This is a genomic window from Psychrobacter sp. NPDC078501, from assembly GCF_044900935.1.
In the GTDB taxonomy this organism is placed as follows: domain Bacteria; phylum Pseudomonadota; class Gammaproteobacteria; order Pseudomonadales; family Moraxellaceae; genus Psychrobacter.
Genome location: NZ_JBJDOS010000003.1, coordinates 346,029 through 461,371, shown reverse-complemented (window position 1 = coordinate 461,371; position 115,343 = coordinate 346,029). Strand labels below are relative to the sequence as shown.

The 115,343-nt window shown below is 41.8% G+C and carries 95 protein-coding genes, 2 tRNA genes and 1 riboswitch (2 of these 98 cut by a window edge); of the genes, 64 read left to right on the top strand and 33 right to left on the bottom strand.

The window, feature by feature from the left end:
• A protein-coding gene (gene erpA, locus ACI2IW_RS07735) for an iron-sulfur cluster insertion protein ErpA (RefSeq protein WP_057757666.1) crosses the window boundary here: on the bottom strand, positions 1 to 12 show its start. Its footprint begins 369 nt before the window's first position; 12 of the gene's 381 nt are visible here — the first part of the coding sequence; the start codon lies at positions 10 to 12; the stop codon falls past the left edge of the window.
• A 661-nt stretch (positions 13 to 673) separates the two neighbouring features.
• On the opposite strand from erpA, the gene ACI2IW_RS07730 reads away from it, so the two are divergent.
• Positions 674 to 2,695 (top strand): ATP-binding cassette domain-containing protein, encoded by a 2,022-nt coding sequence (locus tag ACI2IW_RS07730; RefSeq protein WP_404693253.1) that lies wholly within the window; start codon positions 674 to 676, stop codon positions 2,693 to 2,695.
• Between the two features lie 72 nt (positions 2,696 to 2,767).
• Here ACI2IW_RS07730 and ACI2IW_RS07725 read toward each other — a convergent pair whose 3' ends face one another.
• The gene (locus tag ACI2IW_RS07725; protein ID WP_102078203.1) at positions 2,768 to 3,130 is read right to left on the bottom strand and encodes a septal ring lytic transglycosylase RlpA family protein; all 363 of its coding nucleotides are present in this window, start codon (positions 3,128 to 3,130) and stop codon (positions 2,768 to 2,770) included.
• Between the two features lie 689 nt (positions 3,131 to 3,819).
• Here ACI2IW_RS07725 and ACI2IW_RS07720 point away from each other — a divergent pair.
• On the top strand, positions 3,820 to 4,845 hold the full coding sequence (locus ACI2IW_RS07720) for a DnaJ C-terminal domain-containing protein (protein WP_404693252.1): 1,026 nt from the start codon (positions 3,820 to 3,822) through the stop codon (positions 4,843 to 4,845).
• Between the two features lie 100 nt (positions 4,846 to 4,945).
• A complete protein-coding gene (locus tag ACI2IW_RS07715) occupies positions 4,946 to 5,269 on the top strand; it encodes a chaperone modulator CbpM (RefSeq protein WP_102083164.1) in 324 nt (107 codons plus the stop codon).
• An 81-nt stretch (positions 5,270 to 5,350) separates the two neighbouring features.
• Here the strand turns inward: ACI2IW_RS07715 and sstT are convergent, their stop codons facing one another.
• From sstT to ACI2IW_RS07695, 4 genes are all read right to left on the bottom strand, one after another.
• On the bottom strand, positions 5,351 to 6,553 hold the full coding sequence (gene sstT / locus ACI2IW_RS07710) for a serine/threonine transporter SstT (protein WP_057757687.1): 1,203 nt from the start codon (positions 6,551 to 6,553) through the stop codon (positions 5,351 to 5,353).
• Between the two features lie 294 nt (positions 6,554 to 6,847).
• Positions 6,848 to 7,327 carry a DNA polymerase III subunit chi gene (locus ACI2IW_RS07705; protein ID WP_404693251.1) on the bottom strand — a complete coding sequence of 160 codons (480 nt, stop codon included), beginning with the start codon at positions 7,325 to 7,327 and terminating at the stop codon, positions 6,848 to 6,850.
• A 7-nt stretch (positions 7,328 to 7,334) separates the two neighbouring features.
• Positions 7,335 to 8,978 carry a leucyl aminopeptidase gene (locus ACI2IW_RS07700; RefSeq protein ID WP_404693250.1) on the bottom strand — a complete coding sequence of 548 codons (1,644 nt, stop codon included), beginning with the start codon at positions 8,976 to 8,978 and terminating at the stop codon, positions 7,335 to 7,337.
• A gap of 225 nt (positions 8,979 to 9,203) precedes the next feature.
• Complete coding sequence (locus ACI2IW_RS07695) at positions 9,204 to 9,821, bottom strand: cysteine hydrolase family protein (RefSeq protein ID WP_404693249.1); 618 nt, start codon at positions 9,819 to 9,821, stop codon at positions 9,204 to 9,206.
• Between the two features lie 493 nt (positions 9,822 to 10,314).
• Here ACI2IW_RS07695 and lptF point away from each other — a divergent pair, with 493 nt between their 5' ends.
• Positions 10,315 to 11,625, top strand: coding sequence for an LPS export ABC transporter permease LptF (gene lptF, locus ACI2IW_RS07690; protein ID WP_404693248.1), 1,311 nt, complete (start codon positions 10,315 to 10,317; stop codon positions 11,623 to 11,625).
• Positions 11,625 to 12,833: an LPS export ABC transporter permease LptG gene (lptG, locus tag ACI2IW_RS07685; RefSeq protein WP_404693247.1), complete on the top strand. Its 1,209-nt coding sequence runs from the start codon at positions 11,625 to 11,627 to the stop codon at positions 12,831 to 12,833. Before lptF ends, lptG begins: the two co-directional genes overlap by 1 nt.
• 108 nt (positions 12,834 to 12,941) lie before the next feature.
• Here the strand turns inward: lptG and ACI2IW_RS07680 are convergent, their stop codons facing one another.
• Positions 12,942 to 13,550, bottom strand: coding sequence for a class I SAM-dependent methyltransferase (locus ACI2IW_RS07680; protein ID WP_101204678.1), 609 nt, complete (start codon positions 13,548 to 13,550; stop codon positions 12,942 to 12,944).
• Positions 13,551 to 13,791: 241 nt separating this feature from the next.
• On the opposite strand from ACI2IW_RS07680, the gene ACI2IW_RS07675 reads away from it, so the two are divergent.
• Positions 13,792 to 14,235, top strand: coding sequence for a PH domain-containing protein (locus tag ACI2IW_RS07675; RefSeq protein ID WP_404693246.1), 444 nt, complete (start codon positions 13,792 to 13,794; stop codon positions 14,233 to 14,235).
• A 63-nt stretch (positions 14,236 to 14,298) separates the two neighbouring features.
• On the opposite strand, the gene ACI2IW_RS07670 is transcribed toward ACI2IW_RS07675, so the two are convergent.
• The 7 genes from ACI2IW_RS07670 to recN all read right to left on the bottom strand — a co-directional run bounded on the left by ACI2IW_RS07670 (position 14,299) and on the right by recN (position 19,735).
• Positions 14,299 to 14,628 (bottom strand): DUF3817 domain-containing protein, encoded by a 330-nt coding sequence (locus tag ACI2IW_RS07670; protein WP_404693245.1) that lies wholly within the window; start codon positions 14,626 to 14,628, stop codon positions 14,299 to 14,301.
• A 60-nt stretch (positions 14,629 to 14,688) separates the two neighbouring features.
• Positions 14,689 to 15,627, bottom strand: coding sequence for a site-specific tyrosine recombinase XerD (gene xerD / locus ACI2IW_RS07665; RefSeq protein ID WP_179798572.1), 939 nt, complete (start codon positions 15,625 to 15,627; stop codon positions 14,689 to 14,691).
• Between the two features lie 66 nt (positions 15,628 to 15,693).
• Positions 15,694 to 16,020 (bottom strand): sulfurtransferase TusA, encoded by a 327-nt coding sequence (tusA, locus tag ACI2IW_RS07660; protein ID WP_114701432.1) that lies wholly within the window; start codon positions 16,018 to 16,020, stop codon positions 15,694 to 15,696.
• Between the two features lie 92 nt (positions 16,021 to 16,112).
• On the bottom strand, positions 16,113 to 16,607 hold the full coding sequence (locus tag ACI2IW_RS07655) for a hypothetical protein (RefSeq protein ID WP_404693244.1): 495 nt from the start codon (positions 16,605 to 16,607) through the stop codon (positions 16,113 to 16,115).
• A gap of 86 nt (positions 16,608 to 16,693) precedes the next feature.
• Positions 16,694 to 17,185, bottom strand: a complete 492-nt coding sequence (ruvX, locus tag ACI2IW_RS07650) for a Holliday junction resolvase RuvX (protein WP_404693326.1) — start codon at positions 17,183 to 17,185, stop codon at positions 16,694 to 16,696.
• A 140-nt stretch (positions 17,186 to 17,325) separates the two neighbouring features.
• Positions 17,326 to 17,889, bottom strand: coding sequence for a YqgE/AlgH family protein (locus ACI2IW_RS07645; protein ID WP_101204671.1), 564 nt, complete (start codon positions 17,887 to 17,889; stop codon positions 17,326 to 17,328).
• A gap of 166 nt (positions 17,890 to 18,055) precedes the next feature.
• Positions 18,056 to 19,735, bottom strand: a complete 1,680-nt coding sequence (gene recN, locus ACI2IW_RS07640) for a DNA repair protein RecN (protein ID WP_404693243.1) — start codon at positions 19,733 to 19,735, stop codon at positions 18,056 to 18,058.
• A gap of 764 nt (positions 19,736 to 20,499) precedes the next feature.
• On the opposite strand from recN, the gene ACI2IW_RS07635 reads away from it, so the two are divergent.
• Together ACI2IW_RS07635 and rlmB are read left to right on the top strand one after the other, a co-directional pair.
• Positions 20,500 to 20,835, top strand: a complete 336-nt coding sequence (locus ACI2IW_RS07635) for a pyrimidine/purine nucleoside phosphorylase (protein ID WP_404693242.1) — start codon at positions 20,500 to 20,502, stop codon at positions 20,833 to 20,835.
• Positions 20,836 to 21,057: 222 nt separating this feature from the next.
• Positions 21,058 to 21,828: a 23S rRNA (guanosine(2251)-2'-O)-methyltransferase RlmB gene (gene rlmB / locus ACI2IW_RS07630; protein WP_404693241.1), complete on the top strand. Its 771-nt coding sequence runs from the start codon at positions 21,058 to 21,060 to the stop codon at positions 21,826 to 21,828.
• On the opposite strand, the gene coaE is transcribed toward rlmB, so the two are convergent.
• The 4 genes from coaE to pilB all read right to left on the bottom strand — a co-directional run bounded on the left by coaE (position 21,791) and on the right by pilB (position 26,670).
• Entirely contained in the window at positions 21,791 to 22,477 is a 687-nt protein-coding gene (coaE, locus tag ACI2IW_RS07625) for a dephospho-CoA kinase (protein WP_404693240.1), read from the bottom strand. The two genes, rlmB and coaE, sit on opposite strands and share 38 nt — an antisense overlap.
• A 126-nt stretch (positions 22,478 to 22,603) precedes the next feature.
• Positions 22,604 to 23,503 (bottom strand): prepilin peptidase, encoded by a 900-nt coding sequence (locus ACI2IW_RS07620; protein WP_404693325.1) that lies wholly within the window; start codon positions 23,501 to 23,503, stop codon positions 22,604 to 22,606.
• A 7-nt stretch (positions 23,504 to 23,510) separates the two neighbouring features.
• On the bottom strand, positions 23,511 to 24,734 hold the full coding sequence (locus tag ACI2IW_RS07615; protein ID WP_404693239.1) for a type II secretion system F family protein: 1,224 nt from the start codon (positions 24,732 to 24,734) through the stop codon (positions 23,511 to 23,513).
• Positions 24,735 to 24,954: 220 nt separating this feature from the next.
• Complete coding sequence (gene pilB, locus ACI2IW_RS07610; protein ID WP_404693238.1) at positions 24,955 to 26,670, bottom strand: type IV-A pilus assembly ATPase PilB; 1,716 nt, start codon at positions 26,668 to 26,670, stop codon at positions 24,955 to 24,957.
• 384 nt (positions 26,671 to 27,054) lie between these two features.
• Here pilB and tpiA point away from each other — a divergent pair, with 384 nt between their 5' ends.
• The 14 genes from tpiA (at position 27,055) to pnp (ending at position 40,844) form a co-directional block, all read left to right on the top strand.
• On the top strand, positions 27,055 to 27,867 hold the full coding sequence (gene tpiA / locus ACI2IW_RS07605; protein WP_404693237.1) for a triose-phosphate isomerase: 813 nt from the start codon (positions 27,055 to 27,057) through the stop codon (positions 27,865 to 27,867).
• 214 nt (positions 27,868 to 28,081) lie between these two features.
• Positions 28,082 to 28,390: a preprotein translocase subunit SecG gene (gene secG / locus ACI2IW_RS07600; protein ID WP_021814138.1), complete on the top strand. Its 309-nt coding sequence runs from the start codon at positions 28,082 to 28,084 to the stop codon at positions 28,388 to 28,390.
• 142 nt (positions 28,391 to 28,532) lie between these two features.
• Positions 28,533 to 28,616 (top strand) — tRNA-Leu (locus ACI2IW_RS07595).
• Positions 28,617 to 28,739: 123 nt separating this feature from the next.
• Positions 28,740 to 28,816 (top strand) — tRNA-Met (locus ACI2IW_RS07590).
• 452 nt (positions 28,817 to 29,268) lie between these two features.
• Positions 29,269 to 29,769 carry a ribosome maturation factor RimP gene (rimP, locus tag ACI2IW_RS07585; RefSeq protein ID WP_057757748.1) on the top strand — a complete coding sequence of 167 codons (501 nt, stop codon included), beginning with the start codon at positions 29,269 to 29,271 and terminating at the stop codon, positions 29,767 to 29,769.
• 135 nt (positions 29,770 to 29,904) lie between these two features.
• Positions 29,905 to 31,389 carry a transcription termination factor NusA gene (nusA, locus tag ACI2IW_RS07580; protein ID WP_057757751.1) on the top strand — a complete coding sequence of 495 codons (1,485 nt, stop codon included), beginning with the start codon at positions 29,905 to 29,907 and terminating at the stop codon, positions 31,387 to 31,389.
• Between the two features lie 148 nt (positions 31,390 to 31,537).
• A complete protein-coding gene (gene infB, locus ACI2IW_RS07575) occupies positions 31,538 to 34,264 on the top strand; it encodes a translation initiation factor IF-2 (RefSeq protein WP_404693236.1) in 2,727 nt (908 codons plus the stop codon).
• Positions 34,265 to 34,465: 201 nt separating this feature from the next.
• Positions 34,466 to 34,855 carry a ribosome-binding factor A gene (locus ACI2IW_RS07570; RefSeq protein ID WP_102078739.1) on the top strand — a complete coding sequence of 130 codons (390 nt, stop codon included), beginning with the start codon at positions 34,466 to 34,468 and terminating at the stop codon, positions 34,853 to 34,855.
• Positions 34,856 to 34,864: 9 nt separating this feature from the next.
• Positions 34,865 to 35,956 carry a tRNA pseudouridine(55) synthase TruB gene (gene truB, locus ACI2IW_RS07565; RefSeq protein WP_404693235.1) on the top strand — a complete coding sequence of 364 codons (1,092 nt, stop codon included), beginning with the start codon at positions 34,865 to 34,867 and terminating at the stop codon, positions 35,954 to 35,956.
• A 383-nt stretch (positions 35,957 to 36,339) separates the two neighbouring features.
• Positions 36,340 to 36,864, top strand: coding sequence for a type 1 glutamine amidotransferase domain-containing protein (locus ACI2IW_RS07560; protein ID WP_404693234.1), 525 nt, complete (start codon positions 36,340 to 36,342; stop codon positions 36,862 to 36,864).
• A 93-nt stretch (positions 36,865 to 36,957) separates the two neighbouring features.
• A complete protein-coding gene (locus ACI2IW_RS07555) occupies positions 36,958 to 37,119 on the top strand; it encodes a hypothetical protein (protein WP_185156577.1) in 162 nt (53 codons plus the stop codon).
• Positions 37,120 to 37,232: 113 nt separating this feature from the next.
• Positions 37,233 to 37,409: a hypothetical protein gene (locus ACI2IW_RS07550; protein ID WP_191114497.1), complete on the top strand. Its 177-nt coding sequence runs from the start codon at positions 37,233 to 37,235 to the stop codon at positions 37,407 to 37,409.
• Between the two features lie 375 nt (positions 37,410 to 37,784).
• Positions 37,785 to 38,051 carry a 30S ribosomal protein S15 gene (gene rpsO / locus ACI2IW_RS07545; RefSeq protein ID WP_045443035.1) on the top strand — a complete coding sequence of 89 codons (267 nt, stop codon included), beginning with the start codon at positions 37,785 to 37,787 and terminating at the stop codon, positions 38,049 to 38,051.
• A gap of 690 nt (positions 38,052 to 38,741) precedes the next feature.
• Positions 38,742 to 40,844, top strand: coding sequence for a polyribonucleotide nucleotidyltransferase (gene pnp / locus ACI2IW_RS07540; protein WP_404693233.1), 2,103 nt, complete (start codon positions 38,742 to 38,744; stop codon positions 40,842 to 40,844).
• A gap of 119 nt (positions 40,845 to 40,963) precedes the next feature.
• On the opposite strand, the gene ACI2IW_RS07535 is transcribed toward pnp, so the two are convergent.
• The 4 genes from ACI2IW_RS07535 to ACI2IW_RS07520 form a co-directional block, all read right to left on the bottom strand.
• Positions 40,964 to 41,527, bottom strand: a complete 564-nt coding sequence (locus ACI2IW_RS07535) for a hypothetical protein (protein WP_404693232.1) — start codon at positions 41,525 to 41,527, stop codon at positions 40,964 to 40,966.
• A gap of 34 nt (positions 41,528 to 41,561) precedes the next feature.
• Positions 41,562 to 42,110 (bottom strand): hypothetical protein, encoded by a 549-nt coding sequence (locus tag ACI2IW_RS07530; RefSeq protein WP_404693231.1) that lies wholly within the window; start codon positions 42,108 to 42,110, stop codon positions 41,562 to 41,564.
• Between the two features lie 142 nt (positions 42,111 to 42,252).
• Entirely contained in the window at positions 42,253 to 42,510 is a 258-nt protein-coding gene (locus ACI2IW_RS07525) for a YheV family putative metal-binding protein (protein WP_404693230.1), read from the bottom strand.
• The gene (locus tag ACI2IW_RS07520; RefSeq protein WP_404693229.1) at positions 42,511 to 44,706 is read right to left on the bottom strand and encodes a M3 family metallopeptidase; all 2,196 of its coding nucleotides are present in this window, start codon (positions 44,704 to 44,706) and stop codon (positions 42,511 to 42,513) included.
• Positions 44,707 to 45,202: 496 nt separating this feature from the next.
• Between ACI2IW_RS07520 and ACI2IW_RS07515 the strand changes: the two genes are divergently transcribed.
• The 4 genes from ACI2IW_RS07515 to ACI2IW_RS07500 all read left to right on the top strand — a co-directional run bounded on the left by ACI2IW_RS07515 (position 45,203) and on the right by ACI2IW_RS07500 (position 49,580).
• Positions 45,203 to 46,315 carry a hypothetical protein gene (locus ACI2IW_RS07515; protein ID WP_404693228.1) on the top strand — a complete coding sequence of 371 codons (1,113 nt, stop codon included), beginning with the start codon at positions 45,203 to 45,205 and terminating at the stop codon, positions 46,313 to 46,315.
• Between the two features lie 208 nt (positions 46,316 to 46,523).
• Positions 46,524 to 47,279: an endonuclease/exonuclease/phosphatase family protein gene (locus tag ACI2IW_RS07510; RefSeq protein ID WP_102078254.1), complete on the top strand. Its 756-nt coding sequence runs from the start codon at positions 46,524 to 46,526 to the stop codon at positions 47,277 to 47,279.
• A gap of 186 nt (positions 47,280 to 47,465) precedes the next feature.
• On the top strand, positions 47,466 to 48,497 hold the full coding sequence (locus ACI2IW_RS07505; protein ID WP_404693227.1) for an NADP-dependent oxidoreductase: 1,032 nt from the start codon (positions 47,466 to 47,468) through the stop codon (positions 48,495 to 48,497).
• A 195-nt stretch (positions 48,498 to 48,692) separates the two neighbouring features.
• Positions 48,693 to 49,580, top strand: a complete 888-nt coding sequence (locus ACI2IW_RS07500) for an EcsC family protein (RefSeq protein ID WP_404693226.1) — start codon at positions 48,693 to 48,695, stop codon at positions 49,578 to 49,580.
• A gap of 32 nt (positions 49,581 to 49,612) precedes the next feature.
• Here ACI2IW_RS07500 and ACI2IW_RS07495 read toward each other — a convergent pair whose 3' ends face one another.
• The 3 genes from ACI2IW_RS07495 to ACI2IW_RS07485 all read right to left on the bottom strand — a co-directional run bounded on the left by ACI2IW_RS07495 (position 49,613) and on the right by ACI2IW_RS07485 (position 53,139).
• Positions 49,613 to 50,230, bottom strand: a complete 618-nt coding sequence (locus ACI2IW_RS07495; protein WP_404693225.1) for an alpha-ketoglutarate-dependent dioxygenase AlkB family protein — start codon at positions 50,228 to 50,230, stop codon at positions 49,613 to 49,615.
• Between the two features lie 20 nt (positions 50,231 to 50,250).
• A complete protein-coding gene (locus ACI2IW_RS07490; protein ID WP_404693224.1) occupies positions 50,251 to 51,141 on the bottom strand; it encodes an alpha/beta fold hydrolase in 891 nt (296 codons plus the stop codon).
• A gap of 81 nt (positions 51,142 to 51,222) precedes the next feature.
• Positions 51,223 to 53,139, bottom strand: a complete 1,917-nt coding sequence (locus ACI2IW_RS07485) for an ABC transporter ATP-binding protein (RefSeq protein ID WP_404693223.1) — start codon at positions 53,137 to 53,139, stop codon at positions 51,223 to 51,225.
• 369 nt (positions 53,140 to 53,508) lie between these two features.
• On the opposite strand from ACI2IW_RS07485, the gene ACI2IW_RS07480 reads away from it, so the two are divergent.
• Positions 53,509 to 54,357, top strand: a complete 849-nt coding sequence (locus tag ACI2IW_RS07480) for an EamA/RhaT family transporter (protein ID WP_404693222.1) — start codon at positions 53,509 to 53,511, stop codon at positions 54,355 to 54,357.
• Positions 54,358 to 54,533: 176 nt separating this feature from the next.
• Complete coding sequence (locus tag ACI2IW_RS07475) at positions 54,534 to 55,424, top strand: fructose bisphosphate aldolase (protein WP_404693221.1); 891 nt, start codon at positions 54,534 to 54,536, stop codon at positions 55,422 to 55,424.
• 101 nt (positions 55,425 to 55,525) lie between these two features.
• Here the strand turns inward: ACI2IW_RS07475 and ACI2IW_RS07470 are convergent, their stop codons facing one another.
• Both ACI2IW_RS07470 and thiC read right to left on the bottom strand, forming a co-directional pair.
• Positions 55,526 to 59,140 (bottom strand): autotransporter domain-containing protein, encoded by a 3,615-nt coding sequence (locus ACI2IW_RS07470; RefSeq protein ID WP_404693220.1) that lies wholly within the window; start codon positions 59,138 to 59,140, stop codon positions 55,526 to 55,528.
• A 331-nt stretch (positions 59,141 to 59,471) separates the two neighbouring features.
• Positions 59,472 to 61,586, bottom strand: coding sequence for a phosphomethylpyrimidine synthase ThiC (gene thiC, locus ACI2IW_RS07465; protein WP_404693219.1), 2,115 nt, complete (start codon positions 61,584 to 61,586; stop codon positions 59,472 to 59,474).
• A gap of 247 nt (positions 61,587 to 61,833) precedes the next feature.
• Positions 61,834 to 61,978: riboswitch (TPP riboswitch) on the bottom strand.
• Between the two features lie 292 nt (positions 61,979 to 62,270).
• Here thiC and pstS point away from each other — a divergent pair.
• From pstS to phoU, 5 genes are all read left to right on the top strand, one after another.
• The gene (gene pstS, locus ACI2IW_RS07460; RefSeq protein ID WP_101211185.1) at positions 62,271 to 63,437 is read left to right on the top strand and encodes a phosphate ABC transporter substrate-binding protein PstS; all 1,167 of its coding nucleotides are present in this window, start codon (positions 62,271 to 62,273) and stop codon (positions 63,435 to 63,437) included.
• Between the two features lie 209 nt (positions 63,438 to 63,646).
• Entirely contained in the window at positions 63,647 to 64,600 is a 954-nt protein-coding gene (gene pstC, locus ACI2IW_RS07455; RefSeq protein ID WP_404693218.1) for a phosphate ABC transporter permease subunit PstC, read from the top strand.
• Between the two features lie 61 nt (positions 64,601 to 64,661).
• Positions 64,662 to 65,567 carry a phosphate ABC transporter permease PstA gene (pstA, locus tag ACI2IW_RS07450; RefSeq protein ID WP_102078265.1) on the top strand — a complete coding sequence of 302 codons (906 nt, stop codon included), beginning with the start codon at positions 64,662 to 64,664 and terminating at the stop codon, positions 65,565 to 65,567.
• A gap of 172 nt (positions 65,568 to 65,739) precedes the next feature.
• Positions 65,740 to 66,576, top strand: coding sequence for a phosphate ABC transporter ATP-binding protein PstB (gene pstB, locus ACI2IW_RS07445; RefSeq protein WP_101204716.1), 837 nt, complete (start codon positions 65,740 to 65,742; stop codon positions 66,574 to 66,576).
• A gap of 119 nt (positions 66,577 to 66,695) precedes the next feature.
• Positions 66,696 to 67,478: a phosphate signaling complex protein PhoU gene (gene phoU, locus ACI2IW_RS07440; protein ID WP_057757817.1), complete on the top strand. Its 783-nt coding sequence runs from the start codon at positions 66,696 to 66,698 to the stop codon at positions 67,476 to 67,478.
• Positions 67,479 to 67,576: 98 nt separating this feature from the next.
• Here phoU and ACI2IW_RS07435 read toward each other — a convergent pair whose 3' ends face one another.
• Together ACI2IW_RS07435 and argH are read right to left on the bottom strand one after the other, a co-directional pair.
• Positions 67,577 to 67,867, bottom strand: a complete 291-nt coding sequence (locus ACI2IW_RS07435; RefSeq protein WP_057757820.1) for an oxidative damage protection protein — start codon at positions 67,865 to 67,867, stop codon at positions 67,577 to 67,579.
• Between the two features lie 316 nt (positions 67,868 to 68,183).
• Positions 68,184 to 69,557 carry an argininosuccinate lyase gene (gene argH / locus ACI2IW_RS07430; RefSeq protein WP_201571919.1) on the bottom strand — a complete coding sequence of 458 codons (1,374 nt, stop codon included), beginning with the start codon at positions 69,555 to 69,557 and terminating at the stop codon, positions 68,184 to 68,186.
• 332 nt (positions 69,558 to 69,889) lie between these two features.
• On the opposite strand from argH, the gene ACI2IW_RS07425 reads away from it, so the two are divergent.
• The 6 genes from ACI2IW_RS07425 to ACI2IW_RS07400 all read left to right on the top strand — a co-directional run bounded on the left by ACI2IW_RS07425 (position 69,890) and on the right by ACI2IW_RS07400 (position 75,902).
• Entirely contained in the window at positions 69,890 to 70,822 is a 933-nt protein-coding gene (locus ACI2IW_RS07425; protein ID WP_404693217.1) for a histidine kinase, read from the top strand.
• 329 nt (positions 70,823 to 71,151) lie between these two features.
• Positions 71,152 to 71,889 carry a LytTR family DNA-binding domain-containing protein gene (locus tag ACI2IW_RS07420; RefSeq protein ID WP_102078269.1) on the top strand — a complete coding sequence of 246 codons (738 nt, stop codon included), beginning with the start codon at positions 71,152 to 71,154 and terminating at the stop codon, positions 71,887 to 71,889.
• 228 nt (positions 71,890 to 72,117) lie between these two features.
• The gene (gene hemC, locus ACI2IW_RS07415; RefSeq protein WP_404693216.1) at positions 72,118 to 73,152 is read left to right on the top strand and encodes a hydroxymethylbilane synthase; all 1,035 of its coding nucleotides are present in this window, start codon (positions 72,118 to 72,120) and stop codon (positions 73,150 to 73,152) included.
• A 109-nt stretch (positions 73,153 to 73,261) separates the two neighbouring features.
• Positions 73,262 to 74,263, top strand: coding sequence for a uroporphyrinogen-III synthase (locus ACI2IW_RS07410; RefSeq protein ID WP_404693215.1), 1,002 nt, complete (start codon positions 73,262 to 73,264; stop codon positions 74,261 to 74,263).
• 60 nt (positions 74,264 to 74,323) lie between these two features.
• A complete protein-coding gene (locus tag ACI2IW_RS07405) occupies positions 74,324 to 75,358 on the top strand; it encodes a hypothetical protein (protein ID WP_404693214.1) in 1,035 nt (344 codons plus the stop codon).
• A 52-nt stretch (positions 75,359 to 75,410) separates the two neighbouring features.
• Positions 75,411 to 75,902, top strand: coding sequence for an acyl-CoA thioesterase (locus tag ACI2IW_RS07400; protein WP_404693213.1), 492 nt, complete (start codon positions 75,411 to 75,413; stop codon positions 75,900 to 75,902).
• 141 nt (positions 75,903 to 76,043) lie between these two features.
• On the opposite strand, the gene ribBA is transcribed toward ACI2IW_RS07400, so the two are convergent.
• Together ribBA and ACI2IW_RS07390 are read right to left on the bottom strand one after the other, a co-directional pair.
• Entirely contained in the window at positions 76,044 to 77,156 is a 1,113-nt protein-coding gene (gene ribBA, locus ACI2IW_RS07395) for a bifunctional 3,4-dihydroxy-2-butanone-4-phosphate synthase/GTP cyclohydrolase II (protein ID WP_057757842.1), read from the bottom strand.
• Between the two features lie 346 nt (positions 77,157 to 77,502).
• Positions 77,503 to 78,792: a replication-associated recombination protein A gene (locus ACI2IW_RS07390; protein WP_404693212.1), complete on the bottom strand. Its 1,290-nt coding sequence runs from the start codon at positions 78,790 to 78,792 to the stop codon at positions 77,503 to 77,505.
• A gap of 450 nt (positions 78,793 to 79,242) precedes the next feature.
• Between ACI2IW_RS07390 and ACI2IW_RS07385 the strand changes: the two genes are divergently transcribed.
• Entirely contained in the window at positions 79,243 to 79,776 is a 534-nt protein-coding gene (locus tag ACI2IW_RS07385; protein WP_404693211.1) for a type IV secretion protein Rhs, read from the top strand.
• A gap of 219 nt (positions 79,777 to 79,995) precedes the next feature.
• Complete coding sequence (locus tag ACI2IW_RS07380; protein WP_404693210.1) at positions 79,996 to 80,925, top strand: hypothetical protein; 930 nt, start codon at positions 79,996 to 79,998, stop codon at positions 80,923 to 80,925.
• Positions 80,926 to 81,057: 132 nt separating this feature from the next.
• Here ACI2IW_RS07380 and gltA read toward each other — a convergent pair whose 3' ends face one another.
• On the bottom strand, positions 81,058 to 82,338 hold the full coding sequence (gene gltA, locus ACI2IW_RS07375; protein WP_057757851.1) for a citrate synthase: 1,281 nt from the start codon (positions 82,336 to 82,338) through the stop codon (positions 81,058 to 81,060).
• Positions 82,339 to 83,354: 1,016 nt separating this feature from the next.
• On the opposite strand from gltA, the gene sdhC reads away from it, so the two are divergent.
• The 20 genes from sdhC (at position 83,355) to ACI2IW_RS07275 (ending at position 111,028) form a co-directional block, all read left to right on the top strand.
• Positions 83,355 to 83,741 (top strand): succinate dehydrogenase, cytochrome b556 subunit, encoded by a 387-nt coding sequence (gene sdhC, locus ACI2IW_RS07370; RefSeq protein WP_082624524.1) that lies wholly within the window; start codon positions 83,355 to 83,357, stop codon positions 83,739 to 83,741.
• 2 nt (positions 83,742 to 83,743) lie between these two features.
• On the top strand, positions 83,744 to 84,148 hold the full coding sequence (sdhD, locus tag ACI2IW_RS07365) for a succinate dehydrogenase, hydrophobic membrane anchor protein (RefSeq protein ID WP_224737948.1): 405 nt from the start codon (positions 83,744 to 83,746) through the stop codon (positions 84,146 to 84,148).
• Between the two features lie 327 nt (positions 84,149 to 84,475).
• Entirely contained in the window at positions 84,476 to 86,326 is a 1,851-nt protein-coding gene (gene sdhA / locus ACI2IW_RS07360; RefSeq protein WP_201547479.1) for a succinate dehydrogenase flavoprotein subunit, read from the top strand.
• A 223-nt stretch (positions 86,327 to 86,549) separates the two neighbouring features.
• A complete protein-coding gene (locus ACI2IW_RS07355; RefSeq protein WP_404693209.1) occupies positions 86,550 to 87,260 on the top strand; it encodes a succinate dehydrogenase iron-sulfur subunit in 711 nt (236 codons plus the stop codon).
• Between the two features lie 915 nt (positions 87,261 to 88,175).
• On the top strand, positions 88,176 to 91,052 hold the full coding sequence (locus ACI2IW_RS07350; protein WP_102092685.1) for a 2-oxoglutarate dehydrogenase E1 component: 2,877 nt from the start codon (positions 88,176 to 88,178) through the stop codon (positions 91,050 to 91,052).
• Between the two features lie 155 nt (positions 91,053 to 91,207).
• The gene (gene odhB, locus ACI2IW_RS07345; RefSeq protein WP_101204629.1) at positions 91,208 to 92,455 is read left to right on the top strand and encodes a 2-oxoglutarate dehydrogenase complex dihydrolipoyllysine-residue succinyltransferase; all 1,248 of its coding nucleotides are present in this window, start codon (positions 91,208 to 91,210) and stop codon (positions 92,453 to 92,455) included.
• A 261-nt stretch (positions 92,456 to 92,716) separates the two neighbouring features.
• Positions 92,717 to 94,171, top strand: coding sequence for a dihydrolipoyl dehydrogenase (lpdA, locus tag ACI2IW_RS07340; RefSeq protein WP_404693208.1), 1,455 nt, complete (start codon positions 92,717 to 92,719; stop codon positions 94,169 to 94,171).
• A 158-nt stretch (positions 94,172 to 94,329) separates the two neighbouring features.
• Complete coding sequence (gene sucC / locus ACI2IW_RS07335) at positions 94,330 to 95,496, top strand: ADP-forming succinate--CoA ligase subunit beta (protein ID WP_404693207.1); 1,167 nt, start codon at positions 94,330 to 94,332, stop codon at positions 95,494 to 95,496.
• A 150-nt stretch (positions 95,497 to 95,646) separates the two neighbouring features.
• Positions 95,647 to 96,522, top strand: coding sequence for a succinate--CoA ligase subunit alpha (sucD, locus tag ACI2IW_RS07330; RefSeq protein WP_101204626.1), 876 nt, complete (start codon positions 95,647 to 95,649; stop codon positions 96,520 to 96,522).
• Between the two features lie 77 nt (positions 96,523 to 96,599).
• The gene (gene galE / locus ACI2IW_RS07325; RefSeq protein ID WP_404693206.1) at positions 96,600 to 97,667 is read left to right on the top strand and encodes a UDP-glucose 4-epimerase GalE; all 1,068 of its coding nucleotides are present in this window, start codon (positions 96,600 to 96,602) and stop codon (positions 97,665 to 97,667) included.
• A gap of 223 nt (positions 97,668 to 97,890) precedes the next feature.
• Positions 97,891 to 98,889, top strand: coding sequence for a UDP-N-acetylglucosamine 4,6-dehydratase (inverting) (pseB, locus tag ACI2IW_RS07320; RefSeq protein ID WP_404693205.1), 999 nt, complete (start codon positions 97,891 to 97,893; stop codon positions 98,887 to 98,889).
• Complete coding sequence (pseC, locus tag ACI2IW_RS07315) at positions 98,889 to 100,061, top strand: UDP-4-amino-4,6-dideoxy-N-acetyl-beta-L-altrosamine transaminase (RefSeq protein WP_404693204.1); 1,173 nt, start codon at positions 98,889 to 98,891, stop codon at positions 100,059 to 100,061. Before pseB ends, pseC begins: the two co-directional genes overlap by 1 nt.
• Positions 100,054 to 100,743, top strand: coding sequence for a pseudaminic acid cytidylyltransferase (pseF, locus tag ACI2IW_RS07310; RefSeq protein WP_404693203.1), 690 nt, complete (start codon positions 100,054 to 100,056; stop codon positions 100,741 to 100,743). The genes pseC and pseF overlap by 8 nt, the downstream gene beginning before the upstream one ends.
• On the top strand, positions 100,740 to 101,840 hold the full coding sequence (pseG, locus tag ACI2IW_RS07305; protein ID WP_404693202.1) for a UDP-2,4-diacetamido-2,4,6-trideoxy-beta-L-altropyranose hydrolase: 1,101 nt from the start codon (positions 100,740 to 100,742) through the stop codon (positions 101,838 to 101,840). Before pseF ends, pseG begins: the two co-directional genes overlap by 4 nt.
• Positions 101,837 to 102,301, top strand: a complete 465-nt coding sequence (locus ACI2IW_RS07300) for a GNAT family N-acetyltransferase (RefSeq protein WP_404693201.1) — start codon at positions 101,837 to 101,839, stop codon at positions 102,299 to 102,301. The genes pseG and ACI2IW_RS07300 overlap by 4 nt, the downstream gene beginning before the upstream one ends.
• Positions 102,302 to 103,351, top strand: coding sequence for a pseudaminic acid synthase (gene pseI, locus ACI2IW_RS07295; protein ID WP_370587174.1), 1,050 nt, complete (start codon positions 102,302 to 102,304; stop codon positions 103,349 to 103,351). It begins immediately after the preceding gene.
• A gap of 31 nt (positions 103,352 to 103,382) precedes the next feature.
• A complete protein-coding gene (locus tag ACI2IW_RS07290) occupies positions 103,383 to 106,922 on the top strand; it encodes a hypothetical protein (RefSeq protein ID WP_201568178.1) in 3,540 nt (1,179 codons plus the stop codon).
• A 115-nt stretch (positions 106,923 to 107,037) separates the two neighbouring features.
• Entirely contained in the window at positions 107,038 to 107,922 is an 885-nt protein-coding gene (locus tag ACI2IW_RS07285) for a UTP--glucose-1-phosphate uridylyltransferase (protein ID WP_404693200.1), read from the top strand.
• A gap of 3 nt (positions 107,923 to 107,925) precedes the next feature.
• Positions 107,926 to 109,605 carry a glucose-6-phosphate isomerase gene (gene pgi, locus ACI2IW_RS07280; RefSeq protein ID WP_404693199.1) on the top strand — a complete coding sequence of 560 codons (1,680 nt, stop codon included), beginning with the start codon at positions 107,926 to 107,928 and terminating at the stop codon, positions 109,603 to 109,605.
• Positions 109,606 to 109,642: 37 nt separating this feature from the next.
• A complete protein-coding gene (locus ACI2IW_RS07275) occupies positions 109,643 to 111,028 on the top strand; it encodes a UDP-glucose/GDP-mannose dehydrogenase family protein (RefSeq protein WP_404693198.1) in 1,386 nt (461 codons plus the stop codon).
• A 102-nt stretch (positions 111,029 to 111,130) separates the two neighbouring features.
• Here ACI2IW_RS07275 and ACI2IW_RS07270 read toward each other — a convergent pair whose 3' ends face one another.
• On the bottom strand, positions 111,131 to 112,618 hold the full coding sequence (locus tag ACI2IW_RS07270; protein WP_404693197.1) for a phosphomannomutase CpsG: 1,488 nt from the start codon (positions 112,616 to 112,618) through the stop codon (positions 111,131 to 111,133).
• A 138-nt stretch (positions 112,619 to 112,756) separates the two neighbouring features.
• On the opposite strand from ACI2IW_RS07270, the gene mazG reads away from it, so the two are divergent.
• From mazG to pcnB, 3 genes are all read left to right on the top strand, one after another.
• Positions 112,757 to 113,623, top strand: a complete 867-nt coding sequence (mazG, locus tag ACI2IW_RS07265) for a nucleoside triphosphate pyrophosphohydrolase (protein ID WP_404693196.1) — start codon at positions 112,757 to 112,759, stop codon at positions 113,621 to 113,623.
• A complete protein-coding gene (locus ACI2IW_RS07260) occupies positions 113,607 to 113,981 on the top strand; it encodes a helix-hairpin-helix domain-containing protein (RefSeq protein WP_296209078.1) in 375 nt (124 codons plus the stop codon). Before mazG ends, ACI2IW_RS07260 begins: the two co-directional genes overlap by 17 nt.
• A gap of 166 nt (positions 113,982 to 114,147) precedes the next feature.
• On the top strand, positions 114,148 to 115,343 hold the 5' portion of the coding sequence (gene pcnB, locus ACI2IW_RS07255) for a polynucleotide adenylyltransferase PcnB (RefSeq protein ID WP_404693195.1). 1,033 nt of this gene lie beyond the right edge of the window; only the first 1,196 of its 2,229 coding nucleotides appear in the window; it begins with the start codon at positions 114,148 to 114,150; the stop codon falls past the right edge of the window.

Sequence of the window (115,343 nt, the reverse complement as noted above, 5' to 3'; positions counted from 1 at the left end):
TGATTCGTTCATATCTACCTCAGTTGCTAGGATCAAATGCGGTCGTCGTCCTGTTTGGGTTTGCAATAGGATACTTGCAAATAAAGATACGCACGGCGTTTGATTTAATTGGGTGCTGTCATTATGGCAAAGCTATTGGTGCATTATAAGCTGTTTGTACAATTTCAAAATATTATTTGTGCTACCACAACGTTTTATTGGCTCTATTGATAGTGGGCACTTATCTTTTAGCAGTATATCATAATGGGGGTGCTGATTCGTTTGTCAAGAGTGATGCAACTACTGAATTTTACTAATGAATAGCAGTGTTCCATTTTTGATATTGTGTTTTTTAAAATAACTGCGTCAATGGGCTAAACCAATAACCAGACTAAAAAATAATAGCGTGTGATTATATAAAACACTACTTAATAATATTAGGCAGTCTTAAAGCTTATTAGTCATATTACGGTATTTTACGGCTATAACCTTTATAATAGTAACAACCATGTATGAGCTCAAGAGTCGCTTGTACAATGTAAGGTTTTTAGCGTAATAAATACTTAGTTTTGAAATAGTTATTTAATTGTTTGCCTATGGAGCAAGCGTTTGAAATAATAGCCGCCAGTTGGCATACCCTATGTGTGTTTCTTATTGCCCTATATCTATATTATTGTTGAGATGAAGAAATTATATGATCGAATTTAAAGACGTTGGTGTTCGCCGTGATGGTCGTGAATTGTTTGCAGGTGCAAGCTTTCAGCTCCATCCAGGTCACAAAGTTGGACTGACGGGCAACAACGGCACAGGCAAATCTACCTTATTTGCGCTACTACTGACGCAGATGGGTACAGGCGATACAGAGGTCACCCTTGATAAAGGTGAGGTCAGTATTCCTGATAGCTGGCATGTGGCGCACATGGCACAGGAAGTTGGTGCTACGACGCAGTCTGCAATCGATTATGTATTGAGCGGTGATGAGCAGTGGTATGAAATTAATGCTGCACTAAATGATTTGAGCAGTGTCAGTGATGAGCAAATTGGTGTGCTACACCAACAGTTCGATGAAATCGACGGATATCGTACGCCGACCAAAGCAGCACAAATTATGGCAGGTCTTGGTTTTAAGACTAGCCAGCATGAGCTGCCAGTAGAAGGGTTTTCTGGTGGTTGGCGTATGCGTTTGAACCTCGCCAAAACCTTGATGAGCCGTGCTGATTTGATGTTACTCGATGAGCCAACCAATCATTTGGACTTGGACGCTATTCTGTGGCTTGAAACATGGATCAATGCTTATATGGGTTTGGTCATTGTGATTTCGCATGACCAAGCGTTTTTGGACGCGACAGTCGGTCATATCCTGCATGTAGAGCAGCAAAAAATCACTCTTTATACTGGTAACTATCAGCAGTTCATTCGTACCCGTCACGAGCGTATGGCGCAGCAGCAGCAAGCGTTTGAAAAGCAAGAAGCGACTAAGGCTCATTTGGATGACTTTATTCGTCGTTTCCGTGCTAAAGCCAGTAAAGCTAAGCAAGCACAGAGCCGTATTAAGCAGTTAGAGCGTATGGCAGAACTGTCACCAATGATGGCTGACAATCCTTTCTCGTTCCAGTTTTATGAGCCAGCAAACATGAGCTCACCGCTGATTGAGCTGACCAACGCAGATATTGGCTATAGTGAGACACCGCTTCTACACAATGCCAATGTACAGGTAACCCCTGACACCCGTCTTGGCTTATTGGGTATGAACGGCGCTGGTAAATCAACGCTGATTAAAGCATTAGTCGGTGAGCTTGGCGTACTAACAGGAAAGTATCGTGTTTCGGATACCTTAAAGCTTGGCTATTTCAATCAGCATCAAATGGATATCCTAGATGCCAAAGCAACGCCTATAGAGATGTTACGTCGCCTAGCAGGCAAAACCTCTGATGCGATGCTACGTTCATTCTTGGGTAGCTTTGACTTCCGCGGTGAGCGTATTGATACACCAAGCGAGCTATTCTCAGGTGGCGAGCGCGCGCGTTTGACCTTGGCACTGATCGTCTGGCAACGTCCAAACGTCCTTGTACTCGATGAGCCAACCAACCATTTAGACTTGCAAATGCGTCAAGCATTGACGATTGCATTACAAGGTTTTAAGGGCGCAGTGGTACTAGTCTCGCATGATCGAGAATTGATTGCTAATGTCTGTGATGAGCTGTATCTGGTACATGATGGCATCATCGAAGAGTTCGATGGCGACATTGGTGACTATGGTAAGTGGCTAGCAGAGAAGCGCAAGCAAGAGAATGCATCAGATAAGAATACCGGTAAGAAAAAAAGTAAAAAAGAGAGTAAGAAGTTTGTTTCACGTGAAACAGATAATAGCCAAGTAAGCAACAAAGCATCTGATAACTCATCAAAGAGTAAGGCTGCGACGCCTGCACTTAGTAAAGAAGAGCAGCGTAAGCTAGCGGCTGAACAGCGTAAAATGACAGCACCTATCCGCCGCGAGATAGAGGAAACAGAAAAGACACTGGCTAAGATTGATAAGCAGCTTGTGACGCTTGAAGAAAAACTGGCTGATACGGAGCTGTACGAAGAGCGCCGTAAGTCTGACTTGCTTGTATTGCTAAATGAGCAAACGGCGCTACAGCAGCAGCATAGTGATAATGAAGAGAAGTTACTACTATCAATGACGACTTTAGAAGAGATGGAAGCTAAGTTCGCATAAAGCATTCTAGATAGTTAGTTATATAAACAGACATAAAAAAGGGATGGCATCAGCCATCCCTTTTTTATTACATTATTCCTTACGATATTTGCCATCACCGTACGACAGTATTTCCATCGTGGTCGTACAAAGCTGACAGTTTATTTCACCAGCAGCGGCTTTTGATAAATCAAGGATACGACCTCTAATAAAAGGTCCTCTGTCCGTGATTTTTACAACGACGCTCTGCTTTGTCTTTTGATTGGTTACTTGTACCTTCGTGCCGAACGGTAACGTGCGATGTGCAGCGGTTAAAGAGTTCATGTTGAAGATACTACCACTCGCTGTGCGCTTACCATGAAACTTACTACCGTAATAACTGGTATTGGCAGCGAAAACTGTGGTGCTAATTAGTAGCGATAAAGTGACAACCAAAGACTTGATTAAATAAGACATTTAATACCTTTAAGCAATTAATAAAATAGACAGATGCTCTTGCCTACGTTATCTATACTCCCTATGAGTATGAATAATAGGGGATTCTACAAGAGCTAGCTTGTCATATTATTACTGCCGTGTAAAAAACTCATGAGGTCAAATAGCTGTTTTTTAAGGAAAAATAGATATTTTCTAGCAAAAATAATGATGATGTAGGTACTAAAATTAGACTTATAAAGAGTGATTCTCATAAAGAAGCCGACAAAATACTGGAAAGCCAAGAACGTAATATAAATAGGTAATATATAAAGACCAAATCTATCGATATAGCATAATTAACGTTATGAAACGCTATTTAGAAATAGATAATATAATGTAAAAAAACCTTTCTATATTCTTACTACTATGTAAATAAAAAATTTTTGGCATTCTTGTGGTTCCAATATAGAGCTGATAATACTAAATTTTAAAAAAATCTAACTTAAGGTAAAGATAAGGTGTTCGCTTACCTGCATTAGAGAGTATTGTTGATATCGCTTGGCACCACTACTGGTAATATTTATATAACGGTGTTTGTTGTAATTATTGTTATGATGATAAGTAGGCTACAAAAATTGCTATAGCAAAATCTAGTAGCCATTTATACCGTATCGTTTGAAATTGGCAGACTGATACCACTAATATGTTTTTATTTTGGGGAAAATAACATGGCAGAGAAAAACTACTATGACATTTTAGGGGTCAAAAAAGACGCCTCAGACGCTGATATCAAAAAAAAATACCGTAAGCTCGTTCGTCAGTATCATCCCGATGTCAGTGATCATCCAGACGCTGATAATAAAATTGCAGAAATAAATAACGCTTACGAAACGATCAGAGATAAAGAAAAGCGCGCTGAATATGACGCTATGCTAAATAATCCGTTTGCAGGTCAAAGTAGATCAAGTGGGTTTGGTGGCAGTGGGCAAACTGGTGCGGGTCAAGGTGGGTTTCGCTGGGAAGATATCAAAGATCAGTTTGGCGACGGTGAGGCCTTTGGTGATGGTGGTTTTCGCTTCGATGACATTTTTTCAGCGTTTGGTCGCGGTGCACGTGGGTCAACTGGTGGACAAACGGGCAGTCGCTCTCAAAGCAGCGGCTTTGATCAATTTGGTGGTGGCTTTGGGACGCAAGATAGCAAAGGTCAGGATCAGCATGCCGAGATTACCGTTGATTTATCTTCAGTCTATAGTGGCGACGACTACAGCATTAAGCTGAACGTCCCTGTTCGTCAGCCCAATGGTAATGTCGACTACGATAATAAAACCCTTAAGATAAAAATTCCTAAAGGTATCACTGATGGTAAGCAAATTCGTTTGGCAGGGCAAGGCGCTGCTGGTAGCAGTAATGGCAAAAATGGTGATTTGTTTTTGAAGGTTAAAATTCGTCATGATGCCAATATTCGCATAGAAGGCACAGACGTTTATCAAACTGTGAATATTGCACCGTGGGAAGCGGCATTGGGTGAAAAAATCAATGTCAGTACGCCAGCGGGTACGCTTGGTGTGACTATTCCTAAGAATAGCAAGTCCGGTAGCAATTTACGTCTTAAAGGCAAGGGTATCCCTGCCAAGCAAGCAGGTGACCTGTATCTAACTTTAAATATCGTCAATCCTGATGTCAGTAACGATGCGTCGATACAGGCTTATGAGCACCTAAAACAAGCCTTTGCGGATATCAATATTAGTCGTTAAACAAGGTTATAAATAACTGTCATTTATTACTGAAGTAATAGACGAATAGCAGAGATGAATACGATACCGATGAAATAAAGAGAAAACGAGGATAATAGCTATGAACCACTCGACTGAATTTACAGACATCATCATGAGCTTAGATGAACTGGTCTCTGCCTGTGGCCAAGAGCGCCAATGGGTCATCGAATTAATCGAAGAAAATATCATTGAATATGATGTACCAGAGCATGAAAAATTTACTGGTTATCAGCTGACGACAGTGCGCCGTGCATCGCGATTGAGTCGTGATTTTGAAGCTAGCGTACCTGCCATTGGATTGATACTTGAGTTGTTAGACGAGGTTGAGCAACTGCGCCAACTTAAACGTCAAATAGAGCAGCAAACACCAGTCATCGAAGTCGACATAGACAACCTAAAGTAATCAAATAATCAAAATAATATGTAAAAAAAGGGCCCTTTAAAGGCCCTTTTTTTATGTCTATATAAAACACTTCAGCAGAAATTAACGTGAATAAGTAGGATCCGCTGCTGCGGTAAACAACACATCAGTAGAAGAGTTCAATGCAGTCTCAGCTGAATCCTGAATCACACCGATGATAAAGCCAATCGCAACCACTTGCATCGCGATATCATTTGGAATGCTAAATAAGCTAGCAGCGAGTGGAATCAATAGTAATGAACCACCAGCAACACCAGAAGCACCGCAAGCACTAATCGTAGCAACCAGACTGAGTAGCAGCGCTGATGCAAACGTCACTTCGATACCCAACGTATGAGCAGCAGCAAGCGTTAAGACATTAATGGTAATCGCAGCACCAGCCATATTGATAGTGGCACCTAGTGGAATGGTCACCGAATAAGTGTCTTCATGCAATCCAAGCTTACGGGCAAGATTCATGTTGACTGGAATATTGGCCGCTGAACTGCGTGTAAAGAAGGCAGTAATTCCTGATTCGCGCAGACATCTGAATACGAGCGGATAAGGGTTTTTACCCGTTTTAATAAGGACGATAAGCGGATTGGCAACCAACGCAATGAATAACATGCAGCTGATCAATACCATTAAGATACGTGCATAGCCTGCCAAAGAAGCAAAGCCTGTCTCAGCAACCGTGCTAGCGACTAGGCCCAAGATACCAAATGGAGCTAAAGCAATAATCCATTTAACCACTTGTGAGATGGCATCAGCGAAATCACCGACAACATTACGAGCAGTATCACTGGCTTGGCGCAGTGCAAAACCGATAATAATTGCCCATGCTAAGATACCAATATAGTTGGCTTCAGCGATTGCATTGATCGGATTGGCGACCAAGTTCATGAGCAAGTTCGTCAAGACTTCTTTTAGGTCGGCAGGTGGTACTTGCGCGATATCGGCGTTGATCAAGACAAGTTCTGTCGGGAATAAAAAGCTGGCACCGACTGCCGTTAGCGCTGCCAAAAAAGTGCCGAACATGTACATGATAAGCACCGGCTTTACGTAGACTTCATTGCCACTGCGATGTTGACTAATGGCTGCCATAACCAAAATAAATACTAGGATGGGAGCGACTGCTTTTAGTGCGCCGACAAAGAGTGTACCGAGCAACCCTATGGCGGTGCCGATACTTGGCGCTAGCCAACCAATCAATACCCCTAACACCAAACCAATAATAATAAGCGGCACCAGCCCTATACGCTGATACATCGCAATTAATGAACGCATCTGTACACCCTCAAGTCCGTTAAAAGTAAGTGAATTGTCACAACAGAAAATTTATCGAAGGATGGTAGCATTTTTTGACATATTCGCATACCGCTCATAGCAGTAGCTGTTGCGTGCAAACGGAGAGATATCAGAGTCATATAATCAGTATAAAAAAGAATGCAGCACCTAGATGCAAGGGCTGGCTACTAAGAATACCTCATTTATAAGAGAGCAGAATTAGGGATATATAGCGTAAGGAGTATGTTTTACTGTAAAAATGGAAAAAGATACGAGGGAAAATAAACGATAAAGCTATACCTTGAAGTGGGTCAGATCGTAACCTAATTGTTGGTAGGCTTTATATTTATTGCGACCTTCTTGTGTACTTGTGGCATCAGGTCGGATCAGCTCAAGGACTCGGGAGGGTTTTGAATTATTGGTAGCAGCCATAAAATCGTTGACGGGACGTGTCGTCGTATTGAGCACGATACCATTAAAATCAGCTGGCATATGATTGCCTAATAGTACAGGCGCTGATACTTCAGAAGTAGCAATGTTGCTCTCATCATCGGTACTTTTATTGTCAGTATCAGAAAGACATTGATGCGGTATAAAACTCGTGGAGTCTTGTGCCCAAAGTGCCGTATCTAGATTTGCTAGTAATGTCTCATCTTCAATTAAAACCAGCAAAGACTGAGCGCTTTTGTTAAGCGCCGTCTGAGTCAGCTGACAAATAAAGCCCAAGAAATCTTGGGCCTTACTCTCACTTAATACATAAAAACTAATTTTCATAAATGAATTAAGCCATCTCTGCGCTGTTTTTTAGATATTGCATAAACAATGGTACAGGACGGCCAGTGGCTGCTTTGTCTTTACCTGAGTTCCATGCAGTACCAGCGATGTCTAAATGCGCCCATGCTTGACCTTCTTCAATGAAGCGCGATAAGAAGCAGGCGGCAGTTACGGCACCAGCACCTTTACCACCGATGTTTTGCATATCAGCGATTGGTGAGTCAAGCTGAGCTTGATATTCATCATCTAAAGGCATATGCCAAATAAGATCGCCTGATAGGTTACTTGCGTTTTCTAAATCAAACAGCACATCTTCATCATTACTAAATACAGCTGAACGCACATGGCCTAGCGCAACCACACAAGCGCCAGTCAAAGTGGCAACATCGATGATGGCTTTTGGCTGATAACGCTGCACGTAGCACAAGGTATCTGCTAGAACTAAACGACCTTCAGCATCAGTATTTAAGATTTCGACTGATTTACCATTCATGGCTTTAACGATATCGCCTGGACGTGTTGCATCACCTGATGGCATGTTTTCAGCACAGGCTAGCGCACCAACGACGTTGATTGGTAGACGCGCTTCGCACAACGCTTTGATTGTACCAAGTACTGATGCCGAACCACCCATATCAAACTTCATCTCATCCATCGCCGCACCTGGCTTGATTGAGATACCGCCTGAATCAAAGGTCACGCCTTTACCGACTAATACGATAGGTGCGTCGTCATTGGTTGCTTGTGCATTGTCATTGCTATTTTTAGCTGACTTTTTGGTTGGTAGTTTATCGGCCAATGCCTTTAGGCCACTCACTTTTGCGTTGCTAGTGGTTTGCTCGGTAGTGCCTGCATCTGAACTAAATTCTGATTTGCCACGGTATTCCATGAGTACCAGCTTACCTTCTTTAGTAGAGCCTTGTGCAACGGCCAAGAAGCAATGCATACCTAGCGCTGACATCTCGTCTTCACCTAGTACTTTCACGGTTAATAGGTCAGGATACGTTTTCGCAAGCTCTTGAGCTTGTTCAGCCATATAAGCTGGGAAGCAGATATTACCAGGCTCATTGGCCACATCACGAGTGAGGCTCTGACCAGCAAATACTGACTGAGCAAAGGCAAGTGCAGGCTGTAGTGACTCATCAGCTAACAGATAAACATCAGTCAATACAGGACTCGCTTGCTCAGATTTATATTTATCAAAGCGGTAGCTTGCTGCTAGTAGATTAAGGGCAAATTGACCAAAGTGATTTTCTTCTAGTGCATCACCCAATGCGACAGTGATAGAAGACACACGCTTTTGTGTGCTGCTATAAATAGTATTGGCGATTTTTTGCAGTACGGTGTTGTTGAACTTATCAGTGTTACCTACACCGACCAACAGCAGTTGAACAGGGTTTTGCTTAGTGGTTTTTTTATCACCTGCTAATGCGTAGTCAGCAACAGTCTCACAGGTAGTGCCCTTGAAATGTGATACTTCAATCAGCTGCTCAATACGAGTGGTATATTCGGTCAGTACAGATTCAGCCAGAATATTCTTCTTGTCATCGACCAATACAACCAGACAAGCATCGTCTTTACTTTTGGCTTCTTTTTTCAGGATTTTCTGCGTATGGGTCTTTGGTAAATGCTGAGATAATTTGATATTCATATAGTTATCCTTATTAGAGTTATGAAAATTGCAGGATTTGTATGACTGCTTATACCTGTCAGATTATTAGATTATTTGGTCTATCAAGCAATCACAGTAGTGTAGCATATTGCGATAATCGAGCGCAGTTAGCAAGCCTTAGGTAATACGTTTGAATTATTATACTGCGCTAACTTACGCTATGGTTTAGCAGTTACATTATCGTTTTTCGATGATACCAATATACTAGCCATTGACCAATTCATCGGTCGTTACCATCGCGGCAAATCTGTCTTGTAGTGCGGCCATGGCAGTATCATGTATGATTTCAGCGCTTATCGGCTTTCTAGTAGCACTCGGTAGGTCGCGCGTGGCACAGGCATCGTGACAGACGAAACTATCAAAACCTAAATCAAATGCGGCGCGGACGCTTGAGCTGACGCACATATGACTCATAAAACCCGCAAAAATAATCTGCTTCTTTTCTGCTGCTGAAATCAGTGATTGTAATTGCGTATCATGAAAGGCATTCGGATGCTTTTTGGCAATCACTGTTTCGCCATCTTGCGGCTGCAACTGTTCGACTATCTCAACGTTAGCTGATAGAGGATCAAAGACATTGCCATTCTCTGCACCGTGATGGGTAATGTGAAAGATAGGTAAATCTTGCTGACGCGCTTTATCGAGTAGTAGGCGCGCATTGGCGATAGCTTTTGCCCCAGCGTCCCCTAATGGCATAGCGCCATCGACATATTCGTTTTGATAGTCGATAAGAACGAGCGCACAATTTGACCAGTCAAGCGCATCAAAAGTGCCGCCAGCGAGTTCAAGTAGGGTAGAAGGTGTAGAGGTCGTTTTATTCATTAGTATTATTCTCCGTCTGACAATATAAGTATATTTTTCTATCAGTCAGTCTAGCAACTAATAACAGAGATAAATGTTTGATGATACGAATGACAAACAAACCTTTCTAAAATAAATAAAGCAAAAACTTAGCGCTATAAATACTATCAATTCGATGTACTTTGAGGTTTTATCAATTATTTATCCAATATTTGCTATATTTGTTACTTACTGTCAATAATGCGCTCTCAGCAAGGTGTAGGTAATGTTTTCAAACACATTTCACAGCCATTTTTAGGCAAAACATGCTAGCATTAGCGGTTATATCTGTCGCTTGTATTTATTGAGTATGACTAACCAGTCGCTTAGTAACGTTTACCGTTATTTGAGTATTTAGATGACCCATATCATGCTGGTGATATGTCGTCGTACGTCCTAGATATTCAGTAAGCCTATCATCAATCGCGCGCATACTAACCGTTTAAGAGTACCCATTGTGATATTACGCCGCTACATGACACAACAAGTTGCCTCGACCACTGCCTTAGTGTTGGGGTTTTTGGTAGTGATGATGCTCGGCGGTCGTTTGATACGCTATTTTGGCATCGCTGCTGAAGGTCGTTTGGACGTCAGCCTACTGTTTACAATCATTGGGTATAACCTACCGTACTTTTTAGAGCTCATTTTACCGTTAGCGTTCTTTATCGCTTTGATGCTGGTATTTGGTCGCTTGTATGTCGATCAAGAAATGGCAGTGATCAATGCTAGCGGTGTATCTCGAGGTCGGCTTGCTCGGTTAATGACACCATTAATATTGGCATTGTTCGTCGGCGAGGCGGCGCTATCTGTCGTTGGTAAGCCCTGGGGTGTCCGCTCGTCCGAGGCTGTCTGGCAGCAGCAAGCATTGACCAGTGCATTTGATTTGATTCGTCCGAACGAGTTTATCAGTAGCGGCAATTATCATTTATATGTGGGTAGTCTCAGCGATGATAAGAAAAAACTGCAAGATGTCATATTAATCCAATCTGAACCTGCGAAAAAAGGTAGTGCTGCTGAAAGTGTCGATGCTACTGCTACTGATATGAATAATACGATTGATAATGAGACAGCCGAACAGATTGGCATCTCTGACATACCAAAAAATATTATAAATAGTAGTGCAAAAGACATTAGCAAAGATACTATCACGCTGGCTAAGCGTGCTGAGCAAGTGGATACCGGTAATAGCGGTGTGACCCAGTTGGATCTGTTTCAGGGACGTCGTTACGAAGTCGGCGCAGGCAGTCTGAAATATAATCAAGTCGCTTTTGATCGTTATCGCATCACCTTGACTGAGTCTTCACAGGAAGTTATCACCGAAGACAATATCGAAACGCAACAGATAGGACCATTGTGGCAAGCCGCCACGAGTAGCTCACCATCAGGCACTAATAGTGCAATGCGTGCTGCACAAGGTGAGCTTGGCTACCGTTTGGCGCTACCATGGCTGATGATTATCGCGCCTATGTTGGCCGTGCCACTGGCGCAAGTCCGTCCGCGTCAAGGACGTTGGCTGCGCTTGTTTCCTTCTATCTTATTATTTGTTAGCTGTGCATTAGGTATCATCTCGCTCAAAAACGCGGTGAGCAAAGACAGCATCAGCGTATGGGCGTATGCATGGCTTATCTTAGGATTTATGGCATTGGCGCTTTATATGAATTGGGGTAGCCGCGTGCAACATCGATTGCGCTTTCGCAAACAAGAGAATAGGCTAGCCGCTGCCGCAATTAATCCAGTTAGCGACATCGATAATCAGAACAACAGCTCACAAGGAGGGCAGTCTTAATGCGCTCTTTATTTGCTAAGTCAGCCAAGTCTAATCAATTGGCTAAAAAACCTGCCAATCTAAAAGCCCTTAGTCGCTATGTCAAACTCAACGCTCTATTGGCTATTATCGCTGCCGTTATTGGTTTGTGGGCGTTGCAGCTGATTTTTTCTTACTTATCAGAGCTTGATTCGTTAGATGATAACTACACCATGGGCGAGGCGCTCAAATATATCTTTTATCGGTCGCCTTACTTTTTAGAGCAATTTATCCCAACGGGTGCGCTATTGGGTGCTGTCATAGGGTTGGGTTTGCTGGCGAATAAAAGCGAGCTGGTCGTCATGCGCGCGGCTGGGGTCAGTATCTATCGCATCGTCGGCTGGGTATTACAGCCCGCTCTCATATTTGTACTATTGGCCTTGGCTATCAATCAGTTCGTCCTACCATCTTCTAATCAGTTGGCAAAACAGATTAATGATGAAGATAGCACTTCACTGGTCACCTCGGTACGCGGCTACTGGACGATACAGCCACGATTCGAAACCGCAGAAGATGGCAGTGCTACACCTGATGGTAGCGACGTTTTATATATTGATTATGCTGATGTCGCGGGTAATATTGGTGAGGTGAAACGCTGGCATTTGGACAACAACGGTAATTTGCAAACTGCTGTCCACGCGGAAGGTGGGAAATATACTGGCCGTGAACCAATTGATGTAAATAGTGAAAAGCCAAGCGAGCAGTATCGTTACGAGTGGCAGCTAAATGATATGGTTAAGCTCTCTATCAATCAGGGTTTTGAGAGTAGCCAAGCTATTTCACCATCAGATACGCTAAGCTTACCCTTTGCCCCAGAGTCTGTGTATCTGCTAACGCGTAAGGCAGAAGATTTATCATTGACGCAGCTGTATGAGCATCGTACGTTTATGCGCCAACAGGGCAATCGCTCTTTAGATCATGAAGTCGCATTTTGGCAAAAGCTACTATCGCCATTATCGATATTGTCGCTGGTGATTGTTGCTTGCTCGTTTGTCTTTGGCTCGCTACGGACGCACAGCTTAGGCTTACGTATCGTCGTGGCATTGCTGTTTGGTCTACTATTTAGCTATATTCAGGACTTAGTCGGATTTGTATCGCTAGCGACAGGCTTTTCACCAATGCTCATGGTGCTATTACCAATTATTGGCAGCGCGCTATTGGGTGGATATTTGATAAAACGCCAGATGTAAAAAGACAATTGGTCATACAAAATAAAAAGCACGCTAAATCTAATTTAGCGTGCTTTTTTATGTCGATTTCAGTTTAAATGGCCGAAACTCAATCAGGTAAAGCTCAAACTAGTCTTTGGTCGCCATCGTAATCGTATAGGTTTTACCTTGTTTGATTTTATCGCTATTACCAAATACTTCGGTAAATGAGCGCTTAACAAATTGGCGTAGGCCATTAATCGTCACCACGTAAAAACGTCCACCTTTACGCATGCGTGCATAGGCATCGAGGAAGTATAAATAATGCTGCTCTTTACCGACTTTGGCTGGCAAGTTTGACATCACAAGGCTAAAGTCTTTGTCTTTTGCCACATGATTAAAGCCATTTGATAAATGTACATCGACATTGTTTAGACCGTTTTTCTCACAGTTACGACGTGCGTATTCTACTGCCATAAAGTCTTTATCAATCAGCGTATGCTGACCATTTGGACATTCACGTGCTGCCGTCATACCAAGTACACCATAACCGCAGCCTAAATCAATCGAATCATCATCTTGCTCAAAATCCACATAATCAAGCAGCATCAAGCTACCGTCATCGAGTTTTTGTGGTGAAAAAATGCCCCACGTGGTCGCAAAATCAAACGGCTTACCCAGCACTTCTTGGCGAAAATTGATATCTTCGCGCCAGTGTTCGGCGTTTTTTAATAGGTCAGCAGGTGGTCTATGGCTCATGGGATTCTCGGATAATAGATAGGAAAAAGGTAGTGCGCAGTCCAGTTAGGCAGCATGTATATCATGACGCACTTTAATAAGGGTATTGTAACGAGAAAAGGGCAGGTTTGCAGCTATCTATTTCTAGAACTGCATTTTGCTATATCGTAAAAATTTTTAAGAAAAAATGCTAGAGACATTAGATAAGAAACATCGCTTGATATAGAATCGAATTTAACCTAATAGTCTCTAAGTATTATTTATGCCAGACATTATATTCGTATCCAAAGTAGACTTTTGGCTTGCAATGCTACTCTGGGGTTTGAGCTTATTTACGGTGTCTGTTCCATTATGGCAGTGGAAGCGAGGTGCTCACAAATCCCTCATACAAACTATATTAATGACGGTTATTCTCATACCTTTTGCAGCACTAATGCTCATCCCTTTTTTCGGTACTGAGTACACATTAACGAATGAACAGCTACAAGTAGATAGTGGATTCTCTATTCAAAAAATTGAGATTACAGATATCACCTATATTACGCCGACTCGAAGTATGAGTTCTGCGCCAGCACTATCATTGGATAGGATTAAAATATCATATCAAGATGAAGAAATACTAATTTCACCAAAAGACAAATCACGTTTTTATCGCGAGATACGGGCACGTAATCCTAGAATAGTGATAGATACAGCAGGCGAATAGAGTGTCATTATCGTTAGCCGCCTTCAGCTATACATCGTTCTTGATATTGAAGGTTTCTTGAAACTACTTCCCCAAACTCTTCTTCAGTAAATGATCAAATATAAAGGGCCCAAATGGCAAAAACGAGCCGAGCACACCCGCAGGTAGCGCCCACAGTGGCATTTTTATTCTGCTCGCCGTAATGATTAGTACCATGACATAGGCAACGAATAACACCCCATGCACTGGACCGACATAGCTCACCGCTTCTGGAATATCGAACATATATTTGAGTGGCATCGCGATACCAAGTAACAATAGAAAAGACATCCCCTCTAAATAACCCATGATAGTGAGGTTTCTGAGTGCAGTGTTTTGACTATGTGATAAGGTAGATGGTTGAGCTTGCGACACGATATATTCCTTTTACAATCATCAATAATATTAGATTTCAATGCTGCCCATATGGCAAGGCTACCCACGTGGGTGATGCTCTGCATGTAATTTCTGCAATCTCGCCGTTGCTACATGAGTATATATTTGCGTGGTGGACAAATCGCTATGTCCTAGCAATAACTGCACACTTCTTAAATCTGCACCATGATTGAGCAAATGTGTGGCAAAGGCGTGACGTAGCGTATGCGGGGATAATTCTTTATCGATACTGGCAACTTTGGCGTACTTCTTAAGTAGATACCAAAAGTTCTGCCGCGTCATATAGCCACCTTGCGCCGTCAAAAATACCGCTTGGCAATTGCCCGATTTTAAATGAGCAATCAAATCTCCACGCCCATGAGACAGATAATCTTCCAATGCATCCGCTGCATATTCGCCGAGGGGTACCAGTCGCGTTTTATTCCCTTTACCCGTGATTTGTAGCCAGCCTGAGTTTAGATTCACTTGCTCTAATGAGAGGTTAATCAACTCACTCACTCGCAGACCGCAGGCGTATAAAACTTCTAGCATTGCTTTGTCACGCAGTCCGAGTGCCGTACTGGTATCAGGTGCGGCAAGTAGATTATCGACGTCAGCCTCAGCTAAGTCTTTTGGCAGCGGACGTCCGAGTTTTGGGCTTTTGATGCGTTCACAAGGATTGTCCTCACGCAGATTACTGGCAATCATCCATAGATAAAACTGGCGCAAGCTTGAGAGCATGCGTGCTTGGGTACGTGGAGTTTTGCCATCTTGAGCAAGGAGCGACAGACAATGCAGCACATCATCAGGCTGCCAGCGTGTCAGGGCGATAGGATTGGTCAGCTCGCAAGAGCGTAGGTCACGGACGTACGCATTACGAGTACGCGTCGCTAGACCGCGCGCCAGCATGGCTTGACGAAACTCAGTCATATAAGCTGGCTCATCATCGACCGCCAATGCTTTAGGCTGTCGTTGTTGCACAGCACGATCGCGGCTCATAAGACAATACTCAGGTAGGGGTTAAGTTAGCGATGACAGATAGTTATTAAGATAACATCAAACTTATCATGCCATCTTTTTCTTAACCAGATAGCGATATAGCGTCACGCTTGCAGGCGTATCATCATCGCTATCGATGGTGATTTCGTCAGGATCAGCGTCTAAGCTCACGTTTTCAGCCAGTGTTTCTTGGCCGATTAGCTCATGACCCAGGTGACGACAGAAATTTGGAATATCGCGCGTGGTAGCAGGATCTGTCGCCAATATCTCAATCACTTCACCTCCATCTGCTTTGCGAATGACGCGGTGTAGCATCATGACGGGCTCAGGACAGATCAGCCCTTGAGTATCTAAGTGATGGTGGATAGGCGTGTCTGGTATAGAAGTGGTCATAGTCATTATCGTAAAGCTAAATAAGTGGATTCGAGGATGAGTAGGATGATTAGTTTGCTTAAGTGCTTATAGCGGCATACTTTGTAGATCGTCTACGCTTCAGTACTTTCAGACTCTTCGTTAGCTTCAGGCAAATTAGCTACTTCTAAAAAGTTAAAAAATCGCTTAAAACTTACTTTAAATAAGAATGCCACGCCCAGCCAACAAGATAGTCCTAACCATGTAGTATCGGCAAAAATTAATCCGCCAACCAATATAATGGTTGATACACCAATACTCATGGCAATCATCGACGGTTGATTTAAGCGATAACGATAAACGACCAATGCATCATAAATAGTAATGGGTATCGTGAGGGCTACTAAGGCATAGGGCAAATTATAAAATAATTGATAAAGCAGCTGGTTATCATGGAAAGCTTTGATACTAGCAATCGTGCCAAAGACCACAAATGCAAAAATAGCCGCATAAATGAGATAAATCGCTATTTGGTTGGCACGCTGTGCGCCTCTAATACGGGCAATAGCCAGTGGAGCAAAACCATGCTGTGACTTATGTTGCGAAGGTTGGTCTGAGACAGTGGTCATAGTAATCAGTCATTTATCCGTTAAGAGGTACGATGTATCGAAGTGACATTATAGCCGCACACGTGTCTTTTACCTATTTGGCTGCTTTATTCTGCTTTGATTGCATCGATAGCGATACTGCTATTAGGATCAGCAAAATAGGTCGACATTAGGATACAAGCGGAGATATCATCGATTGGGTCGCGTTCGTTTTTGATCCAACCATTATCCCATGCGATTTCTCTTGCTTCGATGGAAGTCAGCCGCTCATCACACAGTGATATGGTTACTGGCAAATGTTGCTCCATCACTCTATGGGCCAGACGACGAGCGAATTTGTGCGCTCGTTTTGAAAGCATAGAGCTAGTGCCATCCATATTAAGCGGTAGGCCAACCACGACTTGCGCCACGCCCCAGACTTTGATGATACCAATTAAGTTGTCCCAATCTGGCTGACCGTTATTCATTGCCAATATGTCAAAGGCACGCGCCGTCTGCGTAATGGTATTACCGAGCGCCATACCCATCTTTTTGACGCCGTAATCTAGCGCCAAGATAAGATGCGGCTTTACCTCTGGCTCAATAGTTTCAGCAGTGATATTGCTATCGTTATCAAGAGTATCAAATCCACTTTCAATGTCATTATCTATAGCGTCTGTGCTATTGGCTATAAAAGTGCTATCTACCATAGTAATGGGTGTCCTTTATGTCTTTATCTAAATTCGCAGAGCGTATGATATTACGCATGACCTATGTCACTACTAAGATAGTCGAAATTGACTCCGATTTTGTCGGCTGCAATTTGCCAGCGTTCTTCAAACGGTGTATCAAATAATAAATTCAGATCGGCAGGGCAGACTAACCAGTCACCATTACTCAGCTCTTGGTCTAGCTGTTTTTTGCCCCAGCTGGCATGACCTAAGCACAGCTGATAGTGACCAACACCTTGCCCTGCGGCAATACGCTTTAGAATATCTTGGCTAGTCGTGATGCAAACGTTCTCTGAAATAGCAAAAGAAGAGGCCCATTCTGGCTGACCAGTATGCAGCACAAAGCCGACCTCAGGATACATAGGGCCGCCCTCTAATGCCACATCTTCCATCACCTGCGGATTGGTCACTTCAATATCTAAATCTTCTAGCAGCTTACCTACACGAGATTGCTCAAGCGGACGATTGACCATCAGACCTAGGGCGCCGTGCTTGTCATGACGGCAAATATATATAAGTGCCTGCTCAAACCTCGGGTCTGACAACTCTGGCGCAGCAATCAAAAAATGATGGGTCAAATTGGTTTTAGACATAGAAACAAATGCAACCTAATAATAAGGGTGAAAGACCACTATATGGTGATAATCAACAGAAAAGCAAGATTCACACCAATTGCTACTAACAATCATACAGACTCAGCTAACCATCCGTTTTGATGAAAACGAATGATTATTCAACGTTAGATAGGTCAGATAAGCGTTACTTAACATCGGATAATAAGCTGCGGGCATGATCGCGCGTGACATCGGTGATAATGACACCACCAGACATACGCGCTAGCTCGTCTACTTGTGTACTGTCGGTAAGTATGAGTAGCTCGCTTTCGGTCTGTTCTTGATGATGCTTTTGTACCAAGATATGTTGATGCGCTTGTGCCGCGACTTGCGCTTGGTGCGTAATAGCTAGCAATTGCTGTGTTTGCCCAAGCGAGCGTAGTAGCTCGCCAACCACTTGCGCAGTACCGCCACTGATACCGACATCGACCTCATCAAATACCAACATAGGCTTGGCGGCATTGTTATCAGCATTGGTCGCTTGTAGTACTTGCATCACGAGCGCCATTCGCGACAGCTCACCACCTGAGGCGATTTTATGTAGGGGCTGCATTGGCATGCCAACATTGGCGCTGAATAATAAATCAATATCGAAGCAACCTTGTGCATTGTACTGACTAGGTTCGGTTTTTTTTGTAAAGACAAATTCACAGCGAGCATTAGGTAGCGCAAGTGGTTGTAGTTGTTTGATGAGTTGCTTACTAATTATCGGGGCAGCTTTCGTACGCTCTTTATTTAACTGTGTCGCCAGAGCGAGATAGTCTTGCCAAGCCTGATCAATTTGCGCTGCCATTGCATCGCTGCTTGGCTCGTTCTCTAGCTGCTCTAATTGCGCTTCCCAGCCTTTTGCTTCATCAATTAAGTCACTGGCGGGCAAGCTGTGCTTACGTGACAGACGATGTCCTAAGCTGATTAGGTTGTCTAATGTTTGCAAGCGTTCAGGATCCGGTAGCTGCTGTTCGGCGTAATCTGATAGCAGAGCAGTCACCTCAGTGATTTGCTGCTGTGCTAAATGGAGCTGTTCAGAAGCTTGTTCAAACGTTTGACTGACGCCTACTTGGTTGTCACAGAGTTTAATCGCTTGTCCGAGCAAGGTCATGACGTCTGGCTCATCGGTATCATTGTCGAGCAAATGCAGACCATGACTGGCCTCTTGCATTAAGGCTTCAATATTGGAGAGCTCTTCGTGTTCAGATTCAACTTCTGCGTAGTCCACAGCCAATAACGGCGCAATATCTGCTAATTGGCTCTGCAACAACTGAATACGATCTTGACGCTGGGCTTCACGGCTCGCGATATCATCCGCGCGACGTTTTAGCTGCTGATAGGCTTGATAGCTACTGGCAGTTTGGTTGGCTAGCAGTGTTATCTGTGCCATCTCATCAAGCCATTGCACCACAAATTGTGGCTTGAGCAATGCTTGCTGAGCATGTTGGCTATGTATATTGACCAGTAAAGCACCTAAACTCTTTAGCTCAGCCAAGCTAACCGGTGAACCATTTAGCCATGCTTTTGAGCGGCCAGTATTACTCAGTTGTCGACGAATAAGTACTTCAGGCTCTTCTAGCGGTCGCTCATTTTTGGTAAACCACTCAGCGACGACGCTGTTATTTTCTACATCAAATTGAGCGTAGATATCTGCATGCACGGCGCCATGCCTGACCATCGCACTGTCTGCTCGCTCACCGACACATAGTGATAGTGCATCTAGCAATAACGACTTGCCAGCACCTGTTTCACCAGTGATGACATTAAAACCTTCAGCCACGCTCAGCTCATGCTGAGCAATCAACGCAAACTGATGTAAAGTTAACGATACTAGCATCAACGCCTCTCAGGACAGACAATGGACATCATATAAATCTTAGGAAGCCATCTATAAATAGGGTAAATAAGGAAGTGAAAATATCGATTTAAACTTGCTAATTAGATAAATATTGTAGGCAAATAGTATGGTGTTAAATGTGCGTAAATACAAACTTTAAGACGAGGTATAACAGAATTTATTATTGGGAGATTACCATAAAACTATTAAAAACTGACAATAAATCATCAACATAATATCTATAATATTAATCATTAGGGTCATTGGATATTCAAAGATAAGCATAGTATGCGAAGAAGTATTTTGATTGATAATGATAAAAATATACCTAAAATAATGGTCTAGCATCCGCCTAGAAAAATACCAAATGAATATTAAACGAACGGGTAGATACTTGCCATCGAATAGAATTTTCCTAGTCGCTTTAACAAACTTTATAGATATAATGTGGTAGCATAATCTCACATAACGATAAACTCTTCTTATGAGTTTGATGCGCGATGCAACCTAATAATGAGTCATAATTTTGTAAAATTGTAGGCGTATAGTGGTAAAAACATGCTACTCGATCATTATTCAAAAGCGTTTTCATAGAACCTGTGGCTACCTTTAGCGCGCAGATATCTACTATAGAGGGGTAAGGTGCCTAAAGCAGGTGTGTTTGCGTACTGGTCGTGTATTTGAAGCCCAGTGCAACTCTGTCAGTACTTTAACCCGTTACTTATTTTTTAGTTTTGCCATAATTATTTGATAAGGAAGCCACTATGACAGCGGCGCAATTTACTAACGTAACAGTTAATGCCCAAGCGACAGTATCTTATGATGGTCGCTGCTCAAGCCATACCATTATGTTTGAGGATGGTCGCCATAAAACGCTAGGCGTGATCTTACCTTGTGACAACTTGGTTGAGCATTATCACTTTAGCACCAACACCTCTGAGCGTATCGAAATCACTAGTGGTGAGTGTGAAGTGAAGATCAATGGTGATGATGATTTCAGCTACTACCGTGCAGGTCAATCATTTGTCGTTGAAGGCAATAGCGGTTTTAACCTACGTACTGAAGAGATTGTTCAATATGTCTGTCATCTAGAAGGCTGATATTATTAATAGGGCGCTTGAGCTTTTATTCTAGCGCTTGTTCTATTACACATTAGTGTTTCGAGAAAATAAACAATATCGGATTGGTATTGTTTATTTCTTTTTTTGACGTTTGGTTTACTGTTCTCTCATCATCAATAAGCTATGACATTTAAAGCCGACGTTACCCTCTTTTATCCCGTCGCCTAGTGCGATATCCACTTTATATTTAGTAGGCCTATTATGGCAAAACCCATTTATTTTTACGGCATTCATGCCGTTGATGCGTTACTTGAACATCGTCCTCTTGATGGTCTTAGCTTGTTTGTGCAGCAAGGACGTGAGAGTGACAGTCATGTACAAGCTATCATGGCTGAAGCGGAAGCAAACGGCATTAGTATTCAACCGACCCAAAAAGACAAGCTAACGCAATTATGTGGCAGTCCGCAGCATCAAGGCGTGGTGCTCAATGCTCGTCCGTTAGGTTTCGCTGATGAAGGTTTGCTTGATACTATTATTGGCCGTGAACAGTGCTTACTATTGGTACTAGATCAAATTACTGATGCACATAACTTTGGCGCTTGCCTACGTACCGCAGTGGCTATGGGTGTGGATGCAGTGGTTTGTCCAAAACATCATGCAGCGAGCCTAACGCCAACAGTCGCTAAAGTATCAGTTGGCGCAGCAGAGATGATGCCGATCGTCAGCGTTACGAACTTGGCACGCACGTTATCGCAAATCAAAAATGCAGGCGTTTTTGTATTTGGTACGGCACTTAGTGAAGAGGCTAAGCCAATACATGCCGCTGACCTAACTGGCAAGACCGCTATTATTATGGGTTCAGAAGGAGAGGGTATGCGTCGCCTGACAATGGAGAGCTGTGATGAGTTGGTTTATATTCCAATGTCAGGAAACGAGCATGGTAATCTACAGAGCCTAAACGTGAGTGTTGCTACTGGTATGGCATTGTATGAGGTTAATCGCCAGCGAACTTTAGCTGCTGGGCAAGCGTAAGATACTCTTGATGTAAAGGTTCTAGTTGTAGGTATAGAGAGGCAAGGTCGCTCTCATTGAGTATGACATTGTCTGCATGACGATTACGCTCTTCACGACTCAGCTGATTGGTCATAATGGCCTTAATCTTTTGTATGCTTTGATCATCACGCTGACTGGCACGTGCAAGCTGCGTGTCTTCGGTCGCATCCATGACCAAAATACGTTGACATAAATTGGCCAGTCCTGCTTCTGCCGCCTCTATAAGTAGGGGCGCAGACAAGATTATATACGGTGAAGTACTAGCATCTAGCTGTGCTTTTGCTGTCTCACGTATCGCTGGATGAGTGATAGCCTCAAGCTCAATCAGCGCTTCAGGATTTGCAAATACGTGTGTGCGTACAGCAGCCCTATCCATAACACCATCATCCGTCAGTATCCAATCACCAAATTTTCTCTGGATTTTCTGCAGAGTGACGCTACCTTTAGCGACAGTCTGATGGGCGATCACGTCTGCATCAATAATATCGATGCCTTGCTCAGCAAACCAAGCACTAGCGGCAGATTTACCGCTACCGATACCACCCGTCAAACCAACCACAAGCTTCTTATTTTTTGGTTGCGTGGTTTGTGGTTGGTGTGAATAAGAGTGCGATGTATTTTTTGACATAATAATGGCTTATCTGACAGATAGAACAATGAATGCAGCTTTAAACTCACAATCGGCCTTTTGAAGCTTTATTTATGAGTCACTGCCGAAAATTTCCTACAATAATCTAGTGTACGCTATCAGTTGTTAGACATACATACCAAGATACCAACTGACGATATCTGAGCCGTATAATAAGGCAACAATACCTGCAATAGCGATATAAGGTCCGAAAGCAAAAGGTCGGCTTTCACCCTGTTTTTTCATCAAGATTAATCCAATGATAGAGCCGAGTAAAGATGATAGTAGAATAATCAAAGGTAACATCATAGGCCCAAGCCAAGCACCTAATACTGCCAATAGTTTAAAATCCCCTTGACCCATTCCATGTTTTTTAGTTATTAAGTAAAACACTTTGACTACTATCCATAGTGATAAAAACCCAAATAGTAATCCCCATATCGACTGTGTTGGCGTGACAAACCAGCTTTGGGAGTTTACCGCCAATCCTAAGCCTGCCAAAGGGAAGGTTAGACGATCAGGTAGTAGCTGTGTGTCAAAGTCGACACCTGTTAGAGCAACCAGTGTCCATACTAAAACCAATGCGGACAAACCTGTAGCATTTACCCCAAACTTATATATTACTAATACGGATAAGAGGGCAGTTACTAGCTCAACGAGAGGATAACGTCGACCGATAGATGCTTTGCAATTTGAACAGTGTCCGCGTAGTAATAGCCAACTTATTAAAGGGATATTTTCATACCACTTAATTTTATGTGTGCAATGAGGGCAGCGAGAGGTAGGTCGACTTAAAGTAATTGGTTGGTCAGTAGCTACCATATTTGCTATGGGTAGCGTATGCTCGCGTGGCATATCTGCCTGTTCAGACATAAATTGGCTACACTCTTGTCTCCAACCATAGACCATCATCAGCGGTATGCGATGAATCACAACATTTAGAAAACTGCCAACACAAAGACCTAATAGGCCAAATACGAATAAAGCTAGGGCACTGTTCTCTTGTAGTAACTGTATAAATTGCATCAAATCATTATCCTACTACTGAGCCCATTTGGAAGATTGGCAAGTACATTGCAATGACTAGGCCACCAACTAATACACCTAGTACTGCCATAATCATTGGCTCCATCAAGCTGGTCAAACCGTCAACCGCATTATCAACTTCGTTTTCATAGTAGACAGCGACTTTATCTAGCATCTCTTCTAAGCTACCAGACTCTTCGCCAATGCCAACCATTTGAATAACTAGGCTCGGAAATAAGTTGGTCGAGCGTATGGAAAACTGTAATTGCTGACCAGTTGATACGTCATTTTTGATTTGTTGAGTGGCATTGTAGAACACAACATTATTAGTCGCACCGGCAGTAGAGTCTAGGGCATCGATAAGTGGAACACCAGCAGCAAAAGTTGTAGATAGTGTACGAGAGAAACGTGCAATAATCGCTTGATAGGCGATATTACCAAATATGGGAGCCTTTAGCGTAGCCCGATCCAAAAAGTCACGGAACTTTTTGGAGCGTTTTTTGGCTTCTGAAAATCCAATGATTGCACCACCGATAGCAATGATAAGGATAAACCACCATGCCTGCATCCATTCCGACATACCAACAACCATTTGTGTAAACGCTGGTAGCTCTGCGCCAAATGATTCAAATAGATCGGAAAATACAGGTACTACTTTTATCAATAGAATCATGGTAACAATAATAGCAACCACGATAACGGCAATAGGGTACTTCATTGCTTTTTTGATTTTTGCTTTTAGTAGCTCACTTTTTTCTTTGTAAGTAGCTACTCGCTCGAGCATCGTTTCAAGTGCACCGGATTGTTCGCCCGATTCGACGAGGGAGCAGAATAAATCATCAAAATAACGAGGATGTTTGCGCAAAGAAGAGGCAAAGGTGCCACCTGCTTCAATATCTGCTTTTATTTTCAATACTAAGTCTTTCATACTTGGATTATCGAGCGAGTCGGCGACAATCTCAAAGGACTGGGTCAACGGTACACCTGCTTTCATCATTGTTGCCAACTGCCGAGCAAAAATAGCAATATCAATGGCTTTAATGGCTTTTTTGAAGGTATAAAGTGGTTTTGGTTTTTTCTTAATCCCTTTAACCGTGATACCTTGTTTACGCAGGGTCGCTTTCGCTAGCTCTAAGTTACGACTGGTAGTTTCGCCCTTTACCTTCTGTCCACGTCGGTTTACACCGTCGTAAACAAAATCTAACAACATATCGGTCTTAGCTTTTGCCATGTTACTACCCTCAAAATTGTCCAATATATATTGTAAACTCACAATAGAATACCAGACTTAATATACCAGTCAGGCATACTTTATTTTAGCGTAAAAGACCAGTGTCTATCTGTTTTATTTTTAAAAGTATCTGATAATGAAAGTTACAGATTTATGAATTATTTAATAATTAGCAGTTAGAATAAAAAACGCATCGTACATATTCTATAGATTTTACTCATTATTCAGAAGTCACCCGCATCATTTCCTGAATACTAGTGACACCTTGCAACACCTTTAAAATCCCAGAACGACGCAAATCGCGAAAACCATTTTTAATGGCAGCGTCTTTGATATCTATCGCGTTACCATCTTCCATAATAATACGTGAAATATCAGGACTCACTTTCATCACCTCATAGATACCCACACGGCCTTTATATCCTTCACGACATTCATTACAGCCGACTGGTTCATAAATGACATTATCAGTGTTATCTAAATCAGTATCGGTAAAACCAATCTCTAACAAGCTTTGACGCGGAATGCTAATAGGTTTTTTACAGTTCTTACAGAGACGTCGTGCTAATCGTTGAGCAATAACTAGGTTAACCGATGTGGCAATGTTAAAAGAGGCAACACCCATATTGCGTAGGCGAGTTAGTGTTTCAGGTGCCGAGTTGGTATGCAAGGTAGAAAGAACCATATGACCTGTCTGCGCCGCTTTAATCGCAATCTCAGCAGTTTCAAGGTCACGAATCTCACCGACCATGACAATATCAGGATCTTGACGTAAAAAAGACTTAAGCGCATTGGCAAACGTTAGACCAACTTTGGCATTGACATTGACTTGGTTAATCCCTTCAAGGTTAATTTCGACTGGATCTTCAGCCGTTGAGATATTGGTTGCGCCAGTATTCAAGATGTTGATACCAGTGTAAAGTGATACCGTTTTACCAGAACCAGTAGGACCAGTGATAAGCAACATACCTTGTGGTTTGTGTAATGCCTCTAAAAACATTTCCTGCTGATCTGGTTCATATCCCAATGCATCAATACCTAGCATGGCTGAGGATGGATCAAGGATACGCAAAACAAGTTTTTCACCAAACAATGTTGGTAGTGAGTTTACTCGAAAATCAATGGCTTTATTTTTAGAAATTTTTAATTTAATACGCCCGTCTTGTGGCACCCGACGTTCTGAGATGTCCATCTGAGACATGACTTTTAGACGTGCTGCAATTTTATTCGCAAGTTGAACCGGTGGATTGGCCATTTTTTGCATGACCCCATCGACACGAAATCGTACCCTAAAAGACTTTTCGTATGGCTCGAAATGTAAATCAGAAGCCCCCATACGGATAGCATCGACTAGCATTTTATTAACGAATTTTACAACAGGTGCTTCATCGACGCCGTCATTCAGCTGAGTCTCACCATCCTCTTTATCTTCATTACCATCTTCAAAGTCGACATTTAGGTCGCTATTAGAAAAGCTATCAAAGCTTTGCATCGTATCTGCATATGCACTTTCGATACGCTTTTTGAGCTTATTTTCTTCGACAACAATGGTTTCTATCGACAGTCGAGAATTAAAGGCAATCGCATCAATAGCATCAACGCGTGTGGGATCACTTAGTGCGACAAATAGACGTTGTCCTCGTTTAAAGAGTGGTAAAGCATTAAACTTACGAACGATTTTTTCATCAACCAAGTCTTTTGGAATAACATCAACGTTTAATGCATCAAGATCAAATAGAGGGTCACCGAAAGCTTGGGATAGCATTTGGGCAAGATGATAAGCATCGGCCAATTTGTTGTCTACTAAATAGGGTACCAGTCCTATTTGCTGCTGTTGCGACTCGATCTGTGCCGTCTTCATATTTGCTTCGCTAACGACACCGTCGCTAATCAGTTGCTGCGCTAGACCGCCGTACTTACTGGTTGCGATAGACATTGTAACCTCTCCTTTGATACAAAGTATTCTGTAGAACTGCTTGGTATTAGACGTTATATACTTGTCGTTGCTAGTCGATAACTCGCTTGAACTATTTTGCTTTGTTTATCTTATCTACCTGTATATCTATATATAGAACCAGCAACAATATTTGATTTTATACATTCTGTAGTATAGAACTTTACTTTAGTTTGAAAAATTTATATATACCATTAGACGACTAGCTCGTAAAAATAACGGTCCATTGATGTATTGTCTGTAGATAAATTTGCAGAAGTGATTCTGCTCATGGTGGCACGCTACTATAGCACTTACGAATTATTTGTTATACTGACGCGCATATTAGCCGAATTGGCATGAATACATGAGACAAGGTAAATAAGTATGCAAGCTTGGGTAATTGGCAATTGGAAACAGAATCCTGCGACTAACAGTGCTGTCAATGCACTGTTGAACGACTTATTGACTAAAGTTAATACTGAAGAACAAGCCAACTCGCAGGCATCAAAAAACCGCTGTAAATTAATGGTAGCACCAAGTTGTGTTCATTTAAGTACAGTGAGTACGCGTCTAGCAGATAGCTCAATACTTTGTGCAGCACAGGACGTTAGTACTTATAGTGCAAGTACAGGAGCCTATACGGGTGACTGCTCAGCACAGCAGGTAGCAGATGCAGGTGCTACTTGGACGCTACTTGGCCACTCTGAGCGTCGTCAATATCACAAAGAGTCTCATAAATGCCTGATAAGCAAATTGTCTCATGCGTTTTCTCAGAACTTAGGCGTGGTATTTTGTATCGGCGAAACACAAGAGCAGTATGACAATGGTCAAACACTCGACGTTATCAATGAGCAACTCTCAGTTATTAAAGATTTGCTGACTCAGCAGCCAGATTTAGCATCATCGTTATCTGAAAAGCTGCTCATCGCTTACGAACCTGTATGGGCCATTGGTACAGGTAAAGTGCCTACTGTGGCAGAAGTGAGTAAGACTCATCAGTATATTAAGCAAACGGTTGCAAACTTTGCTGATATAACAGATACGATTACCGTGCTGTATGGCGGTAGTGTTAACGCTGATAATGCCAATAGCTTTGCTTCTGATGCCATGATCGATGGTGCATTAGTGGGCGGTGCTTCGTTAAAAGCAGAGAGCTTCCTAGCGATTGCTGATGCCTTTAACCAAGCCAATGCTTAAATGAATAAATAACGCTCAGATATCAAGATCATAGCTTATAGACAGTATGGTTTTAGCGGTTAGTAAAAGTAGGTTTAACACTGCCCTTGCAATCGTGTACAATGCGCCTTATTTATATAGTCGATTTGGCATTTGAACATGCCGATTGTCATTCTATTAACCTTACGTTTTATTTTCCGTTATCAGTCGTCATTACGCGGCAAAAGAGGCCACCATGTTTACGTTTATATTAGCCCTGCATATTATTGTGGCCATTGCCATGATCGGCTTAATTCTGATACAGCATGGTAAAGGGGCAGACGCTGGAGCTTCTTTTGGTGCTGGCTCATCAGGTACCGTGTTTGGCGCAGCCGGCACTGCTAATTTCTTGACGCGTGCTACAGCAGTACTAACGGTCATATTTTTTATTACGAGTATGACGCTTGCTGTTCATGCTCGTAAGCAAGCAGAAGATCAGTTTCGTCTAGATGCGCCAGTTTCAGCACCGCAAACGCCGCGTCCATTGACTCAAAATCCTGAGTAAGCCTCTTTTAAGTAGGCAGCGCTTGCTATTTTGGTAGGTTAGATTTACAATGCTTTTCTGTTTTCGCAAGTCCTTATCTATTAATGCCTACCTTAAGCATTATATATAGTAGATAGGAAGTTAGAGAACAGAGTAGTAAAATGCGATTGTGGTGGAATGGTAGACACGCCATCTTGAGGGGGTGGTGGCGAAAGCTGTGGGGGTTCAAGTCCCCCCAATCGCACCAAGTTTTACAGACGCAGCATAGCGTCAGGTTGGATTTTTAGTAGATAATACTTAATTTATAATTAATTTAAAAAAAGTATTGACACTTCTACGAAACCTCCCTATAATATGCGTTCTAGATTGATGCGGGGTGGAGCAGTCTGGTAGCTCGTCGGGCTCATAACCCGAAGGTCGTTGGTTCAAATCCAGCCCCCGCTACCACTTTTTATACTGATGTTTTGTACACTAAATTTGTCAGTACCGATTAGCCCACCATTATGTTTGTGGGTTTTTTTGTATCTGAAGGTCAGTGTTATCGCGGTATCTATCCTACTTATGCTAAGCTCTAAGTCTATAGAGTACGATATTACTCGTCACTGATCATCATCGGCCGCTAACGGCACGATGCTTCTTAAGCAACACTATCTTTTATCCCTCATACTTTTATCGATAGTAGTGCTTTATAAATAATAAAAGCATTGTTTGGCCGAGCTTGATGTTTTTTATGCTCGTCCCTATATAAATGCACAATATGTATCATATATTTGTGATTTAAAATCATATACTGACCGTTATTCTTATCATTATAAGATTGCTGTATATAGATAAGAGTCAATCTTTAATACGGTTTACTAAGTACGATAGATAAGTGAATAGGAAAATACAAAGAGATTATGAAGCTTTCGACTAAAGTTGCAGAACTGACTAATATTATTGCCCCTGCCGTGGCCGCTTGTGATGTGTCATTATGGGGTATTGAGTTTGCGCCACAAGGTCGTCGCTCTTTACTACGTATCTATATTGAGGCATTGCCAGAAGAGCAAGCCCAAGATAAACAAGTAACGATTGAAGACTGCGCGGCAGTAAACCATCAAGTAAGCGGTATCTTAGAAGTTCATGATCCTATCGCTGGTGAGTACATCTTAGAAGTATCTTCACCTGGTTTTGATCGTGCGTTTTTCTCAGATGAGCAAATGCATGCGTATGTTGGTCAAACTGTGAGCTTGCGTCTGATTCAAGCTATCGGTACAGGTGATCAAAAACGTCGTAAAGCCACAGGTACTTTAGATAGTATTGATGAAAACTCTTTAAAACTGACGTCAAGTGATGGCGAGCAGTTTGAGATTGCATTAAGTAATATTGATAAAGCCAATTTGATTTATGAAGATGCCTAGATTTTTACTAGGGTAACTGTTTATAAATAGACAGTTTTATCTTCCAATAGCTTATGTGGCTTATAGCAACTATATAATAGCAGCACCCAAATTATAAAATTTAAGTCAATTAAAAAATGATAGGACAGGTATAGCATGAGTCGTGAAATCTTAACGGTAGTAGAAACTGTCAGTAATGAAAAGGGCTTAAATCCTGAAGATATCTTTGAAGCAATTGAAGACGCTTTAGTGGTATCGACTAAGAAGAAAGTATATACCGAACAGCCAGAAGTGGCTGTACGAGTAGCGATCGACCGTGCAACTGGCGATTACGATACTTATCGTTACTGGACAGTGGTTGCAGATGAAGACCATGAAATGCCAGCTTGTCAGCTTGCTATCACCGATCTTGATCAAGAAGAATGGTCAATTGGTGATATTAAAGAAGAGCAAATCGAGTCAATCGAATTTGGTCGTATTGCTGCTACTCAAGCCAAACAAGTTATCATCCAAAAGATTCGTGAAGCTGAGCGTGCACTAGTTGCAGACGCTTTCGAGCCACGTGTTGGTGAGATGATGTATGGCGAAGTCAAAAAACAGACTCGTGATGGCTATATCATAGATTTAGGTGACAATGCCGAAGGTTATTTGTCACGTGATCAAATGTTGCCACGCGAACAACTACGTGCAAAGTCGCGTATCAACGCGATCTTGTACCATGTAAACCGTGAGAACCGCGGTGCACAGTTACTGTTATCTCGTACACATCCTGAAATGCTATCAGCATTGATGCAAAAAGAAGTGCCTGAGATTGCAGAACAAATTATCGAAATTCGTAACGTCGCTCGCCTGCCAGGTACTCGTGCTAAAATAGCCGTGAAGACCAACGACCACCGTATCGATCCAGTTGGTGCTTGTATTGGTATGCGTGGTACACGTATCCAAGCAGTACAGCAAGAGCTAGACGGTGAGCGTATTGATGTGGTGGTATGGTCAGATGATCCTGCTCAGTTCATCATCAGCTCTCTAGAGCCTGCTGACGTAAGCAGTATCATTTTAGATGAAGATACGCAAACGGCAGATATTATCTTTAGCACCAATGATCAGTTGGCGCGTGCTATTGGCTCACAAGGTCAAAACGTACGTCTAGCGTCTGAGTTGACGGGCTATAAGCTGAATATGATGCTCGAAGAAGAGTATCAGCAACGTCAACAAAACGAATCAAAAGCGTTTATTGAATTATTCTATGAGCGCCTAGAAGTAGATAAAGATTTAGCACAGGCATTGGTTGATATTGGTTTTACCAGTATCGAAGAAGTGGCCTATGTACCAGTTGAGACTTTCTATGATATCGAAGGTCTAGACGATGAAGCGATTGATATGATTCAAGAGCGTGCTAAAGAAGTTGTCATCGCTGATGAACTGGTCAAACAACAGAACATGAAAGAGCCAAGTCAAGAGCTTCAAGAGCTTGAAGGTATGACAGTCAGTTGGGCTTATAAAATGGCGCAAAAAGACATCATTACTGTTGATGACTTGGCAGAACAAGCCGTCTTCGATCTAGAAGATATCGAAGGATTAGACTCTGAAACTGCAGGAAAACTCATCATGAAAGCTCGGGAATCTTGGTTCGATGAATAAGCGGTAACTGCATATCGCTGTCTTTTGGTGATATGCTATTGAGAATAAAGCGCTGATATCTATTTATAAGTATCAGCCTTAACCCAATCATTTGTAGCCAACAACTGAATTGAACATATAGCAAATAATAGACAGTAGGTGATAATAAATGGCAGATAAGACCGTCAAAGAACTGGCAGAAATGGTAGGCAAAACTACAGATGCTGTAAAGCAGCAATTAGTAGATGCTGGCCTGCCTGCTCGCGCAGAGGATGACCTAGTCACCGAGCTTGAGCAAGAAAAGCTGGTGACGTATTTAAAGCAAAGTCATGGTCAACAAGAAAAGCGTCGTATTAGTCTTAAATCTAAGACGACCAGTACTGCACGTGTGACCGGCTCTTCTGGTAAATCTAAGAGCGTCAACGTAGAAGTGCGTAAAAAGAAAGTATTTGAAAAGCCTGATCCAGAAAAAATGGCTGAAGAGCTAGCTGCTCGTGAGCAGGCTCTAATTGAGTCTCAAGAACGTGCAGCGAAAGAAGCTGAAGAACGCGCCGCTACTAAGAAAAAAGCGGAAGAGCGTCAAGCAGCAACGCTAGCAGCAATGCGTGCAAGCTTAGGATCTAGCAAAAAATCAGACGACAAAAACGATGATATTTCTACATCAGTTGTCGTCAAAAAAGGCGGCAAAGCGACTGCTGAAGTTAAGCCTAAAGAGCAGCCGAAAAAGAAAGTTGCTGCAACTAAGCCTAAAGTTGAAACCGCTGCTGAACGTAAAGCTCGCGAGACTCGTGAGAAAGAAGAAGCGCGTCTGCGTGAAATCGAATTAGAAACTCGCCGCACACAAGCTGAAGAAGCGCAAAAGCGTACACTTGAGCAAATGCGCAAAATGGCTGGTAAATATACAGATCGTGAACCTGTTACTGAAGTACGTAAAGATGAACCGTTAGCTGAAGGTTTGGTCGGTGATGCACTAGAAGAGTCTTTCGAAAAAGAGCGTCGCGAAATCAAACGCGGTTCGAACAGTACTGGTACTCGTGGTCGTCGTCGTAAGAACCAAGATGAGCGCGAAATCAAAAACCGCAAAAACGGTTTGCGTTCAACTCAGGCATCACAGCATAAGTTTGAAAAACCTGTCGAAAAAATCGTCTATGATGTCGAGATTAGTGAGCAAATTTCAGTTGCCGATCTTGCACAGCGTATGGCGGTTAAAGCTCGCGAAGTAACTAAATTACTTATGAAAATGGGTGAAATGGCTCGTGAGTCAGATACGATTGATCAAGCAACCGCAAGCTTGCTTGTTGAAGAAATGGGCCACAACCCAGTACCAGTTAGTGATACTAAAGTCGAAGATGACTTACAATATGCAGTTGATGAGCGTAGTAGTAACATCCAAACTCGTCCACCAGTAGTAACTATCATGGGTCACGTCGATCATGGTAAGACCTCACTACTAGATAAAATTCGTGAAACGAAAGTTGCGAATGGTGAAGCGGGCGGCATTACACAGCATATCGGTGCTTACCATGTAAAAACTGATCGCGGTGTTATTACTTTCCTTGATACTCCAGGTCACGCAGCGTTTAGTGCAATGCGTTCACGTGGTGCTCAAGCGACTGATATCGTTGTATTGGTGGTTGCAGCTGATGATGGCATGATGCCACAAACAGCAGAAGCCATTGATCATGCACGTGCAGCTGGTACGCCAATTATTGTTGCTATCAACAAAATGGATAAGCCAGGTGCTGATCCTGACCGTGTTCTTAATGAATTAACGACGAAAGAAGTGGTTTCAGAAGAATGGGGCGGCGATACACCAATGGCTCGTATCTCAGCCAAAACAGGCGAAGGTATCGAAGATCTACTAGAATTCATTAGCTTACAAGCTGAGTTAATGGAACTAGAAGCACCATTAGACGGTGCTGCTCAGGGTGTGGTTATTGAGTCAAGACTTGAGAAAGGTCGTGGTCCTGTCGTTAGTGTTCTAGTGAAAAAAGGGACATTGAAACAAGGCGACTTGGTTCTAGCTGGTGAGCACTATGGTAAAGTTCGTGCATTAACAGACGAGCATGGCCAACGTATCAAATCAGCTGGTCCTTCTATCCCTGTAGAGATTTTAGGTCTGCCTGAGACACCTGCTGCTGGTAGCGAGTTCCTAGTTGTGACGGACGAGAAAAAAGCTCGTGAAGTTGCGGACTTTAGAACCAACCGTGAGCGTGAGCGTCAACTTGAGCGTCAAAATGCGATGCGTTTAGAAAGCATGTTTGACCAGATGGGCCAAGGCGATGTGTCATTCTTGAATATCGTACTAAAAACAGACGTACGTGGTTCACTTGAAGCACTACTAGCTGCCCTAAACGAATTGTCTACTGACGAAGTAAAAGTCAGAGTGATCAGTTCAGGCGTTGGTCCTATCTCTGAGTCTGACGTAACCCTTGCAGAATCGAGTGAAGCGGTACTTTTAGGCTTTAACGTTCGTGCAGATGCTACTGCACGCCGTAAAGCAGATACTGCTAACATGGATATTCGCTACTATAGCGTAATCTATGGTTTGATCGATGATGTTAAAGCAGCAATGAGCGGTATGCTTGCGCCTGAACATCGCGAGAAAATCCTTGGTATTGCAGACGTTCGTGAAGTATTCCGTTCTAGTAAGTTCGGTGCTGCTGCTGGTTGTATGGTGGTCGAAGGTACAATCTATCGCAACAAGCCTATCCGCGTATTGCGTGATGACCAAGTTATCTTTACTGGTCAATTGCAATCATTGCGTCGTTATAAAGAAGACGTCAATGAAGTACGTACTGGTATGGAATGTGGTCTGGCCGTTCGTGGCTATGATGTTGAAGCTGGCGATAAGATCGAAGTCTTTGAAATCCAAGAGTTCGCACGTACTATCTAAAGCTGTTGTTCAATAGCAGAGTATGTATTAATGCAATATGCGCAATCCGCTGAGCTGTTTAGATACTTTGCCAATATTCAGCTGTACTTAGGCCTAACAGGTACATCCTGCTAGGCCTTTTTTAGCACATATAAGTGCAACATCTATTAATCAGCAGACTTATACAGTAATAAAATAAGCCCATTAAATTAAGGTAACAACATGAACCAACGTTTACAAAGATTGTCGGATCAGATTCAGCGTGAGCTTGCTGTTCTTATTCGCGATGAAGTCAATGACCCTCGTCTAACAGGTTTTGTCACTATATCTAGTGTCAAAGTTAGCCCAGATTTAGGCTATGCGGACGTCTATGTCACTATCATGGAGCCTGAGCTCAATGATGCTATGAACAAGACCAACCATGAAGAAAGCATCAAAGTATTGAATAAAGCAGCAGGGTTTTTGCGTACGGAATTAAGCCATAGCTTAAAGACACGTACTACACCGCGCCTACGTTTTCATTACGATGAAGTAACGGCTCGTGGTAACTACATGATGGACTTGATTAGTAAGGCCGTGACTAAAACTGAGCAAAACGAGAATGACGAGTAAATTATTATTATGTCTATAGCGTCTAAGCAAGTTGATAAACAAGCCAATAAAGTACCTGATAAAGTAAAAGTTTCAGGTGTCATATTGGTGGATAAACCCAAAGGTATGACCTCGCAGCAAGTCGTGTCAAAAGTGAAGTATTTATTTAAATCACCGATACACGATAGTAAAAAGGCAGGACATACAGGAACGCTTGATCCAATGGCAACTGGCTTACTGCCTATTTGCTTGGGTGAAGCCACCAAGTTTAGCCATTATCAACTGGATGCTGATAAGTCTTACCAAGCGACTATCTTGTTAGGTAGCCAAACCGATACTGGTGATGCTGATGGTCAAATCGTAACGCAGGCATCTATTCCAGTATTCGACGAAGCATCATTGGCGACTATTGCCCAGCAGTTTTTGGGTGCTCAGCAACAGATACCTCCGATGTATTCAGCGCTAAAAAAAGACGGCAAAAAACTGTATGAATATGCTCGTGCGGGTATTGAAGTTGATAGGCCGCCTAGAGATATTACGATTAAAGCAATCAATCTGCAGATGATAGATGATACCCAGATTAATCTCACGGTTACTTGTACGAAAGGTACTTACGTACGTGTATTAGCGGAAGATATTTCGAAGCAGCTAGGTACGCTAGGACATTTGACAGCATTACGTCGTACACAAGTAGGGAACTTCAGCATTGATGATGCGCTCGCTTTATCATCATTAGAAGAGCATAGTTTAGAGGAGCGTCAGTCTTGGCTACTGCCTATCGACGCTTGTATTGATATCGATGCTGAACTGACGCTGACAGAGGAACAATGCGCCCGCGTACATATGGGGCAGCGCCTAAACGTATTTGATGAGCTAACAGGTAAGCTTAAAGATTATGTTGCTAGTATGGTTTCTGACCAGCTGTCTAATGATAGTTCTGTCGGTATCGATGATGACGCTAGTACCAATGGTAAAGCTGATACTGATCTTGATGTGCCTCAGCTCCTAGAGCACGGAATACCAGTTGATATACGTTTACTCAATGAGCAGGGAGAGTTTCTTGGTTTGGGGTCTGTGAGCTTAAACGGACGTCTACAACCTAAGAAATTGATTCAGCGCTAATAGTGACGTTTTCATCAATGTTACTTAAATAGAGAAACTACCACCTAACATTGGCCTGATTTACTAATAGTTTACACTAATCACATTCCGTCACATTTTATTGCAGGTTTCGCCTATGGTGAAACCTGTTTTTTTTGTACTCTAGATTCATCAGATAGGGAATGCTGAGCTAAAAAATAAAATGGATAAATGTTATAAGAATAAAAAATTGCTATAAAGCAAATAATTAAAAATAGACAATCAAAAGAAAAAATAATGCAGAAAGGACGCATTTGAATAAAAATAAAATAGTTCAAAGGAAAATGTACTGCCGAATAATAATAAAGCTAACTTATAAAAATGTACTGACTCACAAAAACTACTAGATAAGAAGAAGGAAAGTTATGAAAACGATCGCTTTTTTACTACATAACCACTTCGAACAAGCAGAGTACGAAGACGTCAATAATCAGCTAAAAGACAAAGGCTATAAAACACTTCTCATAACAACAAATGATAAAAAAGAAGTGCAAGCCATGCAGCAAGACGTAGATAAGAGTGATACTTTTACGGCTGATATCTTTGCAGAAGATGCCAACGTCTCTGACTATGATGCATTGGTGTTACCAGGTGGTACTGTCAACGCTGATACTATTCGTGGTAACGAAAAGGCTCATCAGATTATCAATGCTATCAATGAAGCAGGAAAGCCATTAGCTGTTATTTGTCATGCTCCTTGGGTTCTCGTCAATACAGGTATTGCTAAAGGCAAAACCCTTACCGCTTACCCTACGTTGCAACTAGATTTAGAAAATGCTGGGGCAAACTACGTAGATAAGACAGTACAAGTAGATGGTAATCTTATTACTTCGCGTAACCCAGATGATATACCCAATTTTGTTGATGCCATAGATAAAGCATTATCTTAGAATTTTGACTTATAACTAAAAAAATTTAATTAAGTACTATTAAATCTCAACTTCGTACAACTAACATTTATAACCATAACTAAGGAAAATATTATGTCAAACTCTAACCCAAACGATACTAAGCTTGAGCAACAACGTTCTGATTCAGCAGAAGCAGCGCTTAAAAGTCAAACTGAAGACAATCATAGTGAAAACAGCGAAGCTGCAGCAGAACGTATCGCAGCTAACTTAGAAAACGCGAAAGAAGATAAGTAAGGTTTTAATATGCCACCTGTAATAGGTGGCATTGATATGTTTATAGTTTGCACGTCTTATGATCGATGAGTGCAACGACAGTTAGTCCACAAAATAATAATTCAGGAGCTAATATGAGTAATTCACCGAGCAATATGGACGAGCAGGAAAAAGAGATTGAAAAGCTTGCAGAAGAAATCAATCCAAGTGAGCATACTGCCCCAGACAGTCTAGCGGAAGTGACTACTGCCGCCCCTCTTGAAGATGATGAACTAGGCGGCAATGCGACAGAGTCTGACGTTAATAAGTAGCCTAGGTAGGATTTTAATAGGTTATCTATCAAATACTAGTTACTAGAAATTAAATGTCGCTTTACAAGTATTATGAAAAACTGCTGCTAGTTCAGCAGTTTTTTGTTATAATTATCCCCACATTTAAATTAGGTTTTGAATGATGTACTGTAGTTAGCCCATTACTTTGATTAAGTAGTGCTATAGCTAAATACAATGTACGATTCAAAATATATTAAATGGTTGTCAACCGAGCTTGTCGTACACTAGGTCAACTCTAGTAATGCAGGGTTGTCCTGAATGGCGTACAGGTTATTTTATTTATTATTCTATTGCTTTAATACTGACTCAAATTGCAGCCTGTATTTAAAGTTTTTAGCATTGCCGGAGATATTTATGCTAACTAATACCGATCGTGAACAAATCATCGCTCAATACCAACGTGGCGAAAATGACACTGGTTCTCCAGAAGTTCAAGTAGCTTTGTTGAGTGCTCGTATCAATGATTTGCAGAACCACTTTAAAGCACACAAAGCTGATCATCATAGCCGTCGCGGTCTTATCCGTATGGTTAACACGCGTCGTAAACTGCTTGATTACTTAAAAGGTAAAGACCTTGGTCGTTACACTACTCTAATCAGCCAGTTGGGTCTACGTCGTTAATCTAACGACAATAGTACGAGCGGATGCTGAATTTTTTGCCAAACCGCTTGGAACTTGTTTGTTATTATCGATAAAATAGATTTTTCTAAAAACGGTGTGGAATAGTTTCACGCCGTTTTTTTATGCTTATTCGTTTTAGATACCGTGCTCAAATAGTAAAAGCTGTAACTCCTTTTATGGAATAGCTAAGAGGAATATTGGTATAAACTGTACTAGCCAAGCCCCAAATACGGTATTTTCTGACGATAATTGCGCTACTGTGCAATTAATTGGTCAATGGCTATAAATCACTGTAAAATAATGCCTTGTGAGTTTGATAGCGCATCTGCTACAGATATGGCGATTATTAATAAGATATTCATCATTTGGCTTGGTAATCAGCGCAGATAGCTGATATTTGAAAGTTCAGAAAATAGCCTGTAGGGTTTTTAGCATCGAAGTCTTTTGACTTAATGTCTTTTTGATAGTATTTATAGTAAAGCCAAAATTGCACGACCGAATATACATAATAGTACGATGTCTAACTCAGACAAATATATGAGATAACCAAGTAACGTTATTGGCATTGGTTGCGATGATTTCTAATGGAAAACATATCAACGGATAGCCATATACACAGAATTTTAATGACAGATATCAGCTTTTTTTGACGCTGATATCAGTTTTGTCAGTCAACATTAGGAAGATTATATGACAATGTTCAACACCATTAAGCGTGAATTTCAATATGGCAACCAGCAGGTTGTTATCGAGACAGGCCGTATTGCCCGTCAAGCAAACTCTATTTTAGTACACATGGGCGGCGTAACAGTATTAGTTGCAGCAGTCGTAAAGTCAGAAGCTAAAGAAGGTCAAAACTTCTTTCCGCTAACGGTTAATTATCAAGAAAAAATGTATGCAGCGGGTAAAATTCCAGGTGCTTACGGCAAACGTGAAGGCCGTGCGAGCGAATTTGAAACCTTAACTTCACGCTTGATTGACCGTCCGATTCGTCCGCTATTCCCTGAAGGCTACGTAAACGAAATCCAAATCACCGCAACAGTTGTATCATCAGATAAAACTCAGTCTGCAGATATCGCTGCACTAATCGGTGCTTCAGCAGCACTAGCTATCTCTGATGCACCATTTAATGGTCCTGTTGCTGCCGCTCGTGTTGGTTTCATTAATGGCGAATACGTTCTAAACCCAACGTCTGAGCAACTTGAAACTAGTGATCTAGATTTGGTTGTGGCTGGTACTAGGTCTGCGGTATTGATGGTTGAGTCTGAAGCAGCAGAGCTGTCAGAAGACCAGATGCTAGGTGCAGTATTGTACGGCCATCAGCAACAACAAATCGTTATTGATAACATTGCTTCAATGGCTGAAGAGATCGGTACTGCTAAGCAGCAATACTCTGCTCCTGAGCGTGACCAAGCACTTACTAGCAGCATGAAAGAGCAGTTCGGCGAGCAAGTTGCTGACGCTTATACCATTACTGATAAGCAAGCACGTTACACGAAGCTTGATGAAATTAAGCAATCAATTATTGATGCACTTGCTGGTGATGCTGAGTCAGAAATTTATGCTGATACCGTATCTGAGCTTAAAGAAATCTATAACGACCTTAAATATCGTACCGTTCGTGACAACATCTTGTCAGGTAAGCCGCGTATCGATGGTCGTGACCCTGAGACAGTTCGTGCGCTTGACGTACAAGTTGGTGTATTGCCATATACACATGGTTCAGCACTGTTCACACGTGGTGAGACGCAGGCATTGGTTACTACCACACTTGGTAACAGCCGTGACGTCAACATGATTGACTCACTAGGTGGCACGATTCGTGACCATTTCATGCTGCATTACAACTTCCCGCATTTCTCAGTTGGTGAAACGGGCCGTGAAGGTATTCCAAAACGTCGTGAAATCGGCCATGGTCGTCTAGCACGCCGCGGTGTACAAGCGATGTTACCAGATAGTGAGCGTTTCCCGTATGTGATTCGTGTGGTATCAGAAATCACTGAATCTAACGGTTCATCTTCTATGGCTTCTGTTTGTGGTGCAAGTCTGGCATTGATGGACGCAGGCGTACCATTAAAAGCACCAGTTGCTGGTATCGCGATGGGTCTGGTTAAAGAAGGTGATCGTTTTGCTGTATTGTCAGACATCTTGGGTGATGAAGATCATCTAGGTGATATGGACTTTAAAGTAGCTGGTTCTAAAAACGGTATCACTGCACTTCAGATGGATATCAAAATCGAAGGTATTACCCCTGACATCATGGAGCAAGCGCTTAAACAAGCTCATGCAGGTCGTATCCATATCCTAGAAGCAATGAACCAAGTATTGCCTGAGAGCCGTACTGAAATCAATGCTCATGCACCAAACTACGCGGTTATCGAAATCAACCCAGACAAGATTCGTGACGTTATCGGTAAAGGCGGCGCAACTATCCGTCAGCTAACGGAAGAAACTGGCGCGGTTATCGATATTGATGACGCAGGTACTATCCGTATCTTTGGTGAAAACAAAGCAGCGACCAAGGCAGCTATCGGTAAAATCGAAGCACTAACTGCTGAAGTTGAAGTTGGTAAAACTTATGAAGGTACCGTTGCTCGTATCGTCGACTTCGGTGCGTTTGTAAATGTCTTGCCAAACACTGATGGCCTAGTACATATTTCACAAATCGCAGAAGAGCGCGTAGAGAATGTATCAGATTACCTAAAAGAAGGTCAGATCGTTAAAGTACTTGTACAAGACGTTGACAACCGTGGTCGTATCAAGCTAACTATGAAAGGTGTTGAGCAGAACTAATACTCAATATCTGATGTGGTTTAAGTAATAAAAAACCGCCTTGAAATGCTCGTTATGAGTATTCAAGGCGGTTTTTTTATGTGTCCAAAAAGATGATGACTGGCTAGCTAAAAGGCCATTTATAACTCAATGCTTTTAGGCAGATGTATGTCGATACGAAGTTTTGGTAGGTCTTGTAAGTACTCAGTTAGTAATGGCAAAGTATCAGCATGCCAGTCTAAAGGCAAGGTATCTGCTGTAGTGCTTTCATTGGATACGATATCACGTGGCTTGCCTGAGATAAGCGGCCGCGCAAGCAATGCAACTCTGCGTATACCTTGGTAACGTATAAGCGGCATTATTTGCTGTTGCAAATCAATCAAAGCAGCAGTCAGCCAGCGTGTGCGCGTTGGATGATAAGGATGGTTTGATATCACGAGATTGGCAATATAGTTTGGTTGGTTACCGTTACTACTGATACCAAGTCCGACTTGCTCACGTGTACGCTTATTAATTAAGCAGCTACCAACATTCAGACTACCATCGCGGCATGCACGATGATAGCGACTATAATTATCAGGAAATAGAGTTTTCGCTCGTGTGAGTACAGGATCTAAAACGACACCAGCATTGTTGACAGGTAAAACCAGCAACTGTGCATTGCTATTTAAAATAGAGGCATGTGTGAATTGCAAAATCGCCATCGTAAGCCTCTCAATAACCAAATCAAGTATACGGTTATTGAACCGTCGCTTTATTAGAGTCGTTTGCTTCTAACTGAGCAATTTGTTGTTCGAGTAGCGCAATTTGTTCTGCCTTCATATCAGTCAATTGCTTATTCATAGCCACTTGTTCCGCTGCTAACTTTTCTTGTTCGGCCAGTCGCTGACGCTCATCTTCTAAACGATCAATCTCTTCTTTAGCCAAGCTATCATTTTCTGGTAGAGGTGCATCTAATATAGCAGTAGGATTTGGTATCGCGGTACTGTCATTATTGGCTGCTCCAGAGTTTTCATCCATGAGCACACTATTGTTAATCACAGAGTCATCTGTTGTCTCAGATATATTGTCTGTTGTTGACTCTGTCGGCGTTTGCTCAGTTACTGGTGCCGAAGTGGCGTCATCTACAGGGAGTATGGACTGAGTGCCAGACCTTCCTACAATAAGGTAGACAATGACGATAAGTAGCAATACTGAGATAAGTATTGCCAAAATTTTCTGACGTGATTTAGTCTGTTTTTTCTTAGAAGTGTGGGTTGATGAAGGCCGGATATTGTCTGGTTTCATGTTGTGATCAATTCATGTCAAGAATATAAGTAGCCATACTATAGCAAACTCAAAATAAAAAGCCTATCTATTGATAGATAGGCTTAATAGTCCATTAAATAATAAAGTATTTAATCTGTTTTTAGTTGTGAAAACTAAATAACTAAGGCTTAAATTTTACAGTGCCGCTGGTGCCAGTTGCCATCGCATCACGAGCTATCTGATCTTCTAAATGGTTCTTAGCACTAATGGCATCAGGGTTGGGGCGGTGCTCTGTGTGTCCGCACTGAGTGCATTCTATATACTCATCTGGGGCAGGGGTGACGATATTAACTTGCACCACAGCGTCCATCTCCTGACATTTCGGACAATGTACTCCTGCTAAAAATCGGCGCTTAGGACTAGATGATTGATAACGCATTTAAATGACCTCGCGCGTCGTTTGAGTATTTGCCGCATCAATATTTTTAGCATCAGTGAAACCATTATGGCGTAGCAAGGCGTCGATACTGGCGCTACGACCGCGGAAGTTTTCAAAATTGGTTTTCGCTGGGAAACTGCCGCCAACAGATAAGATAGACTCACGGAACGCTTTGCCTGTCGCTGGGTTGAAAATACCGTCTTCTTCAAACTTGCTAAACGCATCGGCTGATAGCAGTTCCGCCCATTTATATGAGTAATAACCTGCAGCATAACCACCCGCGAAAATATGACTAAAACCATTAGCAAAACGGTTATAGTCAGGTGTTTGCATAACGGAGATATCATCACGAACAGTATTGAGCGTCTCTAAAATACCATCGTAACTCAGTGCTGGCGTATGAGCGTGAATGAGTAAGTCAAATAGAGCAAACTCTATCTGACGCAGCGTTTGCATACCACTTTGGAAGTTTTTCACTGCTAATAGTGCATCGAGCTTGTCTTTAGGTAATGGCTCACCAGTCTCAACGTGGCTGCTGATAAGGGCGATACCTTCAGCGTCCCAAGCCCAGTTTTCCATAAACTGACTAGGAAGCTCGACTGCATCCCACTCAACACCATTAACACCAGCAACATCGCCCACCGTCACTTGGGTTAATAAATGATGTAAGCCATGACCAAACTCGTGGAATAAGGTTAATACTTCATCATGGGTCAATAAACTAGGTTTGCCATCAAGTGCCGGCGTGAAATTACCAACCATAAAGCAAACGGGAAGCTGCTGATGGTTTTGTTCTTCATAGCTATAGCGAGATTGGAAACCACTCATCCATGCACCGCCACGCTTACCGCTACGTGCAAACAAGTCAAAGTAGAAGCCACCGAGCAAGCGATCATCAGCATCGAATAATTGATAAAAGCTTACATCGTCATGCCAGCGAGAGACTGAGTCACTTTCTACATCTTTATGGTTTTGCTCTTGTACTTTAATACCGTATAGACGCTCAACGATAGTGAACAAGCCATTAACCACTTTGGGTAATGGGAAATATGGACGAATCTCCTCTTGCGATAAGCTGAACTCACTTTGTTTTACCTTTTCAGCGATATAGGCGCTATCCCACGGTTGCAACTCGTCAATGCCATAATCGCTAGCGTATTTCTGTAGCTGTGCCAAATCTGCTTTGGCAGCAGGGGTTGCTTGCGTTGCTAAGTCACGTAAGAATGTTTCAACTTCTAAGACGCTATCTGCCATCTTAGTCGATAGCGATACTTCAGCATAATTTGCAAAACCAAGTAGCTTGGCTTTTTGCTCACGTAATGAGAGGATTTGACTCATATTGTCAGCATTATTTAATGAGTTGCCTTTTGCATTGGTATGCGTATCAAACTCAGAAGCACGCGTAACGTAAGCACGATAAAGCGTCTCACGTAGGCTACGATCGTCCGCATGAGTCATGATCGCTAGATATACAGGAATATTTAAATTGGCCACATAGTAAGGAGTAGGAAGTGCATCTATATCAGCTTGGCTAAGAGCACCGCTAGCAAGCTCACGCGCTTTGTATTGCTCGCCTGCATCTGCCAATAGTGCCAAACCACTCTCTGTTAAGCCCTTTAACTGAGAGTCTTCTAAAGGCAGGGCAAATGCTTGCGTCGCATCCAAGATATTGTCCGAAAAGGTTGCAGACAAGGTAGATAACTCGCTTTGGATAGCGGCAAACTTTTCTTGCTCAGCTTGAGGTAACGCAACGCCTGATAACTCAAAACTACGTAATGCCAGTTCGATTGCGCGTGCACGAGCAGGCTCTAACGTAGCAAAGAAATTTGTGTCATTGACGATAGCTTGATAGCGATTAAACAAAGGCTGATGCTGGCCCACTCGCGTACCGTAAGCAGATAGCTTTGGTAACAGTTCATGGTGAACATGACGAATCTCATCGTTACTCATCACGCTATTGAGATGCGACAAAATACCCCAGCTACGATCTAATGCCAAATTAATATGATCAAAGCTCATCACATCTGCTAAAGCTTGTTCAGCACTTATTTTTTCAGCACTATTGCTTTCTATCGCGGTTAAGGTATCTAAAAAAGCATTGGCAGCATCAATAGCGTCAATTACTTGGTTCTGTAACGTATGTGGCGCAGTGTCGGTAAAATCGACAAGGCGTAAATCTAAAAGAGAAGATGTCATATAGGTATCCGGTATCAATGAATCATTATCAATAAAAATGAGAATGAGATAAGTCTGGCTACTATTGAAATATACAGTGTGTTCTTATTTTATATATAGATTATATAAAAGATGGGTTCGTTTGGTAAAAATACAACCTAAGCACTTTTATACGATTCAAGTAATTAGGACAGTGCTAGCAATCTGAAAGTAAATGTTGAGATTCTAGTACTTAGATTCAACTTTTCAAGATAATTATCCGAATATGTAGCTATGCTCGCTAAGGCAGTTCTTTAACAATATAGAGTGCTCTACTTACAAAGCGCTATCATTTGCTTGCAAATTAACCCTACAGGGAGTGGGGTATAGCTGTTAGCATCAAGATAATGGAATTTAAATATTATGCATCGACAGGATGCAAGAAAAACACGGATAGAAATTTCTGCACTTATAAAAGTACATGAGTGAAGAGATACATAAAGTTAAAAATGAACGATAATAAAACAAGGAGCAATATATGAAAGCGACTCTTAAAAGTTTACGTGAAACTAAAGCTAACCCTGCAGTAAGTATCTTTGTTAAAACGCATCGTGAACATCCAGCTAATGAGCAAGATCCTATCGCTCTAAAAAACCAATTGAAAGTTGCCGAAGATCGTTTGACGAAAGAATATGACAAACGAACAGCAACTACCATTCTAGATAATATTCAAAATAAAATCGGTGAGCTCAATCACAATTATAATCTCGATACGTTAGCTATATTTGCTAGTACGGATGATGTACAAGTTATTCGTATGCCAATTGATACAACGGAACGCGTTGTGATTTCAGATAGATTTGCTACGCGTGACTTGGTCCGTGATATGGCAAGTGCGGTTCATTATTATACGGTGGTTTTAACTCGTGATAATGCTCGTTTGATTGAAGCATCTAATGACCGCGTTGTGAGAGAGTTCGATAAAGATGACGATGCACAAAACAACATGGAGAACATTCAGTTCCCTGTCGAAAACAACGGACTATACACAACAGGTGACGGTGGCTCAGATCGTTCATCAAACAACGAAAGCAGTCACTTAAAAGAATTCTTTAACCAAGTTGATAAAAGTGTCCAAGAACTATGGGGTGACCATAAAATGCCTCTTGTCATAGTTGGTGATGCAAAAAATATTGGCTACTATAAAGAAGTTTGCGATCGTCCAGACAATATCATTACTACAGTATCTAATGCGACTAATTTAGAAGATGGTAGTGCTCAGCATATCGTAGACAGTGTGCAAGAAGCTATAGAAGAGTATCGCACATCGCTGCACAAAGCTGCGTTGGGTGAAATAGATAAAGCTCGCGGTGCGAATATGTTGCAGACTGATTTACAGGAAGTATATCGCAGTGCCTTCCAAGGGGCTGGCGAGACACTTTATGTACGCCGTGGTTATATACAGTCCGCTAAGATTGATGAGAAAGCACAAACGTTAAGCCCTGCCAATGATGCGACTACGGAAGGCATCACAGATGATGCAATCGGTGAAATCATCGAACACGTCATTCATAATGGCGGCGAAGCTGTATTTATGCCACAAGACATCATGGGTGAAGATCAACCAATAGCGTTAGTAACTCGATACTAATCTGACGATGACACCTATACGCGATGTTCATTTACGAGTCAGCCATTTATGAATTAGCCATTAATAATACATAGGTGTAATATGAGAGCATTGGTTCAATACGAGCCAGTGCTCTTTTTATGTCTGTCATTACCATCACTATGGGTGCTATCGTAGCTGAGCTATTGATCTTTACTCCATAAATAATGAGCGTACAACTAACCAAACTATGACTACCACCTCTTTTGTTTTAACCAGCTACAACATCCACAAAGGCATGTCACCGCTGAATCGCCAAGTGAAGATGCAAGGTATTGCTCAGGCGCTAGAGTCTGTGGGCTCAGACGTCTTGTGTTTGCAAGAAGTGCAAGGCCAAAACCTCAAACGTAATATGCAATATAACGAGTACCCAGATCAATCACAGCATGAATGGTTCGGCGAGTTTTTAGATCTGCAAAACAGTTATGGCAAAAACTCAGAATATGAAAATGGCCATCACGGCAATGCAGTATTGAGCCGCTTCCCCCTAGATCCTAAACACAATGTAAATATTACGGTCAATAAGCTTGAGCAGCGCGGTGTCTTGCACTGTGAGGTACAACCTATCGGTTGGGAGATGCCAGTTGTCGTATTGTGTGCACATTTAAATTTATTTGAGCGAGATCGTATCAAGCAGTATCAAGCGATTAGTGATTATGTTCGAAATGAGATTGCACCAGATCAGCCGCTTATCTTGGCAGGCGATTTTAATGATTGGAAAAAGATGTCTTGTGACAAACTGGCGTCAGATCTCGGTATGATAGAAGCGTTCAAGCATTGTCATGGCAAGCTGTTGCCAACCTTTCCAGCAAAGCTACCAGTACTCAGCTTGGATCGTATCTATGTGCGCAATTTGCTTGTGAAGGATGCTTGGGTACACACTGGAAAACCTTGGTCATCGCTATCAGATCATCTGCCCATTAGTGCAGAACTGATGCTGCCCTAATACCTAACTATAATAATTCGTCTAAATGTATTATATTGGCAATCTATCGATATATGAACAATTGTCTTTATTGATCATCTTATTGATTAACCATGTTCTCGATTGAAAGTGCTATTAACAGTACAACGTTTCAATAAAATGAATAACAAGTACAGCCTAATAAACAAAATATAAGGATATTCTACGATGGCAACAGCGTCTACTACTGATAATAATCAACAAGCTAACCACAACATACCTAAGACACAGCACGCCGTACTCATACGCGAGTTTGGTGAGCCTGAAGTAATGAAATACCAAGACGGTGCTGATGTCCCTGAGCTACAGGACGATCAAGTACTAGTAAAAATTGCCTATGCTGGAATTAACCCTGTCGATTATAAGACCCGCCAAGGTAAAGGCTGGGGTGCAGAGAACATTCGTAAAGACAAGTTTGAGAATGATCAGCCAGCTATTTTAGGATTCGATGTATCAGGCGAAGTAGTCAGCAGCAATAGCGACGAGTTTGCTGTGGGCGATAGAGTAGCGGCTTTGACCTTTAGCGGTGGTGGCTATGCGCAATATGTGGCAGTAGATGCCAAGTTACTTGCGAAAGTACCAGATAATGTCAGCTTAGAGCAGGCAGGTGCTTTGCCTTGTATCGGACAAACGGCGCTACAGTTTGTAGATTTTGCTGATATAAAAACAGGCGAGCATGTGGTGATTAATGCACCAGCAGGCGGTGTCGGTCATTTACTAATCCAATTGCTCATGAATAAAGTGGCGCAAGATAACATCAAGGTAACGGTAATTTGCTCACCAGAAAAATACGCCAAGCTTGATGAGTTGATAGACGTATCTAAGCTGGCGGGTTGGATAGATTATACCAAAGATGAAGCGTTTCCTGACCTACAAGCTGATATGCTACTTGATTTAGTCGGTGATGAAGCAGGTGTCCGCGCGCTTAGCGTGCTCAAATCAGGCGCCCGAGTAAATGTGTTACCCACTATCTGGGTTGATAAGCTCAAAGAAGCGGGTCAGCAAAAAGACTTAGCAGTAGCAGGCTACAAAGCGCAGCGTAGTGGTCAAGATATGGCGCGTGTTTTACAGGAGGTGGCCGATGGTAATTTAACTTTAAAAATTCAAAAGACCTATCCACTCTCAGAAGTTGTTGAAGCGCACCATGAGCTACAAAAAGGCGATGCTTTTGGCAAGATTGTCTTGGCCGCTGCTGAGTGAATATCAAGATTGCCTAATTATTAGATAGTGTTTGGTAGGATTTATTAGTAAGGGGATGTCTGTTGAAACCCAGTAAACTTAACTGATGACTTAACAAATCATACAAAAGTTTTATTTTGAACAACAGAACGTCCCTGTAGTCTTTGCTTATTTATCATAGGATAGAAAGCGAACGATACTAATAAAGGGAATAATATGACTATCAACAATAAGACTATCAACAATAAGACTATCAATAATAAGACCAGCAATGAAAAAACAGATGACCACATTGCTTATGAATCCAAAGTCCGTGAAGAAGTAGAAGCATGGAAGAACCCTGATAAAGGAATTTTGGATAAAACGATAGCAGTGCTTAATACCCCTGTGGTAGCAGCAGGTGATGCGTTAATGGAAGCTCCACAATTTGGCGATTCTCTAAAAAAAGTAACTGAGGAAACGATTACTGCTTTGAGTGATGCGGCCAACTGGACATTGGACACTCAAAACGTTATCGATAGCTATCAAGAGGCAGCAGATATTAACGACGCCTCTATCAAAACGCTGGCTGACATTAAAAGTCTACCCATTGCGGTTGTAGATAAACAAGTTAAGCTTTTCAAAAGCAAATATGTAGCGCTAACCAGTGCACAAGGGGTGACTACAGGGGTTGTAGGCTGGGCAGGTATCCCTGCTGACGTCGTTGGGCTCATTACGGCTAACCTACGTGCGATTGGAGAATATGCAACTTATTATGGCTTCGATATCAATGATGAAGGCGAGCAGCTATTTGCTATGTCTTTATTGGCTGTAGCAACTTCTGCCTCTGTTGAGGAGCGTAAAGCGGCGTTAGATGACACTCAGTCGATGATTAAAGATCCAGAAACTCAGGCATTTAATCAGATTAATGAAGAGGTCGTGTCTCGTGTACTGCGTCAGACAGCGACTAAAGTAGCCACTAACATCGTTAAGACAAAAGCGGCGCAAATTATTCCAGCAGTAGGCGCAGTAGTCGCAGGTGGTGTTAATGCCAATTATACTGCTAATGTGTGTGAAGCTGCTTACCAGTGTTACCGTGAGCGTTTTTTAGATCGTCTCGCGTAAGTATCAGATGACTCGTTAAGTCAGCGATAGTATCAAGATGTAAGCATATGCCGAAACGTTAGACTGATTCGCCCAGCATCGACCGTCTTTGTCTTAGTAATCGTATGCTTCCAAAAGGTTTGTGTATCACCATGCATCACAACGAGCTGACCAGACTCAAGATAAAGTTCAACTTTGTCTTGAGTTTTTTTATGCTTAAAAACAAACTTACGTGTTGCACCAAGCGATAAGGAGGCGATGACTGGTTGATGACCGAGCTCTTTTTCGTCATCAGCGTGATAGCCCATACCATCAGCGCCAGAAGGATAGTAATTAAGCAGGCAGGTGTTGAAATTAGCGGTGACACCGATTTCTACTAAAGCTTGCTCAATTCTCTGTTTCACGTGAAACAATGTATCTGACCATGGAACAGTTTGCCGCACGTGTCCTGAGTATTGGTAGTCTGCATCTGTATCTCCCATCCAGACAATTTTCCGAGTGGTTATATGGGTCTTACCAAATAACGTCACGATGTCTGGCTGCCAAGGTAGCTTATTTAGTAGAGTATTATAAAGGGCAGTGGCATCGTCGATAATCACGCCTAGATCATTCACCTTACCATCATAGGGCAGTAAGTTATCCGTGGGTGCAGGGGCAAAGAGGTCAGTCATAATTTAGTCGTTGTAAATCCTTATTTACTGCTTTGGTAGTGCTCGTTGATGATTTGAGCACATAGTTCAGGCGCTTCCATTGGTAATAGATGACCATAATCTGACAGCGAAATAAGACTGCTATCTGGGACAAACTTTTTCCATTGCTTGCGTACTTTGTCATTGATGAACAGGGTAGGCTTGCCTGTAATCAACGTGTAGGGACAGCGTAGTTTTTTGAGTACGGCATCGATATGAGGTGCGCCAAAATAATTGGCCAGCTCTTGTTCTGGTGCAAACATAAGCGTATAGCTACCATCTGCATTCTTGCTCAAGCTTTGCTCAGCAAATACTTGCAAGTGCTCATTGCTGATACGCTTATAGGCACGCTGCGCACGTAGGCTCTCGTAATAACTATGGGCACTTGGCCAAGTAGATTGCTTGGTTAACGTGCTTTTGAAAGGCTCACGGCTCAGTAGTACAGAGCGTGGCAAAAGGTTATATAAGGTAGCTTGGTTCTTGGTAAAAGTGACAGGCTCAATCAGGTACAACTGCGAAAACAACTCTGGACGTTTGGCAGCTGCCATCGCTGTAGCCGTAGCCCCTTGCGAATGACCAATACCTATGACAGGCTTATCTTGGGTCTTTTCTAAAAACTCAATCAGCATATCAGCATCTTGCTCGCGCGTAAGACGGCGGCTTTGCGGCTTATCATACCAGTAACCACGTAGGGCAAGTGAGCTGATATCAAACTCAGTGGCTAGCTTGCTTAATAGTGGCGTATAAGTACCAACAGTAAAACTATTACCACTATAAAAATGTGCTGGAGCGCGGGGAATAGAGCTTGAATCTAGCGGCTGATTAAATTGGCTAAGGTCATAATAGCGAGCCTGTTTTCCGCCAAGAGTAATGCGGTTTGTGAATGCTTCCATAAAATAAACACTTCCTTGTGACTTATTTTGAGTGATTTTTTTGCAGTTTGTCTTCTTATGATTGAGCTGACTTAATGAATCCTAGTTGTCTTCACCTAAGAAGCCACCGCTTTGACGTTGCCACAGTCGAGCGTAGACACCATTCAATGCTAATAGTTCATCATGACTACCTTGCTCGATGATGCGACCTTGATGCATAACGACCAGTCTATCCAATGCGGCAATAGTAGACAGGCGGTGGGCGATAGCAATAACGGTCTTGCCAGTCATGATGTCATTTAAGCTTTCGGTAATGGCATATTCAATCTCAGAATCTAGGGCACTGGTCGCTTCATCTAAAAGTAAAATCGGCGCATTTTTTAGCATAACACGTGAGATAGCAATACGTTGACGTTGACCGCCAGATAGTTTGACTCCGCGTTCACCCACTTGGGTATCAAGGCCTGTATTGCCTTTATCATCGTACAGATCTTTGATGAAATCCCATGCCTGAGCTTGTTTGGCAGCGATCATAATCTCTTCGTCAGTAGCATCAGGACGACCATAGGCGATGTTTTCACGTACAGTACGATGTAGCAATGACGTATCTTGAGTCACCATACCAATCTGTTGGCGCAACGATTCCTGCGTAACCGCATCAATAGCCTGACCATCAATCAGAATCTTACCACTATCGACATCAAAGAAGCGCAAGAGTAAATTAACCAAAGTTGATTTACCAGCACCTGAACGCCCAACCAGACCGATCTTTTCACCCGGCTTAATATCTAAGTGGAAGTTGTCCAACAGTTTGATATATGAGTTAGGAGCGCGTTTATCAATGTCGGTACCATCAACAGGCTTACTAGTTTGTCCATTGTCTTCTTCGTCATTCTCATAACTGAAGTCAACATGGTCGAACACGATACGCCCTTCCGTGACGGCCAGCGCTGGCGCGTCAGGTTTATCAATAATTGTCTGCGGCGCTGATAACGTACGCATACCATCTTGAACTGTACCGATACTCTCAAACAAACTGGCTGTCTGCCACATAATCCAACGCGTCAAACCATTTAGACGTAATGCCATAGCGGTCGCAGCAGCAATGGCACCAACACCAACTGCGCCTTGTTGCCACAAGTACAATCCAATACCTGCCGTACTACTGACCAAGATCACGCTGATAAGATGGGTCGATACTTCTAAATAGCTGACCCAGCGCATCTGCGCATGTACCGTACCTAGAAATTGCCCCATGGCGTTTTTGGCGTAGCCCAGCTCACGACGAGAGTGGCTAAATAGCTTTACGGTCATGATATTGGCATAAGCATCAGTGATTCGTCCTGTCATCAAGGCACGGGCATCCGCTTGCACAATCGCTGTCTCCTTGAGCTTAGGGATAAAGTACCAAATAGTGATGGCAACCAAGACCAGCCAAATGACAAAAGGAATGAGTAGTAAGCTGTCTAAATTAAACAGAATCACCCCTGAGGTGATAAAGTAGACAGAGACATACATAAACATATCGGTAACAGTCATCACGGTATCGCGTACTGCTAGGGCTGTCTGCATTACCTTAGCTGAGACACGTCCCGAAAACTCATCCTGATAGAACTGCATGGATTGCCCAAGCATGCGCTGATGAAAACGCCAGCGCATCTGCATAGGAAACACACCTTGCAAGGTCTGAAAGTGTATAAACGATGACAGGGCAATCCACAATGGGCTTACTATCATGACAGCGAGCATGATGAGCAGCATATCGCCTTTTTCTACCCATAAGTTTTGCGGTGTATAAACGCCCAACCAATCGACGATATTACCTATCCAAGCAAACAGCATGGCCTCATAGATACCGATACCAGCGGACAAAATCATAAAGATTAGTAGCCAGCCGCGTAGGCCATTGGTACATGCCCACAAAAACTTCAGCATGCCATCGCGAGGTGATGGCAATGGCATAGGTGTGTCTGGAAAGGCGGGTAGGCGGTTTTCAAAAAAGCGAAATAAAGCATTCATAGGCAGTAATAAAACATCAATAGCAGTACGTCAAGATGAACGAGAGGACTCGTTATCTAGAATCTTTACTTTTGTGATTGGGATTAGGTGCTATTTTAGCAAAATTACTAATCATACCTGCATGCTAATTGTAATTTACTTAAGAATAGCCATGTCTTTAGTGCCTTAGTCACAACCATAATAAATAGATTGCTGTAGAAAACATATTTTGTTACATTCTACATCCAAACTTATTTATGGTTTGAATATTGTTTTTATAAGTATGATTTTATTGCAAATATCAGCTGATTAGCAGGTATTTTATTTAATGGTCTCTATAAATATATGAACAGTAATAAATCAACATTGAAGTTCAAAAGGTAGCAGTGAATGGTGTATTTAATAATAGCGGTGCTATGTAGCGTCGCCGTCTCCGTACTTTTGAAAATATTGCGCCAGAAAAATATAGATATTCGTCAGACCATCGTGGCAGGCTATCCTGTGGCTTTTTTACTGACTTGGGTGTTACTAAAACCTGATGTGGGGGCCATACATGCACTTGATAGCGCTTGGGGCATCATCATCGCGCTTGGGGTACTATTGCCTGCTGTATTTATCATTCTCGGACGAGCTATTGAAGCGGTGGGGATGGTAGCAACCGACGCGTCTCAGCGCTTATCACTCATTATTCCCATCGTAGCGGCTTTTTTGCTATTCGGTGAGGTGCTGACTGGTACACGTATACTTGGACTGGCGTTAGGTTTTCTGGCATTAGGTGCGCTTGTCTATCGACCACAGCATAACGATATTACTCGGTCAGCAAAGCATACGCCACTATGGTTATTCGGGGTATGGGCAGGCTACGGAGTTATTGATATTTTGTTCAAACAAGTTGCCAAACAAGGGGCGGCCTTTCCGTTGACTCTATTGGTTAGCTTCGGGGTAGCAGGTGTATTGCTTTTAATCTATTTACTTGTCACACGGGTACGTTGGCAAAAACAAGCACTTATGACAGGCTTGCTGCTCGGTACATTAAACATGGGCAATATTTATGCCTATGTGCGGGCACACCAAGTGCTGCATGACTCTCCCAGTATTGTTTTCACTGGTATGAATGTCGGCGTTATTGCCGTAGCGACATTGATTGGCGTAGGTGTATTTAAAGAGCAGCTGAACCGTATCAACATAATAGGATTAGTATTGGCAGTCTGCTGTGTAGGGGTGCTATTTTTGGCATAAAGCACTTTGTCCAAAAGTATTGGTTTCATGATTTTTAGGCTATATTGTCACGTATCCTATATAGGCATATAAATCATCCTATGATAAGGTTATCTACAAATAACACAGCTTGTATGGAATAAAAAAGCTTAATTTATGATATTTAACTTAACCAATAAAAATAGGATGCAGGCTCAATGGAATACGATAAGCAATTACAGCGTATAAAAAATAGTTCAGGTTTTATTGCTGCTCTTGATCAAAGTGGCGGCAGCACACCAAAAGCGTTAGAGACTTATGGTGTCAACAGCGACGCTTACGATAATGATGAGGCCATGTTTGATTTGGTTCATGAAATGCGTGCTCGTATCATGACGTGTGACTGTTTTGATAGTGAGCGTGTACTTGGTGCAATTTTATTTGAAGACACCATGGAGCGCGAAGTTAATGGTAAGTCGACGGCCAATTACCTATGGGAAGATAAAAATATCGTACCATTTTTGAAGGTAGATAAAGGTCTGGCTGAGCAGATGAGCGGTGTACAAGTCATGAAGCCGATTCCGAATCTAGATCTATTATTAGATAAAGCAAAAAACTATCCCGTATTCGGTACTAAAATGCGCTCAGTCATTTATGAGCCAAACGTCGATGGTATCGAGCTTGTGGTACAGCAGCAGTTTGATGTGGCTAAGCAAATTATTTCAAAAGGTTTGATGCCAATCGTTGAGCCAGAGGTCAATATTGATAGCACTCAAAAGCATGAGTGCGAGTTACTGTTGAAGACAGATATACTGCGCAATCTGGAACGCTTGAATGACGAACACCAAGTGATGCTCAAGCTAACATTGCCAGAAGAGGCAGGGTTTTATCAGGAGCTGATTGACCATCCTAAAGTGCTCAAAGTAGTGGCGTTATCTGGTGGCTATAGTCGTAGCGATGCTTGTGTCAAGCTTAAACAAAACCCAGGTATGATTGCGAGCTTCTCGCGTGCCTTTACCGAAGGCTTAAGTAAGCAACAAAGCGATAGCGAGTTTGCTGAGACCATTAATGCTTCAATTGAAGAGATTTATGAAGCGTCAAAAGTGTAAAACTAAATCCGTACTAGTAAGTTTAAGTCAATAATACAAAAAAAGCTTGAACCTAATATGATTAGATTCAAGCTTTTTGCTTTTTATAGATATATTAAGCTTTAGAAGGTTGTTTGTAAGGACACATTAGCGCCTTGACTGTCGTAATTATCACGCCACTCACCACGATAACCTACAGATAGCTTAGTATTGATGGTTGGTGTATAGCTCAAACCAATGCCTGCAATACCAATCTCGCTTCCAATTTCTTGACCAATGGTAGTGAACTTATCATTAGGCATACTAATAAAGCTTGCCGTAACATCAGATCGACGGTCACCATTCTCAACAGCAGCAGCCAATTGACCAGTCAGTGCAATCGCTGGTGTTAGAGCCTGCGATAAACGTAGTCCTGCAGTCCAACGCATTGACTCATAGGTATTTTCATCAACGTTCAGATTGTAGACACCAGCCCCTGTTTCACGATAGCTGTCGCTCTCGGCACGCGCATAGTTTACCTGAGCGAACGGAGTCACATTACGCTGCTGAGTACCAATACGATGAGCAACTCCTAATCCTGCTTGTAAGGTATCAACAGAATAATCAGATTGTGCAACAGCATCTGTCAGTATGGTCATACGACGTTCACCTTCGACATCGCTCTTACCTAGACCTGCATGGAAATTTAGATCAGTCGCATCGCTTACAGCATAGTTACCGTAGCCAAGCACTTGCCAGTTCTTGGCGGTTAGCTCCTGATCAAGACTGGTGCCATCGGTATCAGCATCGCTCTTGATATAAGAAAACGCAACGCCCAGATTAAGATCACTATTAATAGGGGTGTCTAATCCTACAATGGCACCATATGCTTCAGAATCATAACCAGTAACACCTTCTTCTGCATCATGGCTACCGTTATTGCCAATTAGCTGAGCCCAAAGGTTACGTTGAGGAACAGTCTGGCTATGTTCCTGAATAGTATCAGATGCTGCATAGTTAGCATCAGTAATGATACGGTTGGTCGCGCCCATAAATAATGGCTGCAACTGGTTGGCAGCTGTAGCAAGCTGAGACTGATTAAAGTTGAGGGTCGAGCTAATCAAACTATCAGCCAACGCATTATCACCGTTTGTCACACGATCTTGAATGGCTTTATCTAATACATAAGCGATGCCTGTGTCATTTCGATTAGAACGACTGATCACTGATTGAAGGAACGTTGTATTGGTTACTGGTGGCTCAGGTATTACTGGTGGCTCAGGTATAACAACAGGCACTATCATTTTGAGATTTACGGTCTTAGCATCGCTATAATCTGCCTCAAAGCTCACCAATGGACTGTTATCATTGATAGCAGTGAATTCACCAGTACGACTGCTAGCGCTAATAATATCTGACCACTCATTATTACCAGTCATTTTTGTCACAGCTTCTGATGCATCGACTTGCAACTGACCCTGACTAATGTCAGCAGCACCTGTCACAACTAGTTGACCATAGTCATCAAGACTATTTAAGCTAATACCTAGTATTTCACCATCACGCATGGTGTAATCGCCGTCTAGACTAAGTGTACCTTGTTTAATGTTAGTAGCGCCTGTCCACTGTTTGGCAGTAGTCGCCATCGCTAGCATGCCAGTACCTTTCTTGGTAAAGTCACCTGAGCCAGTAATAACGGCACCATTACCTGCTAGCGTAGTATCTTCGAATAAGCGCGCATTAAATCCAGCAGTATCAATTGTACCGCCGCCCGTACCTAGATTAATAAGGTTGTCACCCGTGAAGTTTCTGAATAATACTGGCTGAAACTCTGTCAGTTCTAATGTACCGTTATCAAAGTTGACTTCCGATTTTGCAGAGTTCTCAAATCTTTCGATACTTTGAGTCTTGATGACACCATTATTAATAACGTTTAGTGTACCGCTGCCAAAAGCACCTACGACAGTGATGGGCGCGATCAAAGTAGCATTATCTACTGTCAATTCACCTACTGCATTTGTACCTTCAGTATCAGAGCCTCCGAGCTGCAACTGACGAGTCACTTCTAGTGTGCCTTGATCAGTAACATCAACTTGACCCTTACCGCTGGCAGCAGCCCCTACAAAAAGATCCATTGTAGATACTTTGGTGTCTTCTCCACTTATCTCTAAGAGGGCAGTTTCAAGCTCGACTTCAGGTTGAGGTTCAATTTCAGGTTGAGGCTCAGGTGGAAATTCAGACTCGAATGGAAGTGTAGAGGTGCCAATATATATGGCTTCCGCGTTGTTCCATTGTGCACCGCTTGCCAATGATACTTTCGCATCTACGCCAGCAGATGAACCAATATAAGCGTTATTAGAGTTCAGAACTGCTTCGTTAGTAATGTTAATTTCATTAACAGCATTAATAGCATTAATAGCATCAACATCCTCAACACTAATATGAGGGCCATTGTCAGAGCTACCTATACCCGCATATAGGTTGTTTACAGTTAGTGATGAACCATTACCACTGACGTTCACGATACTCTTGCTAGCAGTGCTGGTAGAGTTGTTATAGTCATCCGAGCCTATATATAGATTACCTGCTTCGGCCGTACCACCATTTTCTATGGTAAGTGTACTCGTCCCTGAATTTCGAGAGCTAATACGCACATCTTCTTGAACTTTCAGGGATGAGCCTGCACCATCAACGTTGACACTAGTCTCGCCAGTTATTATTGGCTGATTACTTTGATCATAATAACCATATGAGTATATATCTAGAGAATTTGCTTCGGCTGTGCCGCCATTTTTTACGGACAGTGTACTCGTCCCTGCATTTTCAGAGGAAATACGCACATCTTCTTGAACTTTCAGGGATGAGCCTGAACCATCAACGTTAACACTAGTCTTGCTAGTTGTTGGTAGTTGATTATCTTGATTGTAGTAATTATATGAGTATATATTCAGAGAGTTTGCTTCGGCTGTGCCACCATTTTCTACAGTAAGTGTGGTTTCTGAACTTCCAGAACCAATCGAGAGCCAATCTTGTACCTTCAGGGATGAGTCTAAACCATCAATTTTGACACTGGTATCACCAGTTATTAATTGATTGTTTTCATCAAAATAGCTATATGAGGATATATCTAGATAGCCTGCTTCGACCGTACCACCATTTTCTACGGTAAGTGTGGTTGTTCCTGCATTTTGAGAGCGAATTCCTAGATAATCTTGAGCCTTCAGTAATGAACCTAGACCATTTACATTAATTTTAGTATCATTAGCTAGTTGTTGATCATTTAGGTAGTAGCCATTTGTATATATATCGTTAGCTTCTAAACGTCCTCCAGCTTCAATATCTATTAATGCATTGTTACTTATGAAGAACTGGTCAGTCTGTACTACTCCGTTGTCTTTAATTAGAAGACGTGAAGGTACCTCTTGATCACCACTCATCTGCATATGATAATAGTTATTCGTATCATCATTATTCTTCAGAATGGTGCCATCATTTTTTACGATATCGTCAACGATAGTATAGCCATTACCCACAATGTTTACTGCGCCATTGTCATAGGTGATGGCATGAGTCACACTGGCTATACTCAGTCCGAGCACGCTAAACAAAGCAGTTGATAATGCGCGTAAGGCAAAATTATTGTTTGAGGTAGAGGTTGATGATTTACCAGAAGATTTGCCACAAGTTTTGGCAAGTTCAGACACACACTGATAGACACCTAAAGAATGATTAAAGACAACACGATAAATATGATTCATACTTTTACCCTGAATGTTAACTAACGGAAATGTTAGGTTTTCTTACGGATATATTACTCGATATATAATAATTGTCTATTTTTATTTGTCTGGATACATATTATTTGTAGGTTTGTACTAGCTTTTTTATACTCTGTTTTTATCCGAAATAGATAATATCTCTCTCGCCCAAATAGTACCTACAAGGATTTATCTATATTTGAGTTCATTCTGAATAATGGTATAAAAGCATTGTCACTGAATGTCAGATTACAAAAAAGCCCTACTAGATAAGTGTGAAAATACTTAAATAGTAGGGCTTTTCTTATTTCAAAAGCATAGGTTATTAATCCTAAACCTCTTTATATAACTGGCGTCCTTCGTTGTTATATTTCTTAGTCATCTCGGCCATGCCTTGGCGAATTTCCTCAGCAGTAGCTTCACCAACTTGTCCGACAAGCTCTGTATCTACCTCTTTGATTAAGTGACCAGCATCGGTTAAGTCACCCGTTTGCGGCGTTACTTTTTGGTTGACAGCATCTTTATCTAGTCCTGCTGCATATTCACGCACGTTCTGAGTGATTTTCATTGAACAAAACTTAGGACCACACATGGAGCAAAAGTGTGCCGATTTGTGAGCGTCTTTTGGCAACGTCTCATCATGATATTCGCGTGCAGTATCAGGATCGAGCGCTAGATTGAACTGATCATCCCAGCGGAATTCGAAACGTGCTTTAGACAGTGCATTGTCACGTGCCTGTGCTCCTGGATGACCTTTAGCAAGGTCAGCAGCGTGTGCAGCGATTTTATAAGTAATAATGCCGTCTTTGACGTCTTTTTTATTTGGCAAGCCTAAGTGTTCTTTTGGCGTGACATAGCATAGCATCGCTGTACCAAACCAACCAATCATCGCAGCTCCGATGGCGCTAGTGATGTGGTCATAACCTGGGGCGATGTCTGTCGTTAATGGCCCTAAAGTATAGAAAGGCGCGTCAGCACATAGCTCAAGCTGCAAGTCCATGTTTTCTTTAATGCGGTTCATCGCGACGTGTCCAGGGCCTTCGATCATTACCTGTACATCGTGCTCCCATGCTACTTTTGTTAATTCACCAAGCGTACGTAGCTCGCCAAACTGCGCTTCATCATTGGCATCTTGCAAGCAACCAGGGCGTAGGCCATCACCTAGACTAAATGCCACATCGTACTGTTTCATAATCTCACAGATGTCTTCAAAATGCGTGTATAAAAAGCTTTCTTTGTGATGGGCTAGACACCACTGCGCCATAATAGAGCCGCCGCGTGAGACGATACCTGTCAGACGTTTTGCGGTGAGCGGTACATAGCGTAATAGTACGCCGGCGTGAATAGTAAAGTAATCGACGCCTTGCTCTGCTTGCTCAATCAACGTATCACGGAATATCTCCCATGTTAGGTCTTCTGCGACGCCATCGACTTTTTCTAATGCTTGATAAATCGGTACCGTACCAATCGGCACAGGAGAGTTACGGATTAGCCATTCACGGGTTTCATGGATGTGATTACCCGTTGATAAATCCATAATAGTATCCGCACCCCAACGTGTTGCCCACGTCATTTTGGATACTTCTTCATCGATAGATGAACCTAACGCTGAGTTACCGATATTGGCATTGATTTTCACCAAGAAATTGCGCCCGATGATCATTGGCTCAGATTCAGGGTGGTTGATGTTGTTTGGGATAATTGCGCGTCCAGCCGCCACTTCATCACGAACAAACTCAGGGGTAATGATTTGAGGAGTATTGGCACCGAAGCTTTCGCCATCGTGTTGACGCATATCGGTCAGTTCATGCTGCTTTTGCGTTTCGCGTATGGCGATATATTCCATTTCAGGAGTGATGATGCCACGGCGCGCATAGTACATTTGCGTGACGTTCTGTCCTGCTTTGGCGCAACGCGGTTTATCAATATGAGCAAATCTAAGATTGGCAGTGCTGATATCGCGGGCACGCGCTTGTCCGTATGAGCTAGATAGGCCGCTTAATTGCTCGGTATCACCGCGTTCTGCGATCCAGTTCTCACGCAGTTTTGGCAATCCACGTGTGAGGTCGATATCGACATTAGGATCGGTATATACACCTGAGGTGTCATACACATAAAACGGTGGATTATGCTCACCGTCTTTATCTCCAGTGCCACCAACAGGCGTATCAGCCAAGCTGATTTCACGCATCGGTACTTGGATGTCAGGTCTTGAGCCTTCGATATAGACTTTTCGTGAAGCAGGTAAGATACGGTGCAAATCGCGCGCATCTTCTTCGAAACGGGCATCGCTTGCGGCACGGTGAGCAGGGGTTTTTAACGCATCTGCTTTTTTATCTGCTTTGACGTTAGTCGTGTCAGCAGCATTTGAAGCAAGCGTTGAGTTGTCGGCTGGGTTATGCGTTTGGGCTTTCGGTGCAATTGAGGTGGTGTCTGCAGTAGTCATATGCTGTCCTAGCGTGTTGGTTTTTGAATAAAATCAACACCGCCAGTATCTGCGGGGGTAGGCATCCATCATCTAGACAAGTTTATATCATGAACCCACAACTTCGACCAAAAATATCGTCGCGCATGGTGGTCATCAAATATTGGACGCAGCTTTATATCCTCTCTTCTTATCTGGCTATGCATCACGCATATTAAGACAGTAGTGACGATAAAAATGTATTTCTACGCGCCCTTTGTCATAAATAACAAAGTGCTTAAGACTTCCCTGCGTCGGTACTAACCGCATCAGGTTCGGCGGGTGATCTCTCAGCGAATGTATCAAGGCGACTACTTTAATAAAGCAAGTTTAATAAAGTGAGCCAAAAATACACCGCACCCCGAGTCTGTCAGTGTTGTAAATCAGCCTTCATACTAACAAAATTCTGTACCAACGGCTAATAGTATTTGGATACAGATATTCTGTGTCACACATACTATTCAATATCTACGTGAATAATTTTTTGAATGTTGATAGATGAGCATGCTTAGTATTACTAAGTTGTAGACAAATTATTCAAATATTATGTAAAGCGAATGAAGGATTCTAGAAGTTGTCATTAAACTGTCATAAAGATTTGGCAAGATAACACGCATATCACAAGCAATGCTTTTTTATACCGTTGTTAAACTTCAGGAGTCCTACATGCGTTATTCGTTATTAGCAGTGGCCGTCAGTTGTACATTAATGCTTACGGCGTGTAATAAGTCAACAGATACGGCGGAGCCAACTGCTGATACTAGCAGTAGCGCTGTGACAACAGCTGAAACAACCTCTCAGACAGCATCTTCTGCTACGTCAGATTTTAAATCTGCTGAAAATATCGCTATGAATATCACAGGTGCAGGTGCGTCGTTCCCGCAGCCTATCTATGCGAAATGGTCATATGACTACAATGCTGCGACCGGCGGCCAAGTCAACTATCAGTCGATTGGCTCATCTGGTGGTATCAAACAAATCCAGTCAAAAACAGTAGACTTTGGTGCTTCTGATGCACCGATGACGCCTGAAGAGTTAGATGAAGCAGGTTTGATTCAGTTCCCAACAGTCATCGGTGGTGTTGTACCAATCGTCAACATCGACGGTGTTGAGCCTGGTGCACTGAAGCTAGACGGCACAACGTTGGCTGATATCTATTTGGGTAAAATCAGTAACTGGAATGACCCTGCGATTAAGGCGATGAACCCAGATTTGACCTTACCAGATGCCGCAATCACAACAGTATTCCGCTCAGACGGTTCAGGTACGACGTTTAACTTTACTGACTATCTTGCCAAGGTTTCACCAGACTGGAAAGACACCGTTGGCGTTGATAAAACTGTCAAGTGGCCGACCTCTGCTACTGGTGCAGGTGGTAAAGGTAACGAAGGCGTTTCAAGCTACGTAAACCGCATGAAAAACTCTATCGGTTATGTTGAGTATGCTTATGCTAAGCAAAATAAGATGTCACATACTGCGCTGAAAAACGCAGCTGGTAACATCGTACAGCCATCTGCTGAGACGTTTGCTGCAGCAGGTGATATCGATTGGTCACAACAAGAAGGCTTTTATAAAGTCATCACTAACTCTGAAACTGACCAAGCATGGCCTATCGCTGCTGCGACCTTTATCTTGGTACATAAGCAACCAGAAAATCCTCAGCAAGTCGCTGGCGTGTTGAACTTCTTTGACTGGGCTTATACCCAAGGTGATGACAGCGCCATGGAACTAGACTACGTACCATTCTCTGACACGGCAGTGGCCTTGTTCAAAGAGAAGTGGAACGAAGTAAAAGGTAGCGATGGACAGCCTGTCTACAAGCCAGCTCAGTAATTTGTTTCTGCTAAATACGATCTAGCAACTGACAAGTTATCCTCTCGAATAACTATTCTCCGGTAGTTGTTTGAGGGGTTTTAACACAGCAAATTTGATGAATACATCTCGATAGATATAGTTACTCATACCATTTAAGTTTGTTGTGTTAAGACCTGATATACATCTTTTTAATATTTCGACTCATTCCATTCAATGCTGAGACACTTATGACAGACTTAAGGTCCCAACTGGCTAAACAAAAACGTTACGACGCTTTATTTGTGAATTCTACTAAAGCGTTTGCCATACTCGTCCTCCTATCTTTAGGGGGTATTTTGGTGTCTCTAATTGTTGGAGCATGGCCGAGTATTCAAGAGTTTGGTTTGGGATTTTATACCAGCAATAACTGGGATACAGTCGCCAATGAATACGGTGCATTAGCGCCTATTTACGGCACCTTAGTCACTTCATTTATCGCCATTGTTATCGCGGTTCCAGTCAGTTTCGGTATTGCGATATTTTTAACCGAGATGTGCCCTAAGTTCCTCAAAAAACCACTTGGTATCGCCATTGAGTTGTTGGCTGGTATCCCATCTATCATTTATGGTATGTGGGGATTGTTCGTATTTGCGCCATTTTTTGGTGATCACATTCAGCCATGGTTCATTGAGCACGTCGGCCCTTTGCCTATTATCGGTAAACTGTTTGTAGGTGCGCCTATGGGACTGGGTATGTTTACCGCCTCCCTAGTACTTGCCATTATGATCATACCGTTCATCGCTGCCACCATGCGTGATGTCTTTTCTGTTGTACCAGACTTACTGAAAGAGTCAGCATATGGTATGGGCGCGACGACTTGGGAAGTCATGTTCAAAATTATCCTGCCTTATACTAAAGCTGGTGTCGTTGGTGGTGTGATTTTGGGTCTTGGTCGAGCATTGGGTGAGACGATGGCAGTTACCTTTTTGATTGGTAATGCGTTTAATATCAGTCCAAGCCTATTCACTTCTGGCGTGACGATTACCTCGGCCTTGGCCAATGAGTTTGCTGAAGCGTCTAGTGAGCTACATCTTGCGTCTTTACTACATCTAGGCTTAATCTTATTTGTCATCACCTTCATTGTCCTGTCTTTAGCAAAACTGATGCTCATGCGCATGGATCACAAAGCAGGTAACCGATAAGTCTGTTACCGATTTATTGAACCTTGATAGATATTGATAAAAGATATGGGAAATAAATATTATGCCTGCTAACAATGCGATCAATGCACCACTACCTACTAAGCCAAACGGCGCTACCCGCTACAATCAAAGCCTTTATAACAAGCGTCGTTTGACCAACAAGTTAGGTCTAGGCTTTGCCATGTCAGCAATGGTTTTTGGCCTGTTTTGGTTGTCATGGATTTTGGTGACTTTGTTTGTTGAAGGCTTCCAAGGCATGGTGCAGCTACCAATCTTTACCGCCGATACGCCGCCACCGATGAGTGCAGGCGGTTTACGCAATGCTATCGTTGGTTCGGTCATGTTAGCGTTTTCAGGCTTGTTTATCGGTGCACCTATTGGTCTTATGACAGGTATTTATTTATCTGAGTTTTCTAAAGGCAGTATGCTTGGCAAGGTCACTCGCTTTTTAAATGATATTCTATTGTCAGCGCCCTCAATTGTCATCGGTCTATTTATCTATGCACTGATGGTAAAAGGTCAAAGTTTCTCTGGTTGGGCAGGCGCGTTGGCATTGGCATTGATTGTTATTCCGGTGGTCGTGCGTACGACAGAAAACATGCTGAATCTGGTACCTAATAGTCTACGCGAAGCGGCCTATGCGCTAGGTACCCCTAAATGGAAGCTGGTCACTCAGGTCACTGTGAAAGCTGCGCGCGCGGGACTGACCACAGGTGTGCTATTGGCTTTTGCTCGAATCACTGGTGAGACAGCACCGTTACTATTTACCGCACTTAACAATCAATACTTCAGTACAGATATGGGTCAGCCTATTGCTAACTTACCCAATACCATTTACCAGTTTGCGATGAGTCCTTATGACAACTGGCATACATTGGCTTGGGCGGCAGCACTACTTATTACTGCGTCTGTCCTAGTGTTGAATATTTTGGCAAGATTTATCGGTGGTAGAGGTCAGCCTAAATAAGGGCTGAGAGCAGACCAGACTGTAGTACGCTACACGCTAAGCAATTACTTAAACTTATATGAAATTAATTGAGCTAGGTTGAAATATTATGAATGATGTCCTAAGCAACGTCCGTACGAACACGACTGCTGACAACTTTAATACGGCAACAGGCAGCCTATTAAATAGACCCATGTCTACTAGCGCCCAAGCTCAGCAACCAAACACTGCTGATTTTAATAAACAAACGATTCAAGATATTCCCAAGAACATGCCTGCTGCAAAAATGGAAGTTCGAGATCTAAACTTCTATTACGATGATTTTCAGGCATTAAAAAACATCAATATCGATATCGCGGATAAAAAAGTGACCGCTTTTATTGGTCCTTCAGGTTGTGGCAAGTCTACGCTACTACGTACCTTTAACCGCATGTACGATCTATATCCAGGTATGCGTGCAGAGGGCAACATCAACCTAGATGGCAAAAACATCTTGGGTAAAGACATAGATGTGAACTTACTGCGTGCACAAGTTGGTATGGTTTTTCAGAAGCCAACGCCGTTCCCGATGTCAATCTATGACAATGTCGCCTTTGGCGTACGACTATATGAAAAATTAAGTAAAGACGAGCTAGATCATCGCGTCGAGTGGGCACTGAAAAAATCAGCGCTATGGCCAGAAGTGAAAGACAAGCTAAAAGCATCAGGACTGTCGTTATCAGGTGGCCAGCAGCAGCGTCTGTGTATCGCACGTAGTGTGGCGACCAAGCCTGAAGTGCTGTTGCTTGATGAACCTACATCAGCCCTGGATCCTATTTCGACGGGTGCTATCGAAGATTTGATCGAAGATCTGAAAAACGACTATACCATCGCTATCGTCACTCACAATATGCAGCAAGCAGCACGCGTATCTGATTATACCGTCTATATGTATCTAGGCGATATGATTGAGATGGGTGAGACCGATCAGATATTCACCAAACCTACCCAAACCGCGACAGAAGACTATATTACAGGTCGTTATGGCTAACATTGATTGAGATTGAAATCGGTACAAGCAGACAAAGCTGATTTGCATGTCATAAGCCGACTTTCTAACTTCACAGGCACACCGCGCTATTAAAATATAGATTCTAGGGAATACCTCTCATGCAAAGTGATAAGCATATCTCCAAAAGTTTTGACCAAGATCTTGATGAAGCCATCCGTTTATTTTTATATATGGGTGATAGCGCGGCTAACCAAGTGGCCAAAGCCATTCACGCTCTGATCGATAAAGACGAAACGCTGGCGCAAGAAGTCATCGATATGGACTTCGATATCAATCGAATGGAGGTCGAACTCGACGAACACATTTTATTATTGGTCGCCAAGCGCCAGCCAGCAGCCAGTGATTTGCGCTTAGTCATGTCGATCAGTAAAGGTGTGGTTGATTTGGAACGTATCGGCGATGAAGCGGTAAAAATTGCGCGAATGGCCAGTAAAATTGCGGCAGAAGGTAAATCAGCATACGGTTACGCTGAAGTTCAGCATCTGAGCAATCAAGTTCGTCTGATGCTAAACAACTCGCTAGAAGCTTTTAGTCAGTCGAATGCGGAGCAAGCGTTTGAAGTGATGCGTAATGACAGCGCGGTCAATACCGAATATCAGTCAGCCATTCGTGCTTTGATGACCTATATTATGGAAGACTCGCGCCACGTATCAAAAGTCATCAATATCATGTGGATATTACGATCGCTTGAGCGTATCGGTGACCATGCACAAAATGTCGCAGAGTTAGTGATTAACTATATCAGTGGGCAAGACGTACGTCATTCAGACTATGCCATGGTCGAAAAAGCGGTACAAGAAGCCAATGATCGCTTAGCTGCTCGTCAAGTTAGTACATTGTCAGCCAATGAACTTGAAACGTCAGATAGTGATGAAGGCTGATAAGAAAGGCATTGATTTTCACCTTATAATAAAAAACGCGCTATATTAAGCGCGTTTTTTATAACTACTAAATGTAGCTATAAGAAAGCCAGTAAATACTAACTTTCTGGTGTCCAACCCTGTGCGCGCTCATAGTCTTCATTGTCTAAGAACTTATCACGCTGCTCTGTTAAAAACTTTTTAGCAGCTGGATCCATCATGCTTAGATGATTCTCATTAATAAGCATCGTTTGGTGCTCAAGCCACTCTTTCCACGCCTTTTCAGATACGGTCTCTTGTAGCTCTTGACCTTTTTTATTAGGGAAGGGTGGATGCGGCATTTTCGGTAAATCTTGCTTATATTTACGGCAAAACACAGTATTTGCTTGAGGGTTAAATGTCTCAGTCATCAGGCATTCCTTATTCATTATATTAAGTGGTTAAATCAAATATCATATGAGTCTATGATAACGGTCTTGGTAGATTTAGCAAAGGGTACTAATGTATATCGTCAAGCCTCTATCTATTTGTTATAAAGTCTTTGGTAGTTGGTGTATGACAATATTATCTACATTCAGCCTTTTTATTTAGATTTTCAAAGCTAGTGATATTTTGAAAATGACATTGGCTAAACCGGTAAAGGTCATAGGACAAATAAAAACACCCGCATAAGTAGCGGGTGTTAAATTTAAATTAACAAGTTGGCTGTTATTTGCAAATTAATGATTAAGCAAAGGCTTTTAAGCGAGCACGGCCATTGACCACCGCTTGCTTAACTTGGTTTGGCGCAGTGCCACCTAAATGGTCACGAGCTGCTAATGAGCCTTCTAGCGTTAGATAGTCGAAGACATCTTCACCGATAGCATCGCTAAATTGCTGTAGCTGTGCCAATGATAAATCACTTAGATCAACACCTTCTTTGATGCCTAAAGCAACAGCGTTACCAACCACTTCATGGGCATCACGGAATGCTACGCCTTGACGTACTAGGTAATCTGCCAAGTCAGTTGCAGTTGCATAGCCTTTCATCGTAGCAGCACGCATGGCATCGACGTTTGGCGTGATATTTGGTAGCATATCAGCAAACGCTAATAGCGAACCTGTCAACGTATCAACGCAATCAAACAAAGGCTCTTTGTCTTCTTGGTTGTCTTTGTTGTAGGCGAGCGGCTGGCTCTTCATTAGGCTAAGCAAAGTCATCAACTGACCAAAGACACGTGCCGCTTTACCGCGTACCAACTCAGGTACGTCAGGATTTTTCTTTTGCGGCATGATTGATGAGCCTGTACAGAAGCGATCTGGTATCTGCACAAAATTAAACTGCGCTGACATCCAAAGAATAATCTCTTCGCTCATACGCGACATATGCATCATCAGGATAGAAGCCGCTGAAGTAAACTCAATCGCAAAGTCACGGTCTGAAACAGCATCGAGTGAGTTTTGACAGATACCTTCAAAACCTAACAATTCAGCAGTAATGGTACGATCGATTGGGAAAGTCGTACCAGCAAGCGCTGCGCTACCAAGTGGCATCTGATTGATACGGCGACGTGCATCGACAAGACGCTCAGTATCGCGATACAACATCTCAAACCAAGCCATCACGTGATGCCCAAAGCTAACAGGCTGTGCTGTTTGCAAATGAGTAAAGCCTGGCATGATAGTATCAGTATGTTGCTCAGCCAAATCAAGTAAACCACTTTGCAAACGTACTAATAACTCAATAATATTATCAGTCTCTTCGCGCAACCATAGGCGAATGTCTGTGGCTACCTGATCGTTACGGCTACGACCAGTGTGTAGCTTTTTACCAACGGCGCCTATAATGTCAGTCAAACGTGACTCGACGTTCATATGCACGTCTTCCAGAGCGATCGACCAGTTAAACTCACCTGCTTCAATCTCGCGCAATACTTGCTGCAGGCCATCGATAATAGTGGCAACTTCATCAGCAGTTAAAATGTCACATTCTTTTAGCATCGTTGCATGCGCAATCGAGCCTTGAATATCGTGACGAGCAAAGCGTTGGTCAAAGCCCACAGAAGCAGTAAAAGCAGCAACGAAGCTATCTGTCGCTTCACTGAAGCGTCCGCCCCACATTTGTTGACCTTGGCTACTAGCAGGCGCAGTCTGCGTTCTGGTACTTGTTATAGAAGCATCTGTGCTAAAATCAGAGTCAGATGAACTTTTACTTGATTCAGGATTACTAGGTTTTGAAGAATTGGCGTTCATATCGGTACAAGACAAGTCAAAAGAATAAGAACTCGAGTATAGCAAATGATGAGGTTGCCTTACTAGCTACACGCTTAGAGTTTTTTATTCCTAAACTCATGGAAATCATGAGGCCTTGGCAGTGGCTGACATATATCTTTTTTTGGTCCTTGTTCCTAACGGTAATGGAGCGCCATAGTCTAGCCACTTGGTCCGATTTCATGATTCAGTTTGTACGTAGCTTTACTCAAAACACTCTGACGGTTATTCCCTCACTGTATTTAGTTGACTATCTACGCCCTGCCTTCAAAAATGCCAGTATTCTTAGCGTAAGTATGCGAATAGTACTGTTACTGATGTTTGCTGCTGCAGTTTCGATGGCGTTGGTAACGTTATCTATGATTAATTTCGGTTGGCTAACATATGATAGTCGCACGTTTGTATTGAATATTGTGCTCAATACAGTGTTGGCGGGCGGTTTTACCACTGTATTTTTATTATATTTTTTGCGTAGCTACCGTGAGCTTAATGCGCTTAAGTTGTCCTTTGAATATAAATTGACTGCGCAAAACGACCTAATAAAAGCCCGTACGGCCCCGCACTTTTTCTTTAATACTATCAATACTCTCGTATCTCTGATTGAATCGAACCCGCCCAAAGCCGCTGATTTATTACAGCACGTTTCTGCATTGTTCCGTGCTAGTTTTAGTGGTACACGTGAGATTAGCTTTGAAGAAGAGGTTGACCTTTGTGAGCATTATTTGGCAATCGAATCTAGTCGTCTAGCAGATAAGCTCGAAGTCAATTGGAAGTTGCCTGAAGAAGATATCATGTACGACATGGTTATCACTGCGCTAACGCTACAAAGCGTGCTAGAGAAAATACTGCTCAATGTGGTAGAGATGACCACAGAAACTATCTGCATTAATATCGAAGTCACGTGGGAACAACACCGAGTTAAAATTATGATTGATGTTGCGCTTCCCAAAAAGACACTAATAATCAATCATGACTTGCGCCAACATATGAATTTCTATATTCAAGCTGATCGTTTGCGCGCATATTTTGGACAAAGTGCTGATATCCAAAGCTCGGTAGCCAGTACTCAAATTATCACCATTATCGACTATCCTCTACAAGATGTTGGCTTGTAACTTACTGTTATTTATTAACTTTCTCTCTTTTTTTAATTATTAAAAGCCTATTTGGCATACTTATTGCAATATCGTGTACAGGTATCATAGTTTGTGTTTGATAAATAATAATTACGAGTCAGTAATATCATAACTACCGTGAAACACAATTACACCATATAAAATCTACCTATAGCAGGAGTATATTGTCCGCTATAAAAACTGGTAGTTTTCGTCAGAATTTTATTAAATAATTTAGATTTTATATTCTAAGTGATTGATAATGAGTGCTAATATAGCCGTAATATTATTGAAAAAAATATTAAGTATGTCCTTGGATGGGAGTTTGCATGCGTATCGTAGTTTGTGATGATGAGCCCCTAGCGCGTGAGCGCTTGGTGAGAATTGTACAGGAGTCAGGCCATGAGGTAGTTGCTCAGGCCACAACAGGTGCAGAAGCCATCGTCGCTGTAAAAACCCAGCAGCCAGATATTATATTATTAGATATCCGAATGCCTGAAATGGACGGAGTGCGCTGTGCTCAAGAGCTTGCCAAACTTGAGCATCCACCAGCGATTATCTTTGTGACGGCATACGACCATTATGCGATCGCAGCGTTAAAAGCCAATGCAATTGGCTATTTGCTGAAACCTGCAAACAAAGATGAGCTACTAGAGGCATTAAACAAAGCAAAGAACTTAAATGCTGCTCAACTAAATGAAATTCGCAAGCTTGAAGACCCGACAGCACGTCCGATACGTGAACATATCGCTGCTCGTACGCATCGCGGTGTTGAACTGATTAAGCTAAAGGATATCTACTATTTTGCCGCAGATCAAAAATACGTCAAAGTGCGTCACAAAGACGGCATGGTATTGATTGATGAAACGCTAAAAGAGTTAGAGCAAGAGTTTGATGATCGTCTGTTCCGAGTACATCGCAATGCCATCATCAACCTTAGTTATTTGGACTTTCTAGAAACTTTGGATGCAGGCCAGTATCAGATACGTTTTAAAGGTATTGATGAGACGCTAGCGGTCAGTCGTCGTCACTTACCTGCCTTACGTGATAAAATCCAAAGTATGTAATAGGCTGTCCTGATAGCGACCAATCATTCCATATCATCAAACCCTTATTTATGCTTAAATAGGGGTATTTTTTTGCGTCAGCATCTACTATTAATCATTTGAGTCGCCTATGCTTTGGCAAATTTGCCCTATCGAGTAATATCGATATTATTCAGTATAAATATGAACAGTACTGACATAGGGACTATAGCCATTATAGTATTAGTATCGAACTTATTGAGGCCCTTTATGAGCAATCTGCAGCAACCTGTTTTGACTACTCTAAATATCGCTACACGTCAAAGTCCTTTAGCCTTATGGCAGGCTGAGCATATTCGTGATCGTTTATTGGCGTTGTATCCCAATCTGACGATTAATTTACTAAAAATTGTCACTAAGGGTGACAAGATTTTGGACACACCTTTGGCCAAAATCGGTGGCAAAGGATTATTTGTAAAAGAGCTTGAGCAAGCGCTGTATGACAAACAAGCAGATATTGCAGTGCACTCGCTAAAAGATGTACCGATGCAGCTTCCTGAAGGCCTAACATTAGGCGTCTACTGTAAACGCGCCTCACCAACAGATGCCTTTGTCTCAAACACTTATAATAGTATTGATGAGCTACCACAAGGTGCAGTCGTTGGGACATCGAGTTTACGTCGTCAATGCCAGATCAAAGCCTATCGTCCTGACCTGCAAATCAAAACCTTGCGCGGCAATGTTGGCACTCGTTTGGGCAAGCTAGATGCTGGTGAATACGATGCCATTATTCTGGCAACCAGCGGCTTGCAACGTATTGAGCTGGACGAGAGAATACGCGGTGAGCTTGATATCGCAGCTTGCCTACCTGCAGTCGGGCAAGGTGCCTTAGCAATCGAATGCCGTGAAGGCGATGAAGAAGTACTTAAATTACTTGCACCACTCAATGATGATAAAGCCCGTATTCGACTTATTGCTGAGCGTGCTCTGAACCGTCATTTAGAGGGCGGTTGCCAAGTACCGATCGCCGCTTATGCAGTTCTGCAGACAGCTGAAGAAACCAGCGTTAATAATGATAACAATGGTGATAATGGCAATAACGACAGCGGGAATGTGCTGTGGCTACGCGGTCGAGTGGGTCAGGCCGATGGTAGCGAATTGTTGAAGGCAGACAAACGAGCTACGTTGGTTGGGACACAAGCTGAGCAAGAAGCCCAAGCCAACCAATTGGGTATCGATGTCGCAGAAATGCTACTTGCCGATGGCGCAGGAGATATTTTGTCAGCCATTTATCAGCCTGAGTAGTAAAAGTACAGTTGCTATAGGTTTGATTAACCGTAAGATAGGCTGATCTAAGCATCAGCCATTTTTATATACTTAAGCCTTTTTCATTCGTTTTTGTCATGGTATATCGATGTCATCAGTGCCAACTCAATCTACATACATAACTTCTCATAAGAATTATTCTAATGAGAAGTCAAAAGTAATGCCGCGAATTGTCATCAATACTCGCCCAGTAGAGCGAGCAGCACCGCTGACTCAGCATTTGCAAGCGGCAGGATTGATAGTGGTTGAGATGCCAATGTTGACGCTACGACCACGTCCAACAACTGATTTAGATGTTGCATTAATGCGTCAGTGGATGGCGGGGGAGTACAAAGCGCTTGTTATCGTCAGTCCAACTGCGGCAGCTTCAGGGCTAGTCGCTTGGCAATCACTTGAACATGAAAAGCGTAAATACAAAGCGAAAGACGGTAATGACAACTATGCGCAGAGATTGTCAAAAGGTTTGTCATTACCTAGCCCTCTGGTTGCGGTTGGTGAAGCAACGGCAGCAGAGTTCAGTCAGGTGCGTATAGATACAACAGACTATCAAATACTTCAGCCTGAGACGGCCAATAACGAAGGCATGCTAGCAATGCCTGAAATTGATAGCTTACAAGCAGACGATAAATTGCTGATATGGCGCGGGCTTGGTGGACGACGATTATTGGTTGATACATTGCAGGCGCGCGGTGTACATATCGATAGTATTGCGTGGTACGAGCGTACGATGCCTATCGATGCAATGGCTGAGTATCAGCAATGGCAACAAGATTTTCTTACTCATAGTATTGCGTCAGATATTGCTCTACTAAAGCAGCCAAAGCCAATTGTCGTGATCAGTAGTGCGGCGGCTTTTGAGCATTGGTCAAATATCGTCAATGATGGTCAATCAAAGATAATAAACAAAGAGCAAAATTCTGATGCAGTGGCTGATACAACACAGCGGCTTTCGCTTACGTTAAAAGATTTTTCTTACGTTGTATTAGGAGAGCGTCTTGCCAATATGGTTGCCGCACAGCAGTTGAGCTACTGGCGAGTAGAGGATTTGTCGCCAGCTACGATTCTCTCAGCCATTCATTCTAAAATATAATACCTAAAACTTTTCATTTGCTTTAAACATGTTTATCTATACCAATAACGGTACTGCCTTATGTCAATGAATTCTGAGTCCTTATCCAAGGATCCTTCTACTGTTCAGCAGCGCCGGCAAGCAAATATTTTGCTGCTACGGATGCAATGGCTGGTTATCTTATTGCTGATCGCTGCATTATTATGGCTATATATTAGTCAGCAGCGCTTTCAGCATAGTGTCAACGATCGTTTGCAGAGTAATGAGCAAGTAATCAGTCGACTAAACGAAATGGACGATCGTCTATTTGCCATGAGTCAGCAGACGCTGCCAGAGCCTAGAGTTAAGGCCAGTAGCCAAGCTCAGAATCAGTTAGATCTGTTGCGTATCCAAATCAAAGCTGCTGATAGACTGTTGGCAGATAGTAATGATAGTGCCGCGATTGAGTTATTGCGAGGTCTACATTGGCAGTTATCGCAAAGCAGTAATGAGATTGCGCCTGCGCTAACCATCGTTATCAAGCAAAGTTTGCTCAACGATATTGAGCGTCTGCAGGCACAAAGCTCACAGCCAAGCCCATGGCAAATACAAAATCTTGCGATTCAAAACATTCAGGAATTTTTGCACAGTCATGAGCGTCTTGGCAGTTATGAAGGTACGGATTTACAGCGTCGAGAGCTGGTAGATGCAGCTACTGAGAACAGGCAGCAGCTCAAAACAACCAATGCTACTGATACCTCAGCGACTAATGACGCAAATCTAACGCGTCGTCAGCTCACTATCCATGAAGTCATCATGACGTTGAATTTAGCAAGCCAAGCCAGCAATATGCGTAAGCAGGATCAACTTGTCAGCTATTTGACGCAAGCACGCAAACAATTAAAAACGTTGGTGCCTAAGGCCTCAAATAGCGACAATAAAAAGTCAGTACAAGCTGGCGCGATTGGCATTGTACAAGCCGATAAAAAACCAATCGATGGTCAGAGTAATCTTGAGACAATGAAAGCACCGAGTGACATACCAGAAGTAATTGTATGGCTAAATCAATTGATTGCTCATGCACCCAAACCAACGCCATTATTGACGACAGAAATCTTAGACAAGCCTCAACGCTAACGAGAGTTAGTCGCAATAGCTAATACAGAAAATATAAAACGTAAGGTAAGCAATGACCCATTTTAATGAAAGCTCAACATCTATATCTGATACAGCAAACGAACACTGCCCTGAATTACTAGCTCATTACCCTGTTATACATCATCAGCCTATCCAGTGGGGAGAGATGGATGCCTTCAATCACCTGAATAATGTGGTTTACTATCGTTACGCTGAGTCAGCACGCATAAGTTATCTGCATGCGCTAGGAATGTTTGATGGTAGTATGGTCACTGTTTTAGCTCAGTCTAGCTGTCAGTATTTACGCCCAGTTACCTATCCTGATACACTATTATTAGGTGTTCGCTGTAAGCGTTTAGGCAATACAAGTATGGCGATGGAATATAGTTACTATAGTACTGCGCAAGAGATCATCGTTGCTACGGCAGAGGCTGTGGTAGTACGTCTGGATAGTGATGGAAAAGGTAAATTGCCATGGACAGCAGCAGAGCGTCAACAGCTGCTAGCATTGGAAGCCAAGTTTGGTCATACGCCTGAGCTTTAGGTTGGTTCCTATGTGAGTCGATTGTTCATTTTTTCAAAAAAATTATTATAAATTAAAAGCTAAAAACAAAAAAGGCACGCTAATATAATGTCAGCGTGCTTTTTTAATAACTCATCATTCAACTATTTTCTTAAACAGTTTTTAGTCTTGCTGCGGTGCATGAACAAAATCAACCACGTTTAGATCAAAACCTGATAAAGCAAAAAACTTCATTGGCGATGATAATAAGCGCATATCACGGACACCTAAGTGACGTAATATCTGTGCACCAACGCCGATACTACGATAAGGTTGCTGTGTAATGGTTGATTGCGACTCATTATCTGCGGCTTTGTCCAGCGCGTCTCCCAAATCAACTGGCTGATTGCTACCAATCCATACCAGCACACCACGATCTGAAGCACTGATTTCTTCTAGTGCTGACTGTACGCTCCAACCACTACGGCCAGTCATATCATTTTTAGCTGCAAACAAATCGCGTAATGGGTGGAAGCCATGCACGCGTACAGTGCTGACGCCTTCGCTAACATCACCTTTTACCAAGGCTAAATGTGTTTCTTCAGCGCCAAACTCACGGAAGCGATGTAGCGTAAAAGTACCGTGTTCAGTTTCAAACGGATGTGACTCAATTTCTTCTACCGTTTGCTCATTAGCGATACGATAATTGATAAGGTCAGCAATCGTACCTATCTTGATGTCATGCTCTTTTGCAAATATTTCAAGGTCGTCACGGCGCGCCATCGTACCATCTGCATTGATAATCTCTACAATCACCGCTGCAGGCTCTAGACCTGCTAAACGTGCTAAATCACAACCGGCTTCTGTATGGCCTGCACGGTGAAGAACACCGCCGTTTTGTGCCATAATTGGAAAAATATGTCCAGGCTGAACGATGTCTTCAGGTTTTGCTGACGAAGATACCGCTGCTTGAATAGTACGTGCACGATCACCAGCAGAAATACCCGTGGTGACGCCTTCAGCCGCTTCAATCGAGACAGTAAAGTTGGTGCTAAACTTAGCCTCGTTACGATCTGACATTAGTGGCAATGCCAATTGCTGGCAACGTGCTTGTGATAAGGTCAAACAAACTAGACCACGCGCGTGAGTAATCATAAAATTAATATCTTCAGGGCGGACATGCGTCGCTGCCATGATGATGTCACCTTCGTTTTCGCGGTCTTCATCATCCATCAAGATGACCATTTTTCCAGCACGAATGTCTTCGATAATCTCAGGGATTGCATTTAAACTCATAGTAAATCTCAATGTTTTATTATTTATAAATAGGTGTCATTTAGAATATAGGGCTCTATCTGCTTATTGTAGCAGTAGATAATACAAAGCGCTGTTACGGTCAAGCAAAGCGCTACTACGGTCAAGTAAATCGCGCTATAAGCAATATAATTTGATATAAAAGTGACTCGCTTAATTGCCTGTATATATCATTATGAGGTTATTTTAACGCTTTTCAGCGTCACGTGCTGCGCCATCTTCCCACTATATCGTTCAGTATGTCAAAAATAGTCATAAATATTATCAATGACCATTAAAACTGACTCGTAAATCTGTGCGTTATCTTTTTTATTGATCTGTATCACAGTTAGTCATTGCTCGCTGCTTGGCTTTTTAACCAATCCGTAAATTGCTTACTGTGCTGCTCACGCTGGTTATCTGCAAACTCGTAGAAACTGGTACCAATCAAATTATCTGGTAAGTAGCTCTGAGGATAGTAATGGTTAGGATAATCATGCGGATAAGCATAACCTTGACCATAGCCTTGACTACGCATCAATTTGGTCACGCCATTGCGCAAATGTAGCGGTACAGGTGAGGCATCTTTTTCAGCCAACGCCATTGCAGCATTGATCGCTTTGTAAGTGCTATTACTCTTGGCACTGGTCGCTAGATACACCACAACTTGACCTAAAATAATACGCGCTTCTGGCATACCAATAGATTGCACACTACGCAATGCCGCATCAGCTAGGAGTAAAGCATTAGGATTGGCATTACCAATATCTTCACTGGCCAAAATCACTAAGCGCCGCGCAATAAAATCAGCAGGCTCGCCGCCTACGAGCATACGTGCCATCCAATATAATGCCGCATCCGGATCGGAGCCACGGACTGACTTTATCATCGCTGAGATAATATCGTAATGCTGCTCACCATCTTTGTCATATCTTACCAAAGCAGTCTGTGCCACTCGGCTGACCAATTCATCATCAATAATCACTGGCGACTGCTTAGCATCAGCGGTCTGAATGGCTAACTCTAATAAGTTTAGCGCTTTTCTAGCATCACCGTGGGCCAATTGACTAATAGTATCTTTTGCTTGTAAATCGACGGTTAGTTTTTTGAGTATATTATCTTCTGAAAGGGCTCGTTGCAGCACGGCACTTATCTGCTCAGGTGTTAACGGCTCTAAACGATAAACTTGGCAACGTGATAGTAGAGCATTGTTGACGCTAAATGATGGGTTCTCAGTGGTAGCGCCAATCAGAGTAATATCACCGGACTCTACTGCGCCCAATAGCGCATCTTGTTGTGCTTTATTAAAGCGATGAATCTCATCAATGAAGACCACAGGTGATTCAAATGCCAGTGAGTCTTTATTATCTAAGACTTCGCGTAACTGTTTGACCCCAGTATTTAACGCAGAGAGCGCATGAAAAGGTCGATTAACGGCATCGGCTAACAACATCGCAATGGTTGTTTTGCCAATACCTGCTTCCCCATGCAAAATAATCGAGGGTAGATGCCCTTGATCTACTAAACGTCGTAACGGTGCGCCAGCTGCCAGCAAATGCTCTTGACCAATAATATCGGTAAGAGAAGTAGGGCGCATACGCTGAGCAAGTGGGGTATCGGCGTGGAAGTTAGGTGGCATAAGACTCTCGATCGGAAAATAAAAAACTATCTACTAGCTGCAAAGGTAGTAACGGCAAAGCCTCTATAGTTAAATCCAAATAACAGCATACTAGGCTACCTTTATCATTTTAATGAGGTTTCAACACTCATATACGTTTGGCATGATTTTCGCAGCAATTTTATAATAGTAATGAGTATTAGACATCAGCAGTAGAAGTAGGCTAGTTTATAAGGATGGTACTTGTTATAAGTCATACGTGCTAGGTTAGCGCAAAAATATGTTAATGAAAGCTAACTAAGCGTATAGCTTGTGTCCCGAGTACTTTAGTTTTCATCATTCATCTATATTAACGGCTCTACTATTAACAGTTCTACCGTATCGATGGGAAAAGTTGGCTAATTGCGACTGTTAACTATTAACTATTAAAAACTAAAAATGGCTTATCAAATATAAGGTATTGCATTAACGATGTCTGAACTGACTCTTAAACGCTTATTCAATCGCTACTTGCGTAGTGATACAGGCAAGCAGCAATCACGTTATCTGACAGCTGGCGAGATAGCGTTGGCGTATTCAGTATTTGGTGACAGCATCAAACTTGATGAAGTGCAGTTAAAGACAGCGTGGTGGGTACTAAAACATTATGCCGTCAGCCCTAATGGCAATATTTACTTTAATTCAGTTGATTGGATTACGGATTTTAGCGAAGCTCCACTGAGCAAACAAAGCTGGCTCATACACGAGCTAACGCACGTATGGCAGTTACAGCAAGGCTTAAAAGTGGTACGCGGAGCAATCATCAACCGAAAATATGACTACGTGTTAGAAACAGGTAAATCGTTCTTTAAGTATGGTATTGAACAGCAGGCACGCATGGTACAAGACTATTTTGTCCGTCGTCAGCGTGGTCAGAATTGCCAAGAGTGGGAAGCTTGTATTCCATTTTTGATGGTGCAGCCTATTGTTAAGACAAAAAATACTGATAATCCATCAGTCATCTAATTTTCAAGCTTAAGATTAAGCTTGGCTGTGATAAGTCATAACCGAGCTATAGAACGATTGAGCTATACATTAACTGAAACATAGGTCAGTCGGATAAATACTGGATAACTATATTGGACGATTTAACAGTTAATTGTATCGCTAAAAATCAAAGAATAATGAACCGTAATTGTAACTTACCCTTTAATAATTTTGCTTTACCAAAGGATATGCACTCTCATGTTTAAATTTTTGTCAGTAAAGCCTAATGTTGATACCCGCTACCCACCGACTTTGCTTGTAGCTGCATTGTCAGGAGTATTGTTTTTGACAGGCTGTCAGCAGTCTGACACATCGCCTGTAGCTGATGACAGTCAAACCAGTGAAAAAACAAGCGTAGAAGACAGTCAGCCTATGCCAAAAAGTGACTCAGCTGCTGCGCGCATAAAACAGTTTCAGCCGATATATGTCGCACAGGCACAGAGTTTACAGAGACGATTGCAAGCAGAATATGAGTCATTGCAAGCGGCAGATGCGTCAGACAGTGAGGAACTTTTATTACTGAATACTAATAATAGTGAAAATACAGATAATAATGAAGTAGCGACCGATGATACCGCTCTTATTGCAAATACTATTGCTACCAGTTCTGAAGAAGTAGCGTCATCGAATATCGATATCGCCCCGATAGACAGCAATCCAGATGTAGATGCAGAGGTTGACGTCAATACTAGCACTGAAGTTGGTGAGCGTGATTTAACGGTTTTAAAACGCATCAGTCTTGAGCCGCGCAAACCTGTTATGTTGACCGAGGACCAAATTATAGAACGCTATCAGCAAACCATGGATGCCTTATATCAACCGGTGACAACACCGCTGAGCGCAGAGGATTCTGATACATTAATCAATATGGCGACGTTGGTGCCGCAGTTATTTGAGCATGCAGAGATTGCTGGTAGAGTAAGTGCAAAAAGTCCGGCACTTGCCCGTTTAATTATTCAGCATCAGGTATGGGAACAAATAGAAGCTCAACAAGTGGTTGATATGCAGCAAATGAAGCAGAAGCAGCAACAAGAGTTTGAAGTTCTAATGGCTAAGTTTAATGAAACTATCGAAGGATACGATGAACAGATTGCCAAATATGAGCAAACGTTAAAAGAGTTTCAGTAACTGACTATATTTTTATGAACTTATTTAGTTAGTCATTTCTCATAAAACAGTCAATATCAAATAACGAGAGTTAAGACAATAAAAAATCCCGCACGATGGCGGGATTTTTTATTGGATAACGTTTATTTTTGCTTACTTGCGATCTTCAACTTTTACAAAATCACGGCGCGTTTCACCAGTGTATAACTGACGTGGACGACCGATTTTGAACGGTGCACTGTGCATTTCTAACCAATGGCTGATCCAACCTGAAGTACGAGCCAATGCAAAGATTACGGTAAACATTGACGTTGGGATACCAATGGCTTTCAAAATGATACCAGAGTAGAAATCAACGTTTGGATATAAGTTACGCTCGATGAAGAACGGGTCTTCTAACGCAATTTTCTCTAATGCCATCGCCAATTCAAGCTTAGGATCGTTGATACCTAGTGCTTCTAGTACTTCATCACAGGTCTCTTTCATTACTTGAGCGCGTGGATCGAAGTTTTTGTAAACACGGTGACCAAAGCCCATTAGCTTCACTTCACGGCTCTTCACTTTTTCCATAAATTCAGGCACGTTCTCAACAGTACCGATTTCATCTAGCATCTCAAGAACAGCTTCGTTCGCGCCGCCATGTGATGGTCCCCATAGGGCTGCGATACCAGCAGCGATACACGCATAAGGGTTTGCGCCAGTAGAACCAGCTAAACGTACTGTTGACGTAGAAGCGTTTTGCTCATGGTCAGCGTGCAAGGTAAAGATTTTGTCCATTGCGCGAGTGATAACGTCGTTTTTCTCGTAGTCTACGTCAGCAGGCGTTGCAAACATCATGTATAAGAAGTTTTCTGCGTAGTTAAAGTCGTTACGCGGATACATGAACGGTTCGCCTTGTGAGTATTTATAACTCATCGCAGCAAGCGTAGGCATCTTAGCAATCAAACGAATAGCTGTGATTTCGCGATGTTCTTCATTGCTCACGTCTAGGTCTTCATGATAGAACGCTGATAAGGCACCAACGACACCAACCATAATAGCCATTGGATGCGCGTCACGGCGGAAGCCTTCAAAGAACTTACGCAGTTGATCATGAACAGGAGTATGCTCACGGATTTTTTCAAAAAATTCTGCTTTTTGCTCAGCAGTAGGTAGGTCGCCATGTAAAAGTGCATAAGCAACTTCTAGGTATTCAGCATTGTTCGCTAGCTCGTCGATAGGGTAGCCGCGGTGTAATAACTCGCCTTTGCCACCATCAATATAAGTAATCTTTGATTCAACAGGAGCAGTTACTTTAAAACCAGGGTCATAAGACCAAAATCCTGATTCTTGTAAAGCAGCAATATCGATAACTGGGCGCCCTAAAGTACCTTTAATAATAGGAAGTTCGTATTCTTCACCATTCACGGTTAGTTTGGCATTAGTATCAGCCATAAATTGCTCTCCATTGGTTTGACTTGTTAGAATAAATTACTACAGACGCATACCCTCGCGTCATTGTCGGTTGAACGGTAAAAGTGCATTCAACTCATTTAGTACGCAGGGTATATTAGCAGCAATTCTTGATGATTTGAAAAAACTTTTATGGACCATGTGTCCAATTGGCGCGGTGTGGCGGTAGTTATTCGCTGTAATTTTTGTATCAAAATATGTCTGTCAGGTTATTTTGCTTAAAATTCCTCTATTTTTGAGCAAGTTTATAGCAGCATTACCGGACCAGTATTTTGGGTTTTTAAATATATTTTAGAGACAAAACTCATAAATAATGACACCAAAAACTGGCAGACTATGCCTAGTAAGCGGATTAAAGTTTGTCATAATAATCACTGTTAAAACCAGTATTATCCTTATTCATTCATTTATTGATTAAATATGTATATATTCTTACTGAATGGATAAATTTGTAATTATCGCTCAGGCATTTTATAATTGTAGGAATTAACTGGCACTAGCTTTGCGCAAATTAATAAATGACCATGTTATAGTGTCGTTCAGAGCGTCTTCTATTCATGCTTATTTACGATTGTCTGGTGTTACGATAGACCAAACCGCATTCTATGGTTTGAATTTTCTTCTTAACCAATATTTTTATTTGTTTGGCACAAGATTTTGAGTGCCTAATATAAGGTCTGCTCTGATATAGAAGACATAGTAACGTTGTCTTACTATTCATACGACCTCTAAAATAGACTGGTTAGTCGATGTTACTCATGTTTATTCTCTTTGTTGTATAATAGATAGGTTGTTTGATAGGCCTGTCGATTCGACAAGCGACATTGAACAGTCTATCAATACCTTTATATACATGATCCTTTCTTCATATTTAGCGCAAACTAAACGAAGTCAGCTAGCTCTTCCTTACTTTATTCGTCTCGTGTGTTGCTCAATGCTCAATTGGCACTATTTATGTCAGGCGTTGATAGCAGATACAGGAGTATAACCGCAAAAGGATGCCCGCTGTGAAAAGCAACCGACCTATTGATCTGCCTTTAAGCCAAGTGATTAGCGTTAATCGCTCACCGATCGCGATCGCCTCTATCTTGCATCGTATCTCTGGCATTATTTTATTTTTATTGATTCCTGTCATGTTATGGATACTACAGAACTCATTGGCATCGCCTGAGAGTTTTGCGACCGTATTTGACAATGTACTTGTGCGCTTTTTGGCATGGATATTTGTTGCCGCCATTGCATATCATTTTGTAATGGGTATCAAACATTTATTTGCTGATATGGGTATGAACGAAGAGCTAAAATCTGGCCGCACTGCCTCTATGGTCAGTTTTGTGATTGCAGCGATTTTAGTTGTCGCGTCATTTGTATGGGTGATGTTCTAATGATAAAAAATGATTCAGGAATCAAAAGTGCTACTGGTCTGACAGGTTCAGGCTCACGTGATTGGATTGTCCAGCGTATTAGTGCTGTTGTTTTAGCCGTTTATAGTGTGGTATTGCTGGGCTTCTTTTTGACCCATGGTGATGTCACTTTTGTTGAATGGTCATCATTTATGACCAGCCTACCAATGCGTCTATTCAGCTTGGTTGCAGTACTTGCCCTAGCTGGTCATGCTTGGGTTGGGATGTGGACAGTATTTACTGACTATATTACATCTGGCAAGATGGGTGAAAGTGCGCCAAGACTACGTTTGGTATTACAGACTTTGATGATTATCGCTATTTTAGTATTTCTATTTTGGGGCATCATGATTTTTTGGGGTAACGGTTTCGGTATCGCTGCCGTTTAACCATCTCATAAAAAGCTCTGATATTTATATAACGACGGATGCATCCAACTGATACATTAGTTGGCAAAGTGTTTTAGAGTCATCCGTTGATAGCCAAGAATAGTCATAGCATTGGACTGGCATTACTGATCAGCTAATCTGATTATAGTTGAGTAGGCTTAGTTCAGTATAACGATAGATATGCAAATTAAGTGATTAATGACTATTAAGACTCTTTATTTTATAAGCTTAGAAATGGCTAAATAGTAAGCCTTTATAGCTGTAATAGAGATGTCTCAAAAGTCTTTAATTTACTTTTATGCATTAACAGGCATTAGGAAAACCGTAATGGCAACTAGACAAGACAATACCATTAGTAATATCAAGACCTTAAACTACGATGCAGTTATCGTTGGTGGCGGTGGCTCAGGTATGCGTGCTTCATTGCATTTAGCGGAAGCGGGCATGAAGGTTGCAGTCCTTACCAAAGTATTCCCAACGCGTTCGCACACGGTTGCCGCTCAGGGTGGTATCGGTGCAAGTTTGGGTAACATGAGTAATGACAACTGGCACTTTCACTTTTATGATACCGTTAAAGGATCAGATTGGTTGGGTGACCAAGACGCTATCGAATATATGTGCCGTGAAGCGCCAAAAGTAGTCTATGAGCTTGAGCACATGGGCATGCCGTTTGACCGTAACGAAGATGGTACGATTTATCAGCGTCCGTTCGGTGGTCACACGTCTAACTATGGCGAAAAAGCAGTACAACGTGCTTGTGCCGCTGCTGACCGTACAGGTCACGCACTACTACATACGCTATATCAGAAAAATCTAGAGCAGGGCACTGAGTTCTTTATCGAGTGGATCGCCCTTGATTTGATCAAAGACGAAGCTGGTAACATCAACGGTGTCGTCGCGCTTGAGCAAGAGACGGGTACTATCGCTGTATTCCAGTCACCAATTACTGTCCTAGCGACAGGTGGTGCTGGTCGTATCTTCGCCGCTTCTACCAACGCTTATATCAATACTGGTGACGGTATTGGCATGGCAGTACGTGCTGGCATTCCATTGCAAGACATGGAGTTCTGGCAGTTCCACCCAACTGGTGTCCATGGAGCAGGTGTACTATTGACTGAAGGTTGCCGCGGTGAAGGTGCTATCTTGCGTAACAAGGATGGTGAAGCGTTCATGGAGCGTTATGCACCAACCGTGAAAGACTTGGCACCGCGTGATTTAGTATCACGCTCTATGGACCAAGAGATTAAAGAAGGCCGTGGTTGTGGTCCTAATGCTGATCATATCGTAATGGATATGACGCATCTAGGTGTTGAAACCATCATGAAGCGTCTACCATCAGTATTTGAGATTGGTAAAAACTTCGCCAACGTTGACATCACTAAAGAGCCAATTCCAGTAATCCCAACCATTCACTACATGATGGGCGGTATTCCAACCACTATTCATGGTCAAGTGATTGTACCGGATCTAGACGCAGGTACTGATGAAGACGGCCTATATGCTAAAGGCAATGTGGTTAAAGGTCTTTATGCAATCGGCGAGTGTGCTTGTGTAAGTGTACATGGTGCTAACCGTCTAGGTACGAACTCTCTACTAGATCTATTGGTATTTGGCCGTGCAGCTGGTAAGCATATCGTTGATGAATTCCATCATGCTGATCATAACTACAAGCCACTTGATCCACGCGTACTTGATTTTACAGTGAAGCGTTTAGACAAATTGCAACAGTCTACTGAAGGCTACAATGCTCAAGACGTAGCTGATGAGATTCGTGCTACGATGCAAAAACACGCTAGTGTGTTCCGTACGCAAGCGATGATGGACGAAGGCGTTGAGAAGATTTTAGCGCTAGGTGAAAAAATCGACAAGATTCATCTTGGCGATAAATCACAAGTGTTCAACACAGCACGTATTGAAGCATTCGAAGTTGCTAACTTATATGAGGTAGCAAAAGCGACAATGATATCTGCAGCGAAGCGTCATGAAAGCCGCGGCGCACACAGTGTATCTGACTATGATCGTCCAGAAGATGATGATTACGCACCTAACGGCCGTAATGACCACGATTGGATGAAGCATACTTTGTGGTACTCTGAAGGCAATCGCATCATTTATAAGCCAGTACGTAAAGTGCCATTAACTGTTGATTATATCGAACCAAAAGTTCGCGTCTACTAGTTCTAGACTGCATACTTTATATATAGTTGATAGATAACAGCAGTGTTAACGTTTTATCCCTTATTAATTTATTAAAAAGGTGACCGCCAGCTACATGCTCATGCCAGCGCTACTACGCTATTAATTGGTATCCGATACTGGTTATCAGTACTGATTAATAGCTAGCGCAAATATGTTGCAATCTTTGTATGCCCGCCATCACCTACGTGTGGAGTTTAGCATTATGAGCCGAGGTACTCGCACCATCGAAATCTATCGCTACGATCCTGATCTGGACGCAGCGCCACGCATGCAAACTTATACGATTGAGCTACTTGATTCAGATCGTATGTTGCTTGACGTATTATTACGCCTAAAGAAAGAAGATGAAACGCTTACTTTCCGTCGCTCTTGCCGCGAAGGTATTTGTGGCTCTGACGGCATGAACATCAATGGTAAAAACGGTTTGGCATGTCTAATCAACATGAACACGCTACCAGAAAAAGTAACGGTTCGTCCGCTACCTGGTTTGCCAGTGGTTCGTGATTTGGTTGTTGATATGAACCAGTTCTATGAGCAGTATGAAAAAGTACATCCATACTTAATTAATGATCAGCCAGCACCGCCAACAGAGCGTTTACAGTCGCCTGAACAGCGTGAAAAGCTGAACGGTCTATACGAATGTATTCTATGTGCTTGCTGTTCAACCAGCTGCCCATCTTTCTGGTGGAACCCTGATAAGTTCCTAGGTCCATCAGCATTACTGCATGCTTATCGCTTCGTTGCTGATAGCCGTGACGTTGATACTCAAGCACGTTTAGCTCGCTTAGACGATCCGTTTAGCTTGTTCCGTTGCCGCGGTATCATGAACTGTGTATCAGTTTGTCCAAAAGGATTGAATCCAACCAAAGCGATCGGTCATCTACGTAATATGTTGATTGACCAAGCTGGTTAAGCATAAGTAATTGATCTTTATAGTTACTATACGAAAAACACCACCTATTCATTAGGTGGTGTTTTTGTTAGTTAAAAAGCTGATATATAGGTTTACTACTTTTTATAGCTAACTTGTTATCTAAAGAATAGGATAAATTCGGCCTATTGAAAAATAGGTATCAAACGATTTAAGAGTAAAACTGTATGGTCAATACGTTGGTCGTATGTAAGAAGAAATAATATATAGACAATCACCCTATATAATCGAATATAGACATAGTCGAATTTTGGTATAATTGTATTTGGTATTTGATGAGATGATCAAAGCGTCTTTTTTAGCGCTTAATATGTGCCGTTTGAGCAGATTATGACATTATCAGGCTAAAATACTATGCGCACAATGATTATGCGTTTATAATTGATGATAGATATTCATTACATAAATACCTAGTATTGAACAAACAAACTATGTCGCAAAAAATGGACATGATAATCTATACAGCAATGTATGTCTGTCTGAAAAGGCAGGGTTTATCAGCAAATTTAGGGTAGTTCAGCATCAATAACCAGTTTATAGGTTAGCTGAAAATATAATTGTCTATTAATAGCTTATCATTAATGGATTGGTTATGACTCAAAGAAGTATATATAAATTAATGTTGTGAAACGAGCTAGATAAGAAAACTGAGCGTTCACAAATAGTTTTATTTTTAGACGGGTATTGCAATAAGACTTGTTACCACTATTTAGCATCACTTGCTCTTGTAGACAATGACAGCAATATTCTATGGTGATGGCAATACTTAGGGATAAAAGTGTTTTATCGAATAGTATTTAACAGGATATGACACATTGTCTAACTACCTGAGCATACAACGACTGACACAATAATAAGCACGATTCCATTCATTTATCTATCAAATAGACGATTATTATGAATAGTATAACCAAAGAAAAATCTGGCCAAGTACATACCGAACTGGCTGCCGATAACGCCAACTATATAGAAGCTCTCTACGAGCAATACCTAACAGACCCTGATAGTGTTGATACTGACTGGCAAACGTACTTTGAACAGTATAAGTCGCAGAACGATGCTCAGCACAACGCTATCAAAGATCAGTTCTTACTACTTGCTCGTAATCAAACGGCAAATAAAAGTAGTAGTACTGATACAGACTCTAGCAGCTCTGCCAACTGTGATCCTAAGCAGATGGGCGTACAGCAATTAATCTCAGCATACCGTCGTCGCGGTCATCGCCGTGCCAAGCTTGATCCTTTAGATTTGCATCCACGTGCAGAAGTAGAAGACTTAACGCTTGCTTATCATAATTTGTCAGAAGCTGATCTCGATACCGTATTTCCAACCAATGATTTAGTCATTGGTAAAGATGAAGCGACATTGCGCGAAATCATCGAAATCATGGAACGTGTTTACTGTGGCCATATCGGTGTCGAGTACATGCATGTTACCACCAGTACCGAAAAACGCTGGATGGAAGAATATCTAGAAACCAATCTAGGCTATATCAAATTCGATAAAGAAAAACGTTTATCTATTCTTGAGCGCTTAACGGCTGCTGAAGGTCTAGAAAAATATCTTGCTCGTAAATATACGGGTGTTAAGCGTTTCGGTCTAGAAGGGGGCGAGAGCTTCATTCCTGCTATCAATGAAATCATTCAACGTGCTGGCGGATATGGCACCAAAGAAATGGTCATTGGTATGGCTCACCGTGGCCGCTTAAACCTACTAGTTAACATCTTAGGTAAAAACCCTGCAGACTTGTTTGATGAGTTTGATGGTAAAGTACAGCCAGAAAAAGGCTCAGGCGACGTTAAATACCACAATGGTTTTTCATCTAATGTGATGACACCAGGTGGCGAAGCGCATTTGGCTTTAGCATTTAACCCATCGCATCTTGAAATTGTCGCGCCAGTACTACAAGGCTCAGTACGTGCCCGTCAAGTACGCCGTAACGATCAGCCACTACTAGACAATACTGGTGGTAATTCAGTATTACCTATCGTGATTCATGGTGATGCCGCTTTTGCTGGTCAAGGTGTGGTTCAAGAAACCTTCCAAATGTCACAAACCCGTGCTTATACCACTGGCGGTACTGTGCATATCGTGATCAATAACCAAGTTGGCTTTACTACTAGTCGTCAAGAAGATGTTCGTTCAACTGAATATTGTACTGATGTTGCTAAGATGGTTCATGCTCCTATCCTACATGTAAACGGTGATGATCCTGAAGCAGTCGTATTTGCTGCTCAGTTAGCATTAGATTATCGTCATAAGTTTGACAAAGATATCATCATTGATTTGTTCTGCTATCGTCGTAATGGCCATAACGAGGCAGATGAGCCATCTGCAACTCAGCCATTGATGTATGCTGTTATTAAGAAGCTTCCGACTACTCGTACTCTTTATGCGCAGAAGCTTATCGCAGAAGGTATCTTGAATGCCGAAGAAGAGAAACAGTACGAAGATGACTATCGTGAGTCTTTAGACCGTGGTGATTATGTTGTTAGCTCATTGGTTCAAGAGCCTAACGAGCAGCTGTTCGTAGATTGGAAACCTTATCTAGGTCATGACTTGGTTGATGACTGGGATACTAGCGTTGATATCGAAAAGCTTAAAGGTTATGGACGCCGTATGGCCGAAATGCCAGAAGGCTACAAGTTACAACGTCAGGTTCAAAAAGTCGTTGAACAGCGTCTAGCGATGCAAACTGGCGAAGAGCCTCTTAACTGGGGTGCAGCTGAGACATTGGCTTATGCATCATTGGTTGATAATGACGGCGTACTAGTACGTATCACTGGTGAAGATGTTGGCCGTGGTACTTTCTCACATCGCCATAGTGAAATATACAATGTCAATGATGGCAGTATGTATGTACCGTTATCTCATTTGAGCGAAAATCAAGCACGCTTTGCTACTTACAACTCATTGTTGTCAGAAGAAGCGGTACTAGCCTTTGAATATGGTTACGCGACCACCGTACCGAACGCATTGATCGTTTGGGAAGCACAGTTTGGTGATTTCGTTAACGGTGCTCAGGTTGTGATTGACCAGTTCATCTCAAGCGGCGAAACCAAGTGGCAGCGTGTTTGTGGTTTGACGATGTTGTTACCACATGGCTTTGAAGGTCAAGGCCCTGAGCATTCATCTGCACGTCTAGAGCGTTTCTTACAGCTATGTGCTGAAGACAATATGCAGGTCATTACCCCAACGACTCCTGCGCAAATTTATCATGCATTACGTCGTCAGGCAGTACGTCCTATTCGTAAGCCATTGATCGTTATGTCACCAAAGAGCTTATTGCGTCATAAGCTAGCGACTTCTAATCTAGAAGAGCTTGCTAACGGTAAGTTTGAAACGGTATTGCCAGAGATGGACGATCACAACGCAGATAAAGTGACTCGTATGGTTCTCTGTGGTGGTAAGGTTTATTACGATTTGTTAGAGCAGCGCCGCGCATTAGGTCTTGATCATGTGGCTATCGTTCGTATTGAGCAATTATATCCATTACCAGAGACTCGCTTAATCGCTGAAATCGAAAAGTACAGCAACCTAACTGAGATCGTATGGACACAAGAAGAGCCATTGAACCAAGGCGCTTGGTATTACTTAGCACCGCATATGTTCCGTATTGTCGTACCGCATCCAACCAAAGCAAAAGTCATGGAGCCAGTAGCACGTCCTCCTAGTGCAGCCCCTGCAACAGGATCACCAAAACTACATGCTCAACAACAGCAAGCACTCATTGCTGGTGGTCTTGGCATAAGTGTTGATGAATTAGCTCAGTAATACCTTGTCTAATCAAAAGATTATAGAAGATAAATGAATCAGGCGATGACAGTCAGTGTTTTTTAATAAAATATAAGCAAAGTTATTAGAAAACTACTGACTGCCTATCACGACTTAATAATAAGTATGAATATCCAAATCTAAGGAGTATATCGATGGCTGACATCAAAGCCCCCGTTTTTCCAGAATCGGTTGCCGATGGCACAATCGTTGAGTGGCACGTCACTGAAGGTCAACAAGTTAATCGTGATGACCTATTGGCTGAAATTGAAACTGATAAAGTTGTATTAGAAGTTGTAGCACCTGATGATGGTGTATTGACCAAAATCGTAAAGCAAGTTGACGATACTGTATTGTCTGATGAGCTTATCGCTCAGTTTGAAGCCGGTGCAAGTGCTGGTGCTAGCGCAGAAGAAGCGCCAGCAGTAGATCCCGACCAACCAGCTGCGCCAGTTCAAGCAAAACAAGCTGCTGATGGTGGCGAGCCTGTTCAAGCAACAGATAAGAAAGGCGAAGCTGATCATAAAGATCAAAGCCCTGCAGTTCGTAAAGCAGCAAAAGAGTCAGGCGTAGATCCTAAAGAAGTTGAAGGTAGTGGCCGCGGTGGTCGTGTAACCAAAACTGATATGGCTAACCCAACATTGAAATCAGATAGTAGTATCAAGTCTGACAGTGGCCGTCCTGTTGCTGAATCAATGGGTGAGCGTACTGAAAAACGTGTTCCAATGACTCGTCTTCGTAAGCGTGTTGCTGAGCGTCTATTATCAGCATCACAAGATACAGCGATGTTGACGACGTTTAACGAAGTGAACATGAAGCCATTGATGGACATGCGCGCTAAGTACAAAGAGAAGTTTGAAAAACGTCATGGCGTACGTTTAGGCTTTATGTCGTTATTCGTAAAAGCAGCGACAGAAGCATTGAAACGCTTCCCAGCAGTAAACGCTTCACTAGATGGCGATGACATTGTTTATCATGGTTTTTATGATATCGGTGTAGCAGTATCTTCAGATCGTGGCTTGGTTGTTCCAGTACTACGTGATACTGATCGCATGAGCATGGCTGACGTTGAAAGCACAATCCGTGAGTTTGGCGGTAAAGCACAGCAAGGTAAGCTTGGTCTAGAAGACATGACTGGCGGCACATTCACTATCTCTAACGGTGGTGTATTTGGTTCATTAATGTCAACACCTATCTTGAATCCACCACAAACTGCTATCCTAGGTATGCACGCTATCAATGACCGTCCAATGGCTGTCGATGGTAAAGTTGAAATCTTACCAATGATGTACCTAGCACTATCTTATGACCATCGTATGATCGATGGTAAAGAAGCAGTACAGTTCTTGGTAACTATCAAAGAGTTGGTCGAAGACCCTGCAATGCTACTACTAGACCTGTAAGCTTTTAAGCTTGTATTGGCAACTGCTGATACAAGCTTTTTAACTTTGGTATAGATAATGATTTTTATTAATCGGCGATCACCTTATTCGCTGATAACTGTATTTAAATGAATTTAATAATGGTGACTTGCTATCGATTATCGATGAGTGAGTCTATCTCATTGACATAGTGTATTAACTGTTCAGTGTAGATAACGCTGATCTATCAGTAAGATAACAACCAGTTTAAATGACACATACAATTAAAAATAGGAACGTACTATGAAAGACAATTATGATTTAGTCGTCATCGGCGGCGGTCCTGGTGGTTACGAAGCAGCTATTCGTGCAGGCCAGCTCGGTATGAGTGTTGCTTGTATCGAAAAGCGCGTTTACAAAGGCGAGCCAGCACTTGGCGGTACTTGCTTAAACGTTGGTTGTATCCCATCAAAAGCCCTACTTGACAGCTCACATCGTTACGAAGCTACTAAGCATGACCTTGACGAGCACGGTATCAGTACTGGTGACGTTGCTATCAATATCGAAAAAATGATAGAGCGTAAAGAAGGTATTGTTAAGCAGTTGACTGGTGGTGTTGCCGCGTTGCTAAAAGGCAATGGTGTTGACTGGCTACAAGGCTGGGGTACTTTAGTTGACGGTAAAGGTACTGACAAAAAAGTCAAATTTACTGCTCTAGAAGACGAAAGCGAAACGACGATCACTGCTAAGAATGTTATTCTTGCGGCAGGTTCTGTGCCTATCGAGATTCCTGTTGCCAAAACTGACGGTGACCGTATTGTTGATTCAACTGGCGCACTTGATTTCACTGAAGTACCTAAGCGTTTAGGCGTTATCGGTGCTGGTGTTATCGGTCTTGAGCTTGGCTCAGTATGGCGTCGTCTAGGTGCAGAAGTAGTGGTATATGAAGCACTTCCTAGTTTCTTAGCTGCTGCTGACAAAGACATCTCAAAAGAAGCTGGCAAAATGCTGAAAAAGCAAGGTCTTGATATCCGTGTCGATACCAAAGTAACCAATGCTGAAGTACAAGGTGATCAAGTTGTCGTCACTAGCGAAAGCAAAGGCGAGTCTTCTGAAGAGAGCTTTGATAAGCTAATCGTTTGTGTTGGTCGTCGCGCTTATTCTGAAAAACTGCTTGGCGATAATAGTGGCATCACGTTGACTGAACGTGGCCTTATCGATGTTAATGACCAGTGCAAAACCAATCTTGATGGCGTTTATGCTATCGGTGATTTGGTCCGTGGCCCTATGCTTGCGCACAAAGCAATGGAAGAGGGCATGATGGCTGTTGAGCGTATTCATGGCGAAAAACCTCAAGTTAACTATGACACTATCATCAATGTCATTTATACTCACCCAGAAATCGCATGGGTAGGTTTGACTGAGCAAGAAGCTGAAGAAGCTGGCTATGAAGTTAAAACAGGTTCTTTCAACTTAGCTGCTAACGGTCGTGCATTAGCGCAAAGTGAAGCGCAAGGTTCTGTCAAAGTAGTCGCTGATGCGAAAACAGATCGTCTATTAGGTATGCATGCTATCGCTGCTGGTGCTGGTGATATCGTCCATCAAGGTATGATCGCGATGGAATTTGTTTCTAGTATCGAAGACTTGCAGTTGATGACATTTGCTCATCCAACTATTTCAGAAGCAGTGCATGAAGCTGCTCTATCTGCAGATGGCCGTGCTATCCACGCTATCCAACGCAAAAAACGTAAGAAATAAGTAGTTGCTCGTTTAGTTATTATCGATTTACAACCTGATTGGGGTATCGCTATTTTGGTGATGCCACAATCATGAGTGCGTCAGACGTATGATTAATATGTATATGTGCGCACTTGATTTCACTTTTTATTAATTGTAAAAAATAAAGGATACAATCAATGAATTTACATGAGTATCAAGCAAAAGAGCTATTAAAAAGCTACGGTTTGCCAATTCAAGAAGGCATCATCGCTCACAACGGCGAAGAAGCTGCAGCAGCTTTTGATAAAACCCCAACTGACATTGCGGTAATTAAAGCGCAAGTACATGCTGGTGGTCGCGGTAAAGCTGGTGGTGTAAAGCTGGTTAAAACTCGTGAAGAAGCTAAGCAAGTTGCTGAAGAGCTGATCGGTACTAACCTAGTAACGTTCCAGACTGATGCTGATGGCCAGCCAGTAAACTTCGTATTGGTTGCAGAAGATATGTATCCAGTACAAACTGAGCTATATCTTGGCGCAGTCGTTGATCGTGCAACTCGTCGTGTAACTTTCATGGCATCTACCGAAGGTGGTGTAGATATCGAAGAAGTAGCACACAGCACTCCAGAAAAAATCTTCAAAGTAAATGTTGATCCTTTAGTAGGTTTAATGCCTTTCCAAGCGCGCGACGTTGCGTTCAAACTTGGTCTAGAAGGTAAGCAAATCAACCAGTTCGTTAAATTGATGACTGGCGCTTATAAGGCATTCGTTGAAAACGACTTTGCTCTAATGGAAATCAACCCATTAGCTGTTCGTGAAAATGGCGAAATCGTTTGTGTTGATGGCAAAATCGGTATCGACTCAAACGCACTGTATCGTCTGCCAAAAATCGCAGCGCTGCAAGACAAGACTCAAGAAAATGAGCGTGAGCTTAAAGCAGCTGAATTTGACCTAAACTATGTTGCTCTAGAAGGTAACATCGGTTGTATGGTTAACGGTGCTGGTCTTGCAATGGCGACCATGGACATCATCAAATTGTATGGCGGCAAGCCTGCTAACTTCTTGGACGTTGGCGGCGGCGCAACTAAAGATCGCGTTGTTGAAGCGTTCAAAATTATCTTAGAAGACAGCAGTGTTGAAGGCGTTCTAATCAACATCTTCGGCGGTATCGTACGTTGTGACATGATTGCAGAAGCTATTATCGCTGCTATCAAAGAAGTTGACGTACAAGTACCAGTTGTTGTTCGTTTAGAAGGTAACAACGCTGAGTTAGGTGCGAAAATCCTAGAAGAGTCTGGTTTGAAATTGATTTCAGCTCAAGGTTTATCTGACGCGGCTCAAAAAATTGTCGATGCTGTTAAAGAGTAAGTCTTTAAACATAAGTGTTTAGAGATAGACGCTTAAGCATAGTAGTCAAATCGTAATAGTGGTTTTCATAATAAAAGTTGGTTATCAAAATTTGATAATGATAGTTGTAAAGACCGCTGTTACAAGACAACCGAATACAAGGAAAATATAATGAGTGTATTAATCGATAAAGATACCAAAGTATTGGTACAAGGTTTTACTGGTAAAAATGGTACGTTCCATTCTGAACAAGCCATCGAATATGGTACAAAAGTAGTTGGTGGTGTGACTCCAGGTAAAGGCGGTCAAACGCACCTAGGCCTACCAGTATTCAACACCATGGCGGAAGCCATGGAAGCAACTCAAGCTGACGCTTCTGTTATCTACGTACCAGCACCATTTGTACTAGATTCTATCGTTGAAGCAATCGATGCTGGCGTTAAGTTGATCGTTGTGATTACTGAAGGCGTACCGACTATCGATATGCTAAAAGCAAAACGTTATCTAGAAGAAGCTGGCGACGTACGTTTGGTTGGCCCTAACTGCCCAGGCGTTATCACTCCAGGTCAGTGCAAAATCGGCATCATGCCAGGTCATATCCATCAGCCAGGTAAAGTGGGTATCATCTCACGCTCTGGTACATTGACTTACGAAGCTGTAGCTCAAACTACTAAGCTTGGTTTTGGTCAGTCAACTTGTATCGGTATCGGTGGTGATCCTATCCCTGGTATGAACCAGATTGACGCATTGAAGCTATTCGAAGCTGATCCACAAACTGAAGCTATCATCCTAATCGGTGAGATCGGTGGTACTGCTGAAGAAGAAGCGGCTGCTTACATCAAAGACCATGTAACTAAGCCAGTTGTTGGCTATATCGCTGGTGTTACTGCTCCAGAAGGCAAGCGTATGGGCCATGCTGGTGCTATTATCTCTGGTGGTCAAGGTACTGCTGAAGAGAAATTCAAAGCGTTTGAAGATGCTGGTATCGCGTACACACGTGACCCATCTAAGCTTGGCGATAAGCTAAAAGAAGTTACTGGTTGGTAAAACGGGCAAAAGCCTACTAACTACCAAAACTCTATTGAATTACTGATAAGACACCCCTACAATGGGGTGTCTTTTTTATGCTTGAAAATTTTATGAAAAATAAGATACTAGTCACGGGAGGAGCAGGCTATATTGGTACGCATACCTGTATAGCATTGCATGAAGCAGGCTATGATTTTGTTGTGTACGATAACTTATTCAATAGTAGCCGTGAGGCGATTAACCGTGTCTCTACGCTTATTGGACAGACAATTGAGTTTATCGAAGGTGATATACGAGATGCTGAATCACTCAAACAAGTATTTGCCGCGCATCATTTTTTTGGCGTAATTCATTTCGCTGGTTTAAAAGCCGTTGGTGAGTCTGTTGCCAAACCACTCATGTATTATAATAATAATGTCAGTGGAACCATCACTTTATTAGAAATAATGTCAGAGTATAATGTCAAAAATTTCGTTTTCTCATCCTCCGCTACTGTTTATGGTGATCCTGATACCTTACCTATCGATGAGAAATCACCACGCTCATGCACTAACCCCTATGGTCAGAGCAAGCTAACAGTTGAACATATCTTGGAAGACTTAGCTTTGTCTGACGACAGTTGGAGTCTGATTGCTCTTAGATACTTTAATCCAGTAGGCGCGCATCCATCAGGACAGATTGGTGAAGACCCCAGTGACATTCCTAACAACTTAATGCCTTATATTTCTCAAGTGGCCGTTGGCAAACTTGATAAGCTCAGTATCTTTGGTAATGACTATCCTACTGTCGATGGAACAGGTGTGCGTGACTTTATTCATGTCACTGATTTGGCTCAAGGTCATGTGGCTGCAATAAATTATCTAGATAAACAAACCAGACCAAGTGAAGATGGTACGGCGCAAAACTCAGTAGGCTTTTTACCTATTAACTTAGGCACTGGCAAAGGTACGTCTGTATTAGAATTGGTATCTGCATTTTCTGAGGTATCTGGACAGGCTATTCCTTATCAGTTTGCAGAACGTCGTGCAGGTGATATTGCCAGTTGCTATGCCAGTGCCTATAAAGCGAAAACACTGTTAGGGTGGCAAGCTGAACTATCGATTGCTGATATGTGTCAAGATACATGGCGTTGGCAGAGCATGAATCCAAATGGCTATAAGTAAAAATTGTTTATTAGTAAATCACTCTTTAGTTGTTTATATGGGAGTGAAAATGGTGTTCATATAAAAGAAGCTTTTAGACTCGGAATTTTCTAGGACTTTAGCTAAAAATCAAGCTCTGAGTCAGCTACAATGCACAACTAGATAATTATTTAAGAGTATAATCACCCTATTAATGTAGAGAATCTTTATTTAAACAGGTACAAATACTTGAGGTTAATAAGAAATGTTAAGTAATTCAACGATTTTAGTAACAGGCGGTACAGGTTCGTTCGGACACAAGTTTATTCCGATGACCCTTGAGAAATATAATCCTAAAAAAATCATTATTTTCTCAAGAGATGAAATGAAGCAATGGGAAATGGCTAAACTGTTTCAGGATGATCCACGCGTACGCTTTTTTATTGGCGATGTAAGAGATAAAGAAAGGCTATACCGTGCTTTAGATGGAGTTGATTATGTCGTGCATGCTGCTGCTACCAAAATTGTTCCAACAGCAGAATATAATCCTTTTGAATGTGTGAAAACGAATGTACATGGGGCAATGAACCTAATTGATGCATGCATAGATAAAGGTGTTAAGGGTGTAGTGGCGCTATCAACTGATAAAGCAAGTAGTCCTATAAATCTATACGGTGCTACTAAACTCACTTCTGATAAGTTATTTGTAGCAGGAAATGCTTATAGCGGACAGCATGTGACCAAATTCTCTGTCGTAAGATATGGTAATGTGATGGGATCACGTGGATCAGTAATCCCTTTCTTCTTATCAATTAAAGAAAGAGGCGAGCTACCTATTACTGATGATCGTATGACACGTTTTATGATTACTTTGGAAGAAGGTGTTGAGCTTGTATGGCATGCTTTTGAAGATATGGAAGGTGGTGAAATTTACGTTAAAAAAATTCCATCAATGAATATTATGGATGTAGCAAAAGCTGTAGCGCCAGAAGCTACCACTAAGGTAGTTGGAATTAGACCTGGTGAGAAGCTACACGAGCAAATGATTGGCGCTGAAGATTCTTATTATACTTATGAATACCCTGAACACTTTAAAATCTTACCTACTATTAACAATTGGGGTCATTCACCTGAGAGAGTAAAAGATGGTAAATTAGTTCCAGAAGGTTTTATTTATTCAAGTGATAATAATACTGAATGGATGCCAAGAGAAGAGCTCGAATCTTGGATACAAGAGAACAAAGATAATATTGGTAAAATCTAATGAATTTTATTCCCTACGGTCGCCAGAATATTACAGAGGAGGACATTGACGCGGTCGTCAATGTCCTCAAGTCTGATTATTTAACGCAAGGTCCTAAAGTACCGGAATTTGAAAATGTAATTAAAGAATATTGTAATGTTGAATATGCTCTGGCAATGAACAGTGCTACTTCAGCCCTCCACGTTGCGTGTTTGGCTTTGAACGTGGGCCAAGGTGACATTGTTTGGACGACACCTATTACGTTTGTAGCATCTGCAAACTGTGCTTTGTATTGCGGTGCTACAGTTGACTTCGTAGATATTGATCCAAGAACCTATAATTTATCTATTCAGTCTCTAGAACATAAGCTCGAAGCTGCTAAAGAGCAAGATAAATTACCAAAGGTAGTGATTCCTGTGCATTTATGTGGTCAGCCTTGCGATATGGAGAGGATATATCAACTTTCTAAAAAGTATGGTTTTTCTATTATCGAGGATGCTTCACATGCTATAGGTGGTAAGTATAAAAACCAGCCAATAGGTAACTGCCAATATTCGGATATCACGATTTTTAGCTTTCATCCAGTCAAAATAATTACGACTGCTGAAGGCGGCGTAGCAACCACGAAAAACGAAGAGCTAGCACAAAAGATGGAGTTGTTACGTAGTCATGGTATTACTCGTGATTTTGATCTTATGACTCACGAACCCGACGGGCCTTGGTATTATCAACAAGTTGACTTGGGTTATAACTATCGTATGACAGAGATGCAGGCAGCGCTTGGGGTCTCACAAATAAAAAGACTATCGAGTATTACAAAAAGTCGTCATGAGATTGCAAATAGATATAATGAGAAATTAGCTAGTCTTGCCGTGATTGTGCCTTTTCAAATACAAGAATCTTATTCTGGTCTTCATCTTTATGTAATTAGATTAAAGCTAGATGAAATCAAACCTACGCATTTAGAAGTTTTTAAAGCTTTGCGTGCTGCTAATATTGGTGTCAATCTTCATTATATACCTGTACATCTTCAGCCTTATTACAAAGAGCATTTTGGCTTTAAACTAGGTGATTTTCCACAAGCAGAACAGTATTACGAAGAAGCTATTAGCTTACCCTTGTATCCTGACTTATCGCAAGAGCAGCAAGACTATGTGGTTGAAACATTAAAGGATATATTAGCTTATGACTAGCATAGCTGTAATACCTGCCAGGGGAGGTAGCAAGCGTATACCACGTAAGAATATAAAAAACTTCCATGGTAATCCTCTTATTTCCTATTCAATAAAAGCAGCAATAAACAGTGGGTGTTTTGACAGAGTTGTTGTGTCTACCGATGACGAAGAGATAGCTGAAACAGCTATCAGGTATGGTGCTGAAGTACCTTTCATTCGTAATGAAAAACTTTCGAATGACTTCTCAGGTACTACGCCAGTAATTCAAGATGTCATTGAAAAGTTAGAAAATCCAAATCTTGAATACATATGCTGTATTTATGCTACAGCTCCTATGATATCTCCAAAAGATATAATTACTGGCTTGAACACTATAAAGGCAAAACTAGACTGCGACTATGCATTTAGTATTACAAGTTATGCTTTTCCTATCCAGCGTTCTCTACTGCTGCAAAAAGAAGGTAGAGTATCAATGCATAATGCAGAGATGTTTGATGTTCGCTCTCAAGATTTAGAAGAATGCTGGCATGACGCTGGTCAGTTTTATTGGGGAACAAAGCAAGCTTGGCAGGAAGGATTGCCGATTTTTAGTTCAAACTCTATCGGTATCAAGATTCCTCGATATCGTGTTCAAGATATTGATACTTTAGAAGATTGGGATATGGCAGAAATTTTATACCGAGCTTGGAGGCAAGGTTGAGATCGGTAGGTTTTAGAGTTGACGTAGCTAAACACATAGGAACAGGCCATTTACAACGTTGTCTTACATTAGCTCGTGAATTGAAAAAGATGTCTATTTCGAGCATTTTTTTTGTCAGAGAATATGATAAAGAGCTGTTGGATTTAATCACTATTAGTGGTTTTATTCATCATGTTATTGGGTCTGCTACATTTGAAAATATTCCTGAAGATCACTCATATTGGTTAGGAGTTTCTCAGGAACAGGATGCTCAAGACTTTATCAGTGCCATTTCTGAGCAACACATAGATATGGTTGTCCTTGATCATTACTCTATTAATAGCGTTTGGGAAAATATAGTAAAAAATGCAATATCTTTACCTGTAGTAGTAATTGATGACTTAGAGAACCGCAAACATACTTGCGATTTATTGATTGATCAGAATTATTGGCCCAACTTGAGTTCTAGATATGATGGTTTAGTATCTAGTAATTGTTTACGGTTATTAGGTCCAAAATATGCACTGCTTAGAGATGAGTTTGTCTCTTTACGAGAGACCAAAACACAAAAATATTCAAGCAGGTTTGAGACTATATTAGTAAACTTTGGAGGCGTTGGTAATTTAAAAGTCTGGAAGGTTTTTTTACCTGCCTTAGTTAAGTGTCATAAATTTAATTTCCATATTATTACTGGCAAATTATCATCAGAAGATCTTGCTTATTGCAAAAATATAGTCAAACAGTCCAAGCATATATATTTAGAAGAGCAAACTAATCAGATGTCATACTTGATGAAAGTTAGCGACTTCGCCTTAGGTGCCTGTGGTTCTACAGTATGGGAAAGGTTTTGTTTGGGTTTAAACGCTGCATTAATCGATATTGCTGACAACCAAAAAGACCTAGTAAGTTATTTGCACGAAAAAAATCTAGTGGATTATTTAGGAAACTTAAATACTATTACCGTTGAGTCTATATCTAGCTATTTAAATCGATTGTCAATAAGTAGTAGTAAGTATAGAGCACGTAAACATAGTATTACACATTTAGTAGATGGGATAGGTGCAAATCGAGTAGCCAAAGAGCTCATCTTAATTTATGAAAAAGGTACTGATAAATGATTAATGATGCACTTGAACTGATTCCGGTAAATGAGACCGACTTAGACTATCTATATAATCTTCAGTGCATAGAAGGTATACGGAAGTTTGCATTAGATTCTAATATTCCTAAATATGATGAACATATAAAATGGTTCAATAACAAGCTAAAGAGTGATACAACGAAAATTTTTAAAATCGTAGATAATGACATTATCATTGGGGTTGTAAGACTTGATTCATTATTAGACAGTACAGAATCTATAGCAGAAATATCTTTAACTATTGACCCTAAATACGCTGGTAAAGGCTATGCTAAGCGGACAATTAATAAAATAATAAAAGTCACTGACTTAGATGCATATCATGCTGTTATACATAAAAGTAATATTGCTTCTCAGAAAGTATTTTCTGCCAACCGCTTTAGTTATAACAGTTTGTATTGTCCAAAATTTAATTTATATATATATCGTAAGGGTTAACTGATGAAAGATTTTTTTATAGAAAATAGACAAATAAGCCCTAATCATGCTCCATATATTATAGCTGAAATGTCTGCTAATCATAATGGTAATATTGAGAATGCATTTCGAATAATCGAAATGGCTAAGCATTGCGGAGCAGATGCAGTAAAAATGCAAACCTATACAGCAGATACTATTACTTTAAATTCAGATAAAGAAGAGTTTCAGATAAAAGGCGGTTTATGGGATGGTCAAACTTTATATGACCTTTACCAATCCGCGCATACTCCTTGGGAGTGGCACAAACCTTTGTTTGACAAGGCAAGATCAACAGGTATTACTATGTTTAGTTCTCCTTTTGATACAACTGCAGTCGATATGTTAGAAGATTTGAATGCTCCAGCTTACAAGATCGCTAGTTTTGAAGCAATCGATCTACCACTTATTAGGTATGTTGCAAGAACTGGTAAGCCTATGATTATCTCAACAGGAATGGCTAACGATGAGGAGATAGCAGAAGCCATTGACGCTGCCAAATCTGGGGGTTGTGAACAGTTAGCTATCTTACATTGCGTTAGTGGTTACCCTGCTCCTTCAAGTGATTATAATCTAAGAACTATATCAGATATGCAACAACGGTTTAATCTGCTCACAGGGTTATCAGACCATACCTTGGATAACACTACTGCAATAGCAAGTGTAGCACTCGGGGCAAATATTATAGAAAAGCATGTCACCTTAGACAGAAGTGGCGGTGGTCCAGATGATAGCTTTTCTTTAGAGGCATCCGAATTGAAACACTTATGCGATGCGAGTCGTATTTGTTGGGAGGCATTGGGTAAGGTTGATTATGGACGTAAATCGAGTGAAGAGGGCAATGCACAATTTAGAAGGTCATTGTACTTTGTAAAATCTTTAAAAGCTGGTGATACGATTACTCCTGACTCTATCAGAAGCGTAAGACCAGGCTACGGCCTACCCCCCAAAATGTATGAGAATATAATAGGAAGAAAAGTTTTGACCGACATAGAGTATGCTACACCAGTAACGTTTACTTTAGTAAATTAAATGAGTTAAATATAAATTTTGAGTTATATATATGTTGCCAAAAATGTTCAAAAAAACTACCAAACAAAAATTGTTTATATACTTTTTGAAAAGGGTTGAGGGGTTTTGGAGTCGAAAAAAACCTACTAATAAAGGTTACGAGTTTAATGTCCATGATCCGTTTGAAGTTATTGGTGAAGATACTGGCTATGAAAAGCTATATTTAGTTGGAGATAGTTGGTTAGAAGGATCTGATAAACCTATTGTTATTGCATTTGGGTTTAATGACTGGAAGTTTGGTTTTATAGCTGAGTATTTACCTCAGTATAGAGTAGCTTTCGCACCTAGAAAACAAGTAGATATGAAAGCTGTTAGATTACTCATGGGTTTATCTATTAAACCTAAACTGGCTTTAATTTGGGGCTACAATGAAAGTAAACTATTGGGAAGGTATTTAAAATTTATAGGCATTGATACTTGGAGAGCAGAAGATGGATTTGTCCGATCTGCAGATCTAGGAGCAAATGGTGTTACACCGTACTCTTTAGTTTTTGATAGAAAAGGTCTTTATTATAACTCTAATGGAACCTCTGACTTAGATTGTCTGCTAGACAATTATGAAATACCTATATCCACTGTCCATGAAGGGACGAAACTATTTAACTTTTTCATTGAGTCTAATGTTTCTAAATATAATCCTTTTTACACTAAAAAAGATATAGAAATTAAGACTAAGAAAACAGTTCTTGTAATTGGTCAAGTAGACAGTGATGCGTCTTTACGATATGCTAATATCGATAATTGGCAAGCTGAAGATGTTGTAAGGCTTGCTAAAATGGAAAATCCAAGTGCACAAATTATATATAGACCTCATCCAGAAATATATAAAGGCTATCAAAACTCAAAGTTTGAGTCAGATAAGGTTAAGTTCTTCGCTAGTATACAAAGTCCTGATGTAGATGTTATTGAGGCTATCAATAAAGCTGATCATATTTACACCATTTGTTCTCTTACTGGTTTAGAAGCAGTATTAAGAAATAAAAAAGTAACTTTGATGGGTAGAGCCTTCTATGGTGGATGGGGGCTAACCGATGATAGAGTTGAATATCTTGGAAGAAACAGAACATTAACAAAACTAGAATTGTTCATAATAGTTTATATTATTTATCCTAAATATTTATGCAATTTGGAGAATTCATTAGTTGGTCTCACTGCGACGATTTATAGGATTTCTTCAGATAAATATATTGGAAAAAACGTAGCTTCACAGAAAATAAGTTTAGAAGATAAAGATAGTCTCGTAATGGCTTCCAGCTCTTACAGTTGGCCGTCTATGTTGTTAAAAGCGAGTAAAGAAAAGGATGATAGTGCTTTTACTACCGTTTTAAGTAAGGTGGAAATAGGACAGTATTGCAATAAAAATTCTGAAATCAGTCAAAAAATAATAACTTATTTTCTTTTAGGTTTAGCTTTCAATGAATATAGTAGGAACTATTTATTAAATGTATTAAGAAATCATGTTTCAAGTAATGTTTATTACAACATATTATTAGAACTAAGTGTTCTAGGGTTTGAAAATGAATTAGATGCTCATTGGGTTTGGTGGTTAAGTGAGACAAACAATGACGACTTCGCTTTGGCGATTTTAGAAAGAAATACCTTAAAATCTAAACGTTCTAAGTTGATAAAGAACATATTAGAAGGAAGTGGACTGAACAATAGCTTTTCGGAAAAAATAGTTACTACAGAGCGTATTAACACTGAATATGATATTGACGAAAAGGTAGTAGGTATAAATTCGGTGAAAGTTGACCACGATGAATTTCCAGTCGAACAAGTCTCTAAAGCAGTTTTTGATATGTTCAATTATCAAATGAAAACACGAAAACTAGATGGCGCATTAGATAGTTGCTTGAAACTACTTTTACTTGGTTATAACTCTGAAGATACATTTAGTAAGTTATGTAGATTACTTAATCTTTTAGCCCTTCCAGAGGAACTAAATTCTGCAGCAAAAGTATATAAAGGATTGAATGTACTTAGTAGCAATAGAAACCCTATTGTTCAGGAAATGTTGTCCTATCAGAACACTGGTTTTAGAAGTGATGAAGACTTACTAACTTTTATCATTAATTTGGTGAATCTGAAACCAAATTTGATTGTAGCTGCCAAGTATTTACTTCACAATTTCTTAAGTAATAAAGAACTCTTAAGTGAGTATCTCATGATTATTAATAACCAGTTAAATTTTGATAATGATATAGACACTAGGAAGATACAAGCTTATATAGCTGTTGAAAGATTTGAAAAAGCAGAATCTACTTCTTTGAAATTATTAAATAATAGTAAATCTATACCTACATTAGTGCAGTATTCTCAATCGTTATCTTACAATAATAAGATAGCTACAGCTGTCAGTTTAATGGAAGACTCACTAGAGACGACTTTTACTAAATTAAATGTACAAGAGTTATTAAGGTTATATGTATTATCATCAAATTATGAAAAATCACTTGCTTTAGTGCATAGAGCAGAAAGAAGGGGTTTGCAAATTGGTGATATGCATTTAAGAAAAGCGTACTTTGGTAATCGTCTACTTTACGATGCATTTTACACCTTTACTCAAATTAAAATTACTGAATTTACTAAAATTTATTATAAAGATAAATATGTAGATTTTTCCCAAAAAGATTTTAAGGGGTTTGACAAGGTTTTGTTACTTGCTATATTTGGTCCGGGTGATGAGATAAGATTTGCTTCCATTTATAATTCTATTTGTCGAAAGTTTGCGGGTAAAGAAATATATATGTCTTGCTCGCCAAGATTGAAAAACCTGTTAAGTTATTCTTTTAAGAATATAACATTTATAGGAGTGCCAAGACCTAGAAGTACTGATTTGATTAATCTGAATGAATATACCAAAGTTCCAGGCTCTGACCTCTTTCAATCTATAAATAATGATATAGTCGATGTAATAGAAAATGTGGATGCTATTTGTTATGTTACAGATATGCTGCATGTCGTTAGGCATGGATATGAAGATTTTAAAGGCAATCAGTATCTACACTGTGCTCCTGAACTTAAACTAACATATAAAGAAAAAATTCCAAAAGATAAAAAGATTGTTGGTCTTAGTTGGAGAAGTAGCCTTTCTACAACGGCGAGAAATGAACACTACTTGAGCGTTGAAGAGCTTGAACCTTTATTTACCATTGAAAATGTCCAATTTGTAAACTTACAATATGACGAATGTAATGAAGAACTAGAATGGATTAATTCTCGATATCCAGGCAAGATTATGAACTTTGAGGATTTAGATCAATACAATGATTTTGACGGTGTCGCTGCTTTAATGTCTTGTATGGACCTGATTATAGCTCCAGCGACAACTGTAGTTGAGCTTGCTGGTGCGCTTGGCATTAATACATGGTTATTCTCCAATTCATCAGAAATTGATTGGCGAAAAATTAATAGTGCAGGAACAGATGTTTGGCATAATTCGATTACAATTGTCGATGTTCCAGAGAAAGGCAATAAGAAAGCTTTATCTGAAGAGATATGCAAGAGATTGGTCTATTTTGCAGAGACATGATACCTAATTGTGTTTTTATTAACTAAGAGCCTATAAATATAGGCTCTTAGTTAAAGTTGTCTAAATAACTATTTTCTTCGAAAATAGCTTTCATTGCTACTTGAGCATTACTCTTATGAAAAAAATCACTCACGCTGTTATTCCTGTCGCAGGCTTTGGTACTCGTATGTTGCCATTGTCGAAATCTGTGCCAAAAGAGTTGTTACCGCTTGGCAATCGTCCTGCTATTCATTACGTGGTTGAAGAGGCCATCGCTGCGGGTATCAAGCATATTGTCTTGGTCGGTCATGCGCAAAAGAGCGCGATAGAAAACTACTTTGATATCAATGCGGAATTGGATAATCAATTACGTCATAAAGGCAAAGATGAGTTGGCTGATAGCTTGAACTGGTTGCCAGAAGACGTAACGGTATCGATGATACGTCAAGGTAAAGCGTTAGGTTTGGGACATGCAGTACTTGCTGCTCGACCAATCATTGGTGAGCATGACTTTGCCGTATTACTGCCTGATGTCGTGCTTGATCCATTTACCACTGATATGTCTGCTGATAATTTGGCCTTTATGTTGGATGCCTTTGCTACAGATGGTCATTCACAGATATTGGTTGATCAAGTAGCAGATGAAGACGTACATAAATACGGTATTGCTCAACTAGATGGAAAACTCAGTGATACTAATGACATTGATGAAGAAGTAAATACTAATGTTAGCTTTAAAGTGGCTGGCTTTGTAGAAAAGCCTAATTTAGCTGATGCTCCTTCAAATCTGGCTGTGGTAGGACGCTATGTATTCAGCAACCATATCTTTGATTACTTAGCCAATACTAAAGCATCTGTCGGTGGTGAGATCCAGCTGACAGATGCGATTGACGCGCTCATTAGTGAATATGGTGTCCATGTTACAACTATGCGTGGTGATAGCTACGATGCAGGCGATATGCGCTCGTATATGCAGGCATTCATCTACTTTGCCGAGCAGCAATTAGCAGATGATGAATAGCTGATGAAAGAGGTAATGGGCGACAAGGCATATAGCAGTGCTCGACATTCTAAATACTGGCAGCAACTACAGACGCTTGCAAAGCACCCGTGGTCGCTTGCACAGTTATTTGCGCAAGATGATAAACGCGCTAAGCATTTCAGTGTGCAGGCTGGTGCGCTGTATATGGACTTTAGTAAGCAGCGTATCGATCAGACAGTATTGTCTAACTTACTAAGTTTGGCCGATAGTTGTGAGCTGGATGCTCGTATTGATTCATTGCTGCATGGGGCGATGGTAAATACTAGCGAGCAGCGTGCTGCATTGCACACAGCATTACGATTGCCAGAGACAGCGACATTACAAGTGGATGGACAAAATATCGTCGCTGATGTACATCATAGTTTGGCGCAAGTAGCACGCTTATCAGAGCGCGTGCGCAATGGCACGTGGCGCGGGTTTTCTGGCAAGGCAATTACAGATGTTGTCAATATTGGGGTTGGCGGCTCTGATTTAGGACCGCTGATGGCAACTACAGCGCTTGATGAATGGGCAGATACCAGTATTGAAGTGCATTTTGTCTCCAATATGGACGGTACGCAGCTTGATAATCTACTCAAGCATTTAAATCCTGAGACCACACTATTTATTATCTCTTCCAAATCCTTTGGGACGGTTGACACTTTATCGAATGCTAAGACGGCATTATCTTGGCTACTTGCGACGGCAAAGCTCCGTGCAGGTACAGAAGATAGTGTATTACGTCGACACTTTATCGGCATCTCAGCCAATAGTGAAAAAATGAGTGCTTGGGGAATTCATCCTGAGCATCAGTTGCAGCTTTGGGAATGGGTCGGCGGTCGCTTCTCTCTATGGTCGGCGATAGGCCTTGCCATTGCTATTCGTATTGGTATGAATGGCTTTAAGGCGCTATTAAGTGGTGCTCATAGTATGGATGAGCATTTTGCACAGGCGGACTTTGCTGATAATTTACCAGTACTGCTAGGCTTACTGGCAGTTTGGAATAGTACTTTTTTACAAGTAAATGCGCATACCGTATTGCCTTATGATGGTAGGCTAGGCTATCTACCCAGCTATCTTACTCAGCTAGAGATGGAGAGTAATGGTAAGTCCGTTACTCGGAATGGGGATCATATTGACTATGATACGTGTCCAATTCTATGGGGTGAAATTGGCTCAAATGCGCAACATGCATTCTATCAGTTGCTACACCAAGGCACGCAGCAGGTTTCCTGTGACTTTATCGCTTGTGTACGTCGCTACGGTGATGAGGCGCGAAACTCATCATTGCAACAACAGCACGAATTGTCTTTAGCGAATTGTCTGGCGCAAAGTCGAGTATTGGCATTTGGTAATGCTGCTGTGACAGATCTGGTGGATCCACAGACAGTTTCCGAAGCAGACAAATATAAGTACTACCGTGGGAATCAACCGTCAACCACATTACTGATTGATGAGCTGACGCCGCATAGCTTAGGAGCATTGATAGCGCTCTACGAGCATAAGGTTTATGTCATGGCCAGTATCTGGGATATCAATCCGTTTGATCAATGGGGCGTCGAGATGGGCAAGCAAATGGCAGACTCCGTACACCATGCTATGCAGCATGTGCAGAAAGATGCTCAAGGCCTATTCGATACGTCTACTGACCAATTACTACAGCGTATTAAACAGCTGTCTTAGTAGTATTGATACGTCAATAATATAGGAAAGCACGCTCATGGAGACGGCTTTAGATGGTAGCCATATGAATAAATATAACAAGAAATCTGAACCAAACCAGTTCTCCGATTCTACAGTTTGTGTGCTTATTGGTCACAGTATAGAGGCGATTACCAGTGCAGTGGTGCTGGCAAGTCTCGGTCAGTGTGTGCACCTTTACGCAGACAAAATGCTACTGACGCAGCAGATACAACAGTATAGTTTTGAGCATCATCTGCAAGCCCTATGGCAAATGTATGAGCAGCAGCAGGTCATTATCATTAAGGAATTGCCAGCTAGTGCCGATATGCTAATAAAAGGCTATGAAGCAGCTGGTCATAACGAAACTGATGTTCAAAGTACGGTGACGCTTTATTGGTTGTTTTTAGATAGTATTAAACCTGTATGGACAGAAGATAATTGGATTACCGCTTTTAATCAAAGCCATCAGCAAGCACTACCTGTAATTATGAGTGGCATTGAGCAATTAGGCCATGTAGCTGGTTTGGCTCAGCGTTTACAGCGTGCTTGGGTCTATTATGTGCCATTTGTATTCTTACAAGATGGCGATGCTTATAGCTCGATGCTGAACCCTTCGTTATGGCTACTGGGTGAAAAGACAGCAAGTAGCAGCCAGCACTTGAATGTGTTGAAGCCTTTAATGCAGCATGCACGCGCTACTCATCATGCTGATATCGCAACGATAGAGTTTGCTCGCAGTAGTATCATGGCAATGCTAGCGACTAGAGTGAGCTTTATGAATGAGATGTCACGTTTGGCTGATAGTCAAAAGGTTGATATCAGTCAAGTCAGTCGTATTATGGGATTGGATGATCGGGTAGGCAGCAGTTATCTAAAAGCAGGGTGGGGGTTCGGTGGTAATACTTTGCCCACTGAGCTGGCTAAATTGCAGCAGTCAAGCTATACGCATAGCTTAGATATGCCTTTATTACAATCTATTATGCATATTAATGAAGACCAAAAAGAGCTGATATTCCGTAAGTTCTGGCAATATTTCGATGGTTTTATCGATAATAAAACGGTCATGATTTGGGGCGGTAGTTATAAATCAGGTTCAGGACGTAGCGCTGGATCAGCTATTCATCCGTTATTAGCATTACTGTGGTCTTATAATATTCGTACGCTGGTTTATAGTGATAAGGCACAGCACGAGCTTGCTGAGCTTTATCAGCAACAACCATTACTTGAGCTGATTACTGATCCCTATCAACAGCTTTGCGATACCCATGCTATTTTTATTATTAGTTGGTCACCACGAGATCAATTAAATATTGGCAAAATCAATCAACAAGCCATGCCAGTATTTGATGCGCAAAATGCCCTGACACGCTCGCAAATTAATAGCTTAGTAGGTGACTATATGGGTATTGGCCGAACTAAATAGTTTGATTTAAGGTTTTCTGTGTATAGAAAAAAGGCTCGCTAATACTTATTAGCGAGCCTTTTTCGACTGACAATCAGAATGATTTTTACTGGGTCAATCACTTTATGCTGGTACGGCACCTTGCGTTGCTAGCCATTGCTGAATTTCTTGAGTTTTAGCAGCCAGTAACGGTTGATCGCCGCGACTTTCGATATTCAATCTGATAAGCGGCTCGGTATTCGATGCTCGCAGATTGAAGCGCCACTCTCCAAAATTCAGACTTAGACCATCGAGTGTCGATTTAACTGGATTCTGTGAACTAAACTTCTCTTCAATAGCGCTGATGATAGCTGGTGCATCGTGAGTAGTGAGGTGAAAGTTTAATTCGCCTGAGCTAGGGTAGGCGGCAATATAGCCTGTGACCAATTCGGATAGTGTTTTACCAGTGATAGACAACAGCTCAATGGTCAATAACCATGGAATCATGCCACTATCGCAATAGAAGAAGTCGCGGAAATAATGATGCGCGGACATTTCACCGCCATATACAGCACCTGAGTCCCGCATGACTTGCTTGATAAATGAGTGTCCAGATTTACTAATGACAGCCTTGCCGTTGTGTTCCTCTATCACTGCTTCGGTATTATAAATTACTCGTGGATCATAGACGATTGACTCGCTTGGGTATTTATTCAAAAAAGCTTGAGCGAGCATACCGACGATGTAGCTACCATCGATAAATTCACCACGTTCATCGAATAGGAAGCAGCGATCAAAGTCACCATCAAAAGCAATGCCAAGATCCGCGTTATTTTCCAAAACGGCTTGCTGGGTGGCCACTCTATTGGCTTCAATCATTGGATTGGGGATGCCGTTAGGGAAGCTACCATCAGGAGTATGATGTAATTTAATCACTTCAATCGGTGCATCTGCTTGTGCTAATTTATCGATTAATAAATCGACCACAGGACCTGCACTACCATTGCCTGAATTAACGACCAGTTTAAGTGGTTTTAGTTTATCAGTATCGATAAAAGTCATGACATGATCGATATACGCGCTTTTATCCGTCAATAACTGTAATTTGCCTGATTGATTATCCGTAGTGAACTGCCCAGATTCTGCCAGTGCTTGAATCTCTGCCAAACCATCATCAGCGCTGATTGGTTTTGAATGTTCTTTAACCAGTTTTAGGCCATTATAATTGATAGGGTTATGACTGGCAGTCACTTCGATACCACCTAACGCCTGATAGTGACTGGTAGCAAAATATACTTCTTCAGTACCACTCATGCCCAAATCAATCACATCAACGCCTGCATCAACGATGCCTTTGATAGCGGCTTGTTTTAATTGCTCACTAGAGTGGCGAATATCACTACCGATAACGATAGCAGGTTTTAGTGTTGCTACATCATCGGCTTGGGTTTGAGCTGCTGCCTGATAACGCTGATATAAAATCTGTGCGAACGCGCGCCCGATACGGTAGGAAATCTCTTCATCGAGATTGACCCCAAGCTCACCCCGAATGTCATAGGCCTTAAATGAGCTAATAGTAATAGGGTGGAATGTCGCGGCTGGTTGATAGTTGATGGTCGCAGAAGTGGACATAATGATAAAGTTCCTCGCGCATGAGCGGTGGTAAAATGAAGTCGTCAGTAGCACAATTATAAGCCAAGCTGTGTTCAATGATACACTAACTATTAGACGAATCAGCAAACAACACATAAAACGATAAGAGCCGCCCTTATGAGTATTTTAGACAATAAAGTTACCGTGCCTGTACCAGTACAAGAAACACCAGAAGCCACTGGCCAGCTTGATGATTTGTTAGCGTTGATGGCACGACTAAGGACAGACTGTCCGTGGGACAAAAAGCAAACCAACCATAGTCTTATTCCTTATGCCGTCGAAGAGGCTTATGAGCTAGGCGAGGCGGTACAGAGCGACGATGATGAAGACATCAAAGGTGAGCTTGGCGATGTGCTACTGCAAGTGGTATTTCATTGTCAGATGTATGCGGAGCAAGGGCGCTTTGATATGAGCGATGTCATTACAACCTTACAAGAGAAGTTAGTTCGCCGTCATCCACATGTGTTTGAAGCCGAAACGCTCAAAGACGATGCGGCAGTAAAAATACGCTGGGACGAAATCAAGCTTGAGGAGCAGCAGGCACGCGAAGCACGTGGTAAATCAAAGCGTCGCTTAGATCAAGTCAAAGCGGGTAGCGCATTGATGCAGGCGCAGGATGTACAAAAGCAAGCGTCAAAGTTAGGTTTTGATTGGGAAGGTATTGCAGGTGCTGTAGACAAGTTAGACGAAGAGATTGCTGAGCTAAAACATGAGCTAACAGATAAGTCTACAGCTGAGGTCAAAGCGAATATCAGAGAGGTCGAAAAGGAATTAGGCGATTGTATTTTTGCGCTGGTCAATGTCGCACGCAAATTAAACCTTGATGCAGAAGCGGCTACCTTAACCTGCGTGCACAAGTTTAAATCTCGCTTTGGTTATATTGAGGAGCAGCTAGAACTCTCTGGCAAGCGTATTGAAGACAGCGATATAACAGAAATGGATGCACTGTGGGAAGCGGCGAAACGACATGAACGCTCATCGTAAATTTTCATTTACCAGCTTACTGACGACCACCGCTTTTAGTCTCCTATTATCTGTAGTCGCACTCAATAACGCCAATGCAGATCCTTGTTTTGACGACCCTCAGCGTGCCTATAAATATTTAATAGAAAAAGAACAAGCTATCACACAAGCGCGTAAGCAAAAAGTCATCAATATCAATCGAGCCAATGAAGGCGATCTGGTTTCGTTGGATGGTATCGGCAGCAGTAAAGCACAGGCGATAATTTTATATCGTGACATGTTTGGCGATTTTGAGACAGTGAATGAGTTGGCAAAGGTGAAAGGTATCGGTGCAAAAACAGTCGAGAAAAACCAAAGACGTTTAAGCGTGCGTGATTAATTATGGTGTTTTGCATTAATTAACTCCAATATTGACAAAATAGCATGTAAGTAAATGTCATAACACCCCCAGTAGGTCCAAAATTTGTTAAACTAGCGGGTACATCCGCCTGATAAACGCTGTGTTATTCAGGGGTAGTTAAAGAATACCGGCGAGGAGTAGATGCATGGCCGAGCGTGCCGCCAAGCAGTTAGAACTGAACAAATCTGAATTACCCAATTCCATTACTGAAGTGATTGCCACATTGACCCGTGCTGGGTTTGATGCGTATATCGTCGGTGGTGGTGTGCGCGATACTTTATTAGGTCTGCGCCCGAAAGACTTTGATGCCGTCACTGATGCCAAGCCGCATGAGATTAAAGATGTCTTTGGTAAGCGCTGCCGCATTATCGGTCGCCGCTTCCAGTTAGCGCATGTATATTCAGGTCGCGAGTTAATTGAAGTTGCTACTTTCCGTGGTCCACCAACCAGTGATGCCAATACCAATCAAGATGGTATGATTCTGCGCGACAATGTTTGGGGCGATATTCAACAAGATTTCTCCCGTCGCGATTTCTCTATCAATGCGCTTTATTATCAACCGCTCAAAGGCATCGTTCATGATTTCTGCGGCGCGCTTGATGATATTGATAACAGAATCATTCGTCTATTGGGCAATGCGCCAGTACGTATTGAAGAAGATCCTGTGCGCTTGTTACGTGCCTTACGTTTCAAAGCCAAGTTAGGTTTTGAGTTTGATGAAGCGTTGTCCGCGCAATTTAACGACGGGAACTGGGCGCTGCTTGAGCAAATATCACCGCATCGTCTCTATGATGAAACGCAAAAGATGTTTACCGGTGGCTATCTAGTACCCCTATTGCCATTATTGTTTGAATCAGGTGCGATTGATAGCCTCATTATCTATCCACCGTCTGAGCCAAGTGCTTTAGTCAATCAGGTAGCTATCAATACCGATAAGCGTATTGCGGCGGGCAAGAGTATCAATCCTGCGTTCTTCTATGCTGCCTTACTGTGGGAAAATTACCTACATCAATTAGCAAAAGCCAAGAAACGTAATATGCCGTTTGCCGAAGCGCAAATGCATGCTGCTGGTAAAGTCATCGACCGTCAGCGTATCAAAACCGCTATTCCGAAATTTGCTGAGCAATTTATCCGTGATATCTGGATATTGCAGCCAAAACTTGCAGCCCCGCGTAGCAAACAAATCGTCCAGCTATCTGAGCATCCGCGTTTCCGTGCGGGCTTTGACTTTTTGTTATTACGTGAGCAATGTGGCGATGCAGAGCATCCGCTATCAGAGTCAACCAACGATATGGGTGACTGGTGGCAGACGTATCAAACCTTGTCTGAACAAGAGCAACA

Coding starts and splice junctions, on each gene's coding strand:
- rpsO (WP_045443035.1), top strand. CDS start 37,785: ATGCTAACTAATACCGATCGTGAACAAATCATCGCTCAATACCAACGT.
- tusA (WP_114701432.1), bottom strand. CDS start 16,020: ATGACCACTTCTATACCAGACACGCCTATCCACCATCACTTAGATACT.
- ACI2IW_RS07290 (WP_201568178.1), top strand. CDS start 103,383: ATGTTGCCAAAAATGTTCAAAAAAACTACCAAACAAAAATTGTTTATA.
- pstA (WP_102078265.1), top strand. CDS start 64,662: ATGCCTGCTAACAATGCGATCAATGCACCACTACCTACTAAGCCAAAC.
- ACI2IW_RS07555 (WP_185156577.1), top strand. CDS start 36,958: ATGTCAAACTCTAACCCAAACGATACTAAGCTTGAGCAACAACGTTCT.
- ACI2IW_RS07520 (WP_404693229.1), bottom strand. CDS start 44,706: ATGACATCTTCTCTTTTAGATTTACGCCTTGTCGATTTTACCGACACT.
- lptG (WP_404693247.1), top strand. CDS start 11,625: ATGCGCTCTTTATTTGCTAAGTCAGCCAAGTCTAATCAATTGGCTAAA.
- ACI2IW_RS07715 (WP_102083164.1), top strand. CDS start 4,946: ATGAACCACTCGACTGAATTTACAGACATCATCATGAGCTTAGATGAA.
- galE (WP_404693206.1), top strand. CDS start 96,600: ATGCTTGAAAATTTTATGAAAAATAAGATACTAGTCACGGGAGGAGCA.
- nusA (WP_057757751.1), top strand. CDS start 29,905: ATGAGTCGTGAAATCTTAACGGTAGTAGAAACTGTCAGTAATGAAAAG.
- ACI2IW_RS07730 (WP_404693253.1), top strand. CDS start 674: ATGATCGAATTTAAAGACGTTGGTGTTCGCCGTGATGGTCGTGAATTG.
- coaE (WP_404693240.1), bottom strand. CDS start 22,477: ATGTCAAAAAATACATCGCACTCTTATTCACACCAACCACAAACCACG.
- pstS (WP_101211185.1), top strand. CDS start 62,271: ATGCGTTATTCGTTATTAGCAGTGGCCGTCAGTTGTACATTAATGCTT.
- ACI2IW_RS07655 (WP_404693244.1), bottom strand. CDS start 16,607: ATGACCACTGTCTCAGACCAACCTTCGCAACATAAGTCACAGCATGGT.
- pnp (WP_404693233.1), top strand. CDS start 38,742: ATGACAATGTTCAACACCATTAAGCGTGAATTTCAATATGGCAACCAG.
- ACI2IW_RS07400 (WP_404693213.1), top strand. CDS start 75,411: ATGACCCATTTTAATGAAAGCTCAACATCTATATCTGATACAGCAAAC.
- ACI2IW_RS07275 (WP_404693198.1), top strand. CDS start 109,643: ATGGAGACGGCTTTAGATGGTAGCCATATGAATAAATATAACAAGAAA.
- phoU (WP_057757817.1), top strand. CDS start 66,696: ATGCAAAGTGATAAGCATATCTCCAAAAGTTTTGACCAAGATCTTGAT.
- lptF (WP_404693248.1), top strand. CDS start 10,315: ATGACACAACAAGTTGCCTCGACCACTGCCTTAGTGTTGGGGTTTTTG.
- ACI2IW_RS07500 (WP_404693226.1), top strand. CDS start 48,693: ATGACTATCAACAATAAGACTATCAACAATAAGACTATCAATAATAAG.
- pgi (WP_404693199.1), top strand. CDS start 107,926: ATGAAAGAGGTAATGGGCGACAAGGCATATAGCAGTGCTCGACATTCT.
- ACI2IW_RS07530 (WP_404693231.1), bottom strand. CDS start 42,110: ATGAAACCAGACAATATCCGGCCTTCATCAACCCACACTTCTAAGAAA.
- ACI2IW_RS07380 (WP_404693210.1), top strand. CDS start 79,996: ATGTTTAAATTTTTGTCAGTAAAGCCTAATGTTGATACCCGCTACCCA.
- pstB (WP_101204716.1), top strand. CDS start 65,740: ATGTCTACTAGCGCCCAAGCTCAGCAACCAAACACTGCTGATTTTAAT.
- sucD (WP_101204626.1), top strand. CDS start 95,647: ATGAGTGTATTAATCGATAAAGATACCAAAGTATTGGTACAAGGTTTT.
- ACI2IW_RS07620 (WP_404693325.1), bottom strand. CDS start 23,503: ATGCAATTTATACAGTTACTACAAGAGAACAGTGCCCTAGCTTTATTC.
- ACI2IW_RS07410 (WP_404693215.1), top strand. CDS start 73,262: ATGTCATCAGTGCCAACTCAATCTACATACATAACTTCTCATAAGAAT.
- ACI2IW_RS07505 (WP_404693227.1), top strand. CDS start 47,466: ATGGCAACAGCGTCTACTACTGATAATAATCAACAAGCTAACCACAAC.
- sdhA (WP_201547479.1), top strand. CDS start 84,476: ATGGCAACTAGACAAGACAATACCATTAGTAATATCAAGACCTTAAAC.
- truB (WP_404693235.1), top strand. CDS start 34,865: ATGTCTATAGCGTCTAAGCAAGTTGATAAACAAGCCAATAAAGTACCT.
- ACI2IW_RS07425 (WP_404693217.1), top strand. CDS start 69,890: ATGATTCAGTTTGTACGTAGCTTTACTCAAAACACTCTGACGGTTATT.
- ACI2IW_RS07550 (WP_191114497.1), top strand. CDS start 37,233: ATGAGTAATTCACCGAGCAATATGGACGAGCAGGAAAAAGAGATTGAA.
- ACI2IW_RS07435 (WP_057757820.1), bottom strand. CDS start 67,867: ATGACTGAGACATTTAACCCTCAAGCAAATACTGTGTTTTGCCGTAAA.
- ACI2IW_RS07260 (WP_296209078.1), top strand. CDS start 113,607: ATGAACGCTCATCGTAAATTTTCATTTACCAGCTTACTGACGACCACC.
- ACI2IW_RS07680 (WP_101204678.1), bottom strand. CDS start 13,550: ATGAGCCATAGACCACCTGCTGACCTATTAAAAAACGCCGAACACTGG.
- ACI2IW_RS07385 (WP_404693211.1), top strand. CDS start 79,243: ATGTCTGAACTGACTCTTAAACGCTTATTCAATCGCTACTTGCGTAGT.
- ACI2IW_RS07420 (WP_102078269.1), top strand. CDS start 71,152: ATGCGTATCGTAGTTTGTGATGATGAGCCCCTAGCGCGTGAGCGCTTG.
- ribBA (WP_057757842.1), bottom strand. CDS start 77,156: ATGAGTTTAAATGCAATCCCTGAGATTATCGAAGACATTCGTGCTGGA.
- ACI2IW_RS07695 (WP_404693249.1), bottom strand. CDS start 9,821: ATGAATAAAACGACCTCTACACCTTCTACCCTACTTGAACTCGCTGGC.
- pseB (WP_404693205.1), top strand. CDS start 97,891: ATGTTAAGTAATTCAACGATTTTAGTAACAGGCGGTACAGGTTCGTTC.
- argH (WP_201571919.1), bottom strand. CDS start 69,557: ATGTGGGGCGGACGCTTCAGTGAAGCGACAGATAGCTTCGTTGCTGCT.
- ACI2IW_RS07525 (WP_404693230.1), bottom strand. CDS start 42,510: ATGCGTTATCAATCATCTAGTCCTAAGCGCCGATTTTTAGCAGGAGTA.
- ACI2IW_RS07475 (WP_404693221.1), top strand. CDS start 54,534: ATGGAATACGATAAGCAATTACAGCGTATAAAAAATAGTTCAGGTTTT.
- secG (WP_021814138.1), top strand. CDS start 28,082: ATGTTTACGTTTATATTAGCCCTGCATATTATTGTGGCCATTGCCATG.
- ACI2IW_RS07300 (WP_404693201.1), top strand. CDS start 101,837: ATGATTAATGATGCACTTGAACTGATTCCGGTAAATGAGACCGACTTA.
- sstT (WP_057757687.1), bottom strand. CDS start 6,553: ATGCGTTCATTAATTGCGATGTATCAGCGTATAGGGCTGGTGCCGCTT.
- xerD (WP_179798572.1), bottom strand. CDS start 15,627: ATGAGCCGCGATCGTGCTGTGCAACAACGACAGCCTAAAGCATTGGCG.
- thiC (WP_404693219.1), bottom strand. CDS start 61,586: ATGACTACTGCAGACACCACCTCAATTGCACCGAAAGCCCAAACGCAT.
- ACI2IW_RS07675 (WP_404693246.1), top strand. CDS start 13,792: ATGCCAGACATTATATTCGTATCCAAAGTAGACTTTTGGCTTGCAATG.
- ACI2IW_RS07485 (WP_404693223.1), bottom strand. CDS start 53,139: ATGAATGCTTTATTTCGCTTTTTTGAAAACCGCCTACCCGCCTTTCCA.
- pstC (WP_404693218.1), top strand. CDS start 63,647: ATGACAGACTTAAGGTCCCAACTGGCTAAACAAAAACGTTACGACGCT.
- ACI2IW_RS07725 (WP_102078203.1), bottom strand. CDS start 3,130: ATGTCTTATTTAATCAAGTCTTTGGTTGTCACTTTATCGCTACTAATT.
- rimP (WP_057757748.1), top strand. CDS start 29,269: ATGAAGCTTTCGACTAAAGTTGCAGAACTGACTAATATTATTGCCCCT.
- pilB (WP_404693238.1), bottom strand. CDS start 26,670: ATGTCTATCGCAACCAGTAAGTACGGCGGTCTAGCGCAGCAACTGATT.
- rlmB (WP_404693241.1), top strand. CDS start 21,058: ATGGCAAAACCCATTTATTTTTACGGCATTCATGCCGTTGATGCGTTA.
- pseF (WP_404693203.1), top strand. CDS start 100,054: ATGACTAGCATAGCTGTAATACCTGCCAGGGGAGGTAGCAAGCGTATA.
- ACI2IW_RS07390 (WP_404693212.1), bottom strand. CDS start 78,792: ATGCCACCTAACTTCCACGCCGATACCCCACTTGCTCAGCGTATGCGC.
- ACI2IW_RS07535 (WP_404693232.1), bottom strand. CDS start 41,527: ATGGCGATTTTGCAATTCACACATGCCTCTATTTTAAATAGCAATGCA.
- ACI2IW_RS07615 (WP_404693239.1), bottom strand. CDS start 24,734: ATGGCAAAAGCTAAGACCGATATGTTGTTAGATTTTGTTTACGACGGT.
- ACI2IW_RS07285 (WP_404693200.1), top strand. CDS start 107,038: ATGAAAAAAATCACTCACGCTGTTATTCCTGTCGCAGGCTTTGGTACT.
- ACI2IW_RS07700 (WP_404693250.1), bottom strand. CDS start 8,978: ATGAATATCAAATTATCTCAGCATTTACCAAAGACCCATACGCAGAAA.
- mazG (WP_404693196.1), top strand. CDS start 112,757: ATGAGTATTTTAGACAATAAAGTTACCGTGCCTGTACCAGTACAAGAA.
- recN (WP_404693243.1), bottom strand. CDS start 19,735: ATGCTAGTATCGTTAACTTTACATCAGTTTGCGTTGATTGCTCAGCAT.
- sdhC (WP_082624524.1), top strand. CDS start 83,355: ATGCCCGCTGTGAAAAGCAACCGACCTATTGATCTGCCTTTAAGCCAA.
- ACI2IW_RS07705 (WP_404693251.1), bottom strand. CDS start 7,327: ATGAAAATTAGTTTTTATGTATTAAGTGAGAGTAAGGCCCAAGATTTC.
- sucC (WP_404693207.1), top strand. CDS start 94,330: ATGAATTTACATGAGTATCAAGCAAAAGAGCTATTAAAAAGCTACGGT.
- ACI2IW_RS07350 (WP_102092685.1), top strand. CDS start 88,176: ATGAATAGTATAACCAAAGAAAAATCTGGCCAAGTACATACCGAACTG.
- infB (WP_404693236.1), top strand. CDS start 31,538: ATGGCAGATAAGACCGTCAAAGAACTGGCAGAAATGGTAGGCAAAACT.
- gltA (WP_057757851.1), bottom strand. CDS start 82,338: ATGGCTGATACTAATGCCAAACTAACCGTGAATGGTGAAGAATACGAA.
- pseC (WP_404693204.1), top strand. CDS start 98,889: ATGAATTTTATTCCCTACGGTCGCCAGAATATTACAGAGGAGGACATT.
- ACI2IW_RS07635 (WP_404693242.1), top strand. CDS start 20,500: ATGACAGCGGCGCAATTTACTAACGTAACAGTTAATGCCCAAGCGACA.
- ACI2IW_RS07495 (WP_404693225.1), bottom strand. CDS start 50,230: ATGACTGACCTCTTTGCCCCTGCACCCACGGATAACTTACTGCCCTAT.
- ACI2IW_RS07270 (WP_404693197.1), bottom strand. CDS start 112,618: ATGTCCACTTCTGCGACCATCAACTATCAACCAGCCGCGACATTCCAC.
- ACI2IW_RS07405 (WP_404693214.1), top strand. CDS start 74,324: ATGTCAATGAATTCTGAGTCCTTATCCAAGGATCCTTCTACTGTTCAG.
- ACI2IW_RS07490 (WP_404693224.1), bottom strand. CDS start 51,141: ATGGAAGCATTCACAAACCGCATTACTCTTGGCGGAAAACAGGCTCGC.
- odhB (WP_101204629.1), top strand. CDS start 91,208: ATGGCTGACATCAAAGCCCCCGTTTTTCCAGAATCGGTTGCCGATGGC.
- lpdA (WP_404693208.1), top strand. CDS start 92,717: ATGAAAGACAATTATGATTTAGTCGTCATCGGCGGCGGTCCTGGTGGT.
- ACI2IW_RS07480 (WP_404693222.1), top strand. CDS start 53,509: ATGGTGTATTTAATAATAGCGGTGCTATGTAGCGTCGCCGTCTCCGTA.
- ACI2IW_RS07355 (WP_404693209.1), top strand. CDS start 86,550: ATGAGCCGAGGTACTCGCACCATCGAAATCTATCGCTACGATCCTGAT.
- hemC (WP_404693216.1), top strand. CDS start 72,118: ATGAGCAATCTGCAGCAACCTGTTTTGACTACTCTAAATATCGCTACA.
- ACI2IW_RS07515 (WP_404693228.1), top strand. CDS start 45,203: ATGAAAGCGACTCTTAAAAGTTTACGTGAAACTAAAGCTAACCCTGCA.
- ACI2IW_RS07470 (WP_404693220.1), bottom strand. CDS start 59,140: ATGAATCATATTTATCGTGTTGTCTTTAATCATTCTTTAGGTGTCTAT.
- ACI2IW_RS07720 (WP_404693252.1), top strand. CDS start 3,820: ATGGCAGAGAAAAACTACTATGACATTTTAGGGGTCAAAAAAGACGCC.
- ACI2IW_RS07510 (WP_102078254.1), top strand. CDS start 46,524: ATGACTACCACCTCTTTTGTTTTAACCAGCTACAACATCCACAAAGGC.
- ACI2IW_RS07560 (WP_404693234.1), top strand. CDS start 36,340: ATGAAAACGATCGCTTTTTTACTACATAACCACTTCGAACAAGCAGAG.
- tpiA (WP_404693237.1), top strand. CDS start 27,055: ATGCAAGCTTGGGTAATTGGCAATTGGAAACAGAATCCTGCGACTAAC.
- ACI2IW_RS07570 (WP_102078739.1), top strand. CDS start 34,466: ATGAACCAACGTTTACAAAGATTGTCGGATCAGATTCAGCGTGAGCTT.
- ACI2IW_RS07645 (WP_101204671.1), bottom strand. CDS start 17,889: ATGTCTAAAACCAATTTGACCCATCATTTTTTGATTGCTGCGCCAGAG.